The organism is Sphingomonas sp. AC435 (genome assembly GCF_979253005.1).
In genome coordinates, this window is the sequence record NZ_CEEDCJ010000001.1 from 225,514 (window position 1) to 340,856 (window position 115,343).

Genomic DNA, 115,343 nt, shown 5'->3' on the forward strand with positions numbered 1-115,343 from the left:
GACGTGGGGCGTGCTCGTCACCGCGGTCGACGTGTTCCTGATCCTCGCGCTGCAACGCTTCGGATTCCGGCGGCTGGAGGCGTTCGTCATCGCCCTGTTGTGCATCATCGCCGGCTGTTTCGTGTTCGAGCTGTTCCTGGCCCGACCCGATCCGGGTGCGATCATGCGCGGGCTGGTGCCGACGCCGGAAATCCTGACCAATCCGGCGATGCTGTACATCGCGATCGGCATCCTCGGCGCGACGGTGATGCCGCACAATCTGTACCTGCACTCGTCGATCGTCCAGACGCGGGCGTTCGGCACCGGTTCGGCGGACAAGCGCGAGGCCGCCAAGATGGCGACGATCGACAGCACGGTCGCGCTGGGGCTCGCGTTCTTCATCAACGCGGCGATCCTGATCCTCGCCGCCGCGACCTTCCACACCGCCGGTCGCACCGACGTGGCGGAGATCGACGAGGCCTATCGCCTGCTCGCGCCGTCGCTGGGCATGGGCGCGGCCAGCGTCGTCTTCGCGGTCGCGCTGCTCGCGTCGGGCCAGAACTCGACCGTCACCGGCACGCTCGCCGGCCAGATCGTCATGGAAGGATTCCTCCACCTGCGCCTGCCGACCTGGGCACGCCGCCTCGTCACCCGCGCGCTGGCGATCGTGCCGGCGGTGCTGGTGGTGGGCGCGAGCGGCGATGCCGGCGCGACGCAGCTGCTGGTGCTCAGTCAGGTGATCCTGAGCCTGCAACTGCCGTTCGCGGTGGTGCCGCTGGTGATGTTCACGGGACGGCCCGCGGTGATGGGCGACCTCGTCAGCCCCGCGTGGCTGCGCGGACTGGCGTGGGTCATCACCGCGATCATCATCGGGCTGAACGGAACGCTGCTGTACGGGATGCTGTGAGCTCCTTTGCTCTTGTGCGGAGGACCTCCAGGGAGGATCGATCGAGCACATACGTATGATCGCGTGACATCCGCGCGCCGCCCACTATCGCTGATCCGGATCAATCACCCCGGAGCATCCCTTGGCCACTCTGCTGTCTCCTGCCGCCGACAAGCCGGTGCTGACGCCGCTCGCCGCGCAGATCCTCGACACGCTCGTTCACCGCATCGGCAAGGACGAAAAGGCCGCGCGCCCGCATGACTGGCTGGCGGCGACGATCTTCACCGTCCGCAACGACATCATCGAAAAGTGGATGGATTCCACGCGCGAGGCCCATGCCAAGGGCGCCAAGCGCGTCTATTATCTCAGCCTGGAATTCCTGATCGGGCGGCTGCTCCGCGACGCCTTGTCCAACCTGAACCAGACGCACGATATCGCCGGCGCGCTGAAGTCGCTCGGCGTCGACCTCGCCACGATCGAGGAAATCGAACCCGACGCGGCGCTCGGCAATGGCGGTCTCGGCCGGCTGGCGGCGTGCTTCATGGAAAGCCTCGCGAGCCTCGACCTGCCGGCCTATGGCTATGGCATCCGCTATGTGAACGGCATGTTCCGGCAGCGGATCGACGACGGCTTCCAGGTTGAACTGCCCGAGAACTGGCTGCAATACGGCAATCCGTGGGAGTTCGAGCGGCGCGAGAGCGCGTATTTCATCGGCTTCGGCGGCGAGGTCGTCGGCACCGAGACGGGCCACGTCCACTGGAAGGCAGCGGAGGGCGTCGAGGCGACCGCCGTCGATACGCCGATGGTCGGCTGGCGCGGCAAGCGGGTCAACACGCTGCGCCTGTGGACCGCGCGCGCGTTCGATCCGATCAAGCTCGACCAGTTCAATGCCGGCGATTTCGAGGGGGCTTTGGCGGGTCAAACCCGCGCCGAGACGCTGACGCGCGTGCTGTATCCGAACGATTCCACCGCCGCCGGGCAGGAGCTGCGGTTGCGGCAGGAGTATTTCTTCTCCTCCGCGTCGATCCAGGACATCGTCCGCCGGCACATTCAGTATACCGGCGACATCCGCACGCTGCCCGATAAGGCGGCGATCCAGCTCAACGACACGCACCCGGCGGTCGCGGTGGCGGAGTTGATGCGGCTGCTGGTCGATTTCCACGATCTCGGCTTCGACGAGGCGTGGGACATCACGCGCGCGACCTTCGGCTACACCAACCACACGCTGTTGCCCGAGGCGCTGGAAAGCTGGCCGTTGCCGCTGTTCGAACGGTTGCTGCCACGGCACATGCAGCTCGTCTACGCGATCAACGCCAAGCTGCTGCGCGAGGCGAAGGCCAAGGGCGTCGACGATCGCGCGATCGCCGCGATCAGCCTGATCGCGGAGGGTGGCGAGCGGCGCGTGCGGATGGCAAATCTCGCGTTCGCGGGATCGCACAGCATCAACGGCGTCGCGGCGCTGCACACCGACCTGATGAAGAAGACGGTCTTCGCCGACCTGCACGCGCTGTATCCGGACCGGATCAACAACAAGACCAACGGCATCACCCCGCGCCGCTGGCTGCAACAGGCGAACCCCGGCCTGACCGCGCTGATCCGGGAGGCGATCGGCGACGATTTCCTCGACGACGCGGAAAAGCTGTCGGCGCTCGACCCGTTTGCCGACGATGCCGGCTTCCGCAGCAGGTTCGCCAGCGTGAAGCGCGCCAACAAGGTCGCGCTGGCGCAGCATCTGAAGGAGCTGATGGGCATCCGCATCGATCCCGACGCGATGTACGACGTCCAGATCAAGCGCATTCACGAGTATAAGCGCCAGTTGCTGAACATCGTCGAGACGGTGGCGCTGTACGACCAGATCCGCAGCCATCCGGAGCGCGACTGGGTGCCCCGCGTGAAGCTGTTCGGCGGCAAAGCGGCGTCGAGCTACCACAACGCGAAGCTCATCATCAAACTGGCCAACGACGTGGCGCGCCGGATCAACGCGGACCCGGCGATCGGCGGCCTGCTGAAAGTCGCGTTCGTGCCCAATTATAACGTGTCGCTGGCGGAGAAGATCATCCCCGCCGCCGACCTTTCGGAGCAGATCAGCACCGCGGGCATGGAAGCGTCCGGCACCGGCAACATGAAGTTCGCGCTGAACGGCGCGCTGACGATCGGCACGCTGGACGGTGCGAATGTCGAGATTCGCGACCGTGTCGGCGACGACAACATCGTCATCTTCGGCCTGACCGCAGACGAGGTCGCGGAGCAACGCGCCCGCGGCTACGACCCGCGCGCCGCGATCGACGCCTCGCCGGAGCTGTCGCAGGCGCTGTCGGGCATCGCGTCGGGCGTCTTTTCCCCCGACGATCCCGACCGGTACAAGGGACTGGTCGGCGGGCTGTACGACGGCGACTGGTTCATGCTCGCCGCCGATTTCGACGCCTATGCCGCCGCCCAGCGCCAGGTGGATACGCGCTGGCAGGACCGTGACGGATGGAACGCAGCGGCGATAAGGAACGTCGCGCGCGTCGGATGGTTCTCGTCGGACCGCACCATCCGCGAATACGCGAAGGACATCTGGGGAGTCCTGTGAAACCATCGAGTGACGCTATCGCCGCCCTGCTGGAAGGGCGTCACGACGACCCCTTCTCCCTTCTCGGTGTCTTTCCCGGCCCCGACGGGAGCTTCGCGCGAACCTGGATTCCCGGAGCGGAAACGGCAGAGGCCTTCGACCTCGCGGGTCAGAGCCTCGGGCAACTGACGCCGGTCGGAGACGACCTGTTCGAGGGAGCGGTGACGGGCGACCCTCAGCCGGTCCGCTACAAGGCGCAGGGGTACGGCGCGGAGTGGTGGGTCGGCGACCCGTACAGCTACGGCCCGGTGCTCGGCCCCACCGACGACTATCTGATGGGCGAGGGCACGCACCACCGCCTGTGGGACAAGATGGGCGCGCACCTGATCGAGCATCAGGGCGCGACCGGAATGCACTTCGCGGTATGGGCCCCGAACGCGCGGCGCGTCTCCGTGGTCGGCGATTTCAACGGCTGGGACGGACGCCGCCACGTCATGCGCCGCCGCGCCGATGTCGGCGTGTGGGAAATCTTCCTACCAGATCTTCCCGCCGGCCAGAGCTACAAGTTCGAAATCATCGGCCCGCACGGCGAGATGGTGCCGCAAAAGGCGGACCCGTTCGCCTTCGCCGCCGAACTCCGCCCGAAAACCGCCTCGGTCACGACCGGCGCGTTCACGCACGAATGGCAGGACGACGGCCACCGCCAGCATTGGGCCTCGGTCGATCCCCGCCGCCAGCCGATCTCGATCTACGAGGTTCATGCCGGGTCGTGGGAGAAGGACGCGAACGGCTGGTATCTGACGTGGGACGCGCTGGCCGACCGCCTGATCCCATACGTCGTCGACATGGGCTTCACCCATATCGAATTTCTGCCGATCACCGAGCATCCCTATGATCCGTCATGGGGTTACCAGACGACGGGCCTTTATGCTCCGTCCGCCCGGTTCGGCGATCACGAAGGGTTCGCGCGGTTCGTCGACGGGGCGCATCAGGCGGGCGTCGGCGTGCTGCTCGACTGGGTGCCAGCGCATTTCCCGACCGACGTGCACGGGCTGTCGCGGTTCGACGGCACTGCGCTCTACGAGCATGAGGACCCGCGGCTCGGCTATCATCCCGACTGGAACACCGCGATCTACAATTTCGGGCGGCGCGAAGTGTCGTCCTACCTCGTCAACAACGCGCTGTTTTGGGCTGAGCGCTATCACCTCGACGGGTTGCGCGTCGATGCGGTGGCATCGATGCTGTACCGCGATTACAGCCGGCAGGCGGGCGAGTGGATCCCCAACGAAGAGGGTGGCCGCGAGAATTGGGAAGCGGTGGAATTCCTCCGGTCGATGAACCGCGCGGTCTACCGCGAGCATCCCGGCATCTTCACCGTCGCCGAGGAATCAACGTCGTGGCCCGGCGTGTCCCAGCCCGCGCCACCGCCGGGCGAGCGCAACGGCGGGCTAGGCTTCGGGTTCAAGTGGAACATGGGGTGGATGCACGACACGCTCCACTACATGGCGCGGGAGCCGGTGCATCGGCGACACCACCACGGCGAGATCACGTTCGGGCTGGTCTACAGCTTCAGCGAAAACTTCGTCCTGCCGCTGAGTCATGACGAGGTCGTCCACGGCAAGGGATCGCTGCTGGCGAAGATGCCGGGTGACGACTGGCAGCAATTCGCCAATCTCCGCCTCTACTATGCGTTTATGTGGGGCTATCCGGGCAAGAAGCTGCTGTTCATGGGGCAGGAGTTCGCCCAGCGTGCCGAATGGTCGGAGGAACGCGGCCTCGACTGGCATCTGCGCTCCAGCCACGCGCATGACGGCGTCCGCAAGCTGGTCCGCGACCTGAACCACCTCTACGCGGCAAAACCGGCCCTCCACGCCCGCGATTGCGAGCCGGAGGGGTTCGAGTGGCTGGTGGCGGACGATAGTGTCAACTCCGTCTTCGCATGGCTGCGCAAGGCGCCGGGCGAGAAGCCGGTCGCGGTCATCACCAACATGACGCCGGTGGCGCGCGCGCCGTATCGCCTGCCCCTGCCGCACGACGGCCGCTGGACCGAAGTCCTGAATTCCGACGCGCATGACTATTGGGGTTCGGGTCTGGGCAATATGGGCGGTGTCGAGGCGAAGGACGGCGTCGCGTGGGTCACGCTGCCGCCGCTCGCCACGATCATGCTGGAGTTCGAGGGGTAATTGCACCGGGCGCCGGCGGGATGGGCCGGGGCGAGGCATAACCTATGGCAAGCGCGCGGGGTACCACCCCGTGCCCAACCCCTCCAGGATCGAAAATCGAGGAAAAGAAGGCCCTCCCACCCTCGACAACGCCCCGAAACGGGTGAAACAATACGGCCACAACAGGAGGGATGAGGATGGACCACCACCACCGCCGGGGACAGCCGCTGGCCCGCGACGCTATGGCGTACGTGCTGGCCGGCGGGCGTGGCAGCCGCCTGTTCGAGATGACGGATACCCGCGCCAAGCCGGCGGTCTATTTCGGCGGCAAGGCGCGGATCATCGACTTCGCCCTGTCGAACGCGCTCAATTCCGGCATCCGCCGTATCGGCGTCGCGACCCAGTACAAGGCGCACAGCCTGATCCGGCATCTGCAACGCGGCTGGAACTTCCTGCGCCCGGAACGCAACGAGAGCTTCGACATCCTGCCCGCCTCGCAACGCGTGTCGGAGACGCAGTGGTACGAGGGTACGGCCGACGCCGTGTTCCAGAACATCGACATCATCGAAAGCTATGGTCCGGAATTCATGGTCATCCTGGCGGGCGACCACATCTACAAGATGGATTACGAGATCATGCTCCAGCAGCATTGCGACAGCGGTGCGGACGTGACCGTCGCCTGCATGGAAGTGCCGCGGATGGAGGCGACCGGCTTCGGCGTGATGCATGTCGACGAGGACGACCGGATCGTCGATTTCGTCGAGAAGCCCGCCGACCCGCCGGCGATCCCCGGCAATCCGGAGATCGCGCTGGCCTCGCTGGGCATCTACGTCTTCGCGACCAAGTTCCTGATCGAGGAACTGCGCCGCGATGCCGCCACCGAAGGATCCGCACGCGACTTCGGGAAGGACATCATCCCGTATCTGGTCAAGCACGGCCATGCGCAGGCGCACCGTTTCAGCGCGTCGTGCGTCCGCTCCGACGGAGAGCCGCAGGCCTATTGGCGCGATGTCGGCACGATCGACGCCTATTGGGAGGCGAGCATCGACCTGACCGATGTCCTGCCCGAGCTGGATCTGTACGAGAATAGCTGGCCGCTCTGGACCTATTCGGAGATCACGCCGCCCGCCAAATTCGTCCACGATATCGATGGCCGCCGCGGCTCCGCGGTCGCCAGTCTCGTGTCGGGCAATTGCATCGTGTCAGGCGCCTCGATCAACCGGTCGCTGCTGTCGACCGGCACACGCGCGCACAGCTTTTCGATGCTGGACGAGGCGGTGGTCCTGCCGAACTGTCATATCGGCCGCGGTGCGCGGTTGCGGCGGGTGGTGATCGATGCGGGCGTGAAGATTCCCAACAGCCTGGTGGTGGGCGACGACCCGGTGCTGGATGCGCAGCGGTTCCGTCGCACCGACCGCGGCGTGTGCCTGATTACGCAACCGATGATCGACCGGCTGGGGTTGTGAGGGAGGCTGTTCCGTTCCGCGCAGGATTAATGAAGTCCCTCCCCTCTCCCCTTGGGAGAGGGGCCAGCTTGCACAGCAAGCGCTGGGTGAGGGTGGGGAGCGACACACCCTCACCCTTCCGTCGCTTCGCTCCTCTCTCCCTCTACCAGGGGGAGAGGGATTAAGTGCGCATCCTCTCCGTCGCGTCGGAAGCCTATCCTCTCGTCAAGACCGGCGGCCTCGCCGATGTCGTCGGTGCGTTGCCGGCAGCGCTGAGCACACACGGGATCGTCACGACCACGCTGCTGCCCGATTATCCGGCGATGGCCGCGGCCACTCGCAACGGGCGCGTGGCGCATCACTGGCCGGACCTGCTCGGGGTCGAGGCGCGGCTGATCGAGGCGCGGATCGGCGAGCATCCGCTGCTGGTGCTCGACGCGCCGGAGCTGTTCGCGCGTCCGGGTGGCCCCTATGCCGATGCGGACGGCCGCGACTGGGGCGACAACTGGCGGCGCTTCGCCGCGCTCGCCCGCGCCGCCGCGGAGCTCGCGGCCGGCACCATCGCCGGCCATCGCTTCGACGTGATGCACGCGCACGACTGGCAGGCGGCGCTCGCTCCCGTCTACGCGCGCGCGCTGGGGGCGGAGGCGAAGACCGTCGTCACCGTCCACAATATCGCGTTTCAGGGCAGCTACGACGCCGGCATCTTTCCCGCGCTCGGGCTGCCCGCGTCAGACTGGAGCATCGACGGCGTCGAATATTACGGACAGGTCGGATTCCTGAAGGCCGGCCTGAACGCCGCCGACGCGATCACCACCGTCTCCCCTACCTACGCGCGCGAGATTCTGCGCCCGGAATTCGGCATGGGGCTGGAGGGGCTGATCGCAACCCGGTCGCGACAGGGTGCGCTGCACGGCATCGTCAACGGCATCGACCCCGCCGTCTGGAGCCCCGACGCCGACATTGCCCTGCCTGGGCGCTACGCGATCGAGACGCTCGGCCGCCGCGCCGCCAACCGAGCCGCGGTTGAGCAGGCGTTCGGCCTCGATCCCGCATCCGGCCCGATCTTCACCGTCGTCAGCCGGCTGACATGGCAGAAGGGCATGGACGTGCTGGTCGAGACGATCGACCACCTCGTCGCGCGTGGCGGCAGGCTGGCGCTGCTCGGATCGGGCGACGCCGCGCTGGAATACGCGTTCCTGTCGGCCGCGGAGCGCCACCGCGGCCGGGTCGGGGTGAGGATCGGGTATGACGAAGAGTTGTCGCATCTATTGCAGGGCGGTGCCGACGCGATCCTGATCCCGTCGCGGTTCGAGCCGTGCGGGCTGACGCAACTCTACGGCCTCGCCTATGGCTGCGTGCCGGTCGTCGCGCGCACCGGCGGGCTGGCGGATACGGTGATCGACGCGAACGAGGCCGCGCTGGCGGCGGGGGTGGCGACCGGCATCGTCCACGACGGCGTCACGCCCGACGCCCTGATCCACGCGATCGACCGCACGATCGCGCTCTACGCAGAGTCCGACCGCTGGCGCACGCTTCAGCGCAGCGGCATGCAGGCCGATTTTTCCTGGAGCCGAAGCGGCCAGCTTTACGCCCGCCTCTACCGCGATCTAACGGGATCATCATGACCATCACCGTCCCCTCCACGCCCTATCCCGACCAGAAGCCGGGCACGTCCGGCCTGCGCAAGAAGGTCCGCGTCTTCCAGCAGCCCAATTATGCCGAGAACTTCATCCAGTCGGTATTCGACGCGATTGAGGACAAGGACGGCGCGACGCTGGTGATCGGCGGCGACGGGCGCTTTCTCAACCGTGAAGTGATTCAGGTGGCGATCCGCATCGCCGCCGCCAACGGTTTCGGGCGCGTCGTGGTCGGGCGTGGCGGCATCCTGTCGACGCCCGCCGCCAGCAACATGATCCGCATCCGCCGCGCGCTCGGCGGGCTGGTGCTGTCCGCCAGCCACAATCCCGGCGGCCCGGACGAGGATTTCGGGATCAAGTACAATATCGCGAACGGCGGCCCCGCCCCCGAAAAGGTGACCGAGGCGATCCACGCGCGCACCCTGACGATCAACCGCTGGCTGACCGTCGAGGCGGACGACATCGATCTTGATACCGACGGCGAGACGATGCTGGCGGGGATGACGGTCGAGGTGGTCGATCCGGTTACCGATTACGCCGAACTCATGCGCAAGCTGTTCGACTTCGATGCGATCCGCGCCGCCGGGCTGTCGATGGCGTTCGACGCGATGAGCGCGGTGACCGGCCCGTACGCGACTGAGATTCTGGAGCGGCAGCTCGGCTTCGCGGCGGGCACGGTTCGAAACGGTACGCCGCTGCCCGATTTCGGCGGGCACCACCCCGATCCCAATCTCGTTCACGCGCATGAACTCTATGAAACGATGATGGCCGCCGATGCGCCGGATTTCGGCGCGGCATCGGACGGTGACGGCGACCGCAACCTGATCATCGGGCGCAACATCTTCATCACGCCGTCCGACAGCCTCGCGATGCTGGCCGCCAACGCGCACCTCGCGCCCGGCTATCGCGGCGGGTTGAAAGGGGTTGCGCGGTCGATGCCGACCAGCGCCGCCGCCGACCGCGTCGCCGCCGCGCTGGGTGTTCCCTCGTTCGGGACGCCGACCGGCTGGAAGTTCTTCGGCAATCTGCTCGACGCAGGGCTCGCGACGATCTGTGGCGAGGAAAGCGCGGGAACCGGCAGCGACCATGTCCGCGAGAAGGACGGGCTCTGGGCGGTGCTGCTGTGGCTCAACATCCTCGCGGTGCGCGGCCAGTCGGTCGAGGCGATCGCCCGCGAGCATTGGGCGACCTATGGCCGCAACTATTACGCCCGCCACGATTACGAGGGCGTCGAGAGCGACCGCGCCGATGCGCTGATGAGCGAATTGCGCGGCAGGCTGGGTGACCTGCCGGGCCAGCGGTTCGGCGACCTGACTGTCGAGACCGCGGACGATTTCGCTTACGAGGACCCGACCGACGGGTCGGTCAGCCGGCATCAGGGTATCCGTGTGTTGTTCGTGGGCGGCAGCCGCGTCGTGTTCCGCCTGTCCGGCACCGGCACCAGCGGCGCGACGCTGCGCGTCTATCTCGAACGGTACGAGGCGACCGCCATCGATGGCGATACGACCGCGATGCTGGCCGACATCGCCGCCGCCGCCGACGCGATCGCCGGCATCGTCCGCCACACCGGTCGCGAGCGTCCGGACGTCGTGACGTGAGCATGCCCGCCTGGGGCGCGCATCCCGTCGCCTCGGGTCCCGATGCTCCGGCTACGCAGTTCGCGGTGCGCGCACCGGATGCGAGCGCAGTCTTCCTGTGCCTGTTCGACGGCGACAGCGAGCGCCGCCTGCCGATGGAACGCAGCGGCGACGGCTGGTCGCTGACGGTGCCCGGCGTGCGTGCCGGCGACCGTTACGGCTATCGCGCGCACGGGCGGTACGAGCCGGCCGCAAACCTGTGGTTCGATCCCGCCAAGCTGCTGGTCGATCCGTGGGCGCAGGAGCTGGACCGGCGCTTCGCCCATGACCCGCGGCTGGCGGTGTTCGGCGAGGACAGCGCGGCGCTGGTGCCGAAGGCGATTGTGCCCGCCTCCGTGTCGCGCGCGCCACCGCCACCACCCGTGTTTGTGCCCGGCGGGCTGATCTACGAATTGAACGTGCGCGGCTACACGATGCGGCATCCGGAGGTCCCGCCGGAGCAGCGCGGCACGATCGCCGCGCTCGCGCATCCGACGGTGCTGCGGCACCTGACGAAGATCGGCGTCGCGGCGGTCGAGCTGATGCCGATCGTCGCGTGGATCGACGAACGCCATCTGCCGCCGCTGGGGCTGGTCAACGCGTGGGGATACAACCCCGTCGCACCGATGGCACTCGATCCCGGCCTGTGTCCCGGCGGGGTCGAGGAGTTGGCGTCGACGGTCACGGCGTTGCGCGCGGCGGGCATCGGCACGCTGCTGGACGTGGTGTTCAACCACACTGGAGAGAGTGACGCGGCGGGGCCGACGCTGTGCCTGCGCGGGCTCGATCCGGCAGCCTATGCGCGCGACGGCGCGGGGCAGCTGATCAACGACTCCGGCACCGGCAACACGCTCGACTGTTCGCAAGCGCCGGTACGCGACCTCGTGCTCGCGTCGCTGCGGCATTTCGCGTCGTTGGGCGTCGACGGGTTCCGGTTCGATCTCGCGCCGATCCTCGCGCGCGGACCGGGCTTCGATCCCGCCGCACTGATCTTCGCGGCGATCGCCGGCGATCCGTTGCTGAAGGACCGGATCATGATCGCGGAGCCGTGGGATACCGGCCCCGGCGGCTATCAGCTCGGGCATTTTCCCGCGAACTGGCTGGAATGGAACGACCGGTACCGCGACGATGTCCGCCGCTTCTGGCGCGGCGACGGCGGCGCGGGCGTGCTGACGACGCGGATCTCCGGGTCCTCCGATGTGTTCGGGAGCGCGCGCGCGTCGCGATCGGTGAATTTCGTCGCGGCGCATGACGGCTTTTCGCTGGGCGATGTCGTCACCTATGCCCATCGCCACAACGAGGCCAATGGCGAGCAGAACCGCGATGGTCATGCCGAGGAAATCGCATGGAACAACGGTGTCGAAGGTCCGAGCAGCGATCCCGCGATCCGCGGCCGCCGCGATGCCGATGTCCGCGCGATGCTGGCGACCCTGTTCGCATCGAAGGGCACGCCGATGCTGACCGCGGGCGACGAGTTTGGCCGGACGCAGCGCGGCAACAACAACGCCTATGCGCAGGACGAGATGACGTGGCTCGACTGGGAGCATCGCGATGTCGCGCTAGAGGATTTCGTCGCGGCGCTGTCCGCGTTTCGGCGAGACTGGCCACTGGCCGATCCCGCATGGCTGGCGTCGGCGGACTGGCGCGACCTGTGCGATCGGCCGATGACGCCGGAACGGTGGATGGGCGCGGGCGGGTTCCTGCTGCGCCTGCCCGCCGGTGACGAGACGATGTTCCTGCGCGTCGATCGCGGGGAGCGGCGCGTGACCCTGGCACGCGCGAAAATGCTGGAGAGTCGATTGTGATCCTGATGATGCTGGCCGCCGCGGCCATTGCCGCCCCGATCGCCGCTGCTCCGGTGAAGCCGTTCCCACCCTCGCCCGCACAGGTGTACGGGCCGCTCTATACCGCGGTGCAGATGCGCCAGATCTTCCCCGATTCGAAGACGTTCGCGGATGCCGTGCCGAAGCGGTCGGCGACAGCGATCATGGCCGCGTACCGAAGCTGCAAGTGCGACACCGACCCGGCGTTGAAGGCGTTCGTCACCGCGAACTTCACGCTGCCCGCCGAGCGCGTGGTGACGCCGCAGCCGACCAGCAGTCTGGCGGAGCACATCGACACACTGTGGCCGCATCTGACGCGCACCACCACCAGCGTGCCCGCGGGATCGTCGGGCTTGTCGCTGCCAAAGCCCTATGTCGTGCCCGGCGGACGGTTTCGCGAGCTGTATTACTGGGACAGCTATTTCACGATGCTGGGCCTGCCCGCGGCAGGGCGACAGGACCTGATCGAGACGATGGTCGCCGATTTCGGCAGCCTGATCGACCGTTACGGCCACATCCCGAACGGTACGCGCACTTACTATCTTAGCCGGTCGCAGCCGCCGGTCTTCTATCTGATGTCCGGCCTGTCGCGGGATGCCACGACGCTGGCGACGCGGACGCGGCAATTGCGCGCGGAGCATGCGTTCTGGATGGACGGCGAAGCCACGCTGAAGCCGGGGCAGCAGCATCGCCGCGTCGCGCGCCTTGCCGATGGGTCGCTGCTCAACCGGTACTGGGACGACCGCGCCGATCCGCGCGACGAAAGTTACCGCGAGGATGCCGCGCTCGCCGATCATACGCCGGATCGCGACCGCGCCGACTTGTTCCGCAACCTGCGCGCCGGGGCGGAAAGCGGCTGGGACTTCTCGTCCCGCTGGTTCGCGGACGGACGCACGCTGGCGACGATCCGCACCACGCGCTTCGCCGCGGTCGATCTCAACAGCCTGTTGCTAGGGCTGGAGCAGGCGATCGCCACGAACTGCCGCACGCTGGCCGACACGGCGTGTGCGACGGAGTTCGGCCAGCGGGCGGAGGCGCGGACGCAGGCGATCCGCCGGCATCTGTGGAACGGGCGCTTCTTCGCCGACCATGACCTCGACACCGGCCGTGCCAACACCGTGCTGACCGCCGCGACGATGTTCCCGCTGTTCGTCGGGGCCGCGACGCCCGATCAGGGCCGCGCGACGGCGGCGGCGTTCCAGCCGCTGGTCGGCGAGGGCGGCGTGATGACGACGGGGACGCCGAGCGGGCAGCAATGGGACGAACCCAATGGCTGGGCCCCGCTCCAGTGGATCGCGATCACCGGCCTGCGCCGCTACCAAGAAACCGCGCTGGCGACCCGGATCAGGACCGCATGGCTGGCGGGCGTGCAGCGGGAATATGCCGCGTCGGGCAAGCTGCTGGAGAAATACGACGTGGTCGAGCGCAAGCCGGGTGGCGGTGGGGAATATCCCAATCAGGACGGCTTCGGCTGGACCAACGGCGTCACCCGCGCGCTGCTGGCGGAGAAACCCTAACGCTGCATCCGCATCATCTCGCCCATCGGCATCAGGTTGTGGTCGAGATGGTTCATGATCCAGATCGTGCCGATCAGCACCAGTCCGACGATTAGCACGCCGAATGCCAGCGCCAGCACGTTGTTGCTGTTGTCCGGCCCGGTGGTGATGTGCAGGAAGAAGACGAGGTGGATGCCCATCTGCGCCACCGCGAGCGCGATCAGCGCGACGGGGATGCCGGGGCCATAGATCAGCCCGGTGCCCGCCGCCCAGAAGGACGCGGCGGTCAGCACCGTCGCCAGCCCCAGCCCGACCAGATAGTTGCGGACCTGGATCGCGACCGACGCGCCGTCATGCTCGTCGCTTTCGCCCGGCGCGGAGTCGCCCGTCTCGTGATCGGACTCCATCTCCATGTCGCGTTCGCTCATGTCGCCGCTCCCGCGCCGAGAAGGTAGACTACGGTGAACAAGGCTACCCAGATGATGTCGAGCGCGTGCCAGAACAGCATGAAACACGCGACGCGTCGGTCGATGTCCTCGCGGAAACCCTTGGTCCAGACCTGCGCCATCATCGTCGTCAGCCATGCGAGGCCGAGCGCGACGTGGACGCCGTGGCACCCGACCAGCGCAAAGAACGCTGACAGGAACGCACTGCGCCCCGGCCCGGCACCCTCGCCGATCAGATGCAGGAATTCGTAGAGTTCCAGCGCGAGGAAACCAGCGCCGAGCAACGCGGTCGCCGCCATCGCGACCTGAAACCATTTGATGGAGCGGGCGTGCATCGCGATACCGGCCATGCCGCACGCGAAGCTGGACAGCAGCAACAGCGCGGTTTCCCCGGCGACCAGCGGCAGTTCGAACAGATCGCGTCCGCCCGGCCCGCCCGCCGTCTCCCCGACCAGCACGGCATAGGCCGCGAAGAAACCGGAGAACATGATGAAGTCGGAGAGCAGGAAGATCCAGAAGCCATAGGCGACGACGATCCGCTTCGACGCCGGTCCCTGCTCGCTGATCGGCGTATCGCCGTGGCCGAGGTGGTTAGGGTCGCCCCCGCCGTGGCCGTGGCCGTGGCCGCCGTGTCGGGCTGCTGCTTGCGCGCTCATGCGACGCTGTCCTCGGGCAGGCCCAGCAGGATCGCCTTGGCGCGGCGGCGTTCGGCGTCGCGGCGGCGGGCTTCTTCCGCCGGGACTTCGTATTCCGCCTCGTCGCGCCACGCGAAGACCACGAACGTCGCCCACGCGCCGAGGAAGCCGAGGATCACCATCCACCAGATGTGCCAGATCAGCGCGAACCCCATCACCGTCGCGAAGAACGCGGTGACGATGCCCGTCGGCGAGTTATGCGGCATCTCGAAATGCTCGTATTCGGGGCGGTCGCTGAGCTGCTTCTTCTCCAGCGCGCGCGACTTGATGTCCCAATAGGCTTCCTCGCCCTGCACGTTCGGCAGCACCGCGAAGTTGAACGGCGGGGGTGGCGAGGTCGTGATCCACTCCAGCGTGCGGCCATCCCAGGGATCGCCGCTGGTGTCGGCCAGCCGCTCGCGGTCGCGGATCGAGACGTAGATCATGACGATCTGGCACGCGATACCGATTGCGATCAGCACCGCGCCGACCGCCGCGGCGATCAGCCACGGATGCCAGGCGGCGACGTCGTAATGGCCCAACCGTCGCGTCATGCCCATCAGGCCGAGCACGTAGAGCGGCATGAAGGCGACGTAGAAGCCGACGATCCAGAACCAGAAGGCACGCTTTCCCCAGCGCTCGTCGAGGGTGAAGCCGAACGCCTTGGGCCACCAATAGGTCAGACCCGCAAACGCGCCGAACAGCACGCCGCCGATCACGACGTTGTGGAAATGCGCGACGAGGAACAGCGAGTTGTGCAGCACGAAATCGGCGGGCGGTACGGCGAGCAGCACGCCGGTCATGCCGCCGATCACGAACGTGACCATGAAGCCCAGCGACCACAGCATCATCGATGTGAATCGGATACGGCCACCGTACATCGTGAACAGCCAGTTGAAGACCTTCACTCCCGTCGGCACCGCGATGATCATCGTCGTGATGCCGAAGAAGCCGTTGACGTCCGCTCCCGCCCCCATCGTGAAGAAATGGTGGAGCCAGACCATGAACGACAGGATGCAGATGACCATCGTCGCCGCGATCATCGATCGATAGCCGAACAGCGGCTTGCCCGAGAAGGTCGACACGACTTCGGAGAAGATGCCGAACGCGGGCAGGATCAGGATGTAGACTTCCGGATGGCCCCATGCCCAGATCAGGTTCACGAACATCATCTGGTTGCCGCCAGCTTCGTTCGTGAAGAAGTGGAAACCGAGATACCGGTCGAGCGTCAGCATCGCCAGCGTCGCGGTCAGGATCGGGAAGGCGGCGACGATCAGCAGGTTCGCCGCCAGCGACGTCCAGCAGAACATCGGCATCCGGGTGTAGCCCATGCCGGGCGCGCGCATCTTCAGGATCGTCGTGACCAGATTCACGCCAGACAGCAACGTGCCGACGCCCGATATCTGGATCGCCCACAGATAGTAATCGACCCCGACCCCGGGCGAGAAGCGCAACTCGCTGAGCGGCGGATAGACGACCCAGCCGGTCTTCGCGAACTCCCCGACCACGAGGCTGATGTTGAGCAGCAGCGCGCCCGACGCGGTCAGCCAGAAGCTGACGGAATTCAACGTCGGAAACGCCACATCGCGGACGCCGAGCTGAAGCGGCAGGGCGAAGTTCATCAGGCCGATCATGAACGTCATCGCGACGAAGAAAATCATGATCGTGCCGTGCGCGGAGAAAATCTGGTCATAGTGGTCGGGCGGCAGGTAGCCCGGGTTCATGTACGCGATCGCCTGTTGCGAGCGCATCAGCAGTGCATCGGAAAAGCCGCGCAGCAGCATCACCGCCGCGAGCACGCAGTACATCACCCCGATCCGCTTGTGATCGACGGAGGTGATCCACTCCTTCCACAGATAGGGGAACAGTCCCTTCTTCCACACCCAGCCGAGGATGCTCAGGATCGCGATCGCCACGACCGCGGACGATACCAGCGGCAGCGGCTCGTCGAACGGGATCGAGTCCCAGTTCAGCTTGCCGAAGATCGGCGAGATCTGCCCCGTCTCGACGGGGTGCAGCGGGCTCACTTCTTGTCCTCCCGGCCGGAATCGGCGGTGTCGCGGACCGCGGCACCGGCGTGCGCGACGATGCGGTCGTAGAGGCCGGGCAGCACCGCGCGGTAGCTGAACGGCGTCTTCACCGACGATGCCTCCCGAGCGAGCTTGGCAAAACCGGGGCCGTCGAGCAGCGGTCCCGCCGCCCGCGTTTGCGCGGCCCAACCCGCGAATTGCGCGCGCGGTACGGCATCGACAACGAAATTCATGTCGGCGAACCCCTCCCCGCTATAGTGCGCGGACATGCCGCGATAGCGGCCGGGCCGGTCGGCTTGCAGGTGCAGGCGCGAGTCCATGCCCGACATCGCATAGATCTGGCTACCCAGCTGCGGCACGAAGAAGCTGTTCATGACGGTGCCGCTGGTGATGCGGAACCGGACCGGCGTACCGACGGGAATGACGAGGCGATTGACGGTCGCGACGTTCTGGCCGGGATAGATGAACAGCCATTTCCAGTCGAGCGCGACGACCTGCACCTCGATCGGTGCGACCTTCGATGCCAGCGGCTTTTCAGGGGCAAGATCGTGGCTGCCGATCCAGGTTATGCCCGCGAGGAAGATGACCACCAACGCGGGCACGGACCACACCAGCAGTTCGACGCGCCCGGAATAGGTCCAGGTCGGCAGGTACGTCGCGCGGGTGTTGCCTGCACGGAACCACCACGCAAAGGCCAGGGTCGCGACGATCGTCGGGATGACGATGCCGAGCATGATGACCAGCGAATTGAGCAGAACCGTCCGCTCGCCAGCCGCCACCGGCCCGGCGGGATTGAGGACACCCGGTTCGCAGGCGGCCAGCAGCAACGCGGCGGCCACCACGGCGATGCGGATCGAGCGAGGTTTACCGGCGATCACAGCTTGGCTCTACGCCTGCCGACGATCCGCTGCTAGGCTGCGAATGCCGAAAAGTGTCACCGGACAACATGGATCATGAAGATGATGGCTTCCCCGATGTCCCGCTGTCGCAGCGCGCTGTTCCTGCCGGCATCCAACGCGCGGGCGATCGTCAAGGCACGCGGTCTGCCGTGCGATGCGGTGGTTCTGGACCTGGAAGATTCGGTCGCACCGGAAGCCAAGGCGGCGGCTCGGGATGCTGCGCGGGCGGCGGTGTATGACGGCGGCTTCGGACCCCGTCTGCTGGTCGTGCGCATCAACGCGGTGGACGGCGAATGGGCGGAGGACGATCTTGCGGCGCTGGCGACCATGCCGCCGGACGCGGTATTGCTGCCAAAGGTCGACGGGGTCGCGACGTTGCGGATGGCGCGCGAGCGGCTTGGGGCCGACGGCCCCGCAGTGTGGGCGATGATCGAAACGGCGCGCGGGATCATGGCGCTGCCCGACATCGCGTTGGCGGCAGCCGAACTGCGACTTGGTGCGCTGGTGGCGGGCACGAACGATCTGGCACTGGACCTGCGTTGTCGCCCGGGACCGGACCGCGCACCGTTGCTGCCCGTGCTGGCGCAGATCGTCGCGGCGGCGCGGGCCGGCGGGATGCTGGCGCTGGACGGCGTGCTGAACGTGTTCGACGATCCTGATCGGCTGGCAGCGGAGTGTCGACAGGGCGCGGACTGGGGGTTCGACGGCAAGAGCCTGATCCATCCGGCACAGATCGATGCGGCCAACGCTGCGTTCGGGCCGACCGAGGCGGAGGTGGCGCGCGCGCACGCGATCGTCGCGGCATTTTCCGCACCCGATGCGGAGGGACGTGGCGCGATCAGACTGAACGGTGAGATGGTCGAGCGGCTGCATCTGATGGAGGCGGAGCGGGTGCTCGCGCTGGTGGAGTAGCGCCGGAGCGACCGGTCGTCGTCATGCCGGGCTGGCTCGGACATCCACGGAGCGACCCGATCACGAGCTGCGGGCGTGTCCGGCAGTGGATGCCGGGACGGGCCCGGCATGACGGCTGACCGACGGGGCGGGCGACACCTGTCGCCCGCCCCCATCCATTACATCTGCTGCAGTTCGTCGATGTGGGTCTGCACCACCGGGGCGATCGCTGCGGCGGCGGTCTTCAGCGGAGCGGCGGTGCCGTTCGCGGCATAGCCCTGATGCAGCGCCAATGCCTGCTGATGCGCGACCTTCTGCTGCTGAATATAGGCCTGATCGCGCGCGGTGCCCTTGGCTGCTCGCAGCTTGGCGATGTTGCTGGCCTGCATCGGCTCCAGCTTGGGTGGCGGCACGGCGATACCCGCCTGCCGGGCGGCAGCCTTCACGTCGTTGGTGCTCTTGGTGTGGTGCGCGATCATCTGGTTCGCGAACTGGCGGACCTTGGCGTCCTTGGTCGAGGCCAGCACGAGCTGGCTCGACTGTTTTTCATACAAGTCGCTGGCGCCGGCCTTGGCGACATAGGTCTTGGGGGTGACGGCCTGCGCGTGGACCGCGGCGGGCATGATCGCCAGTGCGGCGGCGATGCTGAAGGTGCGAATGATCATATATCTCTCCTGTACAAACGCCCGCGCGACGCTGCGCACGGAGTGGTTCGACAAGGCGGTGCAATCCTTCGCACGGCGACCCGGTTCCGCTGGATTGAGACCCAATTCCCGATAGCTGACAGATACTTACTTCGATCAATACGATTTGCGCAGGGTGCATGGCCGAGCTGACCGACATTCAGCCCTGGAGGTGCTTTTGCTCTTTACGCATAGCCGCCCCGGAATCGTCTGTGCCTTATCCCCTTGAAACATGGACGCGGCCTGCACGGCGACCCATGTGCTCCCGCGAAGGCGGGAGCCCAGTACTGGGTCCCCGCCTTCGCGGGGACACATGACCAATACATCTTTCAAGGGGGTCATTGCCGAACAAGTCCGGATGACGGAGATAGGCTGAGCGTCGATCGGCTCTAGCTGGCCAGCGCTGCCGCGGTGTCCGAGCGACGCTCAGGTCGACCCATCAGCGCCGGTACTTCGCCGCCGTCCGTGAATACGCCACTCAGCCCTGACGCTCGCAGCGTTCCAAATTCCTCAGCGCCCGATCCAGTCGGCGACTTCCGACGCGACCTGATTGGCGGCCTGATTCAACGCCGGTCCCGCCGATGCGGCGTCGATCGCCGCCACCGGGACGCGCGCCTCGAACCGGCGCTTCTCCGTTGCGGGCTGGCCTGCCCGCTGGAGCGCACCGTCGAACGTGACCACGGCTTCCCGCGTCGCCGCGTCTAGCCCGAAGGTGCGCAGTTCTCCCTCCAGATCGTCGTTGGCCTCCGCCACCGCCTGCACCGGGCTGAGCACGACGCGACCGGTACGCGCCGACACGGTATCGGACACGACCCGTGCGAACAGGCGTGACGGCGGCTCCGTCCACTGCGCATCCTTTACATAGGCGACGCTGGTCGCGCTGGTCGCAACGGGCACGCGCTGCGTCGCCAGCGACTGCGGCGTCACCGGCACGCCGATCACGATCGACTTCGCGGTCGCCGAGTTCTGGACCTGACCGACCGGCACCTGCGCCGTCGCCTCCAGCTTCATCAGCGTGTCGGGCGGGGTCGCGCCGAAGCTGATGCAGCCGGCGAGCGGGAGCGCGGCGAGGAGGCCGATCGCGATCGAGAGCGTCTTCATGCCGATACCCCTCACTTACCCTTGTAGTCCGGCAGCTTCTGCTGCCCGATGAGCGAACTCGCGCCCTGCTGATCGACCTTCTCCGCCACCGACGACAGCGCCGCCGCCGTCGTCCGCAGGTCGCGGACCAGCCGGTTCGCTTCCGGTATCGTCTGGCGCGAGAAGGTCTGGAGGCCGGGCCGCGCATCGTTGATCGCGCCGTTCAGCGTCTCCGCCGACTGTTGCGCCGCCGCGATCGCGCCATTCAGGTTGCGGATCGTCGGCTGGATGTCGTTCGCCAGCACGCCGTTGGTGGTCGCCGCCAGCGCGCCGATCTGCTGCGCGGCGTCGCCCGCCTGCTGGATGGCGACGCGGGTCTGCGCCAGTGTCGCCGCGATCTCCGGTCCGCGATCGGCCAGCGCATCGGTCAGGCGATTGGTGTTTTCCAGGATGCCGGCGATCGACGCCTGATTGCGGTCCGTGAGCAGGCCGGTGAGGCGCTCGGTCAATGTCGATAGCCGTTCCAGCAACTGCGGCGCGGAATTCAGGATCGCGCCGAGGCCGCCCTGCTTGGTCGGGATCACCGGCACCCCGTAGGGGCATTGATCGGCACGCGGCGTCTCCGGACAGGCGATCGCCGCCTGCCCCTTCCGCGCGCCGTCCAGCGACACCTGGCTGACGCCGGTGAAGCCGACGCCGGAGATGCTGGCGGTGGTGCCGAGCAGGATCGGGGTGTCGTGGTTGACGCTGATGCGGACGCGCACGAACTGCGGATCGTTGGCCCAGAGCGCGATCTGTTTCACCTGGCCCGACGGTACGCCCGAGAACGTCACGGCCGAGCCGCGCGCGAGCCCGTCGACCGACTGGCGGAAGAAGATGTCGTACTCTTTCTCTTCGGTGCCGCCGAGTCGCGCGATCCACACGGTGAACAGCGCGAGCACCCCGAGCAGGATCAGCACGACGGCGCCGACGAGGACGTGATTAGAACGGGTTTCCATCAGCTTGCCCTTGCTGCGTTGTCGGCGGCGGCGCCTTGCGAGCGCTGGCCGGTCTCGTTGGCGACGACCTCGGTCGGATGCGCGTCCGCCTGGGCGTCGCTGGTGCCAAATTCCTTGGTCGTCGAGGCGGCCCGGCCACGCGGCCCCTCGAAATACTCATGAATCCAGGGGTGATCGAGCGCCTTCAACTCGTCGATCGTGCCGACCGCGATCACCTTCTTGTCGGCGAGCACCGCCACCCGGTCGCAGATGGCGTACAGCGTGTCGAGGTCGTGGGTGATGAGGAACACGGTCAGGCCCAGCGTGCGCTGAAGCGACTGGATCAGTTCGTCGAAGGCCGCCGCGCCGATCGGATCGAGACCCGCGGTCGGCTCGTCGAGGAACAGCAGTTCCGGGTCCATCGCCAGCGCGCGGGCGAGGCCGGCGCGCTTCTTCATGCCGCCCGACAGTTCGGCGGGGTATTTCGGGCCGGCATCGGCGGGCAGGCCGGTCATCACGACCTTGTACGCGGCGATCTCGTCGATCAGCGCAGGCGACAGGTCACGGTAGAACTCGCGTAAGGGGACCTGCACGTTCTCCGCCACGGTCAGCGTCGAGAACAGCGCGCCTCCCTGGAACAGCACGCCCCAGCGTTTGCGGATGTTGGTCGCCTCCGTCTCGTCGCGGCCGATCGTCGGCTCTCCGAACACGGTGATGTCGCCCGCATCGGGCGTCTGGAGGCCGATGATCGAGCGCATCAGCACCGACTTGCCGGTGCCTGACCCGCCGACCACGCCGAGGATTTCCCCGCGACGGACCTGGAGGTCCAGCCCTTCGTGGATTACCGAGGGGCCGAAGCTGTTCCGCAAATTTTTGACGTCGACGATGATGTCGTCGCGGTCGCGGCGGTCGCGGGGTGTGTCGGACACGGCCATCAGTTCCACCCGATCCACGTGAAGAACACCGCGAAGAACGCGTCGAGCACGATGACGAGGAAGATGCCCTGCACCACCGCCGCGGTGGTACGTAGACCGACCTGCTCCGCGTCCGCCTCCACCTGCATGCCCTGGAAACACCCGGCGATAGCAATGATCGCGCCGAACACGGGTGCCTTGATCAGGCCGATATACAGATCGGTGATCGGCACGACCTCACGGATGCGGGCGACAAACGTGACCGGCGGAATTTCCAGCGTGATCCACGACAGCAATCCGCCGCCGATCAGCGCGATCATGGACGTGTAGAAACCCAGCAGCGGCATCAGAACGATGGCCGCCAGCGTGCGCGGCAGCACCAGCGCCTCCATCGGCGACACGCCGATCGTCCGCATCGCGTCGATTTCTTCGGTCAGCTTCATCGTGCCGAGCTGCGCGGCGAACGCCGAGCCGGAGCGGCCCGCGACCATGATCGCGGTCATCAGCACGCCGAGCTCGCGGAAGGTCAGACGACCGACGAGGTTGATCGTGAAGACCTCGGCGCCGAACTGACGCAGCTGCACCGCGCCCTGTTGCGCGATGACCATGCCGATCAGGAAGCCCATCAGGCCGAGAATGGCGAGCGCGGATACGCCGACCGTTTCGAACTCGTGCACCACCGCGTTGAAGCGGAAGCGGCGCGGGTGGCGAATGACCTGGCCGAACGCAATGACCGTCGCGCCCATGAAGCCGAGCAAGCCGTACAAGGTTCGGCCGGCGACGACGACGGCGTCGCCGACTTCGCCCAGCACCCGTTTGAAGCTCGACTGGTGACCGGGACGCACCGAAACCGGCGTGTCGGACTGCACAACCTGATCGAAGAGATGCTGGCCGTCCGCGCTCAGCCCCTCGACCGGGGCGTCGTGGCGGGCGGCGAAACGGTGGACGACCCACGCCCCGACCGTGTCGATGCGGTGAACACCGCTCATGTCGACGCGGGTGACCTTGCCGTCGAGACGATCGAGGCGGTCGGGCAGCGTGCCGAGCCGCGCCAGCGACAGGTCGCCAGCGAATCGGACGGTGTCCTGATCCTGATCGAAAGTGGCACCATCCGTCATCGCACCACTCCTTGGGCGAATAGGCGCTGAACGGCAAGGCGGCTTGCCGACGGGACGGATCGTTTCCGAAACCGCGCCACCCCTGCGATCAAAGCAGGACGTCCACCAGATGGATACACAGGCCGACCAGTCCGCCGACGATCGTGCCGTTGATGCGGATATATTGCAGGTCGCGGCCGACCGCATTTTCGAGGCGACCGGTGATCGTGCGCACGTCCCAGCTTCGCACCGTTTCGGAAACGAGGCGAACGATGCCGTCGCCGTAATCCGCCGCGATGCCGACGACGGTGCGGCGGACGAAGCGGTTGATCCGGGCCGCCAGCGCACGGTTCTCGCGTAGCGTCGCGCCGAGCTGGCGCAGGATCTCGCCCAATTTGCCGGCCATGGCGCGTTCCGGATCGCGGGCAATGTTCAGCAACGCACCGCGCGCCTGCTCCCACAGCCCGTCGAGCCAACGCGCCATCGCCTTGTTGGCGAGCAGCTCCTCCTTCAGCGACTCGACACGCGCCTGCGTCGCCGGATCGTATTGGAGGTCCCAGGCGAGGCGATCGAGCCCCTCCTCGGCCTTGATCCGCATCGGATGCTGCGGATCGTCGGCCATGTCGGCGAGCAGCTTTTCCAGACCGCCGATGAGCTTGTCCGCCAGCGTCTCGTCGAGCCCGGTCCAGCGCAGGATCGCGCCAGCGCGGTCGTGGACCATCTGGCGGATGAGCGTGTCGTTCCCCGAGAGCGCGTTCGCGCCCCACCGGATCGCGGCATCGAGCAACGGCGCGTGCCGGCCCTCCGCCATCGCCGCCTTCAGCAACTGGCCGGCGAGCGGCGACACCTGCGTGTCGCGCAGCCGCCCGGCGACCGCCGACTTGACCATTCCACCGAGTCGCGCGGGATCGAGCCCGTCGAGCATGCCCGCGACCAGCGCCGACGCGCCCTGTCGGAACCGGCCGCCGGCGCTTTCGGGCGGATCGGTCAGCCAGCGTGCGACCGCCTCGGCGACGTCGAGCCGCCGCATGCGTCGCGCGACGACGTGCGGGATCAGAAAATTGTCGCGGAGAAACTGGGCGAGCTGGTCGCCGATCCGGTCCTTGTTGCGCGCGACGATGGCGGTGTGCGGGATCGGCAGCCCGAGCGGATGCCGGAACAGTGCGGTCACCGCGAACCAGTCGGCCAGCGCGCCGACCATCGCCGCCTCCGCAAAGGCGCGGACATAGCCCCAACCGGGATGCAGCGGCACGAAGTGACGGCTGACAAGGAAGATTGCCGCCATCAGCAGCAGCAATCCCGTTGCCAGCCGGCGCATCCGCACGAGCCCGACCGGTGGCGCTTCGGTCGCCAGCGGGGATCGGGTTGCAAGCGTCATCGCTTGCACAATACCCGAACCGGCCGGTTGGTTCAGCCGGTTCGTGACGGGGCCGTTCCGGCGTGCGCCACGACCGTCCTCATTCGGCCGGATGCGGGCGGTCGGCGTCGTAGCTGATCTTGCCGGCCGGTCCCCCCAGCGGCGTCGGCGAGGGGGCGCCGGCGATCACCGGGCCGTCCTCGTCACCGGGGCGATAGGTGAGCAGGCGACGGCCGAGCTTCGGCCCGATCCACTCTTCCATCCCGATCGCCAGGCTGAAGCTGGCGGGCACGATGCAGAGCGTCAGGATCGTCGACAGGAACAGCCCGCCGATCACCGTCACCGCCATCGGCTGGTTGAACGATCCATCGCCGCCCAGCGCCAGCGCCGTCGGGATCATGCCGGCGATCATCGCGACCGTGGTCATGACGATCGGCTGCGCGCGCTTGTGCCCGGCATCGAGAATCGCGGCCAGCGGCGGCACGCCGACGCGCATCTCCTCCAGTGCGAAGTCGATCAACAGGATCGAGTTCTTGGCGACGATGCCGAGCAGCATCAGCAGACCGATCAGCACCGGCAGCGAGATCGGCATGCCGCACAGGTGCAGCGCGATCGCGCCACCCAGGGGCGCCAGCAGCAGCGAGCCGAGGTTCACGAACGGCGGCATCGCACGGCGATACAGCAGGATCAGCACCGCCAGCACCAGCAGCACGCCGGCGAACACCGCGATGACGAAGTTCTGGATCATCTCCGCCTGCCACTTCGCCTCGCCGGAGGCGGCATAATGCACACCCTGCGGCAGGTTCTTCATGATCGGCAGTTCCATGATCTTCGACCGCTCCTCGCCGGCGATCGCGCCGGGTGCGAGGTCGGCACCGATCATGATGCGGCGTTCCTGGTTGAAGCGACGGATCTCCGACGGCCCCGCCCCGAAGCCGATCTCCGCGACGACGCGCAGCGGCACGGTACCTCCGCGCGAGGTTTGGACGGGCAGGTTCTGGATCGTCGACAGGTTGCGGCGGCTATATTCGTCCAGCGCGACGCCGATCGGAATCTGGCGATCGGGCAGCGAGAACTTCGCCGCGTTCTGCGCGATTTCGCCCTGCGTCGCGATCCGGATCGTCTGGCTGAGCGCCGCCGTCGTCACGCCCAAGTCGGCGGCGAGGTCGAGCCGTGGACGGATGACGAGTTCGGGCCGGGGCAGATCGCCCTCGACTCGCGGCGCACGCAGATTGGGCAGTGTCCGCATCTCGTTGGCCAGCGTGTTGGCGGCCTTCATCAGTGCATCGGGATCGGCACCCGCCAGCATCAGCGATACCGCGCGGCCACCGCCGCCGCCGCCGCCGAAGTTGATCCGGGCATCCGGAATCTCGTTCAGCAACACCGCCGTCTCGCGCTCGAAATCGATCGAGCTACGCTTGCGGTCCTTCTTCAGCGTGATGGCGATGCTGGCATTGCCGATGCGGACGTTCTCGACGGCGGAGCGAACCTCCTGCTGCTGGCGCAGGATGTCGGCGACGCGGCTGGTCACCGCCTCCGTCTGCGCGAGCGTCGTACCGGGCGTCATCGTGATCGAGACGCGACTGAAATCATTGTCGCGCGGCGGCTGGAACGTGAACGGCAGGGTCGCGAACGCGCCGATCGTGGCAAGGAACGCGAGGCCGCCGATCGCCATCGTCCACCAGCGATTGCGCAGGGTCCAGCGCAGGATCGCCATGTACCCGTCCATCGCCCTGCCCTCGCCGTGTTCGGCGTGGCCATGCGCTTTGAGGAAATACGCCGCGACCATCGGTGTGATGAGGCGCGCGACGGCAAGGCTCATCAGCACCGCGACGACGACGGTGATGCCGAAATTCTTGAAGAATTGACCGGCGATACCCGGCATCAGGCCGACCGGGAGGAACACCGCGACGATCGAAAAGGTCGTCGCGACGACCGCGAGACCGATCTCGTCGGCAGCGTCGATTGATGCCTGATACGCGGTCTTGCCCATCCGCATGTGACGGACGATGTTCTCGATCTCCACGATCGCATCGTCGACGAGCACGCCCGCGACGAGGCTGAGCGCGAGCAGCGTCATGAAGTTCAGACTGAACCCCATCAGCGACATGATCCAGAAGGTCGGGATCGCCGACAGCGGGATCGCGAGCGCGGAGATCACCGTCGCGCGACCGTCGCGCAGGAACAGGAACACGACGACGACCGCCAGGATCGCACCCTCGAGCAGGGCGTGGACCGCGGACCTATACTGCGCCTTGGTATAATCGACGCTGGTGAATTGCTGGATGAACCGGAACTTCGGGTTCTCCTTCTCGATCTTCGCCAGTTCCTTGACGGTGGCGTCGTACAGCGCAACCTCGGACGCGCCGCGCGCGCGCTGGATGCCGAACCCGACGACCTGATGGCCGTTGACCTTGGAGAAGCGCTTCTGTTCCAGCGACGTGTCGCGGATCTGGGCGATGTCGGCCAGCTTGACCATCCGGCTCATCGTCTGGATCGTCTGGCCGCCATTGGCGATCTGGTTGCCGGCGATCGGAATCTGGAGCTGGCCGACCTCGTAGGCGGTCTTGGCGCTGCCGACGATGCGCAGCGACTGCTGCGATCCGCCGATTTCGGCCTGCCCGCCCGCGGCATTCTGGTTCACGTTGCGCAGCGCCTGGTTCACCTGGCTGGCGGTGATACCAAGTGACTGCATCTTGGCGGGATCGAGGATGACGCGGATCGCGCGATCGACACCGCCCGACAGGTCGACCTTCTGCATGCCCGGAATGCCGAGCAGGCGCTTCACGACGACGGTGTCGACGAATTCCGACAGACCCTCCATCGTGGTGTCCGTACCCTCGACCGACCATGTCGCGATCGAATCGTCGTTGATGATGACACGCTCGACGCGGGGTTCGATCACGCCGTCCGGCAATTCGCTGCGCACCGACGCCACCGCGTCGCGCACGTCGGTGACGGCGCGGTCGACGGGAGTCGAGAAGTCGAACTGGATGAAGGTGCCGCTGGAGCCTTCGCTGATCGTCGAGTTGATCTCGTCGACGCCTTCCAGCCCGCGGATCGCCGCTTCGACCTTGGTCGTGATCTGCGTCTCGATCTCGGTCGGGGCCGCGCCCGGCTGGCTGATCTGGACGTAGACCGCCGGGAAGGTGATCTCCGGGCTGTCGTTCACCTGCATGCGGTTGAACGAGATGATGCCCGCCAGCGTCAGCGCCATGAACAGGACGAGCGGAACGACCGGGTTCCGGATCGCCCAGGCGGACATATTGCGAAAGCCCATCGTGGGTTAGCCCTTGCGTGCCTGGAGGACGGGTTTGATCTTCTGGCCGGGATTCAGGAACGCGCCCGCCGAAATCACGACGCGTTCGGTGCCGTTCAGCCCCTCGGCGATGGGGATGCCGTTGTCGGCGCCCTCACCCGTCTTGACCGAACGCCGCTCGACCTTGTCGTCCTTGCCGACGACGTAGACGAAATTGCCGGTCGCATCGGACAGCACCGCCGATTCGGGCAGCAACGGCTCGGACGCGCTGCCCGCCGTCACCGTCGCCGAGGCGAAGCCGCCGGGACGCAGCGCCGGATCGTACTTCACGGCGATGCGGGCGATACCCTGCCGCGTCGACGGGTCGATCACGGGGGAAACCTGCCACACTTCGCCCGGGAAGCTCTGTGTGGAGCCGACGGGCGTGACAGTGGCGCGCGAACCGACGCGCAGGCCCTGAAGATCGCCTTCGCTCATCTGCGCGCGCATCTCCATCTGGCCGTTCTGCGCCATGCGGAACAACGCGCCGGAGCCGGAGCTGACGATCTGGCCCGGCTCGACCTGACGCGTCAGGATCAGGCCGGCGGTGGGCGCGCGGATGTCGAGGCGACCGTTGCGGGCACGCGCCTCTCCGAGCGACGCCTGCGCGACCTTGACGCGGGCGGAGGCGGCGTCGCGCGTGGCGGCGCGGCGTTGCAAGTCCGCCTTGGAGATGAAGCCGCGATCGACGAGCTGCGCGGCGCGGTCGAGTTCCGCCTGCGCAAGGTCGGCATCGGCCTTCGCGACGCTGACCTGTGCGGCGAGCGAAGCCGCGGTCTGCGTCTGCACGGACCGGTCCACGGTCGCGAGCACCTGCCCGGCGGCGACCCACTGGCCGGGTTCGACCAGCACGCGGGTGACGAGGCCACCCTCGCCGGCGATGCCGACGGGCATGTCGCGACGGGCGGCGAGCGAGCCGGTCGTGGTCACGTCGCGCGCGACGACGGTGCGACCGGGGACCATGACGGAAATCGCCGCAAGCTGTTCGCCCGATGCGGTTTTCGCCGCACCGTCCGATTCGCCGCGGCCGAATACCGCCCAGCCGACGACCGCGAGCACCGCCACGACGATCGCGGCGATCAGGAACTTACGACGCGACGGCGGCGCTTCGACGCCCGGCAGCCGTTCCTGCGTGATAGAGCCCGTCTCGTAGTTCATCGGCTTTCGTCTTCCCCCGCACGACCCCACCGGCCAGTGACCGGGCTGTATTATCCGAATAGGTCACCAACCTCAATAGGGCGGCCATAGCATATCCTACACGATGTTCCTCGTTCATCGCAGGTTGCCAGCGGGCCGTTCATGGGCTGTGTCATCATCGTCGTCGCTCCACGGGAGAAGTCCATGCGCCTTGCCACCCTCGCCCTCGTCGCCACGGGCTTGTCCTCGCTGACGGCGTTCCCCGTCGTCGCGCAGACCGTGCCCGGCGTCGCACCGATGATCCCGGCGGAGGGCACCGTTCTGGACATCACGGCGGAAGGCCGCACGACGCGGGTGCCCGACCTCGCCACGATTCGGGCCGGGGTCGTCACGCAGGGCGCGACGGCCGCGCAGGCTTTGACCGCGAACGGCGGCGCGATGGAGAAGGTGATCGCGGCCCTTCGCAAGGCCGGCGTGCAGCCGCGCGATCTGGCGACCGCGTCGGTCCAGTTGTCGCCTCAGTACCGATACCAGGACAACCAGCCGCCGGTCATCACCGGCTATCAGGCGACGAACAGCGTCAGCATCCGCTTCCGCGATATCGCCAGATCGGGAACGATCCTCGATACCCTGGTGGCGCAGGGCGCCAACCAGATCGACGGGCCGAACCTGTCCGTCGACCAGCCCGATGCGGCGCTGGACGAAGCCCGGACCGATGCCGTGAAGAAGGCGCGGGCGCGGGCGGAGCTGTATGCGAAGGCGGCCGGCATGCGCGTGCTCCGGGTCGTGTCGATCGACGAGACCGGGCAGGATGCCGGCGGGCCGGACCGCCCGCCCGTGTTCCTGCAGGCGCGGGCGCAGATGATGGATTCCGCCACGAAGATCGTGCCGGGCGAGAAGGACATCACCGTGACACTGCGCGTGCGTTTCGTTCTGGGACAATAGACCATGAAAAAGGGGCCGCCCGGCATGCCCGGCGCCCCCCATTTCCGTAGTGACACTGGCCGTGTCGCTATTCCGCCATCCAAGCCGGCGGAAGAGCGTCCGACTTAACGGACGCTACCGCGACGCACCAGGTTGACGATCCCGAGCAGGACCACCGCACCGAGCAGCGACACCAGGAACGACGTGACGTTCAGGGGCGCGTTGTTGATCGAACCGCCGCTGATGATCAGGCCGCCGATGAAGGCGCCGATGATCCCGACGACGATGTTCAGGAAGATACCCTGCTGGGCATCCGTGCGCATGATGATGCTGGCGAGCCAACCGATGACGCCGCCGATGATGAGCCAAAGGATGATACCCATTACACTTCCCTCCATTATGCCCATCATACGGGCGATGGAGGTACAAATCGGTGGCGTTGATTTATGTTCCGCCTGCGATCCGATTCAGAACATGGATTTTTAGTAGCGTTGCTGGCGTTCGTACAGGGAACGATAATGCTGGATGCGCGTGACGCGCAGCCCCGGCATCCCCGACCGGTCGATCGCGCGCTGCCACCCGGCGAATTCCTCCACCGTAAGGCCGTACCGCTCGCAGACCTCGTCGACGGACAGCAGGCCGCCGTTGACCGCCGCAACGACCTCGGCCTTGCGCCGCACGACCCAGCGGCTGGTGCCCGGAGGCGGAAGCGTGTCCAGCGTCAAAGACTCGCCCAGGGGGCCGATGACTTTCGCGGGGCGGATCTTCTGGTTCTCGATCATACTCAACCTCTGTCGGGGCGGGGGGCCCCCTTCACGAACTCGATGGGTGGGGAGTAAGGGCGGGACTTGAAGATCGCCTGAAACCCCACGGTAAACGCGCTCTTCATTCGTCCTTCCAACGTGTTATCGCGGCCGCCACCTGGCCGTTGAAGCTGCCGTCCCGCGGTGCGAACTCCGACGGTTTCGGACGCTGGACGGCATCGCCGGCCGCTTGCGCGGTCGCGGTCGGGCTGGCCGACTGCCGCGCCTGCACACCGATCATCAGCACCGCCAGATCGCCCGGCCACGCCACCGGTTCGGCATCGCGATCGAAGGAGAAGCTGAGGTCCAAGGCGGCGTGTCTTTCGGGCAGGAAAAAGGGTCGGTCGCCGGCGTGTAGCGGCAAGGGCATGAAGGTCCGGTAAAGCGCGGCCCATGCTCGCCATTCGACCCGCACGCGCCTATGTGACGGAACGATGGACGAAACGGATTTCCAGTTGGGCGCCGATGTCGGTGCCAGGCGGATCGTCGTCGCCATGTCGGGCGGCGTCGACAGCTCGGTCGTGGCGGCGCTGGCGGCGCGGACCGGGGCGGAGACGATCGGCGTCACGCTGCAACTCTACGACCACGGCGAGGCGGTCGGGCGCGCGGGCAGCTGCTGCGCCGGCCGCGACATCCGCGACGCGCGCGCGGTGTGCGACCGGCTCGGCATCGCCCACTATGTCTTCGATCACGAGAGCGCGTTCCGGCGCGACGTCGTCGACCGCTTCGCCGACGAGTATCTCGCCGGGCGGACGCCGATTCCGTGCGTGTCGTGCAACACGGGACCGAAGTTCACCGACCTGCTGGCGCTGGCACGCGAACTGGGCGCGGACTGTCTGGCGACCGGCCATTACGTCCGGCGGGTCGAGGGGCCGAACGGCGCGGAACTGCACCGCGGGGCGGACCCGGCGCGCGACCAGAGCTATTTCCTGTTCGCCACGACGCAGGACCAGCTCGACTTTCTCCGCTTCCCGCTCGGCGGCCTGCCCAAGGCCCGGGTGCGGGAGATCGCGGCGGAACTGGGTCTGGGCGTCGCCGCCAAGCCCGACAGCCAGGACATCTGCTTCGTTCCCGATGGCGACTATGCCGGGCTGGTCCGCAAGCTGCGTCCCGATGCGGATACCGCGGGCGAGATCGTCGATCTATCGGGCCGCACGCTGGGGCGGCACCGGGGGCTGATCCACTTCACGGTCGGACAGCGTCGCGGGCTGGAGATCGGCGGCACGCCGGAGCCGCTGTACGTGGTGCGGCTGGAGCCCGACTCGAAGCGCGTCGTGGTGGGTCCGCGGGCGGCGCTGGCGGTCGAGGCAGCGGTGCTGGAGAACCTCAACTGGATCGGGGGCGACCATCGCGGGCCGCTGACCGCCAAGGTCCGGTCGATGGCGAAGCCGGTCCCGGCGCGGCTGGAGGGCGGACGCCTGAGCTTCGACGCGCCCGAGTACGGTGTCGCACCGGGTCAGGCGGCGGTGTTGTACGCCGGTGAGCGGGTGCTGGGCGGCGGCTGGATCGCCGCGACGAAGGCCGCGCTGCTGGCGGCGTGAGTCGGATAGATGGGGACAGGGTTTGCCGGGCTGTACTCCCGGCGAAGCCCCGGCCCTCTCCCACTCCGTCACTCCTGCGAACGCTGGGATCTTCCCGATGGCGGGCTCGTCGCGCCGCCGCGTGAGACTCCAGCTTTCGCTGGGGTGACGAGGACGTTGGAGTGGCGCAGCGGAAACTGCCGCGCTGGAAAGCACATCGGATGGAACATAGGCGGGAGAGAGCGCGGTGGTGCGCTCGATCTCCCGCCGCTGTCGTGTTCGCCGGTGCCGGTCTTGCCGGCGGCTCCGCTCCAGAATTCGTCTTTTTTTGACGGCGTCCGCGACAGCGCAGGCTGCGTAGAGGAGCGACGGGCAAAAAAAAAGGCCGGACAAGCCGGCCTGTGAAGTTTTTAGGAGAGGATGCCTGAAAGGCACGGTCTTTGTGCAGTGCAGCGCGGCTATTCGCAAGTGCAACTTGATCCATCATAGTTGCAAATGTTGCAATCGTATACTCAGGGCAGCAGGAACGTGCCCTCGATCACGGTGACGCACTGACCGCCGAGCACCACGCGGTCGCCATCGATTCGGCAGGTCAGGTGACCGCCGCGCGCACTCGCCTGAAAGGCGGTCATCGTGTCGCGGCCGAGCCGCTTCGCCCAATAGGGGACGGCCAGCGCATGGGCGGAGCCGGTCACGGGGTCCTCGTCGATGCCATAGGCGGGCGTGAACACGCGGCTGACGATGTCGGTGGTCGCGCCCGGCGCGGTGACGACCGCGACCATCGGTTCCAGTGCCGCGAGCGCACGCTGGTCCGGATCGAGATTGCGGACGACGTCCTCGTCCTCGACCACGATCAGCGCATAGCCATGTTCGTGCCACAGGATGTCGGCGGGACCGGTGATCCCCAGCGCCTCGACCAGCCCCGGGATCGCGCGCGGCGACGGCCCCCATGCGGGGAGCGACAGCGTGTAGCCGTCATCCTGCCGCGCGACCTCCAGCATGCCCGCCTTGCGCGTGCGGAAGCGGACCTTTAGCCAAGTCGGGTCCGACGACAGCACGACATGGCCGCTGGCCAGCGTGGCGTGGCCGCACAGCACGACCTCCGCGCCCGGGGTGAACCAGCGCAGCTCGAAATCGGCGTCGTCGTCCTCGGCGGCAACGAGGAAGGCGGTTTCGCTGAGGTTGTTCTCCTGCGCGATCTTCAGGAGCACGTCGTCGGCCAGCCACGCCGACAGCGGCATCACCGCCGCCGGATTGCCCGTGAACGGCGCATCGGCGAACGCGTCGACCTGGGTGAAGGGTATTCGCATCGTCAATATCCCACGCGCTTGCTGAACCAGTGCGGCGTCACGTCCGCCTCCACCAGCGGGTTGTCGGTATCGGTGTGCCCTTCGGGATCGAGGTGGATCAGCACCTCGACCTTGGGAAACGCACGCTTCAGGTTGCGCTCGACCGATTCGACGAGGTCGTGGGCGCGCGCGACGGTGATGGTCGGATCGACCTCCATGTGGAATTGCGCGAAATCGTGGCTGCCGGAGCGGCGCGTGCGGAAATCGTGGATGCCGCGTAGCCCCGGCTGGCGCGCGGCGATGTCGAGGAACGCGAATCGCTGATCCTCCGGCCATTCCTTGTCCATCAGTTGATCGATCGCGTTCGACGACGCCTGAAACGCGCCCCAGGCGAGCCAAGCGGCGATGGCGATACCGAACAGCGCGTCGGCACCGTGCCAGCCCATATATTGATCGAGCACCAGCGCGGCGATCACCGACCCGTTGAGCAGCACGTCCGATTGATAGTGGACATTGTCCGCCATGATTGCGACGGAGCCGGTCTGGCGAATAATCCGTCGCTGATACCAGAGCAGCAGCACGGTCGCGCCGATCGCGACGATTGACACGCCGATCCCGAACTCCGCATCCTGCGTCGGTGCGGTCTCGCCCAGGGCCATGATCGCTCGCCAGCCGATACCGGCGGCGGACGCGGTGATGAGGCCGACCTGGAACAACGCCGCCAGCGCCTCCGCCTTGCCGTGACCGAAGCGATGGTCGTGATCGGCGGGCGTCGCCGCCAGCCGCACGCCGTACAGCGTCACGAGGCTGGCGAGCAGGTCGAGCCCGGTATCCGCCAGCGAGCCCAGCATCGCGACCGAGCCGGTGTGCCATGCGGCGAAGCCCTTGAGCGCCAGCAGGAACAGCGCCATCGCGACGCTGGCGAGCGCCGCGCGCGTGGCGAGCGGGAGCGCGAGACGACGTTCTTCGCGGGTCATGGGTAGAGCAGCCCCTCCGTCCAGCCGCCGTCCTCGCGCACGAACAGGCGGCGTTCGTGCAGCCGGTGCGCGCGGTCCTGCCAGAATTCGATCTGTTTCGGCGCGACGACATAACCACCCCAAAAGGGCGGGCGCGGAATATCCTGCCCCTCGAACCGGGCCTTCATCTCGTCGACACGACGCTCGAACGTCTCGCGCGTGTCGAGCGGACGCGATTGTTCGGAAGCCCACGCGCCAAGCTGCGAGTCGCGACCGCGGCTGGCATAATAGGCGTCCGACTGCGCCTCGGTGGCGAGCGACACGGGCCCCTCGATCCGCACCTGCCGGCGCAGCGACTTCCAGTGGAACAGCAGAGCGGCGTGGGGATTGGCGGCGAGGTCGCCGGCCTTTCGCCCGTCGCGGTTGGTGTAGAACACGAAGCCGTCCGGGCCATGCCCCTTCAAGAGGACCATGCGGACGGAAGGGTGCCCCTGCCCGTCCGCGGTGGCGAGCGCCATCGCGTTGGGATCATTGGGTTCGGACGCCTGCGCCTCCGCGAACCACGTATCGAACAGGGCGAAAGGGTCGTCGGTCATGCCCCGCCCTTACCGCAATCGCGCGGCGAACGGAACGAGTCCGCGAGCGCCGCATTCATTCAGGATAATCGGGGATCAGAACATGGCGGCACGCGCATATTGGCAGGGGCAGATCCGGTTGGCGCTGGTGTCCATTCCGGTCGAAATCTATTCCGCCACCAAGAGCGGCGCGGCGGTGTCTTTCCGCCAGATCCACGAACCTTCGGGCAAACCGATCTCGTACGAGAAGGTCGTGACGGGCATGGGCCCGGTCGACGTCGACGAGATCGTCAAGGGGTACGAGGTGTCGAAGGGCGAATACGTGCTGCTGGAGCAGGACGAGATCGACGCCGTGAAGCTGGAATCGAAGAAGACGCTGGAGCTGACGCAGTTCGTCGACGCGTCCGAGATCGACGTGCTCTATTATGAAAAGCCCTATTTCGTGGTTCCCGCCGACGATCTGGCGGAGGAAGCGTTCATCGTCCTGCGCGAGGCGTTGCGGCGGACGAAGAAGGTAGGACTGGGCCAGCTGGCGATGCGCGGCCGAGAATATGTCGTCAGCCTGAAACCGTGCGGGCGCGGCATGGTGCTGGAAACGCTGCGCTACGCCGACGAGGTTCACAAGGCTCAAGGGTATTTCCGCGAAATCCCGGACGACAAGCCCGATGCCGAACTGCTCGACCTGGCGGAGGCGCTGATCGACCGGAAGACATCCGCATTCGATCCGCAGGAGTTTCATGACCGTTACGTCGATGCCCTGAAAGGATTGATCGAACGCAAGCGCAAGGCGCACGGGAAGAAGATCATCGAGGAGAAGGACACGGGCGAGGCCAAGGGATCGAACGTGGTCGACCTGATGGCGGCGCTGCGCAAATCGATGGGCGACAAGGCGACGCCGGCGAAGAAGGAGCCGGCCGCAGAGAAGGCGGCTGCGGCGAAGAAGACGCCGGCGCGGAAGCCTGCGGCGAAGAAGCGTGCTTGAAGGCTGCGCTGCTCCCCTCCCTCGTAGGGGGAGAAGATGGTGCACCCTTCCTGACGGGGAGCGGAGCCAATGACCGACGCGCTCGAACGGTACAACGCCAAGCGCGACTTCTCGAAGACGGCGGAGCCGGCGGGGACGCTCGCGCCCGGCAACGGCAACAGCTTCATGGTTCAGAAGCATGACGCGACGCGGCTGCACTGGGATTTCCGGCTGGAGATCGACGGCGTCCTGAAGAGCTGGGCCGTCACGCGGGGGCCGAGCCTCGATCCGGACGAAAAGCGGCTGGCGGTGCGGACCGAGGATCATCCGCTGAGCTATGCGACGTTCGAGGGGACGATCCCCAAGGGCGAATATGGCGGCGGCACGGTGATGCTGTGGGACCGCGGAACGTGGTCGCCGATCGCCGGCAAGTCCGCGAAGGACCTCGACAAGGGCCACCTGCATTTCGTGCTCGAAGGCGAGCGGATGCGGGGCGAGTGGCTGCTGATCCGCCTGAAACCGCGGGGCAAGGAGCGCGGCGAGAACTGGCTGTTGCGCAAGGTGGAGGACGGGTTCGCCGGCGGCACCGACACGCTGGTCGAGGAAGCGCTGACCAGCGTCGCCACCGGCCGGACGATGAGCGAGATCGCCGAGGGGAAGACAGCGGCGAAAATTGCGCCGAAGACGCGCAAGACTACACCGAAAAAGGCGGCGACCAGCAAGCGTGCGCCAGTATTCCGCGCGCCGCAATTGTGCACGCTGGTGGATGCGGTGCCGGCCGGGTCGGAGTGGCTGCACGAGATCAAATATGACGGGTATCGCACGCTGGTCGCCGGCGACGGCAAGGCGGCGAAGGTCTTCACCCGCAGCGGGCTCGACTGGAGCGACAAGTTCGGCGGCATCGCCGATGCGGTGGCGGCGCTGCCGGGCACGGCGCTGATCGACGGCGAGATCGTCGCGTTCCGCGACGGCAAGCCCGACTTCGCCGCGCTGAAGGATGCGATCGCGGCGGCGGACGGGGGCATGACGCTGGTCGCGTTCGACCTGATCGAACAGGACGGCGAGGACCTGTCCGACCTGCCGCTGACGGAGCGCAAGGAGCGGCTGCGCGCGCTGATCGGCGAGGGGTCGGAGACGCTGCGCTATTCCGAGCACGTCGTCGGATCGGGCGAGGCGCTGTTCGAACAGATGTGTCGCGAAGGGCTGGAGGGTGTCGTGTCGAAGCGCGCCGATTCGCCCTATCGATCGGGCCGAACCAAGGCGTGGCTCAAGGCCAAGTGCATCCAGCGGCAGGAGTTCGTGATCGTCGGCTGGCAACCCTCGCCGAAAGGGCGCGGCTTCGCGTCGCTGCTGCTGGCGGTGCATGAGGGGGACGGCTTTGCCTATCGCGGCAAGGTCGGCACCGGCTTCAACGCCGCGACGATGGACGAACTGGTCGCGAAGCTGGCGCCGCTGGAGCGCAAGACGGCGCCCGTCAGCGCGCCACGGGCGCTGGTGCGCGGCGCGAAATGGGTGACGCCGAAACTGGTCGCGGAGATCGCCTATGCGGAGGTGACGCCGGACGGAATGCTGCGCCACGCCAGCTTCATCGGCCTGCGCGAGGACAAGGGCGCGAACGAGGTGGTGGCGGAGATTCCCGCCCCTGCGCCCGATGCGAAGACCGCGACCAGCGTGAAGATCAGCAATCGCGACCGGGTGATCTTCCCGGAATCGAACGTCACCAAGGGGCAGTTGGCGGACTATTACGCGGCGATCGCACCGATCATGCTCCCATGGGCCGGCAAGCGCCCGGTCAGTCTGGTCCGCTGTCCGCAGGGTCGCGCGCGCGCCTGCTTCTTCCAGAAACACGACGCGGGCAGCTTCGGCGATACCGTGCATCAAGTGCCGATCCGCGAGAAGGACGGATCGACCGAAAACTACCTGTACGTCGATACCGCCGACGGGTTGGTCGCATGCGTGCAGATGGGTGCGATCGAGTTCCACGGCTGGGGATCGTCGGTCGCGAGCGTAGAACAACCCGACCGCATGGTCTTCGACCTCGACCCGGACGAGGGGCTGGACTTCGCCGACACGAAAAAGGCGGCGGAGCATCTGAAGGAGCAACTGGCGGAACTGGGGCTGGTCAGCTTTCCGCTGCTGTCGGGGGGCAAGGGCGTCCACGTCGTCGTGCCGCTGACGCCGAACGCCGAGTGGCCGGCGGTGAAGGATTTCGCCAGCCGCTTCGCACAGGCGCTGGCGCAGGCGGAGCCGGATCGGTTCGTCGCGACAATGGCGAAGGCGAAGCGGAAGGGCCGCATCTTCATCGACTGGCTGCGCAACCAGCGTGGGGCGACCGCGATCATGCCCTATTCGGCGCGCGCGCGGGAGGGTGCTCCGGTGGCGGTGCCGGTGTCATGGACCGAATTGCGCGACATCGACACGGCGGCGCGGTGGAGCGTGACCGACCTCGACGCGCTGGCAAAGCGCGCCGGTGGGCGTGGGTTGGAGGGCTGGGGCATGGCGGATCAGGTGTTGCCGGATTTTTGAGCGTCCCTTTGCTGCTCCCCTCCCCAAGGGCAGGGGAGCCAGGAAGAGGAAGGTTGCGACACTCCGGCCTCCTCGTTCACAGACCGAAACGGCTTGCCGCCGCCGTCTGCGTGTGGGACCACGCGCGCCTGCATTTCCGCCCAGCAAAGGACGCGACGCGACGGTCATGGCGACGCAGTCGACCTCTCTCTTCGACGCCGGCGTGAATGCGCGGCGGTGGATCGACGACTATGTCGCACGGGCGCCGGCGCATGACGTGCTCGCGACGGGATCGACCGAGCCGTGGGCGACGATGCTGGAGGAGCTGGCAGCGGTCGCGAGCGACGATCTGGGCCATGCGCGCGAGCGCGTGCAGCGGCACGCGGCGGACATCGGCACCGGTTTCCGGATCATCGGCGAGGCGGACGAGCGGCCGTGGCCGGTGTCGCCCGTCCCCCTGCTGATCGAGGCATCGGAATGGGCCGGGATCGAAGCAGGCGTGGCGCAGCGCGCGGAGCTGATCGAGCGCGTCGTCGCCGACCTGTATGGCGAGGGCCGGCTGGTCGCCGAGGGTGTGCTGCCCGCGTCGCTGGTGACCGGCAGCCGCCTGTTCCTGCGGCCGATGGTCGGGCTGGAGCCGCCGGGCGGCAAGCATCTGCAATTCGTGGCGTTCGATCTGGCGCGCGGGCCGACCGGCGAGTGGCGGGTGCTGGCCGATCACCTGCGCGCGCCGGCGGGTGCGGGCTATGCGCTGGAGAATCGGCTGGCGGTCGGGCGGACGCTGGGCGGACTGGCGGCGCGACTGAACGTGCAGCGGCACGCGCCGTTCTTCGCGGCCTTCCGCAGCGGGCTGGCGGCGCTGTGCCGACGCGACGATCCGCGCATCGGCCTGCTGACGCCGGGGCGGTTCAACCCGAGCTATCCGGAGCAGGCACACCTCGCCCGCTATCTGGGACTGTTGCTGGTCGAGGGGGCCGACCTCGCCGCGCTGGAGGGCAAGGTCTATGTCCGCACGATCGGCGGGCTGAAGCGGATCGATGCGCTGTGGCGCAGACTCGACCCGCGCATGCTCGATCCGCTGGCGTTCGACACCCATTCGCAGATCGGCGTACCCGGCCTGATCGATGCCTATGCGGAGGGCAATGTCGTGCTCGCCAACGCGCCGGGCGCGGCGGTGATGGAGGCGCCCGCCTTCCACGCGTTCATGCCGGCACTGGCGCGCGCGGTGCTGGGCGAGCCGCTGAAGCTGCCGACGATCGCGACATGGTGGTGCGGTGGTCCCGACGAGTGCGCGCATGTCGCCGCCAATCTCGATCGGCTGACGATCGCGCCGGCCTTCGGGCATCTCCCTCTTGGGCTGGCCGACGACGCCTCGCGCGCCGACCTGATCGCCGACATGGCCCGTCGCCCGCAGGATTATGTCGGGCAGGAGGAGGTGCGGCTGTCGACGATGCCCGTCGTGGTCGGCGACCGGCTGGAGGCGCGGCCGTTCATGCTGCGCGTGTTCGCGGCGCGCGACGGCGATGGTCACTGGGCCGTCATGCCGGGCGGATTCGGCCGGATCGGCGAACATCCGCAGGCGACCGTGGCGGCGATCGGCGAGGGGCTGTGGTCGGCCGACGTGTGCATCTACGGCGCGGAGCCGGTCGCGCCGGTGTCGCTGCTGACGGCCACCGATTCGCTGCACGTCCGGCGCAATCCGGGCACGCTGCCGAGCCGGGTGGCGGACAATTTCTACTGGCTGGGCCGCTATCTGGAGCGGGGCGAGGCGTTGCTGGGCGCGATCCGCGTGCTGCTGGGCAATTCCATCGACGCGGACGGCGGCGGCGCGGTGCTGCCAACGGCGACGCTGGCGCGGCTGGTCGGCATGCTGGCCGGATCGAACGCGGCCCCCGCTCCCGCCTCGCTCAACCGCCCCGCACTGATCCAGTTCGCGCGGACCGCGATGGAAGACCCGGACTGGCATTCGGTGGCGGCGATCAACCGCAACGCGCGCGCGATCGGCGAGGGATCGCGCGACCGCCTGTCGGCGGACATGGTGCGCCTGCTGGAGGCCCCCTTCCCCACGCAGCGCGGGATGCTGGAGCGGGCGGGATCGCTGCAACGGCGTTACGCGGCGATCGTCGGCCTGTCGGCGGAGCATATGGTGCGGACCTCGGCGTGGCGGTTCCACGATCTCGGGCGACGGATCGAGCGCGCGGCGGCGATCGCGCGGGCGGTGCGGCTATTCGGCATGCCGGGCGCGACGGTGGACGATCTGTCGACGTTGCTGGACCTCGCGGACAGCCAGATCAGCTATCGCCAACGCTATCCGACCGGGCTGGCGCGCGTGGCCGTGGTCGATCTCGTCGCGCTCGATCCGAACAATCCGCGCAGCCTTGGTTTCCAGACGGAGCGGATCGCCAATCACCTCGCCGCGCTGCCGGTGCTGGGGGACGACGAGATGGCGGAGGCGCAGCAGGCGCAGGCGATCCGGCTGAAGGCGATCGTCGCGACGGCGGATGCGACGACGCTAGACGTGGATACTTTGGGCGATGTCGAGAGCCGGCTGGTGGCGTTGTCGGACGCGGTCGCGCGCCGATATTTCCTGCAAGGTGCGGAGCCGCTGCGTGCGGTCGGGCTGACGCTCGCATGAAGGTGGCGGCGTGATCTACGACATCCGGCACGTCACGACGTTCGACTATGGCAATCAGGTCAAGTTCGCGCGCTGCAATCTGCGATTGAAGCCGATCGACTGGCCGGGGCAGACGCTGGACGATTACCGGCTGACGGTATCGCCGGTCGGGCGGACGAGCCCGGCGCGGGCGGAGGCCGGTCTCGCCAATGTCACGCGGCTGGTGGTGGACAGCCCCGTCCGCACGCTGACGATCGAGAGCGTCGCGCGGGTGACGGTGGATCGGTTGGTCCCGATCCCGGCCGTCGACGATCCGACGCTGGGCGAGATCGCGCAACTGGCGCGGACCAGCCGCGACCTGTCGGCGGCGGGACCGGCGGCGTATATCTATCCCTCGCCGCTGATCCCGCTGGACCCGGAGATCGGCGCGTGGTGCGCGGCCGACCTCGATCCGGCGCGGGGATCGCTGGACGCGGGCATGGCGCTGGCACGGCGCATCCAGCGCGATTTCGCGTTCGATGCGGATGCGACGTTCGTCGACACAGCCCCGATCGATGCGTTCCGGCAACGGCGCGGTGTGTGTCAGGATTTCGCCCAGATCATGATCGCGGGGCTGCGCGCCGCCGGTCTGCCGGCGGCCTATGCGTCGGGCTATATCCGTACCATCCCACCCCCCGGACAGGCGCGCCTGGTGGGTGCCGACGCGACGCATGCGTGGGTGCTGCTGTGGTGCGGGCCGGTTCGCGGCTGGGTGGGGATGGACCCGACCAACGGCATCTGGATGGCGGCGGACCATATCGTCACCGCGGTCGGGCGCGACTATGCGGAGATCGCGCCGGTCGACGGGGTCGTGCTGGGATCGGGCGCGCAGGATATGGACGTCAGCGTCGACGTCGCGCCGCTGGAAGGTTCGTGAAGCGGGTCGCGCTGGTGGCGCTCATCGTCGCAGTGGTGTTCGGGGCGAGTTACTGGCTGTTCGCGACGATCACCGGGCGCAACCTGCCCGACTGGGCGCTGGTGCTGCCGTTGATGGTGATCGGGACGGATATCGGGTGGTCGGTTGCGCGGCGAGCGATGCGGCGCTGACCGGGTCAGGCCGGGACGAGCCCGGCCTGACTACTCATTTCGTCACGGCGTTGGGATCGCCGGCGTCGGGATCGTCCTTGTCCGCGGGGCCGGAATAGGCGTTGTCGGTCTGGCCGCCGTGACCAAAGAAGCCGCCGCCTTCGGGTTTCTTGCCGGTCTGCGGGTTGGGATAGGCGCCGCCGTTGCTCTCGCCGCCGGCATCCTTCGCGGGGGCATCGGACACGCCGTCGGGCGCGCCCTTGCGGCCGTCGCCGCCATTCGCCTGCATCGGTTGATCGGACATGGGATCGTCTCCTTCGCCCGGCATAACGCGCCGCACGGCTCGCGCGTTGCGCTCTTGCGGCGAAGCGCCCACATAGGCGGATAATACACCGACCCGGATTACAGGGAATTCGATGGCCGATCCGTACCAGATTCTCGGCGTGGCACGCACTGCGACCGAGGCCGATATCAAGAAAGCCTACCGCAAGCTCGCCAAGGAGCTGCACCCAGACCGTAACAAGGACAATCCCAAGGCGTCCGAACGCTTCAGCCAGGTGACGAACGCGTACGACCTGCTGAACGACAAGGACAAGCGGGCGCGCTTCGATCGCGGGGAGATCGACGGCGACGGCAACCCCGCCGCGCCGTTCGGCTTCGGCGGCGGTGGTGGTGGTCGCGCCCCGCATCCCGGCGCGGGCGGCGGCGGGTTCCGCAGCCAGGGATTCGAGTTCGGCGGCGGTGGTGCCGACGCGCCCGACATGAGCGATATTTTCGAGGGGCTGTTCGGCGGCGGATCGCGCGGCGGCTTCGGCGGCGGCGCGGCACCGGGCGGCGGCGGATTTGCGAGCGGCTTCGGCCGGCGCGGCGCGACCAAGGGCGCGGACGTGCAGTATAAGCTGCAGGTGCCGTTCACCGACGCTGCGACCCTCGCGCCGCAGCGCGTGACGCTGGGCGACGGCAAGGCGATCGACCTGAAGCTGCCGGCAGGTGTCGAGACGGGCACGCAGATGCGGCTGAGCGGCAAGGGCCAGCCTGGGCCAGCGGGTGCGGGCGACGCGCTGGTGACGATCGAGGTTCAGCCGCACCGCTTCTTCGTGCGCGACGGCGACGATGTCCGCGTCGACCTGCCGATCTCGCTGGCGGAGGCGGTGCTGGGCGGACAGATCAAGGCACCCACCGTGGAACGCCCCGTCATGCTGACGATTCCTGCCGGCACCTCGTCCGGCAAGGTACTCCGGCTCAAGGGCAAGGGATTCCATAAGAAAGGCGGCGGCCGCGGCGATCAGCTCGTCACGCTGATGGTCGACGTGCCCGACGATGCGGCGCTGAAGACCTTCGTTGAGGGCTGGTCCGGGCGCGATGCGGGGAACCCGCGGGCGGCGATGGGCGTCTGAAGCCCTTGTGGATGATATCGGCGAACTGACCCCGGAAGCACGGGCTCACCAACACGGCCGCGCCCGCGCCCGTTTCGACAAGCAACTGGCGAAGGTCCGCCCCGGCAGCTACGCGTTCGAGGTGTTCAAGCGCGCGGCGATCGGCGTGTTCAACGACGGTTTCACGCACGCGGGCAACCTTGCTTATCTGGCGCTGATGACGCTGTTCCCGTTCTTCATCGTCGCCGCCGCGATCCTGTCGCTGCTGGGACAGAGCGAAGAGACGGTGCGGACGGTCGAGGGATTCCTCCACGTCCTGCCGCCCGATGTGTCCACGATTCTGCAAAAGCCGATCGCCGACGTGCTGGCGTCGCGCACCGGCAACCTGCTGTGGCTGGGCGGCCTTGTCGGGCTGTGGACGGTAGGCGGCTTCGTCGAGACGATCCGCGACATCTTCCACCGCGCTTACGGGATCAAGGCGACCGCGCCGTTTTGGAAATCGCGGTTGTCGTCGTCGGGTGTCATCATCCTGTCGGTGATCGTCGCGCTGTTCGCGTTCCTGGCGCAGGGTATCCTGACCGCGGCGGAGCAGTTCGTGTACCGGTTGCTGCCGTTCGCGCAGGATTGGGTGGGGGTGATCGGCCTGTCCCGCTTCATTCCCGGCCTCATCATGTTCGGCGCGCTGTACATGCTGTTCTATTCGGTCACGCCGTCGAAGTACCGCTACACCAACTGCCGTAAATGGCCGGGCGCTGCCTTCACGACGGTCTGGTGGGTCAGCATGACCGCGCTGTTGCCGGTCGTGCTCGCGCAACTGGGCGGGTACGACATGACGTATGGTAGTCTGGCGGGCGTCGTGGTGATGCTGCTGTTCTTCTATTTGATCGGCCTTGGGCTTGTGTTCGGGGCGCATCTGAACGCGGCACTGGCGGAACCGCCCGAATCTTCGCTACAGAAGGGCGAGGCGGCGCCGGCGGGAGCGGCGATAGCGTAAAGGCTTGATGTGACAAAAGGGATCGGCGTGAACGGATTGATGGCTGGCAAGCGTGGGCTCGTCATGGGCCTCGCCAACGACAAATCGCTCGCGTGGGGGATCTCGCAAAAGCTGGCCGAGGCGGGGGCGGAACTGGCGTTCTCCTATCAGGGCGAGGCGCTGGAGAAGCGGGTGCGTCCGCTGGCCGAGCAGCTTGGCACCGCGCGGCTGATCGAGTGCGACGTGTCCGATATGGGCGCGCTGGATGCGGCATTCGCCGACTTGGCGAAGGACTGGCCGACGATCGATTTCGTCGTACACGCGATCGGTTTCTCGGACAAGAACGAGCTGCGCGGGCTCTATGTCGACACCAGCCTCGACAATTTCCTGATGACGATGAACATCAGCGTCTATTCGTTCGTGGCGGTGGCGCAGCGGGCGGCGAAGATGATGCCGGACGGCGGCGCGCTGCTTACGCTCAGCTATTACGGCGCGGAAAAGGTGATCCCGCACTACAACGTCATGGGCGTGGCGAAGGCCGCGCTGGAGACGAGCGTGCAGTATCTGTCGGTCGATCTGGGCCGCGACAACATCCGCGTGAACGCGATCAGCGCCGGCCCGATCAAGACGCTGGCGGCGAGCGGCATCGGCGATTTCCGCCTCATCATGAAGTGGAACGAGCTGAACTCGCCGCTGAAGCGCAATGTCACGATCGAGGATGTCGGCGGCGCGGGCCTGTACCTGCTCTCCGACCTGGCGAGCGGCGTGACGGGCGAGGTGCATCACGTCGACGCCGGCTACAACGTCATCGGCATGAAGGCGGAGGACGCACCCGACATCGCGCTGGCCTGAGCGCGGGTGCCGGTCGGTTTTCTCGCCCGGCAACCGCTTCCACGTCTATTCCAGTGGGGTCGAACCGCGGGCACCGACCCACGTCGCTTACCCGGACGTGGCGATCGCCGATAATCGTGGACTGGACGCCCGCACCTTGCGATGGATTGTCGAACAGGTGAGCCTTTGCCGGCCAGAGATCGTGGATGCATGGAATGACCCCCTTGAAACGCGCGGTCGGCGTCGAACTAGACGAAGACATCTTTGTGCAAGCCCTACTCGCCGGTTGTGGTGACATGAGGCGGACGGCTCGTAGCGCGGCATGAGCGTCAACAGCTTCGGCCGCCTGCTGCGGTTCACGACATGGGGTGAGAGTCACGGGCCGGCGATCGGGGCGGTCGTGGACGGGTGCCCGCCGGGCATCGCGCTCAGCGAGGCGGATATCCAGCCGTGGCTGGATCGCAGGCGGCCGGGCACCTCGCGCTTCACGACGCAGCGGCGGGAGCCCGATCTGGTCCGCATCCTGTCTGGCGTGTTCGACGGGCGGACGACCGGCACGCCGATCAGCCTGATGATCGAGAATGTCGACCAGCGCTCGAAGGATTATTCGGAGGTCGCGAAGGCGTATCGGCCGGGACATGCCGATTATGCCTATGACGCCAAATACGGCTTCCGCGATTATCGCGGCGGCGGGCGATCGTCGGCGCGCGAAACGGCGAGCCGGGTCGCGGCAGGGGCGGTGGCGCGGGCGGTGATCCCCGGCGTCCGCATTCGCGCCTGGGTCGAGGCGATTGGCGGCGACCCGATCGATTTCGCGGCGTTCGACGACAGCGCGATCGACGAAAACCCCTTCTTCTGCCCGGATCGCACCGCTGCGGCGCGTTGGGAGCAACTGGTCGACCGCGCGCGCAAGGCGGGATCGTCGCTGGGCGCGGTCGTGGCGTGCGAGGCGACCGGTGTTCCGGCCGGCTGGGGCGCGCCGCTCTATGCCAAGCTGGACAGTGAACTGGCGGCGGCGTGCATGGGCATCAACGCGGTCAAGGGCGTGGAAATCGGCGACGGGTTCGCCGCCGCGGCGCTGTCGGGCGAGCAGAACGCCGATCCGATGCGACCGGGGGAGAACGGACCGGCGTTCCTGGCCAATCACGCTGGCGGGATCGCCGGCGGGATCGCGACCGGCCAGCCGATCCGGCTGCGCGTTGCGTTCAAACCCACCAGTTCGATCCTGACGCCAGTGCCGACGATCAACGCGCTGGGCGAAGCTGCCGAGATCGCCACGAAAGGTCGACATGATCCATGTGTGGGTATTCGCGGAGTCCCGGTGGTGGAGTCGATGGTCGCCCTCGTGCTCGCCGACCAAGCGTTGCTTCATCGCGGTCAAACTGGCGCAACGTTAACCTACTAAACAATTGAAATGGAACGCACTCCTATCGGGCTTCGTTTGACGGGTACTTTTAGGAGAATGACGATGCGTATGATCCTTCCTTTGGCGGCTGCCGCTCTCGCCCTCCCCGCGCTCGCCGCCGCGCAGACGACCGGTGGCACTGCGGGCGGTACCGCAGGCAGCACGATGGGCGGCACGTCGGGCACGATGGGCGGTACGACCGGCTCCACGATGGGTGGCACAACCGGTAGCACGATGGGCCAGACCGGTGGCCAGACCGGCACCACGACGACCACGCCCGACACGCAGTCGACAACGACGCGTTCGACCACCACGCGGTCGCCGAACCGTGCACGTCGCGGTTCAGCGACGGGTGGTACGACCGGCGGTGCGACGACCGTCGATCCGACGACCAGCGCGCCGGGCACTTACGGCGGCGCGGGCACGACTGGGGTCGACAGCACGACGGCACCGGGTTCGACCGGCACGACGATTGGCGGTACCACCGGCTCCACGATGGGCGGAACCACCGGTACGACGACCGGCGGCACCATGGGCACCACCCCGCCGCAATAAGCGTCTTCAACGATGCCGACGAAGGGCCGGGCGAGCGATCGCCCGGCCCTTTCGTTTGTCAGTCGGCGAAGGGGTCGCGGACGAGGATGGTGTCCGCACGCTCCGGGCTGGTCGAGACAAGCGCGACCGGGCAGCGGATCAGTTCCTCGACGCGGCGGATGTATTTGATCGCCTGCGCCGGCAGGTCCGCCCAACTGCGCGCACCCGCGGTCGACTCCTGCCATCCCTCCATCGTCTCGTAGACCGGCTCGACCGCGGCCTGATCGGCGGCATGAGCGGGGAAATAGTCCAGCGTCTCACCGCGCAGGCGATAGCCGGTGCAGATCTTCACCTCGTCGAACCCGTCGAGCACGTCGATCTTGGTCAGGGCGATGCCGGTGATGCCGCCGACCGCCGCCGACTGGCGCACGAGCACCGCGTCGAACCAGCCGCAGCGCCGCTTGCGCCCGGTGACGGTGCCGAACTCGTGGCCTCGAATACCGAGCTGCTCGCCGGTGGGATCGTCGAGTTCGGTCGGAAACGGGCCGGATCCGACGCGCGTCGTGTAGGCCTTGGCGATTCCCAACACGAAGCCGACCGCCGCCGGACCGAGTCCGGAGCCACCCGCTGCGGTGCCGGCGATGGTGTTGGACGATGTGACAAACGGATAGGTGCCGTGGTCGACATCGAGCAGCACGCCCTGAGCACCTTCGAACAGGATGCGCTTGCCGGCGGCGCGGGCGATGTTCAGGTCGCGCCAGACCGGCTTGGCGAACGACAGGACGAAATCCGCGATCTCGCGCAGGTCGCCGACCAGCCGCTCGCGGTCGATCGGATCGACGCCGAAGCCGGCCCGCAGCGCGTCATGATGCGCACAGAGGCGGTCCAACTGCGCATCCAGCTTGTCGAGATGGGCCAGATCACAGACCCGAATCGCGCGGCGACCGACCTTGTCCTCGTAAGCCGGGCCGATGCCGCGGCGGGTGGTGCCGATCTTGCCCGCGCCGCTCGCATCTTCGCGCAGGCCGTCGAGGTCGCGGTGGAAGGGCAGGATCAGCGCGCAATTGTCGGCGATGCGCAGCGTATCCGGCGTCGCGACGACGCCCTGCTCGCCCAGCCGCTCGATCTCCGCCTTCAGCGCCCATGGGTCGAGGACGACGCCGTTGCCGATGACCGACGGCGTACCGCGCACGATGCCGGACGGTAGCAGCGACAGCTTGTACACTGCGTCGCCCACCACCAGCGTGTGGCCGGCATTGTGCCCGCCCTGAAACCGAACGACCATGTCGGCCCGCTCGGCGAGCCAGTCCACGATCTTGCCCTTGCCCTCGTCGCCCCACTGCGCGCCGATGACCGCTACGTTCGCCAATGCGTTTCTCCCCGGATGCGCGTGCCCTCTACAGGGCCTGCGCCTGTCCTGCCACCCAGCAATGCGTGGCGAGTTGTGCCTGCGGCGTATCCGCCGGATCGAGCGCGGCGACCGTGACCCATCCCTGGGCGCGGAGCGATGTACCCTCCGCATCGGGCGTGCCATGCGGCAGGAACAGGCGGCGGCGCTCCACGGTGGCATCGCCCGCCAGCAGTGCGTCGGCGTAAAGGGTGAAGCCTGTAGCGGGTTCCTCGTTGCCGTTCGGGTGGACCACGACATAGGTACCGCCCCGGCCGAGTTCGCGCGCGGCGCCGGCGGCGAATAGCGAAAAGCCGAGCCACGACTGGTATTCGAAGCCGTGCCGCTCCGTCGGATCGAGCGTCATCGCAACGCGGTCGCCAAGCGAGTCGGCGATCTGCCGCAGCCCCTCGAGCCGGCTGGCGAGCACGCCTGTCGTATCGAACGTTCGCAGCCGCTCCAGCGCAGGGGCAAAGGCGCCCGCCGCTTCGATCAGCGGCAGATAGGCCGGCGCGATCGCGGCGACGCCGCCGGCGTCCTTGGCGTCGAGCCGGTCGCGCAACGCGTCGATCTGCCCGGCCGGCACGGGCAGCGCCCCCGCGGCGAGCGTATCCACCAGATCGGGGAGTGTGAAATCGACCGACGGGTCGGAGATGCCCGCGGCGGCGAGCGCATCGGCGGCGACTGCGACGACTTCGCGCGCGGCGGCGATCGAATCGAGGCCGATGAGTTCGACGCCGAGCTGGCGGCGTTCACGCGCCGGGGCGAGCTGCGTCGCGCGTAGTTTCAGAACGGAGCCGGCATACGACAGGCGGACGGGGCGTGGGTGGTGGCCCATGCGGGTCGCGGCGATACGGGCGACCTGTGCGGTCAGGTCGGGGCGGATCGCGAGCGTCGCCTGCCCGACCGGATCGACGAAGCGAACGGCGTTGGCGAGGCCACCGGCCTTCAATCGCGCGGCGAGTTCCTCCGCATATTCCGCAAGCGGCGGGTCGACGCGCTCGTAACCGTAGAGCCGTGCCGCCTCCAACAATCGCGCCTCCACGGCGGCGGCGACATCGGCGAAGGGTGGAAGGCGGTCGTGAAACCCCTCCGGAAGCAGGCCGGGCTTGGTCATGCGCGCCGGATAGCGGGGTGCGCGGTGGAGCGCCAGCCGGCGAAGTGGAGGAAGTGGAGGCGCTGGCGCACCAGTTCCTCCACTTCAGGTCCGGATCAAAGGCCCCCGACGCCTACGCGCCGAGAGGGGTGGGATTGCCGAAGCCGGCGGGACGGCGGGTCTTGGGGATCGAGGTGCCGGCAGCGGGAACCGACGGGGTCTTCGAGCCCGGATCGCTGCGATCGAGCTGTTCGCCCGCGATCAGCTTCTTGATCTCGTCGCCCGACAGCGTCTCATATTCGAGCAGCGCACCGGCCAGCAGGTGAAGCTGGTCGACATGCTCGGTCAGCAGATGCTGCGCGCGCGCCAGACCACCCTCGACGATCGCCTTGATCTCGTCGTCGATCAATTGCGCGGTGGCATTCGACATCCGAACCGGCTGCGAAGACGAATAGCCGAGGAAGCTCTCGCCCTCCGGCTGGGCGTATTCGACCGGGCCGACCTTGTCCGACATGCCCCACTTGGTGACCATGTCGCGGGCCAGACCCGTCGCATACTGGATGTCGCCCGACGCGCCCGACGACACCTTGTCGTAGCCGAAGATCACTTCCTCTGCGACACGGCCGCCCATTGCCACCGCGAGGTTCGCGTACATCTTGTCGCGGTGGTACGAGTAGCTGTCCCGCTCCGGCAGGCGCATCACCATGCCCAGCGCGCGACCGCGCGGGATGATCGTCGCCTTGTGGATCGGATCGGACGCCGGCTCGTGGATCGAGACGATCGCGTGGCCCGCCTCGTGATAGGCAGTCATGCGCTTCTCGTCCTCGGTCATGACCATGCTGCGGCGCTCGGCGCCCATCATGACCTTGTCCTTGGCTTCCTCGAACTCGGCCATCGCGACGAGGCGCTTGCCCTTGCGAGCCGCCGTCAGCGCCGCCTCGTTGACGAGGTTGGCGAGGTCCGCGCCGGAGAATCCGGGCGTGCCGCGCGCGATCGTGCGCGCATCGACGTCGGGAGCGAGAGGCACCTTCTTCATGTGCACTTCGAGGATCTTGACGCGCCCCTCGATGTCCGGCCGCGGCACGACGACCTGACGATCGAAGCGGCCCGGACGCAGCAGCGCGGGATCGAGCACGTCGGGGCGGTTGGTCGCCGCGACGATGATGATGCCCTCGTTCGCCTCGAAACCGTCCATCTCGACCAGCAATTGGTTCAGCGTCTGCTCGCGCTCGTCATTGCCGTTGCCGAGACCGGCACCGCGATGACGACCGACCGCGTCGATTTCGTCGATGAAGACGATGCAGGGCGCGGACTTCTTGGCCTGTTCGAACATGTCGCGGACGCGGCTGGCGCCGACGCCGACGAACATCTCGACGAAGTCGGAGCCCGAGATGGTGAAGAACGGCACGCCCGCCTCACCCGCGATGGCGCGGGCGAGCAGCGTCTTGCCGGTGCCGGGCGATCCAACGAGCAGCGCGCCCTTCGGAATCTTGCCGCCGAGGCGCGCGAACTTGGTCGGGTCCTTCAGAAAGTCGACGATCTCGGTCAGTTCCGAGCGGGCCTCGTCGATGCCGGCGACGTCGTCGAACGTCACCTTGCCGTGCTTTTCGGTCAGCATCTTCGCGCGGCTCTTGCCGAAGCCCATCGCGCCATTGGCGCCGCCGCCCTTCTGCATCTGACGCAACACGAAGAACGCGATGCCGAGGAACAGCAGGAACGGTAGCGACTGGTACAGCAGGACCATCCAGACCGAGGGACCTTCCTCCGGCTTGGCAGTGATCGTCACGCCCTTTTTCCGCAGCGTCGGGACCAGCGTCGCATCCTGGATCGGATAGGAGCGGAACTTCTCACCGCTCGTCATCGTGCCGGTGATGATGTCACGGCTGATGTTGACGTCGCGCACCGTGCCCTCGTCGACCTTGTCGAGGAAAGCCGAGTAGGCGATCTGGTTGCCGGTGCCCGAGGTCGTGGTCCGACCGTCGATCATCGTCACGAACAGCGCCAGGCCGAGCAGGATCGCCACCCAGATGAGAAGGCTCTTCATCCAGGGGTTAGGCCCGCCGCCCTCGGTTCCGTTCTGCTTGTCGTTGTCGTTCATGGGTCGCGCTGTACCTTTCGACCCTCAAGATAAGCCGGGATGGGTTAATGGCAATGGAACAAGAGCGCTCAGAGTGATCGACGTGGCGGTGCTTCGCGAAAATACCACGTCGTATCGCGCGCGGAGGCCATCACACCCGCCTGCGTTGCCGATTTGCCCGCCTCCAGCGCATCGAGCAGCGCCTCGACATGGGTCGATTCGGAAAAACCGGGTCGAGTAATCGTGTTGGCCGTGCGGACCTGTTCGATCGCCATCCGGGCCAACATGCGGCGAAGCGCGCGGGGCAGGTCGGCGACGTCGATCGCGACATTCTGCCCGTGATGGGCGCGGGCGGCCCAGAGCCAGTCGCGGACCGCGCGCAGGTCGGCGTCGGCTTCGGCGCACCAGCCGGCGCTGCGGGCGAGCGCGGCGGGATCGAGCAGGTCGTGTGCGGCGAGGTGGCGGCGCAGATGCGTGCGGTCGAACCGGTCGGCGTCATTCGAGGGATCGTCGACGAAGGGGATTCCGGCCGCCTCCGCCATCGCCCGCAAGGTCGCGCGACGCCAGCCGAGGAGCGGACGGATGACCGTCAGGTCACGGTCGCGCCGGCGCGGACGGATACCGGCGAGGCCCGCCAGTCCGCTGCCGCGATTGGCGCGCATCAGGAAGGTTTCGGCCTGATCGTCGGCGTGATGCGCGGTGGCGAGGTACTGCGCGCCCTCCCTTGTAGCCCAGTCGGTTAAGGCGGTGTAGCGTGCGGCGCGTGCTTCGGCGTGGAGGTTGCCGGCGGGCAACGGTTCCAGCGCGAGCGTCCGGTGGGGGATGCCCGATGCGGCGCACCAGCGTGCGACCATTGCGGCTTCCTCGGCGGAGTCGGCGCGGAGGCGGTGATCGACCGTCGCGGCGATCACCCAGCCCGGACAGGCCGTGGCGGCGAGCGCCAGCATCGCCATGCTGTCGGGACCACCGGATACCGCCAGTGCAAGCGGGTTAGGGGAATCGAGCGGGGCATCGAGCAGCGCTGTCGTATCGGAGCGGAATCGATCGATCAGCCCCGGATCGATCAGGGCCGAATCGATCGCGCCCGCCTCACTTGCACTTGGCGGCGGTGCGGCCACGGGTGATGTCGGCCTGCATCGCGGCGGAGAGCTTGCCCGCATAGACGTCGCTCAGCTCGTCATAGACCTTGCAGGCGTCGGCCGGCTTGTTGAGCTTCACCAGTGCCTGACCGAGGTACAGCAGGCTGTCCGGCGCACGCTCGCCATCCGGCATCTTCTTGTAATTGTCGTAGAACGCCATCGAGGCAAGGCTGGGCTTGCCGTCGTCCAGATAGGCGCGGCCGAGCAGGTTCTGCGCGTAGCTTGCCCGCTTTGACTTGGGGTAGTCGGCGACGGTCTTCTTCAGTTGCGCCTGCGCCTCCGGGTACAGCTTCGCCTGCCAGAGGCGGTAGCCGTAGAGATAGGCGTCCTCCGCGGCGTCGCCGCTCGACGGGCGTTCCAGCGCTGCAAGGCGCGCGGCGCGTTCGTCGGTGACGGTCGGGCCTGCCGCTGCCGGGCGGGTTGCGCCAGACGCGGTATTGGAGCCACCGAGCGGGCGCGACGGCGCGCTGGACGCGATCGGTGCCGGCTCGCTACCATCGACGGGAGCGGCGGCGACCGGAGCAGTCAGCTTCGCATCGGTGCTGCGGCGGTAGGCCTCGAACTGCTCGCGCAGGGTGCGAATCTGGTAGCCATTCTGTTCGACCTGCCCGGTCAGCGTCGCAAGCTGCTGCTCGAGCGAGGTCACGCGCGCGGTCAGGTCGACGACGGCGCTGGAGGCGGGCGCGCCGGGTACTTCGGTCGGAGCGACCGGCGCGGTCACGTCGGGCTGGAGCAACTGGCCGTTCGGGAAGACCTTGCGCTGGACCGCGCGCATCTCGCTTTCGAGGCGTCCGACACGGCCGTCGAGGCCGGACTGCGCGCTGGCGACCGCTGGAAGCGCGCCGACGAGCATAAGAGTCAGAAACAGGATGTTACGCTGGGTCACAATACGCTGGGTCACTGTACGCTGGGTCACTGGCGTTTACTCGCTGGTATTCGGCCTGGACGCTGGCGGGTTCGCGGCCGAGTTGAGGTTGGCACGCTGCGTCTCCGTCAGCACGCGTGTCGGACGCGGGCGCGGTCGCGCTGCGGTCGGTCGCACCGGACTGGTGGAGGACGTAGCGGCCGGAATGGCGCTGGGCGTCGGCGTCTGTGCCGCCGGCGCGCCCGACAGGCGTGCGGCGATCGAGGCGGCGTCGACCGGCACGTCCTTGATCGGCCGGCGACCGTCACCCAGTGGCGGGATCGCACGGCCGTCGACGCTGACCTGAAGCTCGTCGGGACGGCCGACGTTGATCATCGGGCCATTCGCGGTCGGCGGCACATCGAACTTCTCGCCCGGCTTCAAGATGCCGAGATACAAGGTCGTGTTGGCGGCATCGTAGACGCGCAGCCACACCTCATCGTCGCCCGCCGCCAGCGTCACCTGTCGCGGTGCGGCCGGTGCGGGGGCCGCGGTCGGCGTCGGCGCGGCGCCGGGCGAAGTCGCGGGCGTGGCGGCAATCGTGCCGGTGCCTTCGCGCCGGAGCACGTCGGTACCGTACCATAGCCCGACGAGGATGATGACAGCGAGCGCCAGTCCCAGACCGACGATCGCGACACCGCGCGACGGCACGCGTGCCGGATCGGCGGTTTCATAGGGTGCGTATTCGGGCGCCCGGGTGACGTTGCGCAGTTCCAGCCGGACGTCGTGGGCCACCGCAACCTCATCCATCCCCAACGTGCGGGCATAGGCGCGGGCGAACCCGACCGCATAGGTGGGCGACGGCAGCGCGGCAAAATCGGTGGCCTCGATCGCCTCCAGATGGCGCAGCGGAACGCGGGTGCGCTGCCCCACTTCGGCGATCGACAGCCCGGCTGCCTCGCGCCCCGCGCGCAGGCGATCGCCGACGCGTTCGGCGGACGCTGGCGGTACGGGCTGGTCGGGCACGACGTCACTCATCCATTCACTCCGCCCGGGCATCCCACCCGCCCCTGCATCTTTCAGAGCGTTACAGCCCCGTCAAGCCGCGCGCCCGTTCGGAAACGCCCTTACGCCAACTCGATTCCGTTTGCCGCCGCCCAGCCTTCGAGCGCGCCGCGCATGTCGCGCGGCGGCTTTTCGAGCAGCGTGTCGAGCGCCGCCGTAACCGCCGCCCGATCCAGCGACCGGATCATCGCCTTGACCGGGCCGACCGCGGCGGGTGTGATCGACAACCGATCGATACCGATACCGATCAGGGCCAGCGCCTCCAAGGGGCGGCCGCCCATCTCGCCGCACACCGCCACCGGCACGCCCTGCTCGCGCGCCGCGGCGGCGACGCGACGCAGGAAGCGCAGGATCGACGAGGACAGCCAGTCGTACCGCTCCGCCAGCTTCGGATTGGCGCGATCGGCGGCGAAGAGGAACTGCGTCAGGTCGTTGGTGCCGATCGACAGGAAATCGACCGCGGGCAACAGCAGGTCGAGTTGCTCGGCCAGCGCCGGCACCTCCAGCATCGCGCCGTAGCGGACTTCGTTCGGCGCGCGCTTGCCGCGGCTCGACAGCCAGTCGCGCTGCGCCTCGAACAATGCCTTCGCTTCGTCGAACTCCCACGCCTCCGACACCATCGGAAACATGACGTTGAGGGTGCGGCCGGCCCCCGCCTCCAGCAGCGCGCGCGCCTGCACCTTCATCAGGCCGTCACGCTCCAGCGACAGGCGCAGCGCGCGCCAGCCCATCGCCGGATTTTCCTCCGTGCCGCCCTCCAGCTTCAGGTAGGGCAAAGCCTTGTCGCCGCCGATATCGATCGTGCGGAACACGACGGGACGGTCGCCGGCGGTTTCCAGCACCTCCCGGTAAAGACGTTGCTGACGTTCGCGCTGGGGCAATGTCGCGGAGACGAGGAACTGGAATTCGGTGCGGAACAGGCCGATCCCGTCCGCGCCGGTGATGTCGAGCGCGCCGACATCGTCGCGCAGGCCCGCGTTGATCATCAGCGTGACGCGGTGGCCGTCCTTCGTCTCCGGCGGCACGTCACGCAGCGCGGCGAATGCGGCCTTCCGCTTTTGACGCAGCGCCAGCTTGGCGTCGAACGCCTCCTCCATCGCCGCCGACGGCCTGACGAAGACGTTGGCCTCGGCCACGTCGAGCAGCAGCTGGTCGCCCTCCGCGATCAGGCGGCGGACGTCGCGGACGCGGCCGAGTACCGGTACGCCCATCGCCCGCGCGACGATCGTAACATGCGCGGTGAGCGATCCCTCTTCCAGGATCACGCCCTTCAATCGGCGGCGATCATATTCCAGCAGTTCCGCGGGGCCGAGATTGCGCGCGATCAGGATCGTATCCTGGCGGAGGCCGAGTTGCGCGGCGGTGCCCATCTGCCCCGACACGATGCGCAGCAGGCGGTTCGCGAGATCCTCCAGATCGTGCATGCGATCGGCGAGCAACGGATCGTCGATCTGGCGCATGCGCTGGCGGGTGCGCTGCTGCACGCGCTCGATCGCGGCCTCCGCGGTCAGGCCGCTGTCGATCGCCTCGTTGATGCGGCGCGCCCAGCCCTCGTCATAGGCGAACATCTTGTAGGTCTCGATGACCTCAATATGCTCGCCGCCGACGCCGAACTCCGCCTCGCGCGCGATGCGGTCGATCTGTTCGCGCATCTTGTCGAACGCGGCGTAGACGCGGTGCCGCTCCGCATCGGTGTCCTCGGCGACGGTATGTTCGACGACGATGCGCGGCTGGTGGAAGACGGCGGCACCCGACGCCATGCCCTCGACCAGCTTCTGCCCCGGAATGCGGACGGCGGCGGTCGATTGCGGACGATCGGTCACGGCGGCGGTGTCGATCAGGCCAGCATTGGCGATCAGTTCGGATAGCACCATCGCGACCGTCAGCAACGCCTCGATCTCCACATCGGCGTAGCGGCGCTGTTCCGCATGCTGGACCGCGAGCACGCCGACGACGCGTTCGCGGCGGATGATCGGCACGCCGGCGAAGCTGTGGAAGCGCTCCTCCCCGGTTTCCGGCATGTAGCGGAAGTCGGGGTGGGAGGCGGCCTCGTCGAGGTTCAGCACCTCGCCGCGCTCGGCGATCGTACCGACCAGCCCCTCGCCCAGCGCCAGCTTGGTGACGTGCACCGCCTCCTGCGCGAGGCCGCGGGTGGCGAAAAGTTCGAGCACGCCCTCGCGAAGCAGATAGACGGAACAGACTTCGCTGTCCGTTTCCTCCCCGATGATGCCGACGACCTGGTTCAGCTTCGCCTGCGCGGGCGTACGCGACGCCATTACGTCGTGAAGACGAACGAGAATCTCGCGGGCGGAGGCGGCGGCCGTGGGCATGATGCGACTCGCTATCAGATTGTCCGGGGGCCGGGTAGCGGCGCGATCACGGAAACAGCAGCCACCCCGCCGCCGCACCGAAAGCGATCAGCGCGGGGATCAGCCAGCGTCCCTTGCCGAACCACGCCGCCGCCAGCGCCAGGGCGAAGATCGTCCCGACCGGCCAGAGCGCCGGAGCGCGGGCTGCGGTGGCCCAGCCGAGTTGCACCGACGTGGCGGCGATCACCCCGACCACCGCCGCCGCGACACCCGCGAGCAGCCGGTGGGTGGCCGGGTTCTCCACCACCGCCTCCAGCCGTTCGAACAGGATCATCGAAAAGGCAAACGCTGGCAGGAACATGCCCGCGGTCAGCGCCAGCGCACCGCCGAACCCACCGGCGACATAGCCGACGAAGGTGCCGAAGATCACCAACGGCGCGGGCAGCACGCCCGCCAGCGCGACGCCGTCGAGAAACGTGCCGTCCGCCAGCCAGCCGCGCCCGACCGTATCGGCGCGCACATAGGGGATGGCGGTATAGGCTCCCCCGAAGGTCAGCAGCCCGCCCTTCAGCCCGGCGACGAACAGCGCGGCGATGCCCGCCTGCACGGCCGGCGACGCGGCCACCGCGCCGACCGGCGCCACCGTGCCGTTATGCAGCGCCAGCGCGAGGAGGACGGCCAGCATCGCCACCGCCGCCGCGGCCCAGCGCCGCGCCGCGACCGCATAGGCGAGACCGCCGGCGATCAGCGGGATCCAGAACGGCACGCCGAGCAAAGTCGCGACCGTCGCAAGTCCGGCGATCAGCCACAGCAGGCGGTCCTCCAGCACATGCGTGCCGATCCGCTGCACCGCCCGGACGATGATCGCGACGACGACGATCTGCACGCCCAGCAGCAGCCCCGACGCCCCCGTCCGACCAAGCAGCCACGCGTCGTAGAGCCACGCCGCGCCCAGCATCAGCACGAAGCCGGGCAACATGAATCCCAATCCGGCGAGCAGTCCGCCCCAGCGGCCCCGCGCTACCATGCCCAGATGGACGCAGAGTTCGTGCGCCTCCGGCCCCGGCAAAATCTGGAGAATCGCGAGCAGGCGGTTGAAGCGCGTGCCGGAGATCCACGAATCGTCCTCCACCAGCGCCTGCCGGATCATCGCGATCTGCGCGACCGGGCCACCGAAGGCGAGGCAGCCGAACCCCAGGAAGCGCAGGAATAGCGCCGGCAACGATATCGCGGGTGGCGCAGGCGACGGCACGGTGCCCCGATCCGCCGCGTCGACGACCATTCCCCCCATATGATCCCCCCTTCTACTCCGTCAGTCGAACAATCCGTCCTGCGATCCCGCCGGCGGGTTGAGCCCGAGATGTTTCCAGCCCCCGGCGTTCAGGAAGCGACCACGGGCGGTGCGGGCGATGAGCCCAAGCTGGATCAGATAGGGCTCGATCACCTCTTCGATCGTATCGCGCGGTTCGGACAGGCCGGCGGCGAGCGTCTCCACCCCGACCGGGCCACCCCGATAGATATCGGCGATCATGTGCAGATAGCGCCGGTCCATTGCATCGAGGCCGAGCTTGTCAACCTCCAGCCGGTTGAGCGCGGCGTCGGCGACGCGGGCATCCACCGTTTCCACGCCCGCAACGTTGGCGAAGTCGCGAACGCGACGCAGCAGGCGGCCGGCGATGCGCGGCGTACCACGCGCACGGCGCGCCACCTCCGCCGCGCCGTCCGGCGCGATGCCGAGATCGAGCAGCCCGGCGGCGCGCGACACGACGCGCGTCAGTTCCTCCACGGTATAGAATTGCAGGCGCACGGGAATGCCGAACCGGTCGCGCAGCGGCGTCGTCAGCAACCCCTGCCGCGTCGTCGCGCCGACCAGCGTGAAGCGTGGCAGATCGATGCGGACGGATCGCGCCGACGGCCCCTCCCCGATCATCAGGTCGAGCGCGCGGTCCTCCATCGCCGGATACAGCACCTCCTCGACCGCCGGTTGCAGCCGGTGGATCTCGTCGATGAACAGGACGTCGCCATCCTCCAGATTGGTCAGCAGCGCGGCGAGATCACCCTGTTTGGCGATGACCGGGCCGGAGGTGGCGCGGAAGCCGACGCCCATTTCGCGCGCGATGATCTGCGCCAGCGTGGTCTTGCCGAGACCCGGAGGGCCGAAGAACAGCACGTGATCGAGCGCATCGCCGCGACCGCGGGCGGCCTGGATGAAGATGCGCAGGTTCTCGCGCGCCGCCTGCTGCCCGACGAATTCGTCGAGGCTTTTGGGGCGCAGCGCGGCGTCGACGTCCTCGGGGCGGCGGCTGGCGGTCAGGAGGCGGTCGTCGGTCACGATTCGTTCCGTAGCGGACCTGCACGCATCAAGTCGAGGGGGCGAAGTGGAGGAAGTGGAGGCGTCGGTGCGCCGGCCTCTACTTCGCGCACGCTGCCATCGGAACGGCGGGCATCAGGCGAATGGGGCGGCGACGGATACACGGCTGTTATATCGCACCGGGCAGCGATGTAGGACAGCGGAACCCGTTCCGCGCCATGCGGTTGGAAGCGCATGGCGGACGATCCCCACAGCATCGGCGATATCCTCGACTCGTTGGATACGCTGGCGGACGAGCAGGACCGGGTATCGCTCGGCGATGCGGTGGCGGCGTTCGGCAACCGATCCTACGGCCCGTTCCTGTTGGTGCCGGCATTGATCGAGGTATCGCCGATCGGCAGCATTCCCGGCCTGCCGACCGTGCTGGCGGCAATCATCGCATTGTTCGCGGTGCAGATCGTCATCGGCCGCGAGCATCTGTGGCTGCCGAAGTTCCTCGCGCGGCGGAGCGCCAAGGCGGCGACGGTGGACAAGGCGACGCGCAAGCTCCGCGGCGTGGCGCGCTTCGCGGATCGCTGGTTCCACGGGCGGCTGCCGGTGCTGACCCGTGGGCCCTTCGTGCGGGTGGCGGGCCTGTGCTGCCTGTTGCTCGCGATGACGGTGCCGCCGCTGGAACTGCTGCCATTCGCGAGCACCGCGCCCATGGCAGCGATCGCCGCGTTCGGGCTGGCGCTGCTGGTCCGGGACGGCGTGCTGATGATTGCGGCTACGGTCCTGGCCGGGGTGGCGGTGGCGGTCGGCGTGGGGGTGATCGGGTCGAAGGGGTAGGTCGTACCGTCGCCCTCAGCCGCGCGCGTACGAAGCGGTTTCGGCAGACACGCCCCGCCACGCATTCAGCAATTGCTCGATCGCGAGTCCCTCCGCATCGAGGTGCGCGCGGACGCCGGCGATCAGCGTCAGCATCGCCGCGCGGCGATCCGGTTCATCGGCGCCGACGACCCCGCCGATTCCGCTCCAGCGCAACACATAGGCGTCGAAATTGGCGGCGGCGGTGTCGCAACTGACCATCATGTCGACAGCGGAGCGACGCTCGCCCGGATCACCCTGCGCTATGGCCGGGCAGAAGATGTCGGCGTGCTTGAACAGGCGATACGCACGAAGCCGGCGCGCCAGATCCCAGTGCGCCCGCGCCAGATCCGGACCCCCATCCTTGGTGGCGCCGGTGACGACCACCTCCGCCGCCTTCAACTGGTCGAAAAGGCCCTGCCGATGTTCGTTCAGCAGACGAAGTGCGCGGGTGGTGTCCATGCCCCGACCCTGCGGCGGAAAGGCTTACTGATCCATTACGGACCCAAAATGCATTTTACACACGGATTTTGGGTCTAATTTCATTTTGCGGCTTTTCGCAGCGCCAGCCGAACCAGCGCGTCGAGGCTGGCGGCGCCGCCCAATTCCTCGTCCGCCGCCGCAACGGCTGCGCTGGCATCGGCGGGGCGGAAGCCGAGATTGAGCAACGCCGATACGGCATCCGCTGCCGCCCCGGCTGGCGCGACCATCGCTCCCCCGACCCCGCTGCCCGCCGGGATGGCGCCGACGCGATCCTTCAGTTCGCGAACGATGCGTTCCGCCAGCTTCGGCCCGACGCCGTTGGCCCGCGCCACCATCGCCTTGTCCTGCGCCCCGACGGCGCGGGCGAGGTCTACCGGTTCCAAAGTCGACAGGATCGCCAGCGCGACGCGGGAACCGACGCCCTGCACGCCGGTCAGCAGACGAAACCAATCCCGTTCGGTTGCGCTCGCGAAGCCGACGAGGCGGATCGAATCCTCCGAGACCAGCATTTCCGTGAACAGGGTCGCCGCCTCGCCGACCGGACCGACCGCCGCCAGCGTGCGCGACGATGCGCCGACCAGATAGCCGATACCGCCGACGTCGATGACGGCATGGTCGATGCCGGTGGACTCCAGCCGTCCTTTGAGATGCGCGATCATGGCCGCGGGACGTAGAACAAACCGCGTCCCGCGTCATCCCGGAGCATCAGCCCGTCGCGAGCGGGATCAGTTCCGGATGCAGGTAGGCCGGATCGAACTCGCCCAGCGACGCGAGCCGGGGCAGGTCGAGGACGGTGATCGCGCCGTTCTCCCGCTCGATCAGGCGATCCTGCGCCAGCGACTGGAGCACCCGGTTGACGTGGACGGGCGTCAGGCCGGTGGCATCGGCCAATTGGCCTTGGGTCAGCGGCAACGCAGCCGCCGTTTGCGCATCGAGGCCGGCGACGCGCACCGCCGTTTCGCACAGCAGGTGCGCGATGCGGGTGCGGGCACCGCGCCGGCCGACGTTCAGTATCCACTCCCGGAACACGGAGGCATCCACCAGCGTGTCGAGCCAGAACGCACGGGCGATCGCCGGCCGCCGTTCGACCAGGGCGAGCAGGGCGGTGCGCGGGATGAAGGCCACGCGGCACGGCGTCAGCGTGCGGATGTCGTGATCGGCGGTACCCGTCATCAATCCGTGCAGGTCGAGCAGGTCGCCGCGCAGGTGCAGCGACACGATCTGTCGCTTGTCCTCGCCGGTGATCTTCGAGCGATAGCCGAAGCCGGAGAGCAACGCGCAGCAACGCTCGACCGGGTCGCCATCGCGCGCGATCACCGTGTCGGCGTCGAGCGTCGTCGCCTCCTGCGCCAGCGCGACAAGTTCGGCGCGGTCGTTTTCGTCGAGTGGGCCGGATCGTTCGAGCTTGCGGACGATCGGCATGAGGACAGGTTCGCCTGCCTGCATCGGAATACCTCTTATCAGGGCGCTGTGGAAAGGCGGCGCCGTGCCGAGCACGGCTCGCAAGGCCCGTTTACCATCACGGTCGCCGGTAAAAACGCTTGGTCGGAAAGCGAACATTATCCAGGGCAAGGCGGTGTCCCGTCGCCGGTGCTAGTCGGCGGCATCGCCTGCCCACGATGTCGGGATGCAGGCGACCGGGGGGTCAGGCTCCCCCGCCCGCACGACGGGATGCCGTTATGTCCATGCTCATGCAGTCCTCGCCTGCGCAATCCACGGTCGAAAACCGGCTGCTATCCGCGCTGTCGGCGGAGGACTTCGCGCGGCTCGCGCCCTCGCTGGAGCGGATACACCTGCCGGTCCGGTTCCTGATGGGCGGGCACGGCGAGGTGATGGACACCGTCTATTTTCCGGAAACGGCGGTCGCGTCGCTGCTGGCGATCTCTCCCGACGGCAACCGGGTGGAGGCGGGTCTTTTCGGGGCGGAGGGCATGTCCGGCCTCCCGGTGCTGCTGGCGGAGGGACGGTCGCCGCACGATTCGCTGATCCAGGTCGAGGGCAATGCGTTGCGCATGCCCGCCGATGCGTTTGCGAAGGCCGCGTGGGACAGCCCGACGCTGATGGGCCTGATGCTCCGCTACGCGCAGACGTCGTCGGTGCAGGTCGCGCATACCGCGCTCAGCAACGCGCTGCACACGATCAACGAGCGGCTCGCGCGGTGGATCTTGATGTGTCACGACCGGGTGCCGACCGACCAGATCGCGCTGACGCACGATTTCATGGCGCTGATGCTCGGCACGCGCCGATCCAGCGTGACGCTGGCGTTGCAGACGCTGGAGGGCAGCGGCCTGATCCGCTCGCTGCGCGGTCAGGTCGTGGTGCGCGACCGCGCCGGACTGGAGGAGTTCGCGGGCGATGCGTACGGCGCACCGGAGGCCGAGTATGAACGCCTGATCGGGCCGATGCCGCGCCCGCGGTCGAAGGACGGGGTCGGCGGGGGCGCGAGCATCGGCCCCACCAGCTAGCGGCGATAACGGTCGGCGAACTCGTCGTCGGACATGATGAGGTAGCGGATCGTGTCGATCAGCGCCCACGGGCCGGTGACGATCAGGCCGACCAATGTGCAGGTCAGCACCAGCATCGCGATGCCGGAGCCGGTGCGGCCGAGATAGAAGCGGTGGATGCCCAGCGTGCCGAACAGGAAGGCGATGATCGCGGCGACGAACTTGTTGCGATCTGAGCGCGGGCGCGGTGGTGTGGTCGGGATCGCGACGGCCTGCGCCGCGGTCGGCAGCGGAAAGATGCTCAGCGCGCGGGTGTCAGCGGTCTCGAAATCGACATAGGCGCCGATCGCCGGTTCGCCACGATCCGCCCAATCGTCCGGGCCGAAGGTGTAGCGACGGCCGTCATCGCCTGCGACCTGCCCCGCCCCGGTCCGCGCATCCACGCCAAGCACTTGTCCCCGCATCTATTCCCTCCCTGTTGCCGCGGCGTTTCCGACATCCGCTGCCGGGTTGCAAGTCATCAGGCGGTGATGCGCGAGCGGCGCGCCATGCCCTCCGCACTGGCGAGGTGGTGCGCGTGGGTGATCGCGACGGCCAGCGCATCGGCGGCGTCGGGCCCGGCCAGCTTCGCGCCGGGCAGCAGCACCGCCATCATCGCCTGGATCTGCTTCTTCTCGGCGCCGCCGGTGCCGACGACCGCCTTTTTGACGGTCGAGGGGTGATATTCCCCGATATGCAGCCCGGCGGCGGCGGCGGCGAGCAGCACGACCCCGCGCGCCTGCCCGAGCTTCAGCGTCGATTGCGCATTGGTGTTGCCCAGCACCTCCTCCACCGCCGCGCCGTCCGGCCGCTCGGTGCGGATGACGTCGACCAGTGCCGAGTAGAGCAGCGACAGGCGGCGGGGCAGCGCCATCGATGGATCGGTGCGGATCTGGCCGTTGGCGACGTGGCTGAGCCGGTTGCCGTCCGCGCGGATGACGCCCCAACCGGTGGTGCCGAGGCCGGGATCGAGGCCGAGGATGATCATTGGGACTGCTTCCACCGTGCGGGACAGGTTTGCGCAACCGACAGGATCGACAGGAGCGTGCCCTCCATGTTGGTCATCACGTCGTAATTGGAGACGCGAATCGTCGTGATGCCCGCTGTTTTCAAGATGCCGTCCGCAACGAAATCGGTGTCCGCGTCATGCGTATGACCGTCCACTTCCACGGCCAAGGCGGTGGCCGGGCAGAAGAAATCGAAGATGCGAGGGCCGAAGACATACTGGCGGCGAAACTTGAAGCCGCCCAGCTTCGATCCGGACAGATGCCGCCACAAGCGTAGTTCGGGTTCCGTCGGATTGCGGCGGTGATCGCGGGCGTAGCCGCTGACGACTACCGACGCCGCTTCTCTCTTCAAGCCCCTCCCCTTCAGGGGAGGGGTTGGGGGTGGGGCGGGTCTCACCGATCCCGTCGCCTGCGGAGAAGCCCCACCCCAACCCCTCCCCTGAAGGAGAGGGGCTTGAAGTGTTGGCTCAACCGAGCTTCTCCATGACCTCGTCGGAGACTTCGTAATTGCCCCAGACGGTCTGGACGTCGTCGTCGTCGTCCAGCGTGTCGATGAGCTTGAACAAGGTCGCGGCATCGCCCTCCTCGATCGAGACCATCGTCTGCGGACGCCAGGCCAGCTTCGCGCCCTCGAATTCGCCGAGCACCGGCTCCAGCGCCTTGGCGACTTCGTGCAGGTCGCCCTGTGCGGTCCAGATCTCGTGGCCGTCGTCGGTGGAGGTCACGTCCTCCGCCCCGGCTTCCAGTGCCGCCTCGAAGACCTTTTCGGCATCGCCTGCCGACGCCGGATAGTTGATGAGGCCGACGCGGTCGAAGGCGTGGCTGACGGAGCCGGACGCGCCGAGATTGCCGCCGTTCTTCGCCACCGCCGTACGGACGTTGGTCGCGGTGCGGTTGCGGTTGTCGGTCAGCGCCTCGATGATGAGCGACACGCCGCCGGGGCCGAAGCCCTCGTAGCGGATCTCCTCATACGCCTCCATGTCGCCGCGCGACGCCTTGTCGATCGACCGCTGGATATTGTCCTTGGGCATCGACTGCGCCTTGGCGGCGTTCACCGCCGCGCGCAGGCGCGGGTTCATGTCGGGATCGGGCAGGCCCATCTTGGCCGCCACGGTGATCTCGCGACTGAGCTTGGAGAACATGCCGGATCGCTTTTTGTCCTGCGCGCCCTTGCGGTGCATGATATTCTTGAACTTGGAATGGCCTGCCATCGGTCCGCCTCTTGGAAGATGGCAGCGTCCTTAGACCCGACAAAGGGCTTTCGCCAATCGTCCCCTTCCGGCAAACGGCGCAGCGATGACGGTAAGCGTGGATATGGGCACCGACGAGCGCGGCTCGGCGGTGGCGATGGACCTTGAGGAACTGCTCGCCACCCGGTTGCTGGTGCAGGGCAATTCCGGATCGGGAAAGTCGTACCTGCTGCGCCGCCTGCTGGAACGGTCGGCCGGGCAGGTGCAACAGGTGGTGATCGACCCGGAGGGCGATTTCGTCACGCTGGCCGGCCCCTACGGGCATGTCGTGATCGAGGCGGCGGATTATTCGGTGGCGGAGGTGGCCCGGTTCGCATCGCGCATCCGCGAACACCGCGCGTCGGTGGTGCTGAGCCTCGAGGGATTGGAGGCGGAGGGGCAGATGCGCTGCGCCGCCGCGTTCCTGTCGGCGCTGTTCGATGCCCCGCGCGAACATTGGTATCCGGCACTGGTGATCGTCGACGAGGCGCAGCTGTTCGCCCCGACGACCGGCGGCGAGGTCGCGGAGGACGTCCGGCGCGCCTCCTTGTCGGCGATGACCAACCTGATGTGCCGGGGACGCAAACGCGGCCTGGCGGGCGTGATCGCGACGCAGCGACTCGCAAAACTGGCGAAGAACGTGGCCGCGGAGGCCTCGAATTTCCTGATGGGCCGCACGTTCCTCGACATCGACATGGCCCGCGCCGCCGACTTGCTGGGGATGGAGCGGCGGCAGGCGGAGGCGATCCGCGACCTGCCGCGCGGCACCTTCATGGCGCTGGGCCCGGCGGTGTCGCGGCGGCCGATCACCGTCAGGATCGGCGCGGTCGAAACCTCCGCCCGCTCGGGCAGCCCGAAGCTGACGCCGTTGCCGGACGCGAAGCCGTTCGATCTGGTCGACATGCTGGCCGAACCCGTGGTGGACGCGCCGATGCTGCCGATGGCGTTCGAAGCGCGGCCACGGCTGGTGCCGGCGGAGGAACTGGTGGCGGATATCGGCCGCCCTGCCCCCGCGCCGCTGGCGCCAGTGCCCGATAAGGACGAGACGGAGGTCGAGGCGATCTACGCGGAAGCGCTGCGCGCGATCGTCGCCGATGCGGATGCGGCGTTCCGGTCGCCGTCGACGCTGTTCCAGGATTTTCAGGTGCGATGCCGGATGGCGGGGCTGTCGCGTCCGCCGCTGGACCTGCCGGGATTCACGCGGCGGCTGAGTTGCGCGCGGGCGGGTATCTTCGACGTGGCGGCGGAGGAGTGGCAGGACGCGCTGGCGCTCGCGGGGACGTTGCCCGACGACATGATGGGCGCCTTCCTGCTCGTGGCGCGCGCCGCCAAGGAGGGACGCCCCTGCCCCTCCGACGCGGAGCTGGCGACAACCTACGGCACCAGCTCGTTGGGGCGCGTGCGTCGCCTGATCGGTTATATCGAAAGCCGAGAGCTGTTCGTGACGCGCGTGGACCTGTCGGGCAAGCGTTCGATCACGATCCCGCGCCTTGGTTGGACGACAGAGTCAGCCGACGCAGCTTGATCTAGTTTATTCACCCAGAAAACCAAGTTGGTTCTACATTGTTTACTCCTCCCGCCTATCGGTGATGGCGGAGGACGTTTTCATGCGGGTGACGATCACGGCCAGTCAGTTGCGGCTCGGCATGTACATCAGTGCGATCGACACATCGTGGTGGGAACATCCGTTCTGGCGCAGCAGCTTCCTGCTGCGGCGGCAAAGCGATCTGGACAAGATCATCGCCAGCGATTTCCAGCGGATCGAGATCGATACCGACCGCGGGATTGCACCCGAATCGAATGCGTCGCTCAGCGACGCTGCTTCGCCGGAAACGGCGATTGCTGTCGACCCTCTTCCAGCCGTCGCGGAACCTGCCGCGCCCGAGCCGACGCCGGTCCGCTCCCGCCCCACGCGTCGGCGCGAGGATGCGGCGACGCGCGCCGCCGAGACGGTCCAGCGCTCCAAGTTCGCCGTTCGTCGCATGTTCGGCGAAGCGCGGCTGGGTCGCGCGATAAAACCCGCTGATATCGCGCCGCTGGTGGACGAGATCGCCGCCTCCGTCGCGCGCGATCCCGGCGCGATCATTTCGGTCTGCCGTCTGAAGAACAAGGACGAGTACACGTACCTGCATTCGGTGGCGGTGTGCGCGTTGATGATCAATCTCGGCCGACACCTGCGACTCGACGAGCGCGAGATCCGCGACATCGGCATGGCCGGGCTGCTCCACGACATCGGCAAGATGGCGATGCCGGACGGTTTGCTCGACAAGCCGGGGCGACTCGACGACCAGCAGACCCGCGTGATCCGGACTCATCCCGAAGAAGGCATCCGGCTGCTCGGCGACAGCGACGAGTTGATGCCGATCGCGCGCGACGTGTGCCTGCACCATCACGAACGGGTCGACGGCACCGGCTATCCGTTCGGACTGACGGCGGAGCAGTTGAGCGTGCATGCGCGAATGGGCGCGGTGTGCGACGTCTACGACGCGGTCACCAGCAATCGCAGCTACAAGCCGGCCTGGTCACCGTCCGACGCGCTGTCGCGGATGATGACGTGGGAGGGGCATTTCGACCCCAACGTGCTGTCGGCGTTCGTCGGCAGCATCGGCATCTATCCGATCGGCACGCTGGTGCAGATGTCGGACAGCCAGTTGGGCATCGTCATCGCCGCGAATGCCGACGAACCGACGCTGCCCTGCATCCGGCGGTTCTACGCGGTGCCGGACGCCCGTTTTCTGGCGCCGAAGGACGGGGTTGCCCGACCAGCCCCCCACCCGGACGCGATCCTGCGCCCGGAGGACGGCGATCGCTGGTTCGGGCGCGACTGGCCGGCGATCGCCGCGCGGGTGCTGGCGGGCGAGACCGTGACCGGGGAGCTGTTCGGTGCGACCGGTCACGGCGCGATGCCATTGATCGGGATGCGCGCCGCCTAGACATCGGCTCTTCATCACTCCCCTGAAGCGGGAAGGATGCGGTTAACGACGATCCCGTTCAGATCATCCCCAGCGCCTGCATGTACACTTCGAGGATCGCCTCCTCCTCCTGATATTCTTCCTTCTTCTTCTTGCGGATCGACAGGATCTTGCGGATCGCCTTTGGGTCGTAGCCGCGGCCCTTGGCCTCCGCCATCACGTCCTTGATGTCGTCGGCGATGCCCTTCTTTTCCTCTTCGAGGCGCTCGGCGCGCTCGATCAGGAGCCGAAGCTCGTCCGCTGCGACGTGCCCGCCGCCCATGCCTTCGTTACGATCTTCGGCCATGTCCCACCCCGCCCGCGCCCACGCGCGGCCTTTTGCTGATTCGATGAAAGGATGCCGGATCCCCGGCAGGGGGGCGCGTCTAGGCGTTTACGTTTCGCGGCTCAACCCCGGCCGGGTTCGGTCATCGCGGGCGGATCGCTGGCCGGGAAACTCTCGTCCAGCGCTTCGTCCAGCGCATCCTCCAAAGGCGCGTTGCGGGCGACGCTCTCCTTCATGCGGGCGAGCTGTTCGGGCGTGGCATCGCCCTGATGCCGCGCCTTCCAGTCGGCATACGGCATGCCGTAGATCGCCTCCCGCGCCGTGTCCTTGTCGAGCTTGCCCGCCTCCTGCGTCCAGTCGGCCAGGCAGTTGCGGCAAAAGCCCGCCAATCCCATCAGATCGACGTTCTGCGCGTCCGTCCGATGACGCAGATGCCGCACCAGCCGGCGATAAACCCTTGCGGCGGTGGCATCATCGATGCTGTCAAGCGGGTCCATTCGTATGCTCCGTGGTTGATCGAGGTATAATAGGCTTTAGGAGGTGGGCCCGCATCCCCCAGCCGTATCTCATGAAAGCTGATCCATGACCCAGGCCAACGCCCCCACGGAGTTCGCGCCCCGGACGCGCAAGGTCCGCGTGCTCGCGACGCTCGGCCCCGCCAGCAACACGCCGGAAATGATCGCCACCCTGTTCCAGGCGGGCGCCGACGCGTTCCGCGTGAACATGAGCCACGGCGATCAGCAGTCGAAGGTCGCGGTGATCCAGGCGATCCGCGGACTCGAACGGCAGTTCGGCCGCCCGACGACGATCCTCGCCGATCTTCAGGGACCGAAGCTGCGCGTCGGCCGCTTCGCCGAGGGTCGCGTCGAACTGGTGACGGGTAACGTCTTCACGCTCGACCGCTCGCCGGAGCCGGGCGACGCGACTCGCGTCGAGCTGCCGCACCGGGAAATCTTCGCCGCGATCGAACCCGGCGCACGCCTGTTGCTGGACGATGGCAAGCTGGTGCTGCGCGTGACCGACCATGACGAAACCAAGATCGTCACCACGATCGAGGTCGGCGGCATGCTGTCCAACAACAAGGGGCTGAACGTCCCCGACGTGGTCGTGCCGATGGCGGCGCTGACCGAGAAGGACCGCAGCGACCTGGCGTTCGCGGTCGAACAGGGCGTCGACTGGATCGCACTGTCGTTCGTGCAGCGCCCCGAGGATTTGATGGAGGCCCGCCGCCTGATCGGCGGCAAGGCGGCATTGCTCGCCAAGATCGAGAAACCGGCGGCGATCGAGCGGCTGGAGGAGATCGTCGAGCAGTGCGACGGCGTGATGGTCGCACGCGGCGATCTGGGCGTCGAACTGCCGCCCGAGCAGGTGCCGCCGCTGCAGAAGCGCATCGTCGAGGTGTCGCGCCGGATGGGCCGGCCGGTCGTCGTCGCGACGCAAATGCTGGAATCGATGATCCAGTCGCCGTCGCCGACCCGCGCCGAGGTGTCCGACGTGGCGACCGCGATCTACGACGGTGCGGACGCGATCATGCTGTCCGCCGAGAGCGCGGCGGGTGCGTGGCCGATCGAATCGGTGACGATGATGAACGCGATCGGCAACGCGGTGGAGCGCGATCCGGGCCACGGCGACCGCGTCCACTTCACCGTGATGAAGCCCGATCCGACGACCGCCGACGCACTGGCGGAGGCGGCGAAGAATATCGCGCGGACCGTGTCGGCGGCGGCGATCATCTGCTTCACCTCGTCCGGGTCGACCGCGCGCCGCATCGCGCGCGAGCGGCCGGCGGTGCCGATCCTGGTGCTGACGCCGCAGCTGGAAACGGCGCGGCGGCTGGGGCTGCTCTGGGGCACGCACGCCGTCCACACCCGCGACGTCGAGTCGTTCGAGGAGATGGTCGCCAAGTCGAAGCGGATGGCGCTGCGCCACGGCATCGCCAAGGCGGGCGAGCAGGTGGTGGTGATGGCCGGCGTGCCGTTCCGCACGCCGGGGTCCACCAACGTCATCCACGTGACGCGCATCGTCGGCGACGAACTGAAGAACTACGACTGAGCTGTGAAATCCTCCCCGGCACGGGGAGGACTTCACATGCACGCGGCGCAATCATCGTGCCGTAACAAGCGTTTGCCATCGCCGCCGCATGCCCTCACCTCCGGCAGGATGACCGCTACCGTGCTCTCCGCTCCCGTCCGCCGGACGCCCGCCGTCGGCCTCGTCCACCTTGCGCTCGCGCTGGGCGGGTTCGCGATCGGCACGACCGAATTCGCGACGATGAGCCTGTTGCCGCTGATGGCGCGCGACCTCCACATCGACGAACCGACCGCGGGCCATGTCATCAGCGCCTATGCGCTGGGCGTCGTGGTCGGCGCGCCGACGCTGGCCGTGTTGGGAGCGAAGTGGCCGAAGCGGACGATGCTGATCGCGCTGATGGCGGTGTTCGCGGTCGCCAACGGGCTGTCCGCGCTCGCGCCGAGCTACGGCTCGATGCTGGTGTTCCGCTTCCTCAGCGGCCTGCCGCACGGCGCGTATTTCGGGATCGCCTCTCTGGTTGCCGCGTCGCTGGTGCCGGCCGAGCGAAGGACGCGCGCCGTCGGCCGCGTGATGCTGGGGCTGACCGTCGCGACTGTCGCGGGCGTGCCGCTGGCCAATGCGCTGGGCCAGTGGATCGGCTGGCGCTGGGGCTTCGGCGTGGTGGCGGTGCTGGCGGCGGCGACGGCGGTATCGGTGGCGATCATGGCCCCGCGCGAAACCGTGCAGCCGGGCGCGAACGCGATGCGCGAACTGGGCGCGCTGAAGAAGCGTCAGGTGTGGCTGACGCTGGCGACGGGCGCGGTCGGGTTCGGCGGCATGTTTGCGGTCTACACCTATCTCGCCTCCACCCTCTCGGCGGTGACCGGCGGAGGGCGCGCCGCGCTCGCGCTGGTGCTGGTGGCGTTCGGCAGCGGCATGACCGCGGGTAACCTGTTCATACCGCGCTTCGCCGACCGTGCGCTGATGCCGACGGCGGGCGTGCTGCTGGTGTGGTCGGCGGCGATGCTGGCGCTGTTCCCGCTCGCCGCGCACGACCTGACCTGGTTGACGCTCGACGTGTTCGCGATCGGCGTCGGCGGGGCGCTCGGCACCGTGCTCCAGACGCGGCTGATGGATGTCGCGGGCGACGCGCAGACGCTGGCCGCCGCGCTCAACCATTCGGCGTTCAATACGGCGAACGCCTTGGGGCCGTTCCTCGCGGGGCTGGTGCTGGCGGCGGGCTATGGCTGGACGTCGACCGGGCTGGTGGGTTGCGCGCTGGCGCTGGGCGGGCTGGCGATCTGGGCGGTGTCGTGGAAGGTCGGCGACCGGTAAAAGACTGTTGCTCCCGTGGCGACCGCGGCCGATACGTTCGGGCAAAGCGGGAGAGGCGGCGTGACGACCAAGGACAGGATCGGCTGGAGTGCGCTCGCGCTGCTGGGCGCGACCGCGCTGGGTGTCGTCGCCACCGTGCGCGGCGAGAGCGTCAACGCGCTGTGGATCGTCACCGCGGCGCTCTGCACCTACCTGATCGCATATCGTTTCTACGCCAAGTTCATCGCCACCCGCGTGCTGGGTATCGATCCCTCACGCCCAACGCCGGCGGTTCGCCGCGCCGACGGGCTGGATTATGTCGCCACCGACCGGCGCGTGCTCTTCGGCCACCATTTCGCGGCCATCGCCGGCGCGGGGCCGCTGGTCGGGCCGGTGCTGGCGGCGCAGATGGGCTATCTGCCGGGCGTGTTGTGGATCCTCGTCGGCGTCGTGCTGGCGGGGGCGGTGCAGGATTTCTGCATCCTGTTCGTGTCGATGCGCCGCGACGGGCGCTCGCTGGGCGAACTGGTCCGCGCTGAGATGGGGCAGGTCGCGGGGACGGTCGCGCTCGTCGGCGCGTTCGCGATCATGGTCATCATCCTCGCCGTGCTGGCGCTGATCGTGGTGCGTGCGCTGGCGGAAAGCCCATGGGGGCTGTTCACTGTGGCGGCGACGATCCCGCTCGCGCTGCTGATGGGGTGCTACACCCGCTGGCTGCGGCCGGGACGCATCGGCGAGGTGTCGGTGCTGGGCATCGTCGGGCTGCTCGCCGCGATCGTGCTGGGCGGGCAGGTCGCGCAGTCGTCGTTCGCGCCGTGGTTCACGCTGACGCCGGTGCAGTTGTGCTTCGGCCTGATTGCCTATGGTGCGGTCGCGGCGCTGCTGCCGGTGTGGCTGCTGCTCGCACCGCGCGATTACCTGTCGACCTTCCTGAAGATCGGCGCGATCGTCGCGCTGGCGCTGGGCATCGCGATCATGGCCCCGCCGCTGCGCATGCCGGCGCTGACGCAATTCACGAACGGCGGCGGACCGGTCTGGGCGGGCACGCTGTTCCCGTTCCTGTTCATCACCATTGCCTGCGGCGCGGTCAGCGGCTTCCACGCCCTGATCGCGAGCGGCACCACGCCGAAACTGATCGCGAGCGAGGGCGACGCACCGTTCATCGGGTACGGCGCGATGCTGGCGGAGAGCTTCGTCGCGATCATGGCGCTGGTCGGCGCGTCGATCCTCGACCCCGGCCTGTATTTCGCGATGAACAGCCCCGCCGCGGTGGTCGGCACCAGCCCGGAAAGCGCCGCCGCCGCCGTGACAGCGATGGGCTTTCCGATCACGCCCGCCGCGCTGGCGCAGGCGGCCCGCGACGTCGGCGAGGCGACGGTCATCAGCCGCACCGGCGGCGCGCCGACGCTGGCGGTGGCGATGGCGGAGATCTTCAGCCACGTGCTCGGCGGATCGGCGATGAAGGCGTTCTGGTACCATTTCGCCATCCTGTTCGAAGCGCTGTTCATCCTGACCGCGGTCGATGCCGGCACCCGCGCGGGGCGGTTCATGTTGCAGGACCTGCTGGGACTGGCGGTGCCGCGCTTCCGCGAGGGGGCAGGCTGGGTGCCGGGGCTGGTCGCGACCTTCCTGTGCGTCGGCGCCTGGGGGTTCTTCCTCTATCAGGGCGTCACCGATCCGCTGGGCGGCGTGAACACGCTGTGGCCGCTGTTCGGGATCGCCAACCAGATGCTCGCCGCGGTCGCGCTGGTGCTGGCGACGGTGGTGCTGTTCCGGATGAAGCGCGACCGCTACGCCTGGGTCACCGCGGCTCCGGCGGCGTGGCTGGTGCTGTGTACGGGCACGGCCGGGTTGCAGAAGGTCTTCCACGCCGATCCGGCGATCGGGTTCCTGGCGCATGCCGCCAAGTTCTCTGCCGCCGCTGCGGAGGGTCGGGTGCTCGCCCCCGCCAAGTCGCTGGCGGACATGCACCGCGTGGTGCTGAACGACCGCATCGACGCCGGACTGTGCGCGCTGTTCCTGGCGGTGGTGGCGACGATCCTCGTGTTCGGCATCCGCGCCTGTCTCGCCGCGCGCCGTGTGGACCGGCCGACGGTCAGCGAAATACCGGCGCTCGGTGAGAAGACGGTCGCGGCATGACGCTGATCGCGCTGCTCAGGGAAACCGCGCGGGCGATGGTCGGCATGCCGTCCTACGACGCGTATCGCCGGCACATGGCGGAACGGCATCCCGACCACGATCCGATGGACGAGATCGCGTTCTTTCGCGATCGGCAGCAGGCGCGGTACGGGGGCAAGGGCGGCGGGCGCTGCTGCTGAGGTTGCCGCCCCAAGCGCCTCATGCGCAAAGCCGTTGCGGCCCCCCCGCGATAGTGCGATGATTCGACATCATGCTGCTGCATCCGCCAGGAACCCCCCGCAATGCGCTGACGATGCGTCTGGCGCGTTATGTCGACCTCACCGGCCATGAGCGCGACGCGCTGGCGGCGCTGATCGAAAGCGAGCGGCGACTGAGCGCCGGGCAGTTGTTGCAGGAACAGGGCGGCCCCGTCGACGGACTCTTCGTGGTGCAACAGGGCTGGCTCCATTCGTCGAAGCGGCTGACCACCGGCGGGCGGCAGATCCTGCGCTTCCATTATTCGGGCGACCTGATCGGCACGTCCTCGATCGCATGGTCGGTCGCCGCGGCGTCCCTGACCGCGGTCAGCGACTGTATCGTCGCGACGGTGCCCAAGGCGAACCTGGGCCGCTTGTTCGCCGCGCATCCCCGGCTTGGCGCACTGCTCTATGCCGTCGCCTGTGCGGAAAAGGTGGCGATGGCGGACCGGTTGACGACGATCGGGCGGATGAACGCGCTGCAACGGCTGACCATCCTGCTGCTCGACGTGCTGGCGCGGCTGCGGGTGACGGCGGGCGGCGTGGTCGACACGATCGAGCTGCCGCTGACGCAGACCGATCTCGGCGACGCGCTCGGCCTGACCAAGGTCCACGTCAACCGCACCTTCCGCGCGCTGGAGGCGAAGTCGATGATCCGCCGCGACGGCCGGCGCGTGACGATACTGGACGAGGCCGGGATGACCGCCGCGACCGGCTTCGTCGACCGCTACCGCGAAGTCGCGACGGAGTGGCTGCCGAATCCCTGACGCTCCGTCATTGCGAGCGTAGCGAAGCAATCCAGACCCACGCTCCCGGCTCTGGGCCGCCGTCGCTTCGCTCCTCTCGATAGCGGCGTTCCTATCCCGGAACCGGTGCCGCGCGCAGGAACGCCGCGTGGGGCTTCATCGCCGCGGCTTCGCGGGCGTTCCGGTCCGCCAGCATGCGCAGGAAGCCCGCGAGATCCGCGTCGGGCAGCGTATCCGCCAGTGGATGCCAAGCCGCAGGCGCGACCCCCTGCCCGGCCAGCACCTGGAGCCAGCCGGGCTCGGTGAACAGCTCGTCATGCTCGCGGACGATATGGCCGCGCGAACGGTAGAGGTCGATCTTCGCGGCCAGCGTGTCGGGCAGCGTCATGTCCCGGCACGCCTGCCAGAACGGCTCGGGCCGGGCGTTCGCGTGATAATGGAGGATGACCATGTCGCGAATGCGCTCGATCTCGAAATCGGTCTGACGGTTATATTCGGCACGTTCGGCGGCGGTGACGGTGCGGCCGGGAAACAGCTTCAGCAGGCGCGCGATCGCCGACTGGATCAGGTGGATGCTGGTCGATTCGAGTGGTTCCAGGAACCCGCTCGACAGCCCGATCGCGACGACGTTCGCCTCCCGCGCCCGGATGCGGCGGCCGGTCGTGAACGACAGCGGACGCGGATCGCCCAGCGCCGGCGTGTCGAGCCCGGCGAGCAGCGTCGCCGCGGCCTCATCGTCGCTGGTATGCGCGCTGCAATAGACATGGCCGTTGCCGGTGCGGTGACGCAGCGGGATGCGCCATTGCCACCCCGCCCGATGCGCGGTCGAGCGGGTGTAGGGGACCGGCTCAGGCGTCGGTTCGCTCGGCACTGCCAGCGCGCGGTCGCAGGGCAACCAGTGGCTCCACGTCTCGTAACCGACGCCCAGCGTCTCGCCGATCAGCAGCGCGCGAAAGCCGGTGCAATCGACGAACAGGTCGCCGTCGATGCGGCGATCCCCCTCCAGCCGGAGCGCGGCGATATCGCCGGTGGGCGCCCGCTCGACGGAGAGGATTCGGCCCTCGATCCGCTCGACGCCGCGCGCCTCCGCATAGTCGCGCAGGAACCGCGCGTAGAGCGTGGCGTCGAAATGGTAGGCGTAGGGAACGGGGGGCAAATTGGGCGCGGTGACCGAGGGCCCGCGATGCATGCGGCCGGCGCGCGCCGCGACCTCGTTCAGGGCATAGTCGCCGAGCGGCCCCGCCACGCCTGCCGCGTTGGCGCGCGCCCAGTAATGATGGAACGGCACGACGCCGATATCGCGGCCGACGGTGCCGAACGCGTGCATGTAGCGATGGCCGGTCTTCCACCAGTCGACGAATTCGATGCCGAGCTTGAACGTGCCGCCCGTCGCGGCGAGGAACGCGTCCTCGTCGATGCCAAGACCGTGGTTGAACAGGCGGATCTGCGGGATCGTCGCCTCTCCCACGCCGACCGTGCCGATCGCCTCGGACTCGACCAGCCTGATGCGTGTCGCTGGCCCGGCGAACCGCGCGAGCGCGGCGGCGGTCATCCACCCCGCGGTGCCGCCGCCCGCGATCGTGACCGTAAACGGCTGGCTCATGCGGCCATCAGGAAGGTGTTGACGGTCAGCCGCCCGACGCGCGGATCGGGCGAGAGCGACAGGTCCGCGGGCAGATCGGCGCAGTGCAGCGTGTTGCTGCGATAGAGAATTGCGCGGTTGAAGCAGCCCTGATGGCGCGCGATGCAGGCGAACAGCGGCGTGTCGCCATCGATATAGGCCGCGTCGGGCAACCCGTGTTCGCGCACGTCGAGTTGCAGGGCGGAGGCGTAGGACGGGTAGCGCGACCGGTCGACGCTCTCATATCCCGTCGACCGCTGTCGGAAGAAGGCGGTGCCGCCACGCTCGTCCGGCGACAGATAGTGGAGCAGCGCCAGCCGGTCCTCGCCGACGCCGTCGATATGCGGCAGCCGCTGGATCGGCGCGAGAGCAGACGGGGGCGTGGTGACGATAGAATAATACGCCTCCATCACCGACAGCGCGCCCGTGCCGAAGGTCTCGCTCGCGAGCGGCTCCAGCGCGGCGAGCAAATCGGCGATCAACGGGGCCGGGACCGTGGCGCGAATGCCGGGATAATAGGGGCCGATCGGCGCGAACTCGCGCGCGGCGGCGTCGTCGACGAAGATGGCCGGATCGGGCGCGAAACCGTCGAGGATCAGGACGGGCGACCGCTCCTCGCCCTGATGCACGACGGTGGTAGTCCAGTGGTTCACGTCACGAAGGGTAGCGGGTCGTGCGCGCGGCGTCTGCAAAATCCTCCCCTCGTCGAGGGGAGGATTCGGGGCCGTCAATCCGCCGCGATCGGCCCTTGCGACGGCGACGCGCGGCGGGTGAACCAGACGACGACGACCATCACCACGCAAAGCCACGCCGACAGCCGGAACAGGTCGGTCGACGCGAGCAGATACGCCTGCCCGACCATCTGCCGCGTCACGACCGCGGCGGACTGCACGTCGGTCAGGCCCATCTTCCCCAGCGCGCCGGAGGCCATCTGGTACGGCATATTGGTGCCGACCGCGTCGGAAAGCCGGCTCTGGTGCAGCGCCTCGCGCCGGTCCCACGCCGTCGTGATGAGCGAGGCGGCGAAACTGCCCGCCGTGATGCGCGCGAAGTTGGAGATACCGGTCGCGGACGGCAGGCGTTCGGGCGGGATGCGATCGAGTGAGATCGTCAGCATCGCGAGGAAGAACGTGCTCATCGCGATCCCCTGCACCAGCAAGGGCAGCATCAGGTCGCGGAAGCTGGCCCCCGTCGTATAGCCGGAGCGCAGGTAATAGGAGAGGCCGAACGCCGCGAAGGCGATCGTCGCCATGATCCGCGCATCGACGCGCCCGCTGAACTTCGCGACGAACGGCGTCAGCAGCACCGCGACCGCGCCCGACGGCGCGGCGACGAGGCCTGCCCAGGTCGCGGTGTAGCCAAGCTGCGTCTGCAACCACAACGGCAGCAGCAGCGTGTTGGCGAAGAACACCGCATATCCCAGACAGAAGGCAACGGTGCCGATCGCGAAGTTGCGACTCTTGAACAGCGACAGGTTCACCGCCGGGTTGGCGTCGGTCAGTTCCCAGATCAGCCAGAACACGAAGCCGATCGCGGCGACGACGGTGGCGATCACGATCCGTTCGGACGCGAACCAGTCGTCGTTCTTGCCCAGATCGAGCACGATCTGGAGCGCGCCGACCCAGATCACCAGCGCCACCAGCCCGACCTGATCGATCGGCAGCTTGCGCGTCGGCGTCTCCCGCGATTTCAGGCCTTTCCAGCACGTCGCCGCGCAGAACAGGCCGAAGGGCACGTTGATCAGGAAGATCCAGCTCCAGTGGTAATTATCGCTGATATACCCACCCAGGATCGGCCCCATGATCGGCGCGACCAGCGTCGTGATCGACCAGATACCGAGCGCGGTGCCGCGCTTGTCGGGCGGGAAGATCGCGATCAGCAGCGCCTGGCTGCCGGGGATCATCGGGCCCGACACCGCGCCCTGAAGAATGCGGAAACCGATCAGCGAGGGCAGGTTCCAGGCGATTCCGCACAGGAACGACGCGATCGTGAACAGGAACACCGACGTGCAGAATGTCCGCACGACGCCGAACCGGCCCATCAACCAACCCGTCAGCGGCACCGCGACGCCGTTCGCGACCGCGAAGGCCGTGACGATCCACGTCGAATTGTCGCTCGACACGCCAAGATTGCCGGCGATCGTCGGCAGCGACACGTTGGCGATCGTCCCGTCCAGCACCTGCATGAACGTGCCGAGCGCCAGCGCGAAGGCGACCAGCGCCAGCTTCCCCCCTTGCAGGGGCGGTGCGCCACCGGCGGCGGGAGGGCCGGCCATCAGCGGTTGGCCGCGACGATCTGGCGGATGCGCGCCTCGGTCGCAGGGTCGTTGGCGGCGGTGTCCAGACCCTTGTAGGCAGCACGCCCCGGCTGGCCGATGCGCGTGCCCGACGTATTCGCCGTATCCACCGTCGCCGCGACCGACAGGCCGACGCGCAACGGATTCGCCTTCAACTCGCGCTGGTCGAGCGCGATGCGGACGGGCACGCGCTGCGTGATCTTGATCCAGTTGCCGCTGGCGTTCTGCGCCGGCAGTAGCGCGAAGGCGTTGCCGCTGCCCGCGCCCAGGCCGATCACGCGGCCGTGATAGACCACGTCGTCGCCGTACATATCCGAATGGATCGTCGCGGGCTGGCCGATGCGCAGGTCCTTGAGCTGCGTCTCGCGGAAATTGGCGTCGACCCAGACCCGGTCGAGCGGCACGACCGCCATCAGCGGCGTCCCCGCCGCGACCTGCTGGCCGATCTGCACCGTACGCTGCGCGACGACGCCGTCGATCGGCGCGGTGACGTGCATGTGCCCGCGCACGATCGCGGCGCGGCGATAGGCGGCGACCGCGGCAAGGACGGCGGGGTTGGTGTCGACGGTCGTCCCCTGCACGCCGGTGCGCGACTGTTGCTGACGCGTGCGGGCGAGCGCGAGGTTCGCGGTCGCGACTCGGACCTCGTCGGCGGCGTGGCTGAGTTCCTCGCCCGACACCGCACCCTCGGCGGCGGCGCCGCGGCGGCGGGCATAGTCGCTGCGCGCCCGCGCCAATTGCGCCTGTGCCTGCACGACCTCCGCACCGGCCGAGTCGACCTTGGAGAAGTCGGACCGCGTGGCGCGGACGGCGCGCGCGAGTTCGGCTTCGGCCGATGCGAGGCCGACATCGGCGGTCGCCGCATCGAGGTCGATCAGCGGCTGGCCCGCCTTCACCATCTGCGTGTTGTCGGCATGGATCGACAGCACCGTGCCGGGATCGCGCGCGGTGATAGCGACGATATCGCCGGCGACATAGGCGTCGTCCGTCTCCTGCTCCGGCGCGGCGAGCAGGAAGTGGAATACCGCCCAGACGATCGCGCCGGTGACGACGACGAGGCCGAGCAGCATCAGCCCACGACGCCGCGCGCGCGGGTTGCCGCTGGCGGGCGGTGCCGAGGGGGCAGGAGCGGGAGCCGGCGCGGCGGGAGCCTCCGGCACGGGAGCAGTCGAGTCGGTCATCGGGTCGTGTCCTGTGAGAAGCCGCCGCCGAGCGCGAGGACCAGCGCGACGCGCGCCTGCGCCGCATCCACCGCGAGGTTGGCATCGTCCTGCGCCGCGGCGAGCTGGCGGACGTCGTTGTCGATCAGGCCGAGGCGGCTTTCGAGGCCGCTCGACACGCGGATCGCGTTGAGGCGACCCGTTTCCGCGAAGCCGCGCACGACTTCGCGCTGGCGCGCGCGGTCCTGTTCCAGCGCACCGATGCGAGCGATGGCGTCCGCCGCCTGCCGCACCGATCCAATCACGCGATCGTTGTAATCGGCGGTGGCGAGGTCGACCGCCGCCGTCGCGCCGGCCAGATCGGCACGCAACCGGCCATTGTCGAAGATCGGCAGGTGGATCGCCGGCCCGACCGCAGCATTACCCGCGTCGGGGGAGAACAAATTGCCGAGGCCGATCGCCTGCAGCCCGGCTGCGGCCGAAATGTTGATGTTCGGGTAAAAGGCGCGGCGCGCGACCTGACGCCCCGCCGCCGCCGCCTCGACCCGCGCCTGCGCCGCGGCGATGTCCGCGCGGCGCGACAACAGGTCGGCTGGCACCGTCGCTGGCAGCGGCAGGGCAGTGTCGAGCATCAGCCGCGTCGGCGCGATCGTCTGCGGGTAATCGACGCCTCGCCCCGCCAGCGCGGCGAGCGCGTTCTTCGCCAGCACCTGCGCCGCCTGCGCGCGGACGAGCGCCTGCCGCGCCTGCGCCAGCAGCGTTGCCGCCCCTTGCGCATCGAGGTTGCTCGCCAGCCGGTTGCGGATGCGGACGTCGATCAGCCGCGCCGAGCGGGAGCGCGTGGCGATCGTATCGCTCGCGATCCGCGCCTGCGCTTCTGCGCGGGCGAGGTCGAGATAGGTCTGGACTACCGATCCCGCGAGAGCGAGCCGTGCCGCCTCCAGATCCAGCGCCGCCGCCCGGCCCGATGCGCGTGCGCCCGCGATTGCCGCCTGCTGCCGCCCGAACAGGTCGAGATTCCAGTTGAGGTTCGCCAGCGCGGTGCCGACGAAGCGGACCGAACCGCCGAAGGGCGGCGGGATGATGTACTTGCCGCTCAGCCGGCTGACCTGCCCCTGCCCGTCGAAGGTCAGGTCGGGACCGTCCTCCGCCCGGCGTTGCGACAGCACCGCCTGCGCCTGCGCGACGCGGGCGAGTGCGCCGGCGAGCGTCGGGTTTCCACTGGTCGCATCGGCGACCACCCGGTCGAGCTGCGGGTCGCCGAAGCCGTGCCACCAGTCGCCCGCGATCAGCGGCGCGGGCGCGCCGGTGAGGCCGAGCGCGGCGGGCGCGACCGGCGTCACCGCCTGCTGCGTCGCCGGTGCGGCGCACCCTGCGAGCAGCGCAGCCGCGAGAGGAACGAGCCGAGACACGCGCATCATGCCGACACCTTCACCAGCGTGTCGCGCAATTTCTGCAAAAGGGCGATCATCGTCTCCACCTCCCGCGGCTCCCAGTCCGCCAGCCATTCGTTCCAGCAGGCCAGCACCTGATGCTTGCAGCGCATCGCCACCGCCTCGCCCTCGGTCGTCAGCACGAGGTTGATGCAGCGGCGATCCTCCGCGGTGCGTTCGCGCGTGATCCAGCCGCTATGCTCCATCGCATCGACCAGCCGCGTCATCGCGCCCTTGTCGTGGCCCAGATCGCGCGCGAGTTCGGCGGCGGTGTTGCCGCGCCCGGACCAGATCGCGACCAGCGCCTGCCACTGCATCGCAGTCAGTCCTTCGGCCGCGAAAATCCCCTCGATCCGCACGCCACCGAGCTGGTGAACGCGACGGACGAGATAGCCGATCGAGCAATCGGGCGTGAAATCCGAGTCGGTGTAGAAGCCCATATGGTTGCCTTGGCTACCATTGCCTGGGCAGTCAAATGAACTTTACGACATTTTTATGCGGCTGGCCCGCAATCCGTCTCGCGGCTTTACGGCGACCCGTGCTTCGGGTGCAGGATGGATCAGCATTCCCCTCGCGGCCGCACCGCCGCCCTGACGCTCGGTGCGATCGGCGTCGTGTTCGGCGATATCGGCACCAGCCCGCTCTATGCGTTCCGCGAGGCGTTGGCGCAGTCGGCGGCGGGCGGCATCGACGCGACCGAGATCGTCGGCGTGCTCAGCCTGGCACTGTGGGCGCTGATCCTGATCGTGACCGTCAAATACGTGCTGTTCCTGCTGCGCGCCGACAACAACGGGGAGGGCGGCGTGCTGTCGCTGATGGCGCTGGCCAGCCGATCGGGCACGGCGCAGCGCGGCGGGCTGGTGCTGCTGCTGGGCGCGGCGGGCGCGGCGCTGTTCTACGGCGACGCGATCATCACGCCGGCGCTTTCGGTGCTGTCCGCGGTCGAGGGGCTGAAGACGGTGCCGGGTCTGGGCGGGCTGTCGCTGCCCGCGATCATGGGCATGACCGTCGTGATCCTCATCGCGCTGTTCGCGGTGCAGTCGCGCGGCACCGCCAGCGTCGCGCGCGTGTTCGGGCCGGTCTGCGTCCTGTGGTTCCTCGCGATCGGGGCGCTGGGGGCATGGCACGTCCTCGATCGACCCGGCATCCTGATGGCGTTCAACCCCTGGCATGCGGCGACCTTCCTCGCCGGACACGGCACTGCCGGTCTTTTCGTGCTGGGCGCGGTGTTCCTGACCGTGACCGGCGCAGAGGCGCTGACCGCCGACATGGGCCATTTCGGCGCGCAGCCGATCCGCATCGGCTGGTTCGCGCTCGTCTTCCCGGCACTGGTCCTCAATTACCTCGGGCAAGGCGCTTTCGCGCTCGCGACGCTGGAGACGGCGACCGCGGCGGGCAAGCCGTTCGCGAACGCCGACTGGTTCTTCCTGATGGCGCCCGACCAATTGCGTGCGCCGCTGGTCGTACTGGCGACGCTGGCCACGATCATCGCGTCTCAGGCGGTCATCACCGGCGCGTTCAGCCTGACGCAGCAGGGGATCGCGCTCGGCTTGCTGCCGCGGATGGCGATCCGACAGACGTCGCAGCATCATGCCGGCCAGATCTATATCCCGCTCATCAACTGGCTGGTGCTGATCGGCGTGCTGTATCTGGTGCATGCCTTCCAGAGCTCGTCGGCGATGGCGGCGGCATACGGGATCGCCGTGACGGGTACGATGGTCATCACCACCTGTCTGGCATTCATCGTCGTGACGCGGCTGTGGAAGTGGAAGCTGGCGACCGCGCTGGCGTTGATCGTGCCGTTGCTGGCGATCGACCTGATCTTCTTCGGGGCGAACATCCTGCGCGTCAGCGAGGGCGGCTGGGTGCCGTTGCTGGTCGCGGCGCTGGTCGGGCTGGTGATCGCGACGTGGCGACGCGGACGCGCGCTGGTGTCGGAGCGGACCTCGGGCGACAGCGTTCCGCTCGCCGCGATCGCCGCCGCACTGGGGCGTCGGCCACCGGAGCGGGTGGAGGGCACCGCCGTGTTCCTGACGCGCGAGACGCACGAGGCGCCGGCGGCCCTGCTCCACAATCTCAAGCACAACAAGGTGCTGCACGCGCACAACGTCGTGCTGACGGTGCGGACGGCCGACACCCCCTATGTCGCGCCGCCGGAGCGGCTGGAAATGACGCCGCTGGGCGAGCTGTTCGAATGCGCGACGCTGACCTACGGGTATATGGACGTGCCCGACATCCCGGCCGACCTGCTCGGCGATCCGCGCTGGCCCAAGGACAAGGGCGGCACGTCGTTCTTCATCGGCCGCAATTCCGTCGGTGCGGCGAAGGGTCAGGGGATGCCGTTCTGGCAGGACGTAATCTTCCTGTTCCTGCAAAAGAACGCGACCGATCCGACGCAGTTCTTCTGCATCCCGCCCGGCCGCGTCGTCGAACTCGGCAGCCGCATCGAGGTGTAGACGCGCCGACCGCCGGACGGCAGGACGAGTCCGTGCCCGACACCCTCGCCAGCCACCGGATCGGTATCGTCGTCGCGCTGGCGTCCGTCGCCGCCGTGGCGGGGGTGGCGCTGCTCCTGTCACCCTATCTGGGCGCGGGCAGCCTGGCTTTGCTGTTCATCCTGCCGGTGATGCTCGCCGCGGCGCAGGGCGGACTGGTCGCCGGCCTCGTCGCGGCGGGGAGCGGAGCGGTCGCGTTCAACTTCTTCGTGATCGAACCGCGCTTCACGCTGCGCATCGCCGATCCCGACAATGTCGCGACGACGTTGGTGCTGCTGCTGGTCGCCGCCGCCGTCAGCCAACTCGCCGGTCGCCTGCGCGCGGCGCGGGAGGCGGCGGAGGCGCTGGCGGCGGACCAGCGGCGGCTGGCCGCACTGGAACGCGCGCTGACCGATGCCGGCGACCAAGGCGCGGCGCTGGCGCTGCTGATCGATGCGGTAGCGGGGGCGTTCGCGGTCGACGCCGCAGCACTCGGCGAGCCCGACATCGCCGACGCCGCGCCGCTCGACCGGGCGGCGGGCGAATGGGCCCTGGCGAACGGCGAGGCGGCGGGGCGCGGCAGCGGCGTGATCGACGCTGCCGACCGGCTGTACGTGCCGCTGGTCGCGGGCGGCGAGCGGGTCGCGCTGATCGCACTGTCGCGCGCGGACGGGGCCTCGCCGGTACCGACGGGGCGCGGCGGGCTGCTGCGCAACATGGTCGCGGCAGCGGCGCAGACGATCGGCCGCCTGCGCCTTTCGGAGCAACAGGCGGCGATCCGCGAGGAGCGACGGCGCGGCGAACTCAGCGCGGCGTTGCTGTCCTCGGTCGGGCACGACCTGCGCACGCCACTGACGGTGATCCTGGGCGAGGGTCAGGCGCTGCAAGGTGGCGCGACGATCGTGGCGGAGGCGCAGCGGCTGGCACGCAGGATCGACAATCTGCTCGGCATGGCGCGGGTCGAGGGAGGCGCGGTGGCGGTCGCGATCGAGCCCGTCGACCTGACCGATGCGGTCGCCAGCGTGCTGGACGATGCCACCGGGCTGCTTGGCGGGCGCACAGTGTCGGTGACGATCGCCCCCGACGCGCCGCTGGTGCGCGCCGATCCCGGCCTGCTCCACCACGTGCTGCTGAACCTGATCGACAATGCCGCCAAATTCTCGACCGGCCCGATCGCTGTCTCCGTCGCAGGTCCGGTGCTGACGGTCGCGGACACCGGGCCGGGCATCCCGCCGGGGCATGAGGACGACGTGTTCACCCGTTTCCGCCGCTTCGCCGGTTCGGACCGCGAGGGCGGCAGCGGGCTCGGCCTCGCGATCGTCCGCGCCTTTTCCGATGCGTTCGGCGCGACGGTGACCGCGACCAACCGGCCGGGTGGCGGCGCGATCTTCAGCGTGGCATTCCAGTCGGCATGATCCTGATCGTGGATGACGAGCCGCATGTCCGGCGGCTGCTCGCGGCGATCCTGTCGCGCGGCGGGTACGAGGTGGCGGAGGCGGGCGACGCGCGGTCGGCGATGCCGCTCGTCGCGCGCGCGGAGGCGGTGCTGCTCGACCTCGGCCTGCCCGATCGCGACGGCATGGAGTTGCTGAGCGATATCCGCCGGGTCAGTGCCGCGCCCGTGCTGGTCGTCTCCGCGCGCGAGGCGGCGGCGGAGAAGGTCGCCGCGCTCGACCTCGGTGCGGACGATTACGTGACGAAACCGTTCGATGGCGACGAACTGCTCGCCCGACTGCGCGCGGCGTTGCGCCGGCGTGGTGCCGAGCCGGCCCGCGCCGTGACCGCCGGCGATGTCGTCATCGACACCGAGCGGCGATCGGTCACCAAAGCGGGCGCCGAAGTGCATCTGACGCGCAAGGAATATGGCCTGCTGGCGATGCTGGCCGCGCATCCCGGCCGGATCGTCACGCACGCCCAGTTGCTGACCGCGATCTGGGGTCCGGCGCACGTCGCCGACATCGCATACCTGCGCGTGGCTGCGCGGGCCCTGCGCGTGAAGCTGGAGGACGATCCGGCGCGGCCCGTGCTGATCCGCAACGAACCGGGGATCGGGTATCGGCTGGTGGTCTGAGCGGCGTCACCCGTCACCATATGGAAAAGCCGGGGTGACGAAGCGGCGTGGCAAGATTCCAACGTCGGCCACAAGCAGGCATGCACCCGATCAAGGCTTACCTCGTACGTCGGCTCACGCCCACTTGCGGATGACCGCGCATGTCTCCACACCTACCAAATGCTGACGCAAGAAGGTGATAAGCGAGGGCAAAGGGAAGGCTTTGGCTGCGCGTGGCTAACGCTTTTGGTGAATGCAATTTTCATAGGACTGCTTACAGCTAGCTTTGTTCAAGGTCCGTTTAACAGCAAGGAGCGGGAAGTCTGGTATCGATACTATTCCGTTGGCTTCTTCGTAGCAGGGGTGGTTCTGCCCACAATCGCCATTGTTGTATTCCGTCGCAATGCGAAGGTCGTTCTCCCATCGACAGTGTGGATGATAATCGTGTTTAGCTGTTTCCGTGGCTATGCAATGCTGTCGGGCGGAGGAATATGAAGGTCGATCGAGCGGCCGCTCACCACCACAGCCGGTTATTTCCACCCGAGAGCACACTTGGCAGAGGGTCGAGGCATTCACAGCCATCAAGCACCTCGACGCGCGGCGTCATCGCACTCGACCTTTTGCCGAGGTGACGCTACGCCCCCGAACTCCGCGTTGCACGCGTGACGGCGCCCCGGTATGGCCCGGTCCGTGAAACCCCTCATCATCGCCGTGCCCAAGGGGCGTATCCTGAGCGAGGCGTTGCCGCTGCTCGCCGCCGCCGGCATCCGTCCCGAAGCCGCCTTCGCCGACGAGGACAGCCGCGCGCTGCGCTTCGCCACCGATGTGCCGGAAATCGAACTCATTCGCGTCCGCGCGTTCGACGTCGCGACCTTCGTCGCGCACGGCGCAGCGCAAGTGGGCGTGGTCGGATCGGACGTGCTCGCCGAGTTCGACTATTCGGAACTGTATGCGCCCGTCGATCTCGGCATCGGCCATTGCCGCCTGTCGGTCGCGGAGCCGGTCGCGATGGCCGAGCGCGACGATCCGCGCGGGTGGAGCCACGTCCGCGTCGCGACCAAATACCCGCACGTCACCGCCGCCCATTTCGCGCGCCGCGGCGTGCAGGCGGAATGCGTCAAGCTGAACGGCGCAATGGAACTCGCCCCCACGCTCGGCCTCGCGCCGCGGATCGTCGATCTCGTGTCGTCCGGCCGCACGCTGAAAGAGAACGGACTGGTCGAGGTCGAACGCATCATGGACGTGACCAGCCGCCTCGTCGTCAACCGCGCGGCGATGAAGACGCGGCCCGACGTGGTGCCCCTGGTCGAGGCGTTCCGCCGCGCCGTCGCCGGGGCGATGGCCGCATGATCCGGCTCGACACGACCGAATCCGGCTTCGCGGAAGCGTTCGACGCGCTGGTCGAGGGACGGCGCGAGTCTGCCGCCGACGTGACCCGCGACGTGACCGCGATGCTGGCGCGCGTGAAGGCGGAGGGGGCGGACGCCGTCGCCGCGTTGACGCTGCAATTCGACCGTCACGATCTGGCGCAAACCGGCTGGCGCATCGACGCCGCGACCTGCGCCGCGGCCTATGAGGGGCTGGAGCCAGGCCTGCGCGCCGCGCTCGACCTCGCCGCCGCGCGCATCCGCGCCTATCACGAGCGTCAGCGGCCGGTGGACAGCGACTATGTCGATGCGGTCGGCGTCCGGCTCGGTGCGCGCTGGTCGCCCGTCGATGCGGCGGGGCTGTACGTGCCGGGAGGACGCGCGGCCTATCCGTCGTCGCTGCTGATGAATGCGATCCCGGCCAAAGTCGCCGGCGTGAAGCGGCTGGCGATGGTCACTCCGACCCCGAATGGAGAGGTCAATCCGCTGGTCCTCGCCGCCGCGCATCTGTCGGGCGTGGACGAGGTGTTCCGCGTCGGCGGTGCGCAGGGCGTCGCCGCGCTCGCCTATGGTGCCGGGCCGATCGCGCCGGTGGACGTGGTGACCGGCCCCGGCAACGCCTGGGTCGCGGAGGCCAAGCGCCAGCTCTACGGCGTCGTCGGCATCGACATGGTCGCCGGACCGTCGGAGATCGTCGTCGTCGCCGATGGTGCGAACGACCCCGAATGGATCGCCGCCGACCTGCTCAGCCAGGCCGAACACGACGTGACGACGCAGTCGATCCTGTTCGCCGACGACGTCGCCTTCGCCGACAGGGTTGCCGCGGCGGTGGAGGCGCAGCTTGGAACGCTGGCGACGGCGGCGGTGGCGCGGACCGCGTGGGAGGCAAACGGCGCGATCGTCGTGGTGCGTGATCTCGAGGAGGCGCTGCCGCTGGTCGACCGCCTCGCGCCCGAGCATCTGCAACTGGCGGTGGACGATCCGCAGGCGTTGTTCGACCGCGTGCGGCATGCCGGATCGGTATTCCTCGGCCGTCATACGCCGGAGGCGATCGGTGATTACGTCGCGGGGCCGAACCACGTATTGCCGACCGGCCGCCGCGCGCGCTTCGCGAGCGGGCTGTCGGTGCTGGACTTCATGAAGCGCACCAGCTTCCTGGGGCTGGACGAGAGTGCGCTCGCGGAACTCGGCCCTGCGACGGTGGCGCTGGCGGAGGCGGAGGGGCTGCCCGCGCACGCCCGCTCGGTCGCGCTGCGGTTGCGCCTGAACCGACCTGAAAACTGAGATTTACCGGCCGGAAACCCGGTATCTGAGGAGAGCATGATGTTTCGTCGCCGTGTCGCCGCCCTGCTGCTCATGCTCGGCATGCCGCTGATGTCGCCGCTCTGCGCGCAGGTGGTGGTGCCGGACGACGACTATGCCGCCGATCCGGTCGGCATCGTCGAGAAACCCTGCGTGTTCCACCCCGCGCCGATTGACGACAAGACCAAGGCGGCGTGGCGGCTGCACCTCGCGACGCGCGATTTCGGCGGTCTGTGCCGCTATGCCGCCGACGACGCGCGCCTGATCGCGGCGAAGACGCCGGTGCGGATCGTGTTCCTCGGTGATTCGATCACCGAGGGTTGGGCGCAGAAGGACCCGGCGTTGTTCCAGAACGGCGTCGTCGGCCGCGGCATCGGCGGGCAGACGACACCGCAGATGCTGGTCCGCTTTCGGCAGGACGTGATCGACCTTCACCCGAAGGCCGTGCACATCATGGCCGGCACCAACGACATCGCGGGCAACACCGGCGCCGCGACGATGGCGACCGTCACCGGCAACATCCGCAGCATGGCCGAGCTTGCGAAGGCGAACGGCATCCGCGTCGTCATCGCCTCCGTCCCCCCCGCCGCCGAGTTTCCCTGGGCGAAGGACAAGCAACCCACGCCGCAGATCGCCGCGATCAACGCTTGGGCCAAGGGCTATGCGGCGGCGAACGGATTCCAGTGGGTCGACTATCACTCCGTTCTCGCCACCGCGGCCGGCGGAATGAAGCCGGGGCTGGCGAGCGACGGCGTCCACCCGACCGAGGCCGGCTACGCAGCGATGCGCCCCGTCGCTCTCGCCGCGATCGCCCGTGCGACGCAATAGGAGACGAGGCGGCGTGCGATGCCGCCGAACGCCAGCGACCCGTCATGCCGGCGGCCGTGATCCCTCCGCGCCGGGCCCCCGTGTCCCCGCGAAGGCGGAGACCCAGTGAGCCGGACGGGTCTACGCCTGCCGAACCAATGCACTGGGCTCCCGCCTTCGCGGGAGCACGATACCTGGCAGCGCTACTGCTTCCGGCCCACACCTTCTGCCACCCCGGCGAAGGCCGGGGTCCAGTTGCCGACCAAGCCGTGAGTCTCTTCAATTTCGCCGATACTGGACCCCGGCCTCCGCCGGGGTGGTACGACCTTGGGAAACGTGCCGCCTGACGCGAGCATACCGACTCGCACCCCACCGTCATTCCGGGGAGCGAAACGACGCGGCAATCCAGCCCCTCAAAACACCGGCTTCACCTCTGCATCCGGCAGCTCCACGCCCAGCACCCGCGCGACCGACGGCGCGATCGCTCGCATGTCGACTACGCCAAGACCGGTGTGCCGGATCCCCGGCCCCGCCACGATCAGCGTCGACCGCATCGCCGGGTCGCTCGGGACATAGCCGTGCATGCCCTTGTACGCGGCAGGCCTTGCAATCGGCGCGGCCGGATCGCGCCCCGTCTCGTAGCCGGGCTGGAGCGCGACGAAGAAACTCGCCTCGTTCGCGCCGCCCGCCTTCGCCACCGCGCTGCGGTCCATGACCGCGGCGATGTGGTAGGCCGGATCGGCCGCCGTCTTCGCCAGCACGCCCGCCACCTTCCTCACCAGCGCGGCGTCGTCCGGTCGCGCCAGCCGCACCGCCGCGGTGCCGCCCGCGAGCCAGGGCATCGCCTCCCATGCGGTCGGCTTGCCGTCCGCACCGAGCGTGATCAGCCCGGCGTCGAGGAACGGCTTGAACAGGTTGATGTCGGTCGCGATCGGCTGGAACCCGTGATCGGACACCAGCACGATCGTCACGTCCGGCATCGCCTTGCGCGCCGCGGCGACCAGTTGGCCGACCAGCTTATCGGTCTGTTCAATCGCGGCATTGGCAGCAGCAGAGCCGGGGCCGCTGCGATGTTCCTCGTGGTCGATCCCGGCGAGGTAGACGGTGGTGAAGGCTGGCTTGCGCGCCGCGATCAGCGCGGCGGCGAAGCGGACGCGGTTGGCGTCCCCCTCGACGCTTTCGTCGATGCCCTGCGCATAGGACGTGCCAACCGCCTTCTCCAGTTCGGGCAACAGCCCCGGCGTCGCCAGCGCCGCAAGCAGCTTGGGATCGTTGGCGGTGCCGGTGCGCCAGATCTGCGGCAGGTTCGCGTCGATGCCGGGGGCACCGACCGTGACGGGCCAGTGGACGTTGGCGGTCGTCAGCCCCTTCGCATGCGCCGCCGCCCACAGGGTCGGCACGCGCACGTCGCTGGCATACCAGTACCAGCCGGTCTGGTTCTTCGCGTCGGGATCGAAGGTCAGGTTGTTCGACACGCCGTGCTTCGCGGGCGAGACGCCGGTGACGAGCGTGGTGTGGCTGGGATAGGTCAGCGTCGGCAGGACGCCGATCACGCCCTCCGCCGACGCACCCTCCGCCGCGAGGGCGGTCAGCGCGGGCAGCGTCATGCCGCGCGCCTTCGCCTGCGCCACGTCGGCGGGCCGCAGCCCGTCGAGCGAGATCAGCAGCACCGACGAGGCCGAAGCCTCGCCGGTCGTCAGCAGCGCCGCCGCCACGAACAGGAGACGCCGCAGCATCGTCAGAACCCCTTGCGCAGGGAGACGAAAAACTGGCGCGGCGCACCCGCCAGCAGCGTCTGGTTGTCGCCGCTCGCCCCATACCCGTTGGAGCCGATCGTGGAGATGTATTCCTTGTCGGTCAGGTTGGTCACGCTGCCCTCGATCGCCAGCCCACCCAGCGCGGGGAAGCGATAGCCGATGCTGGCATCGACCAGCACGCGCGCACCGACCGACTGGTCGTTGAGGTAGGTGAAGTAGCGCTTCGACATGTAATCCGCACCGGCACGCGCGAAGAAGCTGCCATTGTCGAACACCAGTTCGCCCTTGGCCATATGCTCCGGCGTGTCGACCACCGTCCTGCCCTCGGTCGCGGTCAGCACCGCGCCGGCGACGTTGCGGACGTCGTCCTGATATGTCGCCTTGTTGTACGAATAGCTGGCGAAGGCGGAAAAGCCGCCGGCGATCCGGTAATAGGCAGACAGCTCCGCGCCATAGCTTTCGACGCTGCCCGCATTGTTCAGCGTCGGCGGGTTGCCGATGATCCCCGCGCCGTTGGCGAAGGTCAGCAGCCGGTCGGAGAAGTCGACATAATAGCCGACCGCCGACAATTGCAGCCCGCCGGTGCGCAGGCGCACGCCGCCCTCCGCGGTTTTCGACGTCTCGGGCTTCAGCGTGGTGCGGATCGCGTTGAATCCGACCTGCGTGATCGCGAACGGACCCGTCGTCGCCGACGACACGAACGCGCGCATGTTCTCCGTGTAGCTCGCGAACACCTCCGCACCGCCACCCAGGCGGAACACCGCACCGACCTGAGGCAGGAACCAGTCCTTCGACTGGATCTCACCCGCGACCAGCGTACCGGTCGTCAGGTTCGCGCGGTTCTGGACGCGCATCCCCTTCCACCCGCCGTTCAGCGTCAGGTCGCCCAGCGTCAGCGTATCGGCGACATAATATTGCAACGTGAAGGTGTCGTACTTGCCGTCCCACTGGGTGGCGAACGGGTCCTTCTGGAATTCGAGCGTCTCGCGATTGGGCGTCGCGGTGCTGGTCATGCCGTAGAAGCGGCGTGCCTGCACGAACGTGTTGCTCTCGACCCAGCCGCCAAGCTCCAGCCGGTTGGCTCCCGTCTCGTACGCGAAGCGGGTCAGGTTGCCGGCGCGGTCGATGCCGTATTCGGTGGTGCGGAACGACAGCGGCGATGCCGCGGTCAGCGTGCCGCCATTGCCGTCCGGCGCGCCCGCGGGGGTGCCGACATAGGGCGTGATCCACGACCCCTGACCCTTGTTCTTGTGATAATAGCTGGTCGAGACGACCGACAATTCCGGCGACAGCTTCGCGTCGAACGTCACGCCGCCCAGCCAGTCGCGGCGCAGGCCGCCCGCATCGTAATACACGTCGTCGATCGTGCCGATCCCCGACGGGAACGCGAGTCCCGCCGACGGATAGGGCAAGGGCGCGGCACCGCTGCCGGCGCGCACGGTCTGGTTGGCGTAGATCTGCCCGAGTTGCAGCGCGAGCGGGTAATTGTCGCCGATATTGTCGTTGTTCAGGCCGCGACGACGGATGATGTCGAGGCTCAGATCCTGATAATCGGTCTCGCGCCGGTCGGAGAAGTTCAGGAACGCGGTAATGCTGCCCAGCCCGGCGATGTCCTTGACGACCTTGCCGTTCGCCTGATGCTGGCGCTGGTTGCCGTATCCCTTCCACTTGTCGGTCTGAAGGAAACCATAGCTCAGATAGCCCTTCAGCCCGTCGCCGAGGTCGCCCGAATCGACGCGGACGAAGGCGCGATAGGTGTCGTCGCTGCCGTACGTGCCGGAGCCGACGATATCGAACGCGTCGGACGGCGTGCGGCTGACGAACTGGAGCGTGCCGCCGAGGTTGCTGGTCGAAGCGGTGCCGATCGAGCCGGCGCCCTGCGCGACCGTGGTGCTGGCAAGGTTTTCGGAGATGATCGCGCGGCTGACGTGCAGGCCGTTGACGTTACCATAGCTCATGTCGCCCAGCGGCACGCCATCCAGCGTGAAGCCGAGCTGATTCTGGTTGAACCCGCGCAGGCTGATCCGCGTCGACCATTCATACGCGCCGAACGCGTCCGACGACTGGAAGTTGACGCCGGGCAGCTTGGCGATCGCCTTCAGCGGCGACGTGCCGGGCGTCAGCCGCTCGAGATCGCTGGCGGTGACGGTCTGGACCTGACGGCTCTGGCCGAAGCCGAGCACGACGATGTCGCCGCCCGCCTGATCGGTGCCCGCCTGATCGGTGCCCGCCTGATCGTCGGGCGCTCGAACGGGCGGCGGCGTCTCGGTGGCGGCAGGAACCGCGGCGGCAGCCTGCACGGACATCTCCTGTGCAACGGCAGCCTGCGCGAACAGCGCCGCAGGCGCGACGCCCGCGAGCATCAGAAACTTGGCGATCATGGTTTTGGCCTCTTGGACGGATATGCTTCCCGGTGAGCGGGGCCATGTTCCCGTCCGGTGACCGGGTCGTGACGCATCCGTGACGGATGCGTGACGCCCTACTTCATGGGCAGTTCGCCGAAGCTGATCTTGATCCGCACCCAGCCGCCCAGAATCTTGCGGTTACCCTCGCGGGGCGGCAGCACGCGGAATTGCCACGCCGCCAGCCGCATGGCCCGCGCCAGGCCTGAGCCGACCGGCGATTCGGCCACCTGACGACAATTCTCGACGCGATAATCCTCGATCATCCGACAGGCGATAATCGCATAGCCGCCCGCGGGCGCTCCGTTGGGCAGATAGCCGTTGAGCTCGGCCTGGGTCGGCCGGCGATACCAGTCGACGTCGTACAACTGCTCGCCGCCCGGCCCCTCGCCAGGACCATAGACCTTGCCGCTGCCCTTGCCGGTTCCTGCGGTCTCGGTGCCGGTATCGCCCTTGTCGCCCATCTTGCCGATGTCCGCGGCGTCGAACAGCTCCATGCCGCCGGGCAGCATTTTTAGCGGCGCGGGGGCCGGGATCGGCGGCGGTGGCGGTACCACGGCCGGGCCGACCGGAGCCGCTGCAGGCGCCTTGCGCGCGGCGCTGGTGGACCGCGCGACGCTCTTCTGCGGACTGGGCCGCGTCACATCATTGGGCGCGGGATAGAGGCTGAAGGTCTTGGGATCGGGATCGACCTCTCGCGGCGGCGGCGGCTTCGGCGCGGCCCAGAACAGTGCGAGGATGATGAGGACATGCGCCACCAGCGCCAGGATCAGCGAGGCGGGCCGGCGCCGACCGGGCGAGACGCGGTAACCCGATGCCATCGCCGATCGCCCTAGGATGTGGCGAACGCGGTCGCAATGGGGTTGGGTGCCGAGGGATGCGGACCGACGCTCAATCCTCCCGGCGCGGGCAGGTGGCGCGCCGCAGGCGTGACGGAGGGGCGGCCACAAGCGACAGGCCCGCGGCTGCCCCTCCACCAGCTTCGCTGGTCCCCCTCCCCGTGCCGGGAAAGATTCGAATCAGGCCAGCTTGCCCTCGAAATCGCTCGCGTCGTGGCGTTCGTGGAGCTGTTCCGCCGGATCGCCCATGATTCGGTTGACGATCCGCCCTCGCTTCACGGCCGGCCGTTCCCCAATGCGCTCGGCCCAGGCGACGACGTTGCCGTATTCGTGCGCCGACAGGAACTCGGCCGCCTCGTAGACCTTGTTCTGCACCAGCGCCCCGTACCACGGCCAGATCGCGATATCGGCGATCGTGTACTCGTCGCCCGCGACGTACGGCACCTCGCCCAGCCGGCGGTTCAGCACGTCGAGCTGGCGCTTCACCTCCATCGCATAGCGGTCGATCGCATATTCGATCTTCACCGGCGCATAGGCGTAGAAATGCCCGAAGCCGCCGCCCAGCAGCGGCCCGGCCCCCATCTGCCAGAACAGCCACGACAGCGTCTCCGCACGGGCGGCACGGTCGGCGGGCAGAAACGCGCCGAACTTCTCCGCGAGGTAGACGAGGATCGATCCGGACTCGAAGACGCGCACCGGCTTCTCGCCGGTATGATCGACCAGCGCCGGGATCTTGGAATTGGGATTGGCGGAGACGAAGCCGCTGCCGAACTGGTCGCCGTCCATGATGCGGATCAGCCACGCGTCGTATTCCGCGCCGGTGTGGCCCGCCTCCAGCATTTCCTCCAGCAGGATCGTCACCTTCTGACCGTTTGGCGTGGCGAGCGAGTATAATTGCAGCGGATGTTTGCCGACGGGCAGGTCCTTGTCGTGCGTCAGCCCCGCGATCGGACGGTTGATGCTGGCGAAGCGGCCACCGGCCTCGCGGTTCCAGGTCCAGACCTTGGGCGGCTCGTAGCTGGTATCGGTCATCGGGGCTCCTTCGCAACAGTTGCGACCGGGCGTAATCTATGGTCCACCACCCCCGCCCTCAAGGAAGCGGCGGGAGAGAATGATGCTGAAGCACGGTCTGGCGGCATTTGCCGTCGCGGGAATGGGTGGCTTGCTGGTCGCCGGAACGACGCCGCTGGGCGCGCAGGTGGTGGCGAAGCGCACCGATCCCGCGATGATGGCCGCGATCGCCGCGCCGGAGCGCAGCGCCGCCAACCGCGCCCGCGACAAATACCGCCACCCGGCGCAGACGCTCGCGTTCTTCGGCGTCACCCCGGCCCAGACCGTGGTCGAGTTCCAGCCGGGTGGCGGCTGGTACACCGAAATCCTCGCACCCATGCTGTCGGCGCGCGGCCACTATATCGGCCTCACCAGCCAGAAGGGGCAGGAGGGGCTGACGAAGCTGCTCGCCGGCGGCGGTACCCGGTACAAGGGCGCGTCGGCGGCGGCGCTGGACGTGGCCGCTGGAACGTCGACCGTGCCGGACGGATCGGTCGACACCGTGCTGACGTTCCGAAACGTCCACAATCTGATCATGCAGGGCGGACAGGCCGCGCCGAACGCGTTCAAGGCGTTCCACCGCATGCTGAAGCCCGGCGGCACGCTCGGTGTGGTCGACCACCGCCTGCCAGAGGGCATGGACTCGGCGGCGGAGATGAAGAGCGGCTATCTGAAGCGGTCGACGATCGTGAAGCTGGCACAGGATGCGGGCTTCAGGCTCGCCGGCGAGAGCAAGGTCAACGCCAACCCGCGCGATACGCATGCCTGGCCGGACGGCGTGTGGACGCTGCCGCCGACGCTGCGGCTGGGCGACAGCGACCGCGCCAAATACGTTGCGATCGGCGAGAGCGACCGCATGACGCTGCGGTTCGTCAAGGCGAAGTAGCGGTTTCAATCCCCTCCCCTTCGGGGGAGGGGAAAGGGCTTGGGGGTGGGCCGGCTCCACCCAGCGGCCCTCCCCTGAAAGAGCGGGATAAGCGCGAGGACGTCAGGCCTTCCGAGCCCGCCCCCGTCTCAGCCCGCCGGCTTCGCCCCGATCTTGATCCCCGCCGCCATCGGCTGGCTCGGCGGCAGCGCGAGTTCCCCCGCCGGGAAACCGTTCGACTGGAAGATATAAGCCTCGATATCGGCGACGGTCTTGCCGCTCAGGCTGCCCGGCGCGTTCAACGGCATCGTCGTCTGGATTCGCCCAAGCAGGTCGCCCGCCGACGTGTTGTTCCAGTTGTTCAGGAAGCCGCTGCCCGTCAGCGCCGGCGCGACGTCGATCCCCGACAGCGAGTCGCCGTGGCATGCGGCGCAGTTCGCCGCATAGGCGGCCTTGCCGCGCGTCGCCTGTTCGGCAGTGTAGACGCCGCTCCACACGCTGCGTTCGCTCGCCTGCGCATTGGCGACGACGGCGGCCCCGAACATCGTGGTCGCCGCGGCGAGCAGCCACAGGCCGCGGGTCTTGTCGATCATGGTCATCACGCTACTCCCGGAAGCCGATACGCGACCAGCTCGGCACTGTAGTTGCCGCCACCAATCGCGACGACGATATATTGTTTGTTCGCAAGGCGATAGGTCATCGGTGAGCCGCTTTGCGGGGCGGACATGTACACCGCGCCCTTCTCTTCCCCGGTGGCCTTGTCGTACGCGCGCAGCATCGCACCGCGCACGCCGTATTCGTTGGTGTAGAACCCGGCCTCGCCACAGATCACCAGCGTCTTGGTCACCAGCGGGCCGAGGTTGCCGGCGCGACCGGTGCGCGGGATCTTCAACCCCTTCAGCTTGGGGTGGTTGCGGACGTTGTCCGGCGTCTCGCCGTGCGCCACCTGCCACGCGATGTCGCCCTTGGTCAGGTCGATCGCGGTGATCCGCCCATAAGGGGGCTTGAGCAGCGGCAGGCCCTGTACCGCCAGATACCCCGGCGGCGGCGCCTGCACGCCGCCCGGCGCGCCACCCGGCGGCGGCGCGACCGGCGGTGCGCCGGTGTTGGCCGTACCCGGAGGGGCACCAGCAGTGGCCGGCGGTGCACCCGGCGGCCGCGCACCGGCGGGCATCGGCGCGCCCATCGCGGTCTGCGGTCGCACGCCCGAACCCGCGATCCCGTGCACCTGCGGGAATTCGGATACATTCATATCGGTATTCGGCACGATCCCGACCACCGACGGTTGCGTCTTCGAATAGACGTAGACGGTGTGCGTTTCGGGGTCGTAGCAGCCACCCGGCCAGTTGGTCCCGCCCTGGATACCGGGATTGGTGATCGTCCCCCAGCGGCCCGGCTTGCTGACCACGGGCGGCGTGTAGAGCGGGCCGATCTTGTACGACTTGACCATTTCCACCGCCTCGGCGCGCAGCTCTGGCGTGAAGTCGATCAGGTCGTCGATCGTCACCCCCTGCATGTCGTAGGCGGGCGGCTTGCTGGGAAAGGGCTGCGTCGGCGCATACCATTCGCCGGGCACGTCGCCTGCCTCCACCTTGCGCTCGGCGATCGGCCAGATCGGTTTCCCCGTCTCGCGGTTCAGGACGTAGAGGAACGCCTGCTTGGTGGGCTGGGCCAGCGCCTTGACCATACGGCCCTTGACCGGGATGTCGCACAGGATCGGCGCGCAGGGAATGTCGCGATCCCACAGGCCGTGATGGACGAGCTGATAATGCCAGCGGCGCACACCCGTTTCCAGGTCGAGCGCGACGATCGATTCGCCGAACAGCGCGTTGCCGCGACGGAACATGCCCATCTCGTCACCGGTCGGCAGTTCGACGGGAATGTAGACCAGCCCGAGCTGCTCGTCCGCCGACATCTCCGCCCAGACGCCGCCGTTGCCGGCCTCGTCCGCATCGCCGTTCAGCCAGCTGTCGTAGCCATATTCGCCCTTTTTCGGAATGGTGTGGAAGATCCACTTCCGCTTGCCGGTCCGCACGTCGAATCCGCGGACATAGCCCTTCACGTTCTTGCGCACCGCCGGCACGTCGCCCGCGGTGTGCGCAGCCCCCACCACCACCGTGTCGCGCGCGACCAGCGGCGTCGCGTGCAGCCCGACATCCGCGGTTTCCAGATCGAGTTCCTGATCGAAGTCCTTCTTCAGGTCGACGATGCCGTTCACGCCGAAATCGGGGTCGGGAACCCCCGTCGCCGCGTCCAGCGAGACGAGCTGGTACCCCGTCGTCACGTACAGCACGCGTTCCTTGACGCCGTCCGTCCAATAGGAGCAGCCATGCCCGGACAATTGCCGCGGCGAGTTCAGCGCGCGCTGTCCCTCGTCAAGCCGGTGCATCCACAACAGCTCGCCGCTCGCCGCATCCAGCGCGATGCAGTCGCGCCGCGATCCCGCCGGCAGGAACAGGCGTCCCTTGACCAGCAGCGGCGTCGGTTCGAACTGATACTCCTTGCGCGCGCCGAACACGTCGGTCTTCACGCTCCACGCGATTTCCAGATCGCCGAAATTGGCGGCGTTGATCTGGTCCAGCGGCGAATAGCGCGTGTTGGCCACATCCGCCGCGTAGTGACGCCATTCGGTATCCGGCCCCACTGTCGTTGCAGCCGCCGCAGCCGTCGCCTGTACCGCCGCACCCGCCCGCGCGCCGATCGTCATGACGAACACGGACGCGGCGGTACCGCTCAACAGGTGACGGCGGGAGATATCGGACATGGTGCTCACCAGCTCACGGCGATGTACTTCGCCTCGCAATATTCGATCAGGCCGTGATGCGATCCCTCGCGGCCCAGCCCGCTCTGCTTGACGCCGCCGAACGGGGCGGCGGCATCGGACACCAGCCCGCGATTGACCGCGACCATGCCGCATTCGATGCGGTCGGCGATCTTCAGCGCGGTCTTCAAGTTCTCGGAATAGACGTACGCGGCCAGCCCGTATTCGGTGGCGTTGGCCAGCGTGATCGCCTCTTCCGGATCGTCGAACGGGATCACCGCCGCGACCGGGCCGAACACCTCGTTGTCGAGGATTTCGGAGCCGGGCTGGACGTTCGCGATCACCGACGGCGGGTAGAAATAGCCGTCACCCTCGATCGCCTGCCCGCCCAGCCGCACCTCGGCACCCTTCCCGACCGCGTCGCCGACCAGCCACACGATCTTGTCGACCGCCTTGCGGTTGATCATCGCGCCGCATTGCGTCGCCGCCTCGATGCCCGGACCGACCTTCATCGCGCCCATCTTCTCGACCAGCTTGGCGACGAACGCATCGTGGATGCCGCGCTGTACGTAGAAGCGGTTGGCGGCCGTGCAGGCTTCGCCGGCGTTGCGCATCTTGGCGATCATCGCGCCCTCGATCGCCGCGTCCAGATCGGCATCGTCGAGCACGATGAAGGGCGCGTTGCCGCCCAGTTCCATCGACGAGCTGACGACCGAATCCGCCGCCTCGCGCAGCAGCAGGCGGCCGACCTGCGTCGATCCGGTGAAGGACAGCTTGCGCACGCGCGGATCGTGCAGGATCGCACTGCATACCGGGCCGGGCTTGCTGGTGTTGACCACGTTCACGACGCCCGCCGGCACGCCCGCGCGGCGCATGATCTCCGCCACCGCCAGCGCCGTCAGCGGCGTCTCCGCCGCCGGTTTCAGGATGCAGGTGCACCCCGCCGCCAGCGCCGGCGCGATCTTGCGAGTCGCCATAGCCGCCGGGAAATTCCAGGGCGTAATCAGCAGCGATACGCCGATCGGCTGATACTGGACGAGGATGCGGTTACCGCCCGACGGGGAGATGCCGAGTTCGCCGTTGATGCGCACCGCCTCCTCCGCATACCAGCGGAAGAATTCGGCCGCATAGGCGACCTCGCCCCGCGCATCGCTCAGCGCCTTGCCGTTCTCCAGCGAGATCAACTGCGCCAGCCACTCCTGCTCGGCCATCATCGCGTGGAAACAGGCGAGCAGGATGTCGGCGCGCTTGCGTGGCGCGGTCGCCGCCCAATCGGCCGCCGCCGCCGCCGCGGCATCGACCGCAGCGATCCCCTCCGCGATGTCGCCGTCCGCGACGCTCGTCAGGATGCTGCCGTTCGCCGGATCGTCGACGTCGATCCGCGCGCCGCTCGCCGCCTCCACCCAATGTTCGCCGATCAGCAGGCCGGTGGGGATCGCGAACGGTCCGTCGCGACCATGCGCGGGCGGCGGGGTATAGGTGGGGCCGGTCATGTCGGTGCCTTGTCGTTCAAGCAGCATGGAGGGAGGCCCGGTCGCCGGCGAACGCCGCGCGCGTGATGGTCTGCATCGCCGCCAGGTCGAGCGGCCGGGGGTTGTTCTTGATCAGCCGGGCGGCGTTCAGCGAATATTCCGCGACGTAATCCTGCTGGTCCGCGCGCAGGCCCAGCGCCTCGAGCGACGGCGGGATTTCGATCTTCGCGAACAGCTCCGCCACCGCTTCGATGAAGGCCTGCGAGCGATCGGCGGCGGTCGCGCCACCGATCCCGACCAGCTCCGCCAGCTCCGCAAAGCCCTCCGTGCAGGCGGGGCGATTGAACTGCATCACGAACGGCAGCAGCGTCGCGACGCCCTGCCCGTGCGCGGTGTGCGTCAGATTGCCGACCGGATATTGCAGTGCGTGCGCCGCAGCGGTCCCGGCGGTCCCGAACGCGCAACCGGCGGCGAGCGAGGCGAGCATCACGCCCTCGCGCGCTTCCATGTCGCTGCCGTCGACGAACGCACGCTCCAGATACCGGAAGATGTTGGTCACCGCCAATTTGGCGAAGTGATCGGACAGCATGTTCTTGCCGACGAACACATGCTCCTCGGTCAGCATCGCGTCGACCGGGCGGGCCAGCGTCGTGTACGCCTCCACCGCATGCGTCAGCGCGTCCGCCCCCGAAAAGGCGGTCAGGCCGGGCGGGCAGGTGACGGTCAGCTCGGGGTCGCAGATCGCGATCTGCGCGATCAGGTGCGGGCTGGCGATGCCGACCTTCGCGCCGCGTTCCTCGTCGGCGACGACCGCGACCGGCGTCGCTTCCGATCCGGTGCCGGAGGTCGTCGGCACCGCGACCAGCGGGATCACCGGGCCGGGTACCGCGAACTCGCCATAATAGTCGCGCACGCTGCCGCCGTGGGTCAGCAGCACCGCGACGACCTTCGCCAGATCGAGCGAACTGCCGCCGCCGATGCCGATCACCACGTCGGCCCCGTAGCCGCTGCCCTGCGCGACGCACGCATCGATCGAGCGCAGCGGCAGGTCGGGGATCGTGCCGTCGAACACGCGCGTCTCGACGCCGCGCGCGGTCAGATCGTCGACCATCGCCGCGAACTCGGGCTGCGCCGCCTGCCGTTCGTCGGTACAGATCAGCGCGCGCCGACCGACGCGGGCGGTGGCGGAGCCCAGCGCCGCGCGCTGGCCGCGGCCGAACAGGATGCTGCGGGGCAGGCGCAGCGCGCCGAACATGGGAGCGATGTCGGTCACCGGGCGCTGCCGGTCTTGAGGTAGGCGATCACGTTGGCGCGGTCCTGTGGATTGGCGATCGGTGCGGCCATCATCTTCGTGCCGGGCACCGTCTTCGTGGGGCCGCTGAGGAAGCGGGAGAGGTTGGCCTCGTCCCATTTCAGCCCGGCGGCTTTCATGGCGGGGGAATAGCGATAGGTCGGCAACGATCCCGCCCGTCGTCCGACGACGCCGACGAGATTGGGACCGATGCCGCTGACGCCGGTCGGGGCAAGCGAGTGACACCCGGCGCAGCGCGCGAACACCGTCTTGCCCTTGACCGGATCGGCGGCGGGCAGCGGCGCGGCGGTCGTCGCCACGCCACTGCCAGCAGCGATCGCGACGACGGCGATACCGCCTGCGACGGCGAACATTCTGACCATCGATTGACCTTTGTGGAAACGCGTCATGCGGCGACGACCTCCTCGGGCACATAAAGCCGGCGCGACGCGTCGATCCACAGGAACAGGATGGCGGCGATCAGGCACAGCACCGCCAGCACCATGAAGGCGGGGAACCAGCCGCTCATCGTCACGATATAGCCGGTGACGGCGGCGGCGATCGCCGCGCCCAGATTGCCCAGCGTGTTCATGACCGCGGACACCGATCCGGCGAACTCGCCGCCGATATCCAGCGTCACCGCCCAGGACACGCCGACCGTCAGCTCCAGCCCGAACAGCGCGACGCAGAAACACGCGATGCTGGGGATCGGCGCGTCGAGGGCCGCGGCCAGCGGGATCATCGCCGCGGCGGTCAGGAACCCGATCACCGCGATCACCCGGCGCGCCAGCTTCAGCCCGGCCCCGCGCTTGACCAGCAGGTCGGACGTCCAGCCCCCGGCGAGATCACCGAGCACGCCCGCCATCAGCGGCATGCTGGCGAACAATCCCATCACCGCGATGTCGAACCCGCGCGTGTCGTGGAGGTATTTCGGGAACCACGTGAGGAAGATGTTGATGCAATAGGCGTAGCAGAAATACATCGCCGACAGCAGCCAGAGTTGCGGATTGGCGAGCAGGCGACGCCACGGCACCTTGGCGCGTGCGGGTCCGCTACCCAGCGCGTTCTCGATCATCGCGCACTCGGCGGCATTGACCGACCGGTGCGTGCGCGGCGTGTCGCGATAATACCAGAACCACAGCAATGCCCACGCGATGCCGACGACCGCGAACAGCAGGAACGGCATGCGCCAGCCGAAATCGACGATCAGCAGGGCGACGAACACCGGCGTCACCGCCCCGCCCAGCCGTGCGCCGGCATGCGTCAGGCCCTGTGCCCATCCGCGCTCCGCCGGCAGCATCCACCGCGACAGCGAGCGCGTGGCGATCGGAAAAGCGCCCGCCTCGCCCATCCCGAACAGGAACCGGCACACCATCATCGACCCGGCCGAAAACGTCAGCGCGGTCGCGGCAGTGAAGGTCGACCACCAGAGCACCACGCCGGTCAGCGCGCGGCGCGGCCCGAACCGGTCGCCCAGCCAGCCGCCCGGAATCTGGAAAAAGGCATAGGCGAATTGGAACGACGCGAAGATCCACCCCATCGTCACCAGCGAGAAGCCGAACTCCTTCTGGATCGACGGTGCCGCGGTCGCGATGACGACCCGGTCCATATAGGTGATGAGGTAGGCGAGGACGGTCAGCCACAACACGACATGCCGCACGCGCGTCGGTCGCATCGTCGCCGCACCGTCGCCGACGCGGGGAACGGTCGCCGGCGGCACGATCGTGTCGGTGGTGCCCGCCCCCGCGATGCTCACGGCTTCGCGGCCCCGCACGCGTCCGCCGCCCGGCCGACGCAGGTCTGCCAGATCGTCGGCACCTTGCGCCCGGCGATGTAGACGGAGGAGATCGCCCGCGTGTTGCGGATGTCGGCGACGGGATCGCGGTCGAGCACCAGCAGATCGGCCCATTTGCCCTTCTGCACCGTCCCCGCCTCGTTAGAGCCCAAAAAGCTGGCGTTGGTCCCGGTCGCGGCGGTGATCGCCTGCAACGGGGTCACGCCCGCCTTGACCATCAGCTCCATTTCCCAATGGGCGAAATAGCCGGGGAAGCGCGCGGTCGGCCCGCTGTCGGTGCCCATCCCGTACTTGACGCCCGCTTTCGCCTCCGCCGCGAAGCTGGCCATCGCGTTGGTCAGCACCTGCGGATATTTCGGGAAGGTCGGCGACGCGGCGAGCCGCTGCTGCCGCTCGTCGCTTTTCAGCGTCGCGACGGTCGACGGTGCGACCCCACGCGAGAAGAACGGATCGTCCACGAACGGTAGCAACGTGTACGTGAAGCTGGCTTCGCGGCTCAGCGTCGACGCCAGCTGCCACGTACCACGCGCCTTCATCGCGGCGATCAGCGGCGCGTCCGCGACGCGGTCGCGCACCTGATGCATGAACACGTCGACGCCCTCGCGCATCAGTTCCGCGGCGTTGTCGTAATAGAAGATGTGCGCCGCCGCCTTTTTGTCGGCCTTATGCGCGGCGGCGATGACGGCGGTGCTGACCGGATAGGGCATGCGCTCCGCAACGGTGCCGAACTCGTCGTCCATCCACAGTTTGACGAAATCGTCGCCCTTGGCCGTCTCGCGTTCGACCATCGCGGTCGCTTCCGCAGGGGTCGCGACCGACTGGTCCAGACCGGGCACGCCGCCATAGCTGCCCTTGAACACCACGCCCCGCCCGGCGGTATAGGCGCGCGCCATCTCGACCCGGCCGATCCGCCGCTGGTCGGCGATGACGTCGTGGATCGTGTCGCCGTCGGTGCCCAGCGTGTAGACCGACGTCACGCCGTACGCCGCGTACAGTCGAAGCTGCGCCTCGATATTGGCGCGGTCATAGTATTTGGTGAAGTTCTGGTCGACGCCGTTCACCAGCCCCAGGTGCACGTGACTGTCGATGATGCCCGGCATCAGGTATTTGCCGCGCAGGTCCTCGGTGGTGGCGGACTTGGCCGCGGCCGGTCGCCGGCGCGACGGGCCTACCCAGGTGATGCGACCGTCGGTCATCACCAGTGCCTGGTCCCCCACGGGGGCGCGGCCGGTGCCGTCGATCAGCGTGAAATGGTCGAGGACGACGGTTTCGGCGAAGGCTCCCCCGCTCAGGCACATCGTCGCGATCGCCGCACCGAGGCGGATCGCTGTGTATACCCGGCGACTTGGGCGAATCCGCCGCATCGCTTACCTCTCCATGTCATATCCTATATGATCTGGTTAGGCAGCGTCGCGGAGGCTGTCAAGCGGGCGTAACGCCCATCTGCGGTGGAGATCAGTCGGTGGTCGGCACGGTTTCCGCCAGCACGCGATCCATCCGCATCTGCGACCGCTCCAGATGATAGCGGACGGCTTGCTCGGCCGCCGCGGGATCGTGCGCGACCAGCGCGTCGATGATCTTGCGGTGCTCCTCCGCCGCCTCGTTGGGCGCGTTCGTCGCATACAGCGCGCGGAAGATATGCAGATGCGCGTGCAGCCGGTCGATCGCTTCCTCGATCAGGCGATTGCCGCTGCCGGTCGCGATCAGGCGGTGCAGCTTGGCGTCCGCCTCGGCGAACCGCGAATAGGCGCGCGCGTCGCCCGCCACCACGCTCGACATGTCGCGATCGATCGCCTCCAGAATCGCGATCGACGCGTCCGTCATCGCCTCCGCCGCGCGCGCCGCGGCATAGGGCTCGATCAACTGGCGCAGCGTGTACAGGTCGCGCACCTCGTCGCGCGTCATCTGGGGGCTGGCGCGATAGCCGACGTTCGGCATCTTGAAGACCAGCTTCTCCGCCTCCAGCTGGCTCATCGCCTCCCGCACGGGGGTCTGCGAAATGCCCAGCTGCCGCGCGACGGTGTCGATCGCGATCCGCTCCCCCGGCGCGATCGACAGGCTCATCAATTGCGTCAGCAGATATTCGTACGCGCGCTCGACCATCGTCGGGCCGGGCACCGGCTTCGCCGCACGCGTGCGGGCCGGCACCGGGATAGTTTGTTCAATCTGCCGCACAGCCAAGGGATCACCACCCGGTTCGAGTTCGTGAAATCATATAGGTTTTTGGCTTTTGAAGTAAGCGGATTTTGCTTGTGGGGTGGGAACGTTACCTGCGAACGAATACAATATTCTATCGCTCCCGTTCCGGTTACGGCAGGCGAAACGACGATCGTCAGGAGTATCGATGACGCGCCTTCTCCGCCCTCTGACGATCGCCCTCCTCCTCGTATCGCCTGCCTTCTCGCAGACCGCCAACCCGGCGGAGTGGGAGCAGCCGACCGTCATCCGTCAGGGTGCGGAGCCGATGCACGCGACGTTCGACGGGTTCGAGACGCGGCGCGGCGCACTGTCCCGCGACGTCGCGAAGTCCCGCTATCATGTGTCGCTCGACGGCGCGTGGCGGTTCCGCCTGTCGCCCACTCCGGAAAGTCGGCCGACCGGGTTTCAGCGGCCCGATTACGACGTGTCCGGCTGGGGCACGATGCAGGTACCCGGCATCCTTCAGGCGGCGGGCCACGGCGGCCCGGTGTTCGTCGGCAGCGGCTATCCGTTTCCGCGCAACCAGCCTTGGATCGACCACAAGCTCAACGAGGTCGGATCGTACCGCCGCGACTTCGTCGTGCCGCCGCATTTCGCCGGCCGCCGCCTGCTGCTGACGGTCGGCGCGGCGGGCGCGGCCTATTACATCTGGGTCAACGGCGTCCGCGTCGGCTATTCGGAGGACTCCAAGCTCCCCGCCGAGTTCGACGTCACCGCCGCCGCGAAGCCCGGCCGTAACAGCGTCGCGATCGAACTCTACCGCTATGCCGACGGCAGTTATCTGGAGGATCAGGATTTCTGGCGCGTCAACGGAATCGAGCGGAGCGTCACGCTCTACGCCGCCCCCGCGACCCGGCTGCGCGACCTGTCGGTCGTGGCGGGGCTCGATCCAGCCTATCGCGACGGCACGCTTGCGCTGAAGGTCGACGTGGCCGGCGAGACGCGCCCGACCCGCGTCCGCGCGACGCTACTGGACGGCAAGACGCCGATCCTGACCCGCGACGGCGACGTCACGAGCGGCGGCGTCACCCTGAACGGCACGATCCCCGCCGTCCGCCGCTGGACCGCGGAAACCCCGGAACTCTACACGCTGCTCGTCGAACTGCTCGACGCGAACGGAAAGCTGATCGAGGCGACCAGCCGCCGCGTCGGTTTTCGCACCGTGGAGGTCGCGGGCGGCGAGGTCCGCGTCAACGGCCGCCGCATCATGATCCGCGGCGTCAACCGCCACGAACACGACCCCCGCACCTTCCGCATCGTGTCGGAGGCGACGATGCGTCGCGACATCGAACTGATGAAGCAGGCCAACATCAACGCGGTGCGCACGTCCCACTACCCCAACGACCCGCGCTGGTACGACCTCGCCGACGAATACGGCCTGTATGTGATGGACGAGGCCAATATCGAGAGTCACGGCTATCTCAGCCTGTCGCAGGAGCGGAACAACGACCCCTCCGTCCTGCTCGGCAACGATCCGAAGTGGCAGCCCGCGCATCTCGACCGCGTCCAGCGCATGGTCGAACGCGACAAGAACCATCCGTCGATCATCTTCTGGTCGCTGGGCAACGAGACCGGCATCGGTTCGAGCTTCGAAGCCGCGGCGAAATGGGTGAAGGCGCGCGACCGCACCCGCCTCGTCAGCTTCCTCGGCTGGAGCATGAGCGGGTGGCGGCACCCGGTGAACACCTATGTCGATATCTTCGCGCCGATGTACGACGATATCGGCAAGATCGCCGACTATGCCGAACAGCCCGGCCTGACCCAGCCGCTGATCCTGTGCGAATACGCCCACGCGATGGGCAACAGCCTCGGCAACTTCGCCGATTACTGGGAGGTCTTCCGCAGCCACAAGAAACTGCAAGGCGGCTTCGTCTGGGACTGGGTCGACCAGACTATCATTGAAAAGGACGCGAAGGGCCGCGAATATTGGGCACAGGGGCCGGACTTCGCCAACAAGGGCGGGGACGACAGCCCGGTCGGCGACGGCGTGATCCGCTCCGACCGGACGCCCGACCCCGAATATTACGAGCTGGCCAAGGTGCAGTCGCCGATCGCGTTCGAACAGATGCGGCCGGGCTTTGCGGTGACCAACCGCCACGATCATATCGACCTCTCGCGCTTCACCCTCGACTGGACGATGATGGAGGACGGCCGCGCCGTCGCGACGGGGAGCATACCGACACCGCTTTTGGCCCCCGGCGAGCGCGCGCCGCTAAACTTCCGACCGCCTGCGGCCCAGAAACCCGACGCCGAACGAATCCTCGTCCTGCGCGCGCGGGCGAAAGCGGGCGCGATCCCGATGGTCCCTGCCGGCTATGTCGTCGGCTGGGAACAGTTCCCGCTGACCGCCCCCCGCGCGCTCGCCCCCTCTCCCGCTACATCGGTGCGTCCCACCGAAGCGGCAGACGCCCTGACGCTCGCCGCCGGCGACGCGGTGCTGACGATCGACCGCGCGACGGGGCTGGTGCGACGCTATGCTCGCGACGGCCGCACGCTGCTGACCGGCGGCGCGCCCGATTTCTGGCGCGCACCGACCGACAACGACATCGGCACCGGCGTGACCAAGTCGCACGCGATGTGGAAGCAGTTCTCCGAAAACCGCCGCGTCGACGCGGTGACGGCAGAGGGCGACGCCATCGTCGTGCACCACGACATGGGCGTGGGGTCGGTCAAGACGGTCACGCGCTGGACGATGGCGGCCGATGGCACCGTCCGCGCCGACGTACAGTTCACGCCGATCCGCGACACGCTTCCCGACCCCTTGCGCGTCGGCCTGACCTTCGCGACGCCACCCGCGCTCGACCATGCCCGCTGGTACGGTCGGGGGCCGCAGGAAACCTACCCGGATCGCAAGACCGGCGGCCAGCTCGCGATCTGGCAGGGCGCGCTCGCCGACCAGTATCACGGCTATGCGCGCCCACAGGATTCCGGATCGAAGCAGGACGTACGCTGGGTCGCACTATCGGGAAGCGGCACGCCCTCGCTGCGCGTCACCGGCGCGCAGCCGCTGGCGGTCAACGCGTTGCCCTTTCCCTATTCCGACCTCAGCACGGCCAGGCACAGCAGCGACATCCGCCCGCACGGCGACGGCACCTTGCTGATCGACGCCGCGCAGGCGGGCGTCGGCGGCGACACCGGCTGGAGCCTCGATGGCCGTCCGCACATGCCCTATCGCATCCCGCTGAAGCCGCTCCGCTGGTCGTTCACGATCGGCGCGGATCGCTAACCGCCGGGGAACGTCGATCCGGTTTAAGCGCTGGCGTCTGCGGGCGGGTTGCGCTCTACTCCACCTGTCTTCGGGGGAGGGTGGCATGAACACATCGATGGGCATCGTTGCGGCACTGGCGTTGGCGGCGCTGGCAGGTTGCGGCGACAGTGGTGACGCGCCCGGTAATGCGACTGCCGCGACCACGACCGCCACCTGGAACGCCGAGGACGCCTGCGCCGTCCTCGACAAGAATGTCGCGGCGGCGGCGTTGGGCATCGGCGTCACGAAGACCGAACTCGGCAGCGTATCGCCCGCCGCCGAGGGGCGCGCGGCGTTTTCGATGTGCACCTACACGCTGGCCGACGGTGGCCAGATGATGCTGCTCACCCGCGCCGCCCCCAATGGCGACTTCGCGTCGTCGGATGTCGAGGCCTCGCGAACCGCCGACGGCACGATGCCCCCCGCCAGCGACGTACCGGGTCTCGGCCGCGCCGCCCTGTGGCGGGATCAGGGCGCACAGTTGCAGGTGTTCCTCGACGACAGACGCTACGTGGCGATCAACGTGTCCGGCCCGTCCGCTATCGGTGACGCGAAGGGCCGCACTATCGCAGTAGCCAAGAAAATGCTGTAATCCGTGCGAGTTGGTCAGAAAAGCGGAAGAGGATAGCCGGTGGATATCGAACGACGCGACGTGTTGCTGTCCGCTGCGGCGCTGGCGATCGGCATGGCCGCCCCAGCCTGCGCCGCCGCTCCGCGCAAGCTGGGCTATGCGATCGTCGGCCTCGGCTATTACGGGCTGAAGGTCATCATCCCGAAATTCGCCGATTGCGAACACAGCCGGCTGGCCGCTGTCGTCAGCGGCGACCCGATCAAGGCGCGGCGTGTGGCCGCCGAACACGGCCTCGATCCGAAATCGGTCTACAGCTACGCCGATTTCGACCGCATCCGCGACAATCCCGATGTCGACATCGTCTATGTCTGCCTGCCCAATTCGATGCACGCCGAATACACGATCCGTGCGGCCAGGGCGGGCAAGCACGTGCTGTGCGAAAAGCCGATGGCGATCTCCGTCGCGGAGTGCGAGGCGATGATCGCCGCCTGCCGCCGCGCCAATCGCCAACTGATGATCGGCTATCGCTCGCATTTCGAGCCGCACAATCTGGAGGCGATGCGCCTCGCCCGCACCGGCGCGGCGGGCAAGATCCGCTACGTCCGCTCCGAACACGGCTTCGTACAGGGCGATCCGCAGGCGTGGCGACTGAAGAAGGCGCTGTCGGGCGGCGGATCGCTGATGGACATGGGAATCTACAGCCTTCAGGCGGCGCGCTACATGACCGGTGAGGAGCCGATCGCCGTCACCGCGCGCGAGTCCACCGACCGTCGCGATCCGCGCTTCACGGAGGTCGAGGACATCATCGACTGGACGCTGGAATTCCCCTCCGGCGCGATCGCCAGTTGCCAATCGATGTACAGCGCCAACCAGAACCACATCCTGTTGATGGGCGACAAGGGCCGCATCGAGCTGGAGCCGGCGACGCGCTACGACGGCAACCAGATGTGGACCGGTCGCGATGGCCGCGAACAGCAGGTCCAGCCGCCCTCGGCCAACCGCTCGCAATTCGTCGGCCAGCTCGACCACATGGCCGAATGCGCCACCACCAACCGCGAACCGATCGTCTCCGGCGCGGAAGGGTTGCGCGACATCCGCATCGTCGAAGCCATCTACCGCTCCGCCCGGGAAGGAAAGACGGTGCGGCTGTAGCGCTATACTAACCTGCCAAGGATTGTTGCGACATAGCTCCACTGCCTTTCCCAAGCCACCACCCCGGCGAAGGCCGGGGTCGAGTTGGGTGACGTTCTCAGTGGATTACCGCCGACATCGCAACTGGACCCCGGCCTCCGCCGGGGTGGCAGAAGAGGGTTTTGCAACAATTCCTGCAAGGGGGGCTGAAAGTCAGTCTGCCGCCCCGCCCCGCAACGGCTCCACCACCGCCGACATATCGCGCTCGCCGAACCCCTCGCGCTCCGCCGTCAGGAACCGCTCGCGTGCCGCAGCGGCGAGGTCCGAGGTGATCCCCAGCCCCGCCAGAGTCTGCCCCGCATAGCCCAGATCCTTCGCCATCAGCGGCACGTAGAAATGCGGATCATAGTCGCGCGCCAGCATCCGCGCGGACATCGTCTTGACCATCGGACTGGCCGGCGCGCCAACGTTCAGCAGCCGTACGGCGGTGTCGGCGTCGAGCCCGCTGCGCTCGATCGCACCCATCGCTTCCGCCAGGCTGGCGACCTGCACGCCGCACAGGAAGTTGTTGATCAGCTTCAGCGTCGCACCGCTCCCGTTCGGCCCGAGCAGGGCACTCTCGGTGCCGAGAACATCCAGCACCGGCTGCGCCCGGTCCAGCGTCGCCGCATCGCCACCCACGAAGAAGCGCAATGCACCGGTCGCCGCCTGCACGCGGCTGCCGGTCACCGGCGCATCGAGAAAGCCGACCCCGTGCGCCTGTGCCTCACCAGCCAGTGTCCGGGTCCACTCCGCAGTCAGCGTGCTGCACTCGATCGCCACCGCGCCGGCCTTCATCGCCGCCAGCGCGCCAGCCTCGCCCAGCCACACTGCGCGCGACGCATCGTCCTCCGCCAGCATCGCGACGACCGTGTCGGCACCTTCCACCGCCTGCGCCGCAGTCGCCGCGATCCGCGCGCCAACCTCGCCCAGCGGTGCGGACCGCGCGGGATTGCGGTTCCAGACCGTCACCGCGAAGCCCTTGTCGAGCAGGCGCTGCGCCATGCCTGCGCCCATGATGCCCATCCCGAGCACCGTCACGTTCGTCATCGCCCGCGTCCTTCTACTTATCCAACATCACCAGAGCCACGCCCTGCCGCGCCAGACGCACGTCCAGCACCGTCGTTCCCTTCGCGCCCGCCGTTACGGTCAGCGTTTCGGGTTGCAGCCGCGATGCCGCTTCCAGCCTGGCGTACAGATCCTGATCCGGCGACTGCACCGATCCCAGCCGCTTCCATTCGGCGTAGGCATTGGCGTGATCCCCGTCGATCCGCCACAGCGTCGCGCGCCCGGCCTTGCCGCCACCCCGCTTCAGGCCGGCGACGCTCAGCCGGATCGCCGCATCCGGGCCGGGCAGGTCGTCGTCGTGATAATGCCACAGCAGCACCACAATCTTGCCGTCCGCCGTCCGCGTCGCCAGCGTGCCGATATCGGCGGCTCCGCGCACACCCTCCGCCACGACCGTGTCGAGCGGCACCTGCGCATCGCTGGTCGCGGTCAGCCGCTCCGTGCCGAGCTTCGCGAACAGCCGGAACACGTTCAACACCGGCAGGTCGACACCGTTGGTCGAGAGCTGGCGATAGCCGGCGAACCACGGCTGATCCTCGAACTCGAACGACCAGGACAGCACCCCCTCCAGATTCACCCGCCGCCGCGCCGCGAGGTCCCAGATGCGCGCGAAGCTGGCGGCGGTGTAGCTCGAATACATCGTGCCGTTGCGATAGTCGTTCGACCGTCCCGGACAGGCTGCGCAGCCCTCGGGATCGCTCTCGCCGATCACCACCGGCTTGGCCGCGAGCGAGGGGATCGCGGTGGCCTTCACGAAGCCCTTGTCGACCTCCTTCAGGTGCGTCGAAATCCCCATCCGCACATGCCCGTCGACGAAGCTCGGCTGCCCCTTGGCATGGAACGACAGGAAGTCGGTCGGCGTGCCCGTCGCACCCGTGGCGTAGTTCTTGCCGGACGATACGTGCTTCAGGAACCCGTCCATGAACGCACCGCCCGCGCCCGCGACATCGGGACCGCCGACCTTCGCGGTCGGCAGCGCGCGGCGCACCGCATCGATCGCGAAATCGTGCAGCCTGTAGAATTCCTCCGGGCTGCCCTGCCAGTAGAAGTCGATGTTCGGCTCGTTCCAGACTTCGAAATACCAGCGCTCGACCTCCGCCCGGCCGTAGCGTTCGACATTGTGCTGCGTCCACCGATAGACCAGCTCCGCCCATGTCTCGTAGCTCTTGGGCGGGTAGGTCCAGCCGGTCGCGATCAGCTTGTAATCGAAACCGGGCCGCCACGAATGCTGGTACGGCGTGCCCGCCGGTGCGCTCGACATCGCCTCCGGCATGAACCCGATCTGGAGGTACGGACGCACGCCGCGCGCGATGTACGTGTCGATGATCCCGTCGACGATCGTCCAGTCGTAGACCGGCTTGCCGTCCTTCGTCTCGGTATAGGCGTTGGTGCTGCCCCATTTGAACGCGGGCGTGCCGTCGCCGGTGCTGAGCAGATTGTGCGCTCGGAAGAACACCTCGCCCGACTTGAGCTTGCCGAGTTCGACCAGCAGCTTCCGCCCGTCCTTCATCGTCGCGTAATTGGGCTCGTCCGCGCCGAAGAAGCGCCACACCGGCGGCAGCGTCCCCGCCGGGCGATCCGCCTGCACCGTCACCGCCACCGGCCGCGGTGGCAGCGTCGATTGCGCCGCCGCGCCAACCGTCCACCCCATCGCCGCCGCGCCGATCGCCGCCCGCCAAATCCTCATTGCATGCTCCCCGTCCGTCCACGTCGCGCTTCACCGGGCGCGCTTCATGTCGGAGTAAAGCAGCTATCCGGCGCTGGCGAAAGCACCCTCCGTCGCGGTTTCCGCCACGCCCCGCATCTCCGCCGCGCCCATCGCCGCCCCGATCAGCAACAGCGTCGGGTCGTTCGCACCGACCGCCCGCACCAGGAACGACAGCGCATCCAGCCGCCCGCGGATCAACCGTTCGTCCGGCAGCGACACGTTGACCGCGATCATCACCGGCGTCTCTGGTGCAAGGCCGGCGCGGATCAACTCGCGCGTCACCTCGCCCGCCGCTGCCCGCCCCATATATACCGCCAGCGTCGCATCCGGCCGAGCCAGCGCCGCCCAGTCGAGATCGAGCGGCTCGCCAGCCCTGGCATGCGCGGTGACCAGCGTCAGCGACCGTGCCAGCCCGCGCAACGTCAGCGACAGCGCACCCGAGGCGGCGGCGGCGCTGGCGGCGGTGATGCCGGGGCAGACGTGGACGCGGATACCATGCACGCCGCACGCCGCGATCTCTTCGGTCGAGCGGCCGAACACCGACGGATCGCCGCCCTTCAGCCGCACGACGCGCTTCCCGGCGAGCGCGGCGGCGACGATCAGGTCGTCGATCGTACCCTGATCCTTCGAATGCCGGCCCGATCGCTTGCCGACGCCGACCTGCTCGACCCCCTCTGGGATCAGGTCGAGCACACCCGGCCCGACCAGCGCGTCGTAAAAGACAACATCCGCCGCGGCGATCAGGCGTTCGGCCTTGCGCGTCAGCAGGTCCGGATCGCCGGGACCGGCCCCGACCAGCCAGACCGTTCCGGGGGCGATGATCTCATGCGGCATGCGTCGATCCTTCGGCGAGGAGTTTGGCGAGGGCGGGGCGGCACGACCCGCAATTGGTGCCGGCTTTCAGCGCGCTGCCGATCGCGGCGACGTCGGTCAGTCGCTGCGCCGCAATCGTCGACAGGATGGTCTTCAGCCCGACGTCGAAGCACGCGCAGACGATCGGGCTGCGATCGACCTGCACCCCCGGTGCGCGCCCGGCGAGCAACGTCGGGGCGGCCTGCGGTTCGGCGAGTTGTGCGACCAGCCAGTCGCGCGGCGGCAAGCTGCCGTCGCGCGTCACGAACAGGGCGGCGGCGAGCCGCCCGTCGCGAACGATCGCGATCCGGCGCGTCCCCCGCGCGGCATCGATCGCCTCCAGCCGCTCGCCCGGCGGCAACAGCGCGTCGAGCGCCGTCGGATCGCCATCGCCGGCAAGGTCCCAGGCGGTG

The 115,343-nt window shown here is 68.1% G+C and carries 100 protein-coding genes (2 of these 100 only partly in view); 41 read left to right on the forward strand and 59 right to left on the reverse strand.

Annotation, left to right across the window (positions count from 1 at the left end; genetic code table 11):
- From AC0CH8_RS01085 to treA, 8 genes are all read left to right on the forward strand, one after another.
- On the forward strand, window positions 1-886 hold the 3' portion of the coding sequence (locus tag AC0CH8_RS01085) for an Nramp family divalent metal transporter (RefSeq protein ID WP_465238316.1). Its footprint begins 440 nt before the window's first position; only the last 886 of its 1,326 coding nucleotides appear in the window; the start codon falls outside the window, past its left edge; its stop codon occupies window positions 884-886.
- A gap of 121 nt (window positions 887-1,007) precedes the next feature.
- The gene (locus AC0CH8_RS01090; protein WP_465238317.1) at window positions 1,008-3,440 is read left to right on the forward strand and encodes a glycogen/starch/alpha-glucan phosphorylase; all 2,433 of its coding nucleotides are present in this window, start codon (window positions 1,008-1,010) and stop codon (window positions 3,438-3,440) included.
- Window positions 3,437-5,602 (forward strand): 1,4-alpha-glucan branching protein GlgB, encoded by a 2,166-nt coding sequence (gene glgB / locus AC0CH8_RS01095; protein ID WP_465238318.1) that lies wholly within the window; start codon window positions 3,437-3,439, stop codon window positions 5,600-5,602. Before AC0CH8_RS01090 ends, glgB begins: the two co-directional genes overlap by 4 nt.
- Before the next feature lie 176 nt (window positions 5,603-5,778).
- The gene (gene glgC, locus AC0CH8_RS01100; protein WP_465238319.1) at window positions 5,779-7,047 is read left to right on the forward strand and encodes a glucose-1-phosphate adenylyltransferase; all 1,269 of its coding nucleotides are present in this window, start codon (window positions 5,779-5,781) and stop codon (window positions 7,045-7,047) included.
- A gap of 164 nt (window positions 7,048-7,211) precedes the next feature.
- Window positions 7,212-8,654 carry a glycogen synthase GlgA gene (gene glgA / locus AC0CH8_RS01105; protein WP_465238320.1) on the forward strand — a complete coding sequence of 481 codons (1,443 nt, stop codon included), beginning with the start codon at window positions 7,212-7,214 and terminating at the stop codon, window positions 8,652-8,654.
- Window positions 8,651-10,264 carry an alpha-D-glucose phosphate-specific phosphoglucomutase gene (locus AC0CH8_RS01110; RefSeq protein WP_465238321.1) on the forward strand — a complete coding sequence of 538 codons (1,614 nt, stop codon included), beginning with the start codon at window positions 8,651-8,653 and terminating at the stop codon, window positions 10,262-10,264. The genes glgA and AC0CH8_RS01110 overlap by 4 nt, the downstream gene beginning before the upstream one ends.
- 2 nt (window positions 10,265-10,266) lie before the next feature.
- Window positions 10,267-12,087: a glycogen debranching protein GlgX gene (gene glgX, locus AC0CH8_RS01115; RefSeq protein WP_465238715.1), complete on the forward strand. Its 1,821-nt coding sequence runs from the start codon at window positions 10,267-10,269 to the stop codon at window positions 12,085-12,087.
- Between the two features lie 5 nt (window positions 12,088-12,092).
- Window positions 12,093-13,622: an alpha,alpha-trehalase TreA gene (gene treA / locus AC0CH8_RS01120; RefSeq protein WP_465238716.1), complete on the forward strand. Its 1,530-nt coding sequence runs from the start codon at window positions 12,093-12,095 to the stop codon at window positions 13,620-13,622.
- Here the strand turns inward: treA and cyoD are convergent.
- The 4 genes from cyoD to cyoA are packed head-to-tail and all read right to left on the reverse strand — an operon-like array spanning window position 13,619 to window position 17,629.
- Window positions 13,619-14,029, reverse strand: a complete 411-nt coding sequence (gene cyoD / locus AC0CH8_RS01125; protein ID WP_204199428.1) for a cytochrome o ubiquinol oxidase subunit IV — start codon at window positions 14,027-14,029, stop codon at window positions 13,619-13,621. The genes treA and cyoD overlap by 4 nt on opposite strands.
- Window positions 14,026-14,703: a cytochrome (ubi)quinol oxidase subunit III gene (locus AC0CH8_RS01130; protein WP_465238322.1), complete on the reverse strand. Its 678-nt coding sequence runs from the start codon at window positions 14,701-14,703 to the stop codon at window positions 14,026-14,028. The genes cyoD and AC0CH8_RS01130 overlap by 4 nt, the downstream gene beginning before the upstream one ends.
- Window positions 14,700-16,748 carry a cytochrome o ubiquinol oxidase subunit I gene (gene cyoB / locus AC0CH8_RS01135; RefSeq protein WP_465238323.1) on the reverse strand — a complete coding sequence of 683 codons (2,049 nt, stop codon included), beginning with the start codon at window positions 16,746-16,748 and terminating at the stop codon, window positions 14,700-14,702. Before cyoB ends, AC0CH8_RS01130 begins: the two co-directional genes overlap by 4 nt.
- On the reverse strand, window positions 16,745-17,629 hold the full coding sequence (gene cyoA, locus AC0CH8_RS01140; RefSeq protein ID WP_465238324.1) for a ubiquinol oxidase subunit II: 885 nt from the start codon (window positions 17,627-17,629) through the stop codon (window positions 16,745-16,747). Before cyoA ends, cyoB begins: the two co-directional genes overlap by 4 nt.
- 96 nt (window positions 17,630-17,725) lie before the next feature.
- Here cyoA and AC0CH8_RS01145 point away from each other — a divergent pair, with 96 nt between their 5' ends.
- Window positions 17,726-18,562, forward strand: coding sequence for an HpcH/HpaI aldolase/citrate lyase family protein (locus tag AC0CH8_RS01145; protein ID WP_465238325.1), 837 nt, complete (start codon window positions 17,726-17,728; stop codon window positions 18,560-18,562).
- A gap of 158 nt (window positions 18,563-18,720) precedes the next feature.
- Here the strand turns inward: AC0CH8_RS01145 and AC0CH8_RS01150 are convergent, their stop codons facing one another.
- The 8 genes from AC0CH8_RS01150 to AC0CH8_RS01185 all read right to left on the reverse strand — a co-directional run bounded on the left by AC0CH8_RS01150 (window position 18,721) and on the right by AC0CH8_RS01185 (window position 29,105).
- On the reverse strand, window positions 18,721-19,206 hold the full coding sequence (locus AC0CH8_RS01150; protein WP_465238326.1) for a DUF4142 domain-containing protein: 486 nt from the start codon (window positions 19,204-19,206) through the stop codon (window positions 18,721-18,723).
- Window positions 19,207-19,734: 528 nt separating this feature from the next.
- Window positions 19,735-20,325, reverse strand: a complete 591-nt coding sequence (locus tag AC0CH8_RS01155; RefSeq protein ID WP_465238327.1) for an ABC-type transport auxiliary lipoprotein family protein — start codon at window positions 20,323-20,325, stop codon at window positions 19,735-19,737.
- An 11-nt stretch (window positions 20,326-20,336) separates the two neighbouring features.
- Complete coding sequence (locus tag AC0CH8_RS01160) at window positions 20,337-21,302, reverse strand: MlaD family protein (RefSeq protein WP_204199422.1); 966 nt, start codon at window positions 21,300-21,302, stop codon at window positions 20,337-20,339.
- Window positions 21,302-22,210 carry an ABC transporter ATP-binding protein gene (locus AC0CH8_RS01165; RefSeq protein WP_465238328.1) on the reverse strand — a complete coding sequence of 303 codons (909 nt, stop codon included), beginning with the start codon at window positions 22,208-22,210 and terminating at the stop codon, window positions 21,302-21,304. The genes AC0CH8_RS01160 and AC0CH8_RS01165 overlap by 1 nt, the downstream gene beginning before the upstream one ends.
- 5 nt (window positions 22,211-22,215) lie before the next feature.
- Window positions 22,216-23,313, reverse strand: coding sequence for an MlaE family lipid ABC transporter permease subunit (locus AC0CH8_RS01170; RefSeq protein ID WP_465238329.1), 1,098 nt, complete (start codon window positions 23,311-23,313; stop codon window positions 22,216-22,218).
- Window positions 23,314-23,401: 88 nt separating this feature from the next.
- On the reverse strand, window positions 23,402-24,670 hold the full coding sequence (locus AC0CH8_RS01175; protein ID WP_465238330.1) for a DUF445 domain-containing protein: 1,269 nt from the start codon (window positions 24,668-24,670) through the stop codon (window positions 23,402-23,404).
- Between the two features lie 79 nt (window positions 24,671-24,749).
- Window positions 24,750-27,929: an efflux RND transporter permease subunit gene (locus AC0CH8_RS01180; protein WP_465238331.1), complete on the reverse strand. Its 3,180-nt coding sequence runs from the start codon at window positions 27,927-27,929 to the stop codon at window positions 24,750-24,752.
- Window positions 27,930-27,935: 6 nt separating this feature from the next.
- Window positions 27,936-29,105 carry an efflux RND transporter periplasmic adaptor subunit gene (locus tag AC0CH8_RS01185; protein ID WP_204199417.1) on the reverse strand — a complete coding sequence of 390 codons (1,170 nt, stop codon included), beginning with the start codon at window positions 29,103-29,105 and terminating at the stop codon, window positions 27,936-27,938.
- Between the two features lie 183 nt (window positions 29,106-29,288).
- Here AC0CH8_RS01185 and AC0CH8_RS01190 point away from each other — a divergent pair, with 183 nt between their 5' ends.
- Window positions 29,289-30,029: an SIMPL domain-containing protein gene (locus tag AC0CH8_RS01190; RefSeq protein ID WP_465238332.1), complete on the forward strand. Its 741-nt coding sequence runs from the start codon at window positions 29,289-29,291 to the stop codon at window positions 30,027-30,029.
- Window positions 30,030-30,133: 104 nt separating this feature from the next.
- Here the strand turns inward: AC0CH8_RS01190 and AC0CH8_RS01195 are convergent, their stop codons facing one another.
- The 3 genes from AC0CH8_RS01195 to AC0CH8_RS01205 all read right to left on the reverse strand — a co-directional run bounded on the left by AC0CH8_RS01195 (window position 30,134) and on the right by AC0CH8_RS01205 (window position 31,181).
- The gene (locus AC0CH8_RS01195; protein WP_055840864.1) at window positions 30,134-30,391 is read right to left on the reverse strand and encodes a GlsB/YeaQ/YmgE family stress response membrane protein; all 258 of its coding nucleotides are present in this window, start codon (window positions 30,389-30,391) and stop codon (window positions 30,134-30,136) included.
- 99 nt (window positions 30,392-30,490) lie between these two features.
- Window positions 30,491-30,790: a CtrA inhibitor SciP gene (gene sciP, locus AC0CH8_RS01200; protein WP_204199415.1), complete on the reverse strand. Its 300-nt coding sequence runs from the start codon at window positions 30,788-30,790 to the stop codon at window positions 30,491-30,493.
- 103 nt (window positions 30,791-30,893) lie between these two features.
- Window positions 30,894-31,181 (reverse strand): hypothetical protein, encoded by a 288-nt coding sequence (locus AC0CH8_RS01205; RefSeq protein WP_465238333.1) that lies wholly within the window; start codon window positions 31,179-31,181, stop codon window positions 30,894-30,896.
- A 64-nt stretch (window positions 31,182-31,245) separates the two neighbouring features.
- Here AC0CH8_RS01205 and mnmA point away from each other — a divergent pair, with 64 nt between their 5' ends.
- A complete protein-coding gene (gene mnmA / locus AC0CH8_RS01210; RefSeq protein ID WP_465238334.1) occupies window positions 31,246-32,352 on the forward strand; it encodes a tRNA 2-thiouridine(34) synthase MnmA in 1,107 nt (368 codons plus the stop codon).
- A gap of 491 nt (window positions 32,353-32,843) precedes the next feature.
- Here mnmA and AC0CH8_RS01215 read toward each other — a convergent pair whose 3' ends face one another.
- The 3 genes from AC0CH8_RS01215 to pdxH are packed head-to-tail and all read right to left on the reverse strand — an operon-like array spanning window position 32,844 to window position 35,172.
- On the reverse strand, window positions 32,844-33,641 hold the full coding sequence (locus AC0CH8_RS01215) for a PhzF family phenazine biosynthesis protein (RefSeq protein ID WP_465238335.1): 798 nt from the start codon (window positions 33,639-33,641) through the stop codon (window positions 32,844-32,846).
- A gap of 2 nt (window positions 33,642-33,643) precedes the next feature.
- Window positions 33,644-34,597 (reverse strand): cation diffusion facilitator family transporter, encoded by a 954-nt coding sequence (locus AC0CH8_RS01220; RefSeq protein WP_465238336.1) that lies wholly within the window; start codon window positions 34,595-34,597, stop codon window positions 33,644-33,646.
- A complete protein-coding gene (gene pdxH, locus AC0CH8_RS01225; protein WP_465238337.1) occupies window positions 34,594-35,172 on the reverse strand; it encodes a pyridoxamine 5'-phosphate oxidase in 579 nt (192 codons plus the stop codon). The genes AC0CH8_RS01220 and pdxH overlap by 4 nt, the downstream gene beginning before the upstream one ends.
- Window positions 35,173-35,254: 82 nt before the next feature.
- Between pdxH and ku the strand changes: the two genes are divergently transcribed.
- The 5 genes from ku to AC0CH8_RS01250 all read left to right on the forward strand — a co-directional run bounded on the left by ku (window position 35,255) and on the right by AC0CH8_RS01250 (window position 42,317).
- On the forward strand, window positions 35,255-36,133 hold the full coding sequence (gene ku / locus AC0CH8_RS01230) for a non-homologous end joining protein Ku (RefSeq protein ID WP_204199409.1): 879 nt from the start codon (window positions 35,255-35,257) through the stop codon (window positions 36,131-36,133).
- A 69-nt stretch (window positions 36,134-36,202) separates the two neighbouring features.
- Window positions 36,203-38,638 (forward strand): DNA ligase D, encoded by a 2,436-nt coding sequence (ligD, locus tag AC0CH8_RS01235; protein WP_465238338.1) that lies wholly within the window; start codon window positions 36,203-36,205, stop codon window positions 38,636-38,638.
- Window positions 38,639-38,804: 166 nt separating this feature from the next.
- Window positions 38,805-41,252, forward strand: a complete 2,448-nt coding sequence (locus AC0CH8_RS01240; protein ID WP_465238339.1) for a circularly permuted type 2 ATP-grasp protein — start codon at window positions 38,805-38,807, stop codon at window positions 41,250-41,252.
- A 10-nt stretch (window positions 41,253-41,262) separates the two neighbouring features.
- Window positions 41,263-42,147, forward strand: coding sequence for a transglutaminase family protein (locus AC0CH8_RS01245; RefSeq protein ID WP_465238340.1), 885 nt, complete (start codon window positions 41,263-41,265; stop codon window positions 42,145-42,147).
- Window positions 42,144-42,317 (forward strand): hypothetical protein, encoded by a 174-nt coding sequence (locus AC0CH8_RS01250; protein WP_465238341.1) that lies wholly within the window; start codon window positions 42,144-42,146, stop codon window positions 42,315-42,317. Before AC0CH8_RS01245 ends, AC0CH8_RS01250 begins: the two co-directional genes overlap by 4 nt.
- Window positions 42,318-42,351: 34 nt before the next feature.
- Here the strand turns inward: AC0CH8_RS01250 and AC0CH8_RS01255 are convergent, their stop codons facing one another.
- Entirely contained in the window at window positions 42,352-42,600 is a 249-nt protein-coding gene (locus tag AC0CH8_RS01255; protein ID WP_465238342.1) for a hypothetical protein, read from the reverse strand.
- A gap of 112 nt (window positions 42,601-42,712) precedes the next feature.
- Here AC0CH8_RS01255 and AC0CH8_RS01260 point away from each other — a divergent pair, with 112 nt between their 5' ends.
- From AC0CH8_RS01260 to AC0CH8_RS01280, 5 genes are all read left to right on the forward strand, one after another.
- Window positions 42,713-43,693: a DnaJ C-terminal domain-containing protein gene (locus AC0CH8_RS01260; protein WP_465238343.1), complete on the forward strand. Its 981-nt coding sequence runs from the start codon at window positions 42,713-42,715 to the stop codon at window positions 43,691-43,693.
- 7 nt (window positions 43,694-43,700) lie between these two features.
- Entirely contained in the window at window positions 43,701-44,666 is a 966-nt protein-coding gene (locus AC0CH8_RS01265; protein ID WP_204199402.1) for a YihY/virulence factor BrkB family protein, read from the forward strand.
- Between the two features lie 27 nt (window positions 44,667-44,693).
- Entirely contained in the window at window positions 44,694-45,497 is an 804-nt protein-coding gene (gene fabI / locus AC0CH8_RS01270; RefSeq protein WP_465238717.1) for an enoyl-ACP reductase FabI, read from the forward strand.
- 301 nt (window positions 45,498-45,798) lie between these two features.
- Window positions 45,799-46,881 (forward strand): chorismate synthase, encoded by a 1,083-nt coding sequence (aroC, locus tag AC0CH8_RS01275; protein ID WP_465238344.1) that lies wholly within the window; start codon window positions 45,799-45,801, stop codon window positions 46,879-46,881.
- A gap of 63 nt (window positions 46,882-46,944) precedes the next feature.
- On the forward strand, window positions 46,945-47,436 hold the full coding sequence (locus AC0CH8_RS01280) for a hypothetical protein (protein WP_465238345.1): 492 nt from the start codon (window positions 46,945-46,947) through the stop codon (window positions 47,434-47,436).
- Window positions 47,437-47,494: 58 nt separating this feature from the next.
- Here AC0CH8_RS01280 and AC0CH8_RS01285 read toward each other — a convergent pair whose 3' ends face one another.
- The 9 genes from AC0CH8_RS01285 to ruvB all read right to left on the reverse strand — a co-directional run bounded on the left by AC0CH8_RS01285 (window position 47,495) and on the right by ruvB (window position 59,664).
- Complete coding sequence (locus tag AC0CH8_RS01285; RefSeq protein ID WP_465238346.1) at window positions 47,495-48,784, reverse strand: adenylosuccinate synthase; 1,290 nt, start codon at window positions 48,782-48,784, stop codon at window positions 47,495-47,497.
- A 28-nt stretch (window positions 48,785-48,812) separates the two neighbouring features.
- Window positions 48,813-49,919, reverse strand: coding sequence for an ATP phosphoribosyltransferase regulatory subunit (locus AC0CH8_RS01290; RefSeq protein ID WP_465238347.1), 1,107 nt, complete (start codon window positions 49,917-49,919; stop codon window positions 48,813-48,815).
- Between the two features lie 112 nt (window positions 49,920-50,031).
- Window positions 50,032-51,996, reverse strand: a complete 1,965-nt coding sequence (ftsH, locus tag AC0CH8_RS01295; RefSeq protein WP_465238348.1) for an ATP-dependent zinc metalloprotease FtsH — start codon at window positions 51,994-51,996, stop codon at window positions 50,032-50,034.
- A gap of 68 nt (window positions 51,997-52,064) precedes the next feature.
- Window positions 52,065-53,093, reverse strand: coding sequence for a tRNA lysidine(34) synthetase TilS (gene tilS / locus AC0CH8_RS01300; protein WP_465238349.1), 1,029 nt, complete (start codon window positions 53,091-53,093; stop codon window positions 52,065-52,067).
- Window positions 53,065-53,967 carry a hypothetical protein gene (locus AC0CH8_RS01305; RefSeq protein WP_465238718.1) on the reverse strand — a complete coding sequence of 301 codons (903 nt, stop codon included), beginning with the start codon at window positions 53,965-53,967 and terminating at the stop codon, window positions 53,065-53,067. Before AC0CH8_RS01305 ends, tilS begins: the two co-directional genes overlap by 29 nt.
- Before the next feature lie 69 nt (window positions 53,968-54,036).
- Window positions 54,037-54,996, reverse strand: a complete 960-nt coding sequence (locus AC0CH8_RS01310) for a helix-turn-helix domain-containing protein (protein WP_465238350.1) — start codon at window positions 54,994-54,996, stop codon at window positions 54,037-54,039.
- Between the two features lie 89 nt (window positions 54,997-55,085).
- Window positions 55,086-57,353 carry a phosphoenolpyruvate--protein phosphotransferase gene (gene ptsP, locus AC0CH8_RS01315; RefSeq protein ID WP_465238351.1) on the reverse strand — a complete coding sequence of 756 codons (2,268 nt, stop codon included), beginning with the start codon at window positions 57,351-57,353 and terminating at the stop codon, window positions 55,086-55,088.
- 46 nt (window positions 57,354-57,399) lie between these two features.
- On the reverse strand, window positions 57,400-58,623 hold the full coding sequence (gene chrA, locus AC0CH8_RS01320) for a chromate efflux transporter (RefSeq protein WP_465238352.1): 1,224 nt from the start codon (window positions 58,621-58,623) through the stop codon (window positions 57,400-57,402).
- A gap of 21 nt (window positions 58,624-58,644) precedes the next feature.
- On the reverse strand, window positions 58,645-59,664 hold the full coding sequence (gene ruvB / locus AC0CH8_RS01325) for a Holliday junction branch migration DNA helicase RuvB (protein ID WP_204199394.1): 1,020 nt from the start codon (window positions 59,662-59,664) through the stop codon (window positions 58,645-58,647).
- Window positions 59,665-59,877: 213 nt separating this feature from the next.
- Between ruvB and AC0CH8_RS01330 the strand changes: the two genes are divergently transcribed.
- The gene (locus AC0CH8_RS01330) at window positions 59,878-60,471 is read left to right on the forward strand and encodes an exopolysaccharide biosynthesis protein (protein WP_465238353.1); all 594 of its coding nucleotides are present in this window, start codon (window positions 59,878-59,880) and stop codon (window positions 60,469-60,471) included.
- A gap of 15 nt (window positions 60,472-60,486) precedes the next feature.
- On the opposite strand, the gene AC0CH8_RS01335 is transcribed toward AC0CH8_RS01330, so the two are convergent.
- The 3 genes from AC0CH8_RS01335 to AC0CH8_RS01345 form a co-directional block, all read right to left on the reverse strand.
- On the reverse strand, window positions 60,487-60,951 hold the full coding sequence (locus AC0CH8_RS01335; protein WP_465238354.1) for a hypothetical protein: 465 nt from the start codon (window positions 60,949-60,951) through the stop codon (window positions 60,487-60,489).
- A gap of 80 nt (window positions 60,952-61,031) precedes the next feature.
- The gene (gene ruvA / locus AC0CH8_RS01340; protein WP_465238355.1) at window positions 61,032-61,631 is read right to left on the reverse strand and encodes a Holliday junction branch migration protein RuvA; all 600 of its coding nucleotides are present in this window, start codon (window positions 61,629-61,631) and stop codon (window positions 61,032-61,034) included.
- Between the two features lie 46 nt (window positions 61,632-61,677).
- Window positions 61,678-62,394, reverse strand: a complete 717-nt coding sequence (locus AC0CH8_RS01345) for a Crp/Fnr family transcriptional regulator (protein ID WP_465238356.1) — start codon at window positions 62,392-62,394, stop codon at window positions 61,678-61,680.
- A gap of 257 nt (window positions 62,395-62,651) precedes the next feature.
- Here AC0CH8_RS01345 and AC0CH8_RS01350 point away from each other — a divergent pair, with 257 nt between their 5' ends.
- Window positions 62,652-63,437, forward strand: a complete 786-nt coding sequence (locus AC0CH8_RS01350; RefSeq protein ID WP_465238357.1) for a Crp/Fnr family transcriptional regulator — start codon at window positions 62,652-62,654, stop codon at window positions 63,435-63,437.
- On the opposite strand, the gene AC0CH8_RS01355 is transcribed toward AC0CH8_RS01350, so the two are convergent.
- The 4 genes from AC0CH8_RS01355 to AC0CH8_RS01370 form a co-directional block, all read right to left on the reverse strand.
- Window positions 63,434-63,880, reverse strand: a complete 447-nt coding sequence (locus AC0CH8_RS01355; RefSeq protein ID WP_465238358.1) for a TM2 domain-containing protein — start codon at window positions 63,878-63,880, stop codon at window positions 63,434-63,436. The genes AC0CH8_RS01350 and AC0CH8_RS01355 overlap by 4 nt on opposite strands.
- A gap of 56 nt (window positions 63,881-63,936) precedes the next feature.
- Window positions 63,937-64,443, reverse strand: a complete 507-nt coding sequence (ruvC, locus tag AC0CH8_RS01360) for a crossover junction endodeoxyribonuclease RuvC (protein WP_055840780.1) — start codon at window positions 64,441-64,443, stop codon at window positions 63,937-63,939.
- Window positions 64,440-64,814, reverse strand: coding sequence for an endonuclease domain-containing protein (locus tag AC0CH8_RS01365; RefSeq protein ID WP_465238359.1), 375 nt, complete (start codon window positions 64,812-64,814; stop codon window positions 64,440-64,442). The genes ruvC and AC0CH8_RS01365 overlap by 4 nt, the downstream gene beginning before the upstream one ends.
- Before the next feature lie 115 nt (window positions 64,815-64,929).
- Window positions 64,930-65,673, reverse strand: a complete 744-nt coding sequence (locus AC0CH8_RS01370; RefSeq protein WP_465238360.1) for a YebC/PmpR family DNA-binding transcriptional regulator — start codon at window positions 65,671-65,673, stop codon at window positions 64,930-64,932.
- 85 nt (window positions 65,674-65,758) lie between these two features.
- On the opposite strand from AC0CH8_RS01370, the gene AC0CH8_RS01375 reads away from it, so the two are divergent.
- The gene (locus AC0CH8_RS01375) at window positions 65,759-67,216 is read left to right on the forward strand and encodes a helicase HerA domain-containing protein (RefSeq protein WP_465238361.1); all 1,458 of its coding nucleotides are present in this window, start codon (window positions 65,759-65,761) and stop codon (window positions 67,214-67,216) included.
- A gap of 82 nt (window positions 67,217-67,298) precedes the next feature.
- The gene (locus tag AC0CH8_RS01380; RefSeq protein ID WP_465238362.1) at window positions 67,299-68,624 is read left to right on the forward strand and encodes an HD-GYP domain-containing protein; all 1,326 of its coding nucleotides are present in this window, start codon (window positions 67,299-67,301) and stop codon (window positions 68,622-68,624) included.
- A gap of 58 nt (window positions 68,625-68,682) precedes the next feature.
- On the opposite strand, the gene AC0CH8_RS01385 is transcribed toward AC0CH8_RS01380, so the two are convergent.
- Both AC0CH8_RS01385 and AC0CH8_RS01390 read right to left on the reverse strand, forming a co-directional pair.
- Complete coding sequence (locus tag AC0CH8_RS01385) at window positions 68,683-68,949, reverse strand: DUF2312 domain-containing protein (RefSeq protein ID WP_204199383.1); 267 nt, start codon at window positions 68,947-68,949, stop codon at window positions 68,683-68,685.
- Between the two features lie 101 nt (window positions 68,950-69,050).
- Window positions 69,051-69,425: a DUF1244 domain-containing protein gene (locus AC0CH8_RS01390; protein ID WP_465238363.1), complete on the reverse strand. Its 375-nt coding sequence runs from the start codon at window positions 69,423-69,425 to the stop codon at window positions 69,051-69,053.
- 85 nt (window positions 69,426-69,510) lie between these two features.
- Between AC0CH8_RS01390 and pyk the strand changes: the two genes are divergently transcribed.
- The 5 genes from pyk (at window position 69,511) to AC0CH8_RS01415 (ending at window position 75,394) form a co-directional block, all read left to right on the forward strand.
- Window positions 69,511-70,980, forward strand: coding sequence for a pyruvate kinase (pyk, locus tag AC0CH8_RS01395; protein WP_204199381.1), 1,470 nt, complete (start codon window positions 69,511-69,513; stop codon window positions 70,978-70,980).
- A 108-nt stretch (window positions 70,981-71,088) separates the two neighbouring features.
- Window positions 71,089-72,273: an MFS transporter gene (locus AC0CH8_RS01400; RefSeq protein WP_465238365.1), complete on the forward strand. Its 1,185-nt coding sequence runs from the start codon at window positions 71,089-71,091 to the stop codon at window positions 72,271-72,273.
- 60 nt (window positions 72,274-72,333) lie between these two features.
- Entirely contained in the window at window positions 72,334-74,391 is a 2,058-nt protein-coding gene (locus tag AC0CH8_RS01405) for a carbon starvation CstA family protein (protein WP_465238366.1), read from the forward strand.
- Window positions 74,388-74,570 carry a YbdD/YjiX family protein gene (locus AC0CH8_RS01410; protein WP_465238367.1) on the forward strand — a complete coding sequence of 61 codons (183 nt, stop codon included), beginning with the start codon at window positions 74,388-74,390 and terminating at the stop codon, window positions 74,568-74,570. The genes AC0CH8_RS01405 and AC0CH8_RS01410 overlap by 4 nt, the downstream gene beginning before the upstream one ends.
- A gap of 71 nt (window positions 74,571-74,641) precedes the next feature.
- The gene (locus AC0CH8_RS01415; RefSeq protein WP_204199377.1) at window positions 74,642-75,394 is read left to right on the forward strand and encodes a Crp/Fnr family transcriptional regulator; all 753 of its coding nucleotides are present in this window, start codon (window positions 74,642-74,644) and stop codon (window positions 75,392-75,394) included.
- Window positions 75,395-75,485: 91 nt separating this feature from the next.
- Here AC0CH8_RS01415 and AC0CH8_RS01420 read toward each other — a convergent pair whose 3' ends face one another.
- The 6 genes from AC0CH8_RS01420 to AC0CH8_RS01445 form a co-directional block, all read right to left on the reverse strand.
- A complete protein-coding gene (locus AC0CH8_RS01420) occupies window positions 75,486-76,976 on the reverse strand; it encodes a tryptophan halogenase family protein (protein ID WP_465238368.1) in 1,491 nt (496 codons plus the stop codon).
- Entirely contained in the window at window positions 76,973-77,647 is a 675-nt protein-coding gene (locus AC0CH8_RS01425) for a DUF6445 family protein (RefSeq protein ID WP_465238369.1), read from the reverse strand. The genes AC0CH8_RS01420 and AC0CH8_RS01425 overlap by 4 nt, the downstream gene beginning before the upstream one ends.
- Before the next feature lie 74 nt (window positions 77,648-77,721).
- Window positions 77,722-79,269, reverse strand: coding sequence for a DHA2 family efflux MFS transporter permease subunit (locus tag AC0CH8_RS01430; protein WP_465238370.1), 1,548 nt, complete (start codon window positions 79,267-79,269; stop codon window positions 77,722-77,724).
- A complete protein-coding gene (locus tag AC0CH8_RS01435) occupies window positions 79,269-80,471 on the reverse strand; it encodes an EmrA/EmrK family multidrug efflux transporter periplasmic adaptor subunit (protein ID WP_465238371.1) in 1,203 nt (400 codons plus the stop codon). Before AC0CH8_RS01435 ends, AC0CH8_RS01430 begins: the two co-directional genes overlap by 1 nt.
- Entirely contained in the window at window positions 80,468-81,871 is a 1,404-nt protein-coding gene (locus tag AC0CH8_RS01440) for an efflux transporter outer membrane subunit (RefSeq protein WP_465238372.1), read from the reverse strand. Before AC0CH8_RS01440 ends, AC0CH8_RS01435 begins: the two co-directional genes overlap by 4 nt.
- The gene (locus AC0CH8_RS01445; protein ID WP_465238373.1) at window positions 81,868-82,323 is read right to left on the reverse strand and encodes a MarR family winged helix-turn-helix transcriptional regulator; all 456 of its coding nucleotides are present in this window, start codon (window positions 82,321-82,323) and stop codon (window positions 81,868-81,870) included. The genes AC0CH8_RS01440 and AC0CH8_RS01445 overlap by 4 nt, the downstream gene beginning before the upstream one ends.
- A gap of 114 nt (window positions 82,324-82,437) precedes the next feature.
- Between AC0CH8_RS01445 and AC0CH8_RS01450 the strand changes: the two genes are divergently transcribed.
- The 7 genes from AC0CH8_RS01450 to AC0CH8_RS01480 all read left to right on the forward strand — a co-directional run bounded on the left by AC0CH8_RS01450 (window position 82,438) and on the right by AC0CH8_RS01480 (window position 89,904).
- On the forward strand, window positions 82,438-84,339 hold the full coding sequence (locus AC0CH8_RS01450; protein ID WP_465238374.1) for a potassium transporter Kup: 1,902 nt from the start codon (window positions 82,438-82,440) through the stop codon (window positions 84,337-84,339).
- Window positions 84,340-84,371: 32 nt separating this feature from the next.
- Complete coding sequence (locus tag AC0CH8_RS01455) at window positions 84,372-85,772, forward strand: sensor histidine kinase (RefSeq protein ID WP_465238375.1); 1,401 nt, start codon at window positions 84,372-84,374, stop codon at window positions 85,770-85,772.
- Complete coding sequence (locus AC0CH8_RS01460; RefSeq protein WP_465238376.1) at window positions 85,769-86,428, forward strand: response regulator; 660 nt, start codon at window positions 85,769-85,771, stop codon at window positions 86,426-86,428. Before AC0CH8_RS01455 ends, AC0CH8_RS01460 begins: the two co-directional genes overlap by 4 nt.
- 159 nt (window positions 86,429-86,587) lie before the next feature.
- Window positions 86,588-86,902, forward strand: a complete 315-nt coding sequence (locus tag AC0CH8_RS01465) for a hypothetical protein (RefSeq protein WP_465238377.1) — start codon at window positions 86,588-86,590, stop codon at window positions 86,900-86,902.
- A 195-nt stretch (window positions 86,903-87,097) separates the two neighbouring features.
- The gene (gene hisG, locus AC0CH8_RS01470) at window positions 87,098-87,757 is read left to right on the forward strand and encodes an ATP phosphoribosyltransferase (RefSeq protein ID WP_465238378.1); all 660 of its coding nucleotides are present in this window, start codon (window positions 87,098-87,100) and stop codon (window positions 87,755-87,757) included.
- The gene (gene hisD / locus AC0CH8_RS01475) at window positions 87,754-89,058 is read left to right on the forward strand and encodes a histidinol dehydrogenase (protein ID WP_465238379.1); all 1,305 of its coding nucleotides are present in this window, start codon (window positions 87,754-87,756) and stop codon (window positions 89,056-89,058) included. Before hisG ends, hisD begins: the two co-directional genes overlap by 4 nt.
- 39 nt (window positions 89,059-89,097) lie before the next feature.
- Complete coding sequence (locus tag AC0CH8_RS01480; RefSeq protein WP_465238719.1) at window positions 89,098-89,904, forward strand: SGNH/GDSL hydrolase family protein; 807 nt, start codon at window positions 89,098-89,100, stop codon at window positions 89,902-89,904.
- A gap of 392 nt (window positions 89,905-90,296) precedes the next feature.
- Here the strand turns inward: AC0CH8_RS01480 and AC0CH8_RS01485 are convergent, their stop codons facing one another.
- The 4 genes from AC0CH8_RS01485 to yghU form a co-directional block, all read right to left on the reverse strand.
- Window positions 90,297-91,619, reverse strand: coding sequence for an alkaline phosphatase family protein (locus AC0CH8_RS01485; RefSeq protein ID WP_465238380.1), 1,323 nt, complete (start codon window positions 91,617-91,619; stop codon window positions 90,297-90,299).
- A 2-nt stretch (window positions 91,620-91,621) separates the two neighbouring features.
- Entirely contained in the window at window positions 91,622-94,021 is a 2,400-nt protein-coding gene (locus tag AC0CH8_RS01490; RefSeq protein WP_465238381.1) for a TonB-dependent receptor, read from the reverse strand.
- Window positions 94,022-94,119: 98 nt separating this feature from the next.
- Window positions 94,120-94,863 carry a hypothetical protein gene (locus tag AC0CH8_RS01495; protein WP_465238382.1) on the reverse strand — a complete coding sequence of 248 codons (744 nt, stop codon included), beginning with the start codon at window positions 94,861-94,863 and terminating at the stop codon, window positions 94,120-94,122.
- Window positions 94,864-95,061: 198 nt separating this feature from the next.
- Window positions 95,062-95,913, reverse strand: coding sequence for a glutathione-dependent disulfide-bond oxidoreductase (gene yghU, locus AC0CH8_RS01500; protein ID WP_465238383.1), 852 nt, complete (start codon window positions 95,911-95,913; stop codon window positions 95,062-95,064).
- Window positions 95,914-95,992: 79 nt separating this feature from the next.
- Between yghU and AC0CH8_RS01505 the strand changes: the two genes are divergently transcribed.
- The gene (locus tag AC0CH8_RS01505; RefSeq protein WP_465238384.1) at window positions 95,993-96,817 is read left to right on the forward strand and encodes a class I SAM-dependent methyltransferase; all 825 of its coding nucleotides are present in this window, start codon (window positions 95,993-95,995) and stop codon (window positions 96,815-96,817) included.
- Between the two features lie 128 nt (window positions 96,818-96,945).
- Here AC0CH8_RS01505 and AC0CH8_RS01510 read toward each other — a convergent pair whose 3' ends face one another.
- The 8 genes from AC0CH8_RS01510 to AC0CH8_RS01545 form a co-directional block, all read right to left on the reverse strand.
- Window positions 96,946-97,395, reverse strand: coding sequence for a c-type cytochrome (locus AC0CH8_RS01510; RefSeq protein WP_204199359.1), 450 nt, complete (start codon window positions 97,393-97,395; stop codon window positions 96,946-96,948).
- Complete coding sequence (locus AC0CH8_RS01515) at window positions 97,395-99,560, reverse strand: outer membrane protein assembly factor BamB family protein (RefSeq protein WP_465238385.1); 2,166 nt, start codon at window positions 99,558-99,560, stop codon at window positions 97,395-97,397. Before AC0CH8_RS01515 ends, AC0CH8_RS01510 begins: the two co-directional genes overlap by 1 nt.
- Before the next feature lie 5 nt (window positions 99,561-99,565).
- Window positions 99,566-101,050 (reverse strand): NAD-dependent succinate-semialdehyde dehydrogenase, encoded by a 1,485-nt coding sequence (locus AC0CH8_RS01520; protein WP_465238386.1) that lies wholly within the window; start codon window positions 101,048-101,050, stop codon window positions 99,566-99,568.
- A gap of 16 nt (window positions 101,051-101,066) precedes the next feature.
- A complete protein-coding gene (locus AC0CH8_RS01525) occupies window positions 101,067-102,302 on the reverse strand; it encodes an iron-containing alcohol dehydrogenase (RefSeq protein ID WP_465238387.1) in 1,236 nt (411 codons plus the stop codon).
- Complete coding sequence (locus AC0CH8_RS01530) at window positions 102,299-102,694, reverse strand: c-type cytochrome (RefSeq protein ID WP_465238388.1); 396 nt, start codon at window positions 102,692-102,694, stop codon at window positions 102,299-102,301. The genes AC0CH8_RS01525 and AC0CH8_RS01530 overlap by 4 nt, the downstream gene beginning before the upstream one ends.
- 32 nt (window positions 102,695-102,726) lie before the next feature.
- A complete protein-coding gene (locus AC0CH8_RS01535; RefSeq protein ID WP_465238389.1) occupies window positions 102,727-104,094 on the reverse strand; it encodes an MFS transporter in 1,368 nt (455 codons plus the stop codon).
- The gene (locus AC0CH8_RS01540) at window positions 104,073-105,479 is read right to left on the reverse strand and encodes an amidohydrolase family protein (RefSeq protein ID WP_465238390.1); all 1,407 of its coding nucleotides are present in this window, start codon (window positions 105,477-105,479) and stop codon (window positions 104,073-104,075) included. The genes AC0CH8_RS01535 and AC0CH8_RS01540 overlap by 22 nt, the downstream gene beginning before the upstream one ends.
- Before the next feature lie 91 nt (window positions 105,480-105,570).
- Window positions 105,571-106,263, reverse strand: a complete 693-nt coding sequence (locus AC0CH8_RS01545; RefSeq protein WP_465238391.1) for a GntR family transcriptional regulator — start codon at window positions 106,261-106,263, stop codon at window positions 105,571-105,573.
- 196 nt (window positions 106,264-106,459) lie between these two features.
- Between AC0CH8_RS01545 and AC0CH8_RS01550 the strand changes: the two genes are divergently transcribed.
- From AC0CH8_RS01550 to AC0CH8_RS01560, 3 genes are all read left to right on the forward strand, one after another.
- Window positions 106,460-109,540, forward strand: coding sequence for a glycoside hydrolase family 2 TIM barrel-domain containing protein (locus AC0CH8_RS01550; RefSeq protein WP_465238392.1), 3,081 nt, complete (start codon window positions 106,460-106,462; stop codon window positions 109,538-109,540).
- A gap of 85 nt (window positions 109,541-109,625) precedes the next feature.
- A complete protein-coding gene (locus AC0CH8_RS01555) occupies window positions 109,626-110,153 on the forward strand; it encodes a hypothetical protein (RefSeq protein WP_465238393.1) in 528 nt (175 codons plus the stop codon).
- 39 nt (window positions 110,154-110,192) lie between these two features.
- Window positions 110,193-111,284 carry a Gfo/Idh/MocA family protein gene (locus tag AC0CH8_RS01560; RefSeq protein WP_465238394.1) on the forward strand — a complete coding sequence of 364 codons (1,092 nt, stop codon included), beginning with the start codon at window positions 110,193-110,195 and terminating at the stop codon, window positions 111,282-111,284.
- A gap of 192 nt (window positions 111,285-111,476) precedes the next feature.
- On the opposite strand, the gene AC0CH8_RS01565 is transcribed toward AC0CH8_RS01560, so the two are convergent.
- The 4 genes from AC0CH8_RS01565 to AC0CH8_RS01580 form a co-directional block, all read right to left on the reverse strand.
- Complete coding sequence (locus AC0CH8_RS01565) at window positions 111,477-112,352, reverse strand: NAD(P)-dependent oxidoreductase (RefSeq protein WP_465238395.1); 876 nt, start codon at window positions 112,350-112,352, stop codon at window positions 111,477-111,479.
- A gap of 13 nt (window positions 112,353-112,365) precedes the next feature.
- Window positions 112,366-114,057: a GH39 family glycosyl hydrolase gene (locus tag AC0CH8_RS01570; RefSeq protein WP_465238396.1), complete on the reverse strand. Its 1,692-nt coding sequence runs from the start codon at window positions 114,055-114,057 to the stop codon at window positions 112,366-112,368.
- 63 nt (window positions 114,058-114,120) lie between these two features.
- Entirely contained in the window at window positions 114,121-114,912 is a 792-nt protein-coding gene (gene cobA, locus AC0CH8_RS01575; RefSeq protein WP_465238397.1) for a uroporphyrinogen-III C-methyltransferase, read from the reverse strand.
- A protein-coding gene (locus tag AC0CH8_RS01580; protein ID WP_465238398.1) for a molybdopterin-dependent oxidoreductase crosses the window boundary here: on the reverse strand, window positions 114,902-115,343 show its 3' end. Its footprint extends 2,153 nt past the window's final position; 442 of the gene's 2,595 nt are visible here — the last part of the coding sequence; the start codon falls outside the window, past its right edge; it ends in the stop codon at window positions 114,902-114,904. Before AC0CH8_RS01580 ends, cobA begins: the two co-directional genes overlap by 11 nt.

Bases quoted from the DNA above. Each gene is read 5' to 3' on its own strand.
- glgC (WP_465238319.1), top strand. From the start codon at position 5,779: ATGGACCACCACCACCGCCGGGGACAGCCGCTGGCCCGCGACGCTATG.
- AC0CH8_RS01110 (WP_465238321.1), top strand. From the start codon at position 8,651: ATGACCATCACCGTCCCCTCCACGCCCTATCCCGACCAGAAGCCGGGC.
- glgX (WP_465238715.1), top strand. From the start codon at position 10,267: ATGCCCGCCTGGGGCGCGCATCCCGTCGCCTCGGGTCCCGATGCTCCG.
- treA (WP_465238716.1), top strand. From the start codon at position 12,093: ATGATGCTGGCCGCCGCGGCCATTGCCGCCCCGATCGCCGCTGCTCCG.
- cyoD (WP_204199428.1), bottom strand. From the start codon at position 14,029: ATGAGCGAACGCGACATGGAGATGGAGTCCGATCACGAGACGGGCGAC.
- AC0CH8_RS01130 (WP_465238322.1), bottom strand. From the start codon at position 14,703: ATGAGCGCGCAAGCAGCAGCCCGACACGGCGGCCACGGCCACGGCCAC.
- AC0CH8_RS01145 (WP_465238325.1), top strand. From the start codon at position 17,726: ATGTCCCGCTGTCGCAGCGCGCTGTTCCTGCCGGCATCCAACGCGCGG.
- AC0CH8_RS01150 (WP_465238326.1), bottom strand. From the start codon at position 19,206: ATGATCATTCGCACCTTCAGCATCGCCGCCGCACTGGCGATCATGCCC.
- AC0CH8_RS01155 (WP_465238327.1), bottom strand. From the start codon at position 20,325: ATGAAGACGCTCTCGATCGCGATCGGCCTCCTCGCCGCGCTCCCGCTC.
- AC0CH8_RS01160 (WP_204199422.1), bottom strand. From the start codon at position 21,302: ATGGAAACCCGTTCTAATCACGTCCTCGTCGGCGCCGTCGTGCTGATC.
- AC0CH8_RS01170 (WP_465238329.1), bottom strand. From the start codon at position 23,313: ATGACGGATGGTGCCACTTTCGATCAGGATCAGGACACCGTCCGATTC.
- AC0CH8_RS01175 (WP_465238330.1), bottom strand. From the start codon at position 24,670: ATGACGCTTGCAACCCGATCCCCGCTGGCGACCGAAGCGCCACCGGTC.
- AC0CH8_RS01180 (WP_465238331.1), bottom strand. From the start codon at position 27,929: ATGGGCTTTCGCAATATGTCCGCCTGGGCGATCCGGAACCCGGTCGTT.
- AC0CH8_RS01185 (WP_204199417.1), bottom strand. From the start codon at position 29,105: ATGAACTACGAGACGGGCTCTATCACGCAGGAACGGCTGCCGGGCGTC.
- AC0CH8_RS01190 (WP_465238332.1), top strand. From the start codon at position 29,289: ATGCGCCTTGCCACCCTCGCCCTCGTCGCCACGGGCTTGTCCTCGCTG.
- AC0CH8_RS01195 (WP_055840864.1), bottom strand. From the start codon at position 30,391: ATGGGTATCATCCTTTGGCTCATCATCGGCGGCGTCATCGGTTGGCTC.
- sciP (WP_204199415.1), bottom strand. From the start codon at position 30,790: ATGATCGAGAACCAGAAGATCCGCCCCGCGAAAGTCATCGGCCCCCTG.
- AC0CH8_RS01205 (WP_465238333.1), bottom strand. From the start codon at position 31,181: ATGCCCTTGCCGCTACACGCCGGCGACCGACCCTTTTTCCTGCCCGAA.
- mnmA (WP_465238334.1), top strand. From the start codon at position 31,246: ATGGACGAAACGGATTTCCAGTTGGGCGCCGATGTCGGTGCCAGGCGG.
- AC0CH8_RS01215 (WP_465238335.1), bottom strand. From the start codon at position 33,641: ATGCGAATACCCTTCACCCAGGTCGACGCGTTCGCCGATGCGCCGTTC.
- AC0CH8_RS01220 (WP_465238336.1), bottom strand. From the start codon at position 34,597: ATGACCCGCGAAGAACGTCGTCTCGCGCTCCCGCTCGCCACGCGCGCG.
- pdxH (WP_465238337.1), bottom strand. From the start codon at position 35,172: ATGACCGACGACCCTTTCGCCCTGTTCGATACGTGGTTCGCGGAGGCG.
- ku (WP_204199409.1), top strand. From the start codon at position 35,255: ATGGCGGCACGCGCATATTGGCAGGGGCAGATCCGGTTGGCGCTGGTG.
- ligD (WP_465238338.1), top strand. From the start codon at position 36,203: ATGACCGACGCGCTCGAACGGTACAACGCCAAGCGCGACTTCTCGAAG.
- AC0CH8_RS01240 (WP_465238339.1), top strand. From the start codon at position 38,805: ATGGCGACGCAGTCGACCTCTCTCTTCGACGCCGGCGTGAATGCGCGG.
- AC0CH8_RS01255 (WP_465238342.1), bottom strand. From the start codon at position 42,600: ATGTCCGATCAACCGATGCAGGCGAATGGCGGCGACGGCCGCAAGGGC.
- AC0CH8_RS01260 (WP_465238343.1), top strand. From the start codon at position 42,713: ATGGCCGATCCGTACCAGATTCTCGGCGTGGCACGCACTGCGACCGAG.
- aroC (WP_465238344.1), top strand. From the start codon at position 45,799: ATGAGCGTCAACAGCTTCGGCCGCCTGCTGCGGTTCACGACATGGGGT.
- AC0CH8_RS01280 (WP_465238345.1), top strand. From the start codon at position 46,945: ATGCGTATGATCCTTCCTTTGGCGGCTGCCGCTCTCGCCCTCCCCGCG.
- AC0CH8_RS01290 (WP_465238347.1), bottom strand. From the start codon at position 49,919: ATGACCAAGCCCGGCCTGCTTCCGGAGGGGTTTCACGACCGCCTTCCA.
- ftsH (WP_465238348.1), bottom strand. From the start codon at position 51,996: ATGAACGACAACGACAAGCAGAACGGAACCGAGGGCGGCGGGCCTAAC.
- AC0CH8_RS01305 (WP_465238718.1), bottom strand. From the start codon at position 53,967: ATGCTCGTCGGCGCGCTTCCAGCGGTCGCCAGCGCGCAGTCCGGCCTC.
- AC0CH8_RS01310 (WP_465238350.1), bottom strand. From the start codon at position 54,996: ATGAGTGACGTCGTGCCCGACCAGCCCGTACCGCCAGCGTCCGCCGAA.
- ptsP (WP_465238351.1), bottom strand. From the start codon at position 57,353: ATGCCCACGGCCGCCGCCTCCGCCCGCGAGATTCTCGTTCGTCTTCAC.
- chrA (WP_465238352.1), bottom strand. From the start codon at position 58,623: ATGGGGGGAATGGTCGTCGACGCGGCGGATCGGGGCACCGTGCCGTCG.
- AC0CH8_RS01330 (WP_465238353.1), top strand. From the start codon at position 59,878: ATGGCGGACGATCCCCACAGCATCGGCGATATCCTCGACTCGTTGGAT.
- AC0CH8_RS01335 (WP_465238354.1), bottom strand. From the start codon at position 60,951: ATGGACACCACCCGCGCACTTCGTCTGCTGAACGAACATCGGCAGGGC.
- ruvA (WP_465238355.1), bottom strand. From the start codon at position 61,631: ATGATCGCGCATCTCAAAGGACGGCTGGAGTCCACCGGCATCGACCAT.
- AC0CH8_RS01345 (WP_465238356.1), bottom strand. From the start codon at position 62,394: ATGCCGATCGTCCGCAAGCTCGAACGATCCGGCCCACTCGACGAAAAC.
- AC0CH8_RS01350 (WP_465238357.1), top strand. From the start codon at position 62,652: ATGTCCATGCTCATGCAGTCCTCGCCTGCGCAATCCACGGTCGAAAAC.
- AC0CH8_RS01355 (WP_465238358.1), bottom strand. From the start codon at position 63,880: ATGCGGGGACAAGTGCTTGGCGTGGATGCGCGGACCGGGGCGGGGCAG.
- ruvC (WP_055840780.1), bottom strand. From the start codon at position 64,443: ATGATCATCCTCGGCCTCGATCCCGGCCTCGGCACCACCGGTTGGGGC.
- AC0CH8_RS01370 (WP_465238360.1), bottom strand. From the start codon at position 65,673: ATGGCAGGCCATTCCAAGTTCAAGAATATCATGCACCGCAAGGGCGCG.
- AC0CH8_RS01375 (WP_465238361.1), top strand. From the start codon at position 65,759: ATGACGGTAAGCGTGGATATGGGCACCGACGAGCGCGGCTCGGCGGTG.
- AC0CH8_RS01380 (WP_465238362.1), top strand. From the start codon at position 67,299: ATGCGGGTGACGATCACGGCCAGTCAGTTGCGGCTCGGCATGTACATC.
- AC0CH8_RS01385 (WP_204199383.1), bottom strand. From the start codon at position 68,949: ATGGCCGAAGATCGTAACGAAGGCATGGGCGGCGGGCACGTCGCAGCG.
- AC0CH8_RS01390 (WP_465238363.1), bottom strand. From the start codon at position 69,425: ATGGACCCGCTTGACAGCATCGATGATGCCACCGCCGCAAGGGTTTAT.
- pyk (WP_204199381.1), top strand. From the start codon at position 69,511: ATGACCCAGGCCAACGCCCCCACGGAGTTCGCGCCCCGGACGCGCAAG.
- AC0CH8_RS01400 (WP_465238365.1), top strand. From the start codon at position 71,089: ATGACCGCTACCGTGCTCTCCGCTCCCGTCCGCCGGACGCCCGCCGTC.
- AC0CH8_RS01410 (WP_465238367.1), top strand. From the start codon at position 74,388: ATGACGCTGATCGCGCTGCTCAGGGAAACCGCGCGGGCGATGGTCGGC.
- AC0CH8_RS01415 (WP_204199377.1), top strand. From the start codon at position 74,642: ATGCTGCTGCATCCGCCAGGAACCCCCCGCAATGCGCTGACGATGCGT.
- AC0CH8_RS01420 (WP_465238368.1), bottom strand. From the start codon at position 76,976: ATGAGCCAGCCGTTTACGGTCACGATCGCGGGCGGCGGCACCGCGGGG.
- AC0CH8_RS01430 (WP_465238370.1), bottom strand. From the start codon at position 79,269: ATGGCCGGCCCTCCCGCCGCCGGTGGCGCACCGCCCCTGCAAGGGGGG.
- AC0CH8_RS01435 (WP_465238371.1), bottom strand. From the start codon at position 80,471: ATGACCGACTCGACTGCTCCCGTGCCGGAGGCTCCCGCCGCGCCGGCT.
- AC0CH8_RS01440 (WP_465238372.1), bottom strand. From the start codon at position 81,871: ATGATGCGCGTGTCTCGGCTCGTTCCTCTCGCGGCTGCGCTGCTCGCA.
- AC0CH8_RS01445 (WP_465238373.1), bottom strand. From the start codon at position 82,323: ATGGGCTTCTACACCGACTCGGATTTCACGCCCGATTGCTCGATCGGC.
- AC0CH8_RS01450 (WP_465238374.1), top strand. From the start codon at position 82,438: ATGGATCAGCATTCCCCTCGCGGCCGCACCGCCGCCCTGACGCTCGGT.
- AC0CH8_RS01460 (WP_465238376.1), top strand. From the start codon at position 85,769: ATGATCCTGATCGTGGATGACGAGCCGCATGTCCGGCGGCTGCTCGCG.
- AC0CH8_RS01465 (WP_465238377.1), top strand. From the start codon at position 86,588: ATGCTGACGCAAGAAGGTGATAAGCGAGGGCAAAGGGAAGGCTTTGGC.
- hisD (WP_465238379.1), top strand. From the start codon at position 87,754: ATGATCCGGCTCGACACGACCGAATCCGGCTTCGCGGAAGCGTTCGAC.
- AC0CH8_RS01480 (WP_465238719.1), top strand. From the start codon at position 89,098: ATGTTTCGTCGCCGTGTCGCCGCCCTGCTGCTCATGCTCGGCATGCCG.
- AC0CH8_RS01485 (WP_465238380.1), bottom strand. From the start codon at position 91,619: ATGCTGCGGCGTCTCCTGTTCGTGGCGGCGGCGCTGCTGACGACCGGC.
- AC0CH8_RS01490 (WP_465238381.1), bottom strand. From the start codon at position 94,021: ATGATCGCCAAGTTTCTGATGCTCGCGGGCGTCGCGCCTGCGGCGCTG.
- AC0CH8_RS01495 (WP_465238382.1), bottom strand. From the start codon at position 94,863: ATGGCATCGGGTTACCGCGTCTCGCCCGGTCGGCGCCGGCCCGCCTCG.
- yghU (WP_465238383.1), bottom strand. From the start codon at position 95,913: ATGACCGATACCAGCTACGAGCCGCCCAAGGTCTGGACCTGGAACCGC.
- AC0CH8_RS01505 (WP_465238384.1), top strand. From the start codon at position 95,993: ATGATGCTGAAGCACGGTCTGGCGGCATTTGCCGTCGCGGGAATGGGT.
- AC0CH8_RS01510 (WP_204199359.1), bottom strand. From the start codon at position 97,395: ATGACCATGATCGACAAGACCCGCGGCCTGTGGCTGCTCGCCGCGGCG.
- AC0CH8_RS01515 (WP_465238385.1), bottom strand. From the start codon at position 99,560: ATGTCCGATATCTCCCGCCGTCACCTGTTGAGCGGTACCGCCGCGTCC.
- AC0CH8_RS01520 (WP_465238386.1), bottom strand. From the start codon at position 101,050: ATGACCGGCCCCACCTATACCCCGCCGCCCGCGCATGGTCGCGACGGA.
- AC0CH8_RS01530 (WP_465238388.1), bottom strand. From the start codon at position 102,694: ATGTTCGCCGTCGCAGGCGGTATCGCCGTCGTCGCGATCGCTGCTGGC.
- AC0CH8_RS01540 (WP_465238390.1), bottom strand. From the start codon at position 105,479: ATGCGGCGGATTCGCCCAAGTCGCCGGGTATACACAGCGATCCGCCTC.
- AC0CH8_RS01550 (WP_465238392.1), top strand. From the start codon at position 106,460: ATGACGCGCCTTCTCCGCCCTCTGACGATCGCCCTCCTCCTCGTATCG.
- AC0CH8_RS01555 (WP_465238393.1), top strand. From the start codon at position 109,626: ATGAACACATCGATGGGCATCGTTGCGGCACTGGCGTTGGCGGCGCTG.
- AC0CH8_RS01565 (WP_465238395.1), bottom strand. From the start codon at position 112,352: ATGACGAACGTGACGGTGCTCGGGATGGGCATCATGGGCGCAGGCATG.
- AC0CH8_RS01570 (WP_465238396.1), bottom strand. From the start codon at position 114,057: ATGAGGATTTGGCGGGCGGCGATCGGCGCGGCGGCGATGGGGTGGACG.
- cobA (WP_465238397.1), bottom strand. From the start codon at position 114,912: ATGCCGCATGAGATCATCGCCCCCGGAACGGTCTGGCTGGTCGGGGCC.